The sequence below is a fragment of the Streptomyces sp. NPDC012794 genome (genome assembly GCF_042901085.1).
GTDB lineage: Bacteria > Actinomycetota > Actinomycetes > Streptomycetales > Streptomycetaceae > Streptomyces.
The window spans coordinates 148291-262258 of sequence record NZ_JBIBCI010000010.1 but is presented as its reverse complement, the minus strand read 5'-3'; the positions used below and the strand labels follow the sequence as shown (position 1 = coordinate 262258).

General features: G+C 72.6%; 99 protein-coding genes and 2 riboswitches (1 of these 101 cut by a window edge). Of the genes, 40 read left to right on the top strand and 59 right to left on the bottom strand.

Going from position 1 to position 113968, the window contains the following annotated elements; translation table 11 throughout:
* Both ACFY7H_RS20820 and ACFY7H_RS20815 read right to left on the bottom strand, forming a co-directional pair.
* Window positions 1-572, bottom strand: the 5' end (the start) of a protein-coding gene (locus ACFY7H_RS20820; RefSeq protein WP_388939946.1) for a putative bifunctional diguanylate cyclase/phosphodiesterase. Its footprint begins 2302 nt before the window's first position; 572 of the gene's 2874 nt are visible here — the first part of the coding sequence; its start codon is at window positions 570-572; its stop codon lies off the left edge, out of view.
* A gap of 318 nt (window positions 573-890) precedes the next feature.
* Window positions 891-1838 carry a 2-hydroxyacid dehydrogenase gene (locus tag ACFY7H_RS20815; protein WP_388939945.1) on the bottom strand — a complete coding sequence of 316 codons (948 nt, stop codon included), beginning with the start codon at window positions 1836-1838 and terminating at the stop codon, window positions 891-893.
* 84 nt (window positions 1839-1922) lie between these two features.
* Here ACFY7H_RS20815 and ACFY7H_RS20810 point away from each other — a divergent pair, with 84 nt between their 5' ends.
* From ACFY7H_RS20810 to ACFY7H_RS20800, 3 genes are all read left to right on the top strand, one after another.
* The gene (locus ACFY7H_RS20810; protein WP_388939943.1) at window positions 1923-2930 is read left to right on the top strand and encodes an aldo/keto reductase; all 1008 of its coding nucleotides are present in this window, start codon (window positions 1923-1925) and stop codon (window positions 2928-2930) included.
* Between the two features lie 316 nt (window positions 2931-3246).
* Window positions 3247-4494: a PQQ-dependent sugar dehydrogenase gene (locus ACFY7H_RS20805; protein ID WP_388939942.1), complete on the top strand. Its 1248-nt coding sequence runs from the start codon at window positions 3247-3249 to the stop codon at window positions 4492-4494.
* Window positions 4495-4543: 49 nt separating this feature from the next.
* Window positions 4544-4756 (top strand): DUF6191 domain-containing protein, encoded by a 213-nt coding sequence (locus ACFY7H_RS20800; RefSeq protein WP_388940020.1) that lies wholly within the window; start codon window positions 4544-4546, stop codon window positions 4754-4756.
* Here the strand turns inward: ACFY7H_RS20800 and ACFY7H_RS20795 are convergent.
* The 6 genes from ACFY7H_RS20795 to ACFY7H_RS20770 all read right to left on the bottom strand — a co-directional run bounded on the left by ACFY7H_RS20795 (window position 4753) and on the right by ACFY7H_RS20770 (window position 12329).
* On the bottom strand, window positions 4753-7809 hold the full coding sequence (locus ACFY7H_RS20795; RefSeq protein ID WP_388939940.1) for an AAA family ATPase: 3057 nt from the start codon (window positions 7807-7809) through the stop codon (window positions 4753-4755). The two genes, ACFY7H_RS20800 and ACFY7H_RS20795, sit on opposite strands and share 4 nt — an antisense overlap.
* 81 nt (window positions 7810-7890) lie before the next feature.
* Window positions 7891-8088, bottom strand: a complete 198-nt coding sequence (locus ACFY7H_RS20790) for a hypothetical protein (RefSeq protein ID WP_388939938.1) — start codon at window positions 8086-8088, stop codon at window positions 7891-7893.
* A 157-nt stretch (window positions 8089-8245) separates the two neighbouring features.
* The gene (locus tag ACFY7H_RS20785) at window positions 8246-8836 is read right to left on the bottom strand and encodes a hypothetical protein (RefSeq protein WP_388939937.1); all 591 of its coding nucleotides are present in this window, start codon (window positions 8834-8836) and stop codon (window positions 8246-8248) included.
* A gap of 74 nt (window positions 8837-8910) precedes the next feature.
* Entirely contained in the window at window positions 8911-9465 is a 555-nt protein-coding gene (locus ACFY7H_RS20780; protein ID WP_388939935.1) for a GNAT family N-acetyltransferase, read from the bottom strand.
* 27 nt (window positions 9466-9492) lie between these two features.
* Entirely contained in the window at window positions 9493-11727 is a 2235-nt protein-coding gene (locus tag ACFY7H_RS20775; RefSeq protein ID WP_388939933.1) for an MMPL family transporter, read from the bottom strand.
* Between the two features lie 209 nt (window positions 11728-11936).
* Window positions 11937-12329: a signal peptidase I gene (locus ACFY7H_RS20770; RefSeq protein ID WP_388939932.1), complete on the bottom strand. Its 393-nt coding sequence runs from the start codon at window positions 12327-12329 to the stop codon at window positions 11937-11939.
* 59 nt (window positions 12330-12388) lie between these two features.
* Between ACFY7H_RS20770 and ACFY7H_RS20765 the strand changes: the two genes are divergently transcribed.
* Window positions 12389-13201: a GNAT family N-acetyltransferase gene (locus ACFY7H_RS20765; RefSeq protein WP_388940018.1), complete on the top strand. Its 813-nt coding sequence runs from the start codon at window positions 12389-12391 to the stop codon at window positions 13199-13201.
* Window positions 13202-13303: 102 nt separating this feature from the next.
* A complete protein-coding gene (locus ACFY7H_RS20760; protein ID WP_388939930.1) occupies window positions 13304-13813 on the top strand; it encodes a DinB family protein in 510 nt (169 codons plus the stop codon).
* Between the two features lie 34 nt (window positions 13814-13847).
* Here ACFY7H_RS20760 and ACFY7H_RS20755 read toward each other — a convergent pair whose 3' ends face one another.
* The gene (locus ACFY7H_RS20755; RefSeq protein WP_388939928.1) at window positions 13848-14582 is read right to left on the bottom strand and encodes a siderophore-interacting protein; all 735 of its coding nucleotides are present in this window, start codon (window positions 14580-14582) and stop codon (window positions 13848-13850) included.
* 73 nt (window positions 14583-14655) lie between these two features.
* On the opposite strand from ACFY7H_RS20755, the gene ACFY7H_RS20750 reads away from it, so the two are divergent.
* Both ACFY7H_RS20750 and ACFY7H_RS20745 read left to right on the top strand, forming a co-directional pair.
* Window positions 14656-16725 carry a penicillin acylase family protein gene (locus ACFY7H_RS20750; RefSeq protein WP_388939926.1) on the top strand — a complete coding sequence of 690 codons (2070 nt, stop codon included), beginning with the start codon at window positions 14656-14658 and terminating at the stop codon, window positions 16723-16725.
* Window positions 16722-17330 (top strand): GNAT family N-acetyltransferase, encoded by a 609-nt coding sequence (locus ACFY7H_RS20745; protein ID WP_388939924.1) that lies wholly within the window; start codon window positions 16722-16724, stop codon window positions 17328-17330. The genes ACFY7H_RS20750 and ACFY7H_RS20745 overlap by 4 nt, the downstream gene beginning before the upstream one ends.
* Here the strand turns inward: ACFY7H_RS20745 and ACFY7H_RS20740 are convergent.
* The 13 genes from ACFY7H_RS20740 to ACFY7H_RS20680 form a co-directional block, all read right to left on the bottom strand.
* Entirely contained in the window at window positions 17308-18114 is an 807-nt protein-coding gene (locus tag ACFY7H_RS20740; RefSeq protein WP_388939922.1) for an alpha/beta fold hydrolase, read from the bottom strand. The genes ACFY7H_RS20745 and ACFY7H_RS20740 overlap by 23 nt on opposite strands.
* A 68-nt stretch (window positions 18115-18182) precedes the next feature.
* Complete coding sequence (locus tag ACFY7H_RS20735) at window positions 18183-18803, bottom strand: cysteine hydrolase family protein (RefSeq protein ID WP_388940016.1); 621 nt, start codon at window positions 18801-18803, stop codon at window positions 18183-18185.
* Window positions 18804-18933: 130 nt separating this feature from the next.
* Window positions 18934-19926: a GlxA family transcriptional regulator gene (locus tag ACFY7H_RS20730; RefSeq protein WP_388939920.1), complete on the bottom strand. Its 993-nt coding sequence runs from the start codon at window positions 19924-19926 to the stop codon at window positions 18934-18936.
* A gap of 170 nt (window positions 19927-20096) precedes the next feature.
* Window positions 20097-21608 (bottom strand): Asp-tRNA(Asn)/Glu-tRNA(Gln) amidotransferase subunit GatB, encoded by a 1512-nt coding sequence (gene gatB / locus ACFY7H_RS20725; RefSeq protein WP_388939918.1) that lies wholly within the window; start codon window positions 21606-21608, stop codon window positions 20097-20099.
* 16 nt (window positions 21609-21624) lie between these two features.
* Window positions 21625-21870 (bottom strand): hypothetical protein, encoded by a 246-nt coding sequence (locus ACFY7H_RS20720; RefSeq protein ID WP_030295076.1) that lies wholly within the window; start codon window positions 21868-21870, stop codon window positions 21625-21627.
* Window positions 21867-23366: an Asp-tRNA(Asn)/Glu-tRNA(Gln) amidotransferase subunit GatA gene (gene gatA, locus ACFY7H_RS20715; protein WP_388939915.1), complete on the bottom strand. Its 1500-nt coding sequence runs from the start codon at window positions 23364-23366 to the stop codon at window positions 21867-21869. The genes ACFY7H_RS20720 and gatA overlap by 4 nt, the downstream gene beginning before the upstream one ends.
* A 5-nt stretch (window positions 23367-23371) precedes the next feature.
* Window positions 23372-23668, bottom strand: a complete 297-nt coding sequence (gatC, locus tag ACFY7H_RS20710) for an Asp-tRNA(Asn)/Glu-tRNA(Gln) amidotransferase subunit GatC (protein WP_010984178.1) — start codon at window positions 23666-23668, stop codon at window positions 23372-23374.
* Between the two features lie 163 nt (window positions 23669-23831).
* Window positions 23832-26036: a putative bifunctional diguanylate cyclase/phosphodiesterase gene (locus ACFY7H_RS20705; protein ID WP_388939913.1), complete on the bottom strand. Its 2205-nt coding sequence runs from the start codon at window positions 26034-26036 to the stop codon at window positions 23832-23834.
* 380 nt (window positions 26037-26416) lie between these two features.
* The gene (gene ligA, locus ACFY7H_RS20700; protein WP_388939911.1) at window positions 26417-28627 is read right to left on the bottom strand and encodes an NAD-dependent DNA ligase LigA; all 2211 of its coding nucleotides are present in this window, start codon (window positions 28625-28627) and stop codon (window positions 26417-26419) included.
* Between the two features lie 31 nt (window positions 28628-28658).
* Window positions 28659-29642: a methionine synthase gene (locus ACFY7H_RS20695; protein WP_388939909.1), complete on the bottom strand. Its 984-nt coding sequence runs from the start codon at window positions 29640-29642 to the stop codon at window positions 28659-28661.
* Entirely contained in the window at window positions 29639-30328 is a 690-nt protein-coding gene (locus ACFY7H_RS20690; RefSeq protein WP_388939907.1) for an SDR family oxidoreductase, read from the bottom strand. Before ACFY7H_RS20690 ends, ACFY7H_RS20695 begins: the two co-directional genes overlap by 4 nt.
* Window positions 30329-30392: 64 nt before the next feature.
* Window positions 30393-30737: a DUF1330 domain-containing protein gene (locus tag ACFY7H_RS20685; protein ID WP_388939905.1), complete on the bottom strand. Its 345-nt coding sequence runs from the start codon at window positions 30735-30737 to the stop codon at window positions 30393-30395.
* Between the two features lie 54 nt (window positions 30738-30791).
* Window positions 30792-31838 (bottom strand): GlxA family transcriptional regulator, encoded by a 1047-nt coding sequence (locus ACFY7H_RS20680; protein WP_388939904.1) that lies wholly within the window; start codon window positions 31836-31838, stop codon window positions 30792-30794.
* Window positions 31839-31964: 126 nt separating this feature from the next.
* On the opposite strand from ACFY7H_RS20680, the gene ACFY7H_RS20675 reads away from it, so the two are divergent.
* A complete protein-coding gene (locus tag ACFY7H_RS20675) occupies window positions 31965-32888 on the top strand; it encodes an NADP-dependent oxidoreductase (RefSeq protein WP_388940014.1) in 924 nt (307 codons plus the stop codon).
* Between the two features lie 10 nt (window positions 32889-32898).
* Here the strand turns inward: ACFY7H_RS20675 and mnmA are convergent, their stop codons facing one another.
* Entirely contained in the window at window positions 32899-34029 is a 1131-nt protein-coding gene (gene mnmA / locus ACFY7H_RS20670; protein WP_388939903.1) for a tRNA 2-thiouridine(34) synthase MnmA, read from the bottom strand.
* Between the two features lie 68 nt (window positions 34030-34097).
* On the opposite strand from mnmA, the gene ACFY7H_RS20665 reads away from it, so the two are divergent.
* Both ACFY7H_RS20665 and ACFY7H_RS20660 read left to right on the top strand, forming a co-directional pair.
* Window positions 34098-34748, top strand: a complete 651-nt coding sequence (locus tag ACFY7H_RS20665; RefSeq protein ID WP_388939901.1) for an N-acetylmuramoyl-L-alanine amidase — start codon at window positions 34098-34100, stop codon at window positions 34746-34748.
* Window positions 34745-35227, top strand: a complete 483-nt coding sequence (locus tag ACFY7H_RS20660; RefSeq protein WP_388939899.1) for a hypothetical protein — start codon at window positions 34745-34747, stop codon at window positions 35225-35227. The genes ACFY7H_RS20665 and ACFY7H_RS20660 overlap by 4 nt, the downstream gene beginning before the upstream one ends.
* 22 nt (window positions 35228-35249) lie before the next feature.
* On the opposite strand, the gene ACFY7H_RS20655 is transcribed toward ACFY7H_RS20660, so the two are convergent.
* The gene (locus tag ACFY7H_RS20655) at window positions 35250-35819 is read right to left on the bottom strand and encodes a maleylpyruvate isomerase N-terminal domain-containing protein (protein ID WP_388939898.1); all 570 of its coding nucleotides are present in this window, start codon (window positions 35817-35819) and stop codon (window positions 35250-35252) included.
* 183 nt (window positions 35820-36002) lie between these two features.
* On the opposite strand from ACFY7H_RS20655, the gene ACFY7H_RS20650 reads away from it, so the two are divergent.
* On the top strand, window positions 36003-36638 hold the full coding sequence (locus tag ACFY7H_RS20650) for a ClpP family protease (protein WP_388939896.1): 636 nt from the start codon (window positions 36003-36005) through the stop codon (window positions 36636-36638).
* A 1-nt stretch (window position 36639) separates the two neighbouring features.
* The gene (locus tag ACFY7H_RS20645) at window positions 36640-37242 is read left to right on the top strand and encodes a ClpP family protease (protein ID WP_388939894.1); all 603 of its coding nucleotides are present in this window, start codon (window positions 36640-36642) and stop codon (window positions 37240-37242) included.
* Between the two features lie 64 nt (window positions 37243-37306).
* Here the strand turns inward: ACFY7H_RS20645 and ACFY7H_RS20640 are convergent, their stop codons facing one another.
* The 12 genes from ACFY7H_RS20640 to ACFY7H_RS20585 all read right to left on the bottom strand — a co-directional run bounded on the left by ACFY7H_RS20640 (window position 37307) and on the right by ACFY7H_RS20585 (window position 50138).
* Window positions 37307-37738, bottom strand: coding sequence for a helix-turn-helix domain-containing protein (locus tag ACFY7H_RS20640; RefSeq protein WP_388939893.1), 432 nt, complete (start codon window positions 37736-37738; stop codon window positions 37307-37309).
* Window positions 37739-37982: 244 nt separating this feature from the next.
* Window positions 37983-39146 carry a cysteine desulfurase family protein gene (locus ACFY7H_RS20635; protein WP_388939892.1) on the bottom strand — a complete coding sequence of 388 codons (1164 nt, stop codon included), beginning with the start codon at window positions 39144-39146 and terminating at the stop codon, window positions 37983-37985.
* Between the two features lie 117 nt (window positions 39147-39263).
* Window positions 39264-40115, bottom strand: coding sequence for a thioesterase family protein (locus ACFY7H_RS20630; RefSeq protein ID WP_388939891.1), 852 nt, complete (start codon window positions 40113-40115; stop codon window positions 39264-39266).
* Window positions 40116-40172: 57 nt separating this feature from the next.
* Complete coding sequence (locus ACFY7H_RS20625; RefSeq protein WP_388939889.1) at window positions 40173-40829, bottom strand: trimeric intracellular cation channel family protein; 657 nt, start codon at window positions 40827-40829, stop codon at window positions 40173-40175.
* A 253-nt stretch (window positions 40830-41082) separates the two neighbouring features.
* On the bottom strand, window positions 41083-42147 hold the full coding sequence (locus tag ACFY7H_RS20620; protein WP_388939887.1) for an ABC transporter ATP-binding protein: 1065 nt from the start codon (window positions 42145-42147) through the stop codon (window positions 41083-41085).
* 5 nt (window positions 42148-42152) lie between these two features.
* Window positions 42153-43214, bottom strand: coding sequence for an ABC transporter ATP-binding protein (locus ACFY7H_RS20615; protein ID WP_388940012.1), 1062 nt, complete (start codon window positions 43212-43214; stop codon window positions 42153-42155).
* 29 nt (window positions 43215-43243) lie between these two features.
* Complete coding sequence (locus ACFY7H_RS20610; RefSeq protein ID WP_388939885.1) at window positions 43244-44245, bottom strand: ABC transporter permease; 1002 nt, start codon at window positions 44243-44245, stop codon at window positions 43244-43246.
* A 205-nt stretch (window positions 44246-44450) separates the two neighbouring features.
* Entirely contained in the window at window positions 44451-46166 is a 1716-nt protein-coding gene (locus tag ACFY7H_RS20605) for an ABC transporter substrate-binding protein (protein WP_388940010.1), read from the bottom strand.
* 94 nt (window positions 46167-46260) lie between these two features.
* Entirely contained in the window at window positions 46261-47253 is a 993-nt protein-coding gene (locus ACFY7H_RS20600) for an ABC transporter permease (protein ID WP_388939884.1), read from the bottom strand.
* A gap of 612 nt (window positions 47254-47865) precedes the next feature.
* Window positions 47866-48606 (bottom strand): enhanced serine sensitivity protein SseB C-terminal domain-containing protein, encoded by a 741-nt coding sequence (locus tag ACFY7H_RS20595; RefSeq protein ID WP_388939883.1) that lies wholly within the window; start codon window positions 48604-48606, stop codon window positions 47866-47868.
* Window positions 48607-48668: 62 nt separating this feature from the next.
* Window positions 48669-49403, bottom strand: a complete 735-nt coding sequence (locus ACFY7H_RS20590) for an enhanced serine sensitivity protein SseB (protein ID WP_388939881.1) — start codon at window positions 49401-49403, stop codon at window positions 48669-48671.
* Between the two features lie 99 nt (window positions 49404-49502).
* Complete coding sequence (locus ACFY7H_RS20585) at window positions 49503-50138, bottom strand: AAA family ATPase (RefSeq protein WP_388939879.1); 636 nt, start codon at window positions 50136-50138, stop codon at window positions 49503-49505.
* Window positions 50139-50396: 258 nt separating this feature from the next.
* Window positions 50397-50500, top strand: a riboswitch (glycine riboswitch).
* A gap of 177 nt (window positions 50501-50677) precedes the next feature.
* Here ACFY7H_RS20585 and gcvT point away from each other — a divergent pair.
* From gcvT to ACFY7H_RS20530, 11 genes are all read left to right on the top strand, one after another.
* Window positions 50678-51793, top strand: coding sequence for a glycine cleavage system aminomethyltransferase GcvT (gene gcvT, locus ACFY7H_RS20580; protein WP_388939878.1), 1116 nt, complete (start codon window positions 50678-50680; stop codon window positions 51791-51793).
* Between the two features lie 78 nt (window positions 51794-51871).
* Window positions 51872-52252, top strand: a complete 381-nt coding sequence (gene gcvH, locus ACFY7H_RS20575; RefSeq protein ID WP_388939876.1) for a glycine cleavage system protein GcvH — start codon at window positions 51872-51874, stop codon at window positions 52250-52252.
* Between the two features lie 15 nt (window positions 52253-52267).
* On the top strand, window positions 52268-53524 hold the full coding sequence (gene glyA, locus ACFY7H_RS20570; RefSeq protein WP_388939874.1) for a serine hydroxymethyltransferase: 1257 nt from the start codon (window positions 52268-52270) through the stop codon (window positions 53522-53524).
* 333 nt (window positions 53525-53857) lie between these two features.
* Complete coding sequence (locus ACFY7H_RS20565) at window positions 53858-55240, top strand: L-serine ammonia-lyase (protein WP_388939873.1); 1383 nt, start codon at window positions 53858-53860, stop codon at window positions 55238-55240.
* Between the two features lie 174 nt (window positions 55241-55414).
* The gene (locus tag ACFY7H_RS20560; RefSeq protein WP_388939872.1) at window positions 55415-55825 is read left to right on the top strand and encodes an SsgA family sporulation/cell division regulator; all 411 of its coding nucleotides are present in this window, start codon (window positions 55415-55417) and stop codon (window positions 55823-55825) included.
* A gap of 85 nt (window positions 55826-55910) precedes the next feature.
* Window positions 55911-56423, top strand: a complete 513-nt coding sequence (locus ACFY7H_RS20555; protein ID WP_388939870.1) for a hypothetical protein — start codon at window positions 55911-55913, stop codon at window positions 56421-56423.
* A gap of 115 nt (window positions 56424-56538) precedes the next feature.
* Window positions 56539-56763: riboswitch (cobalamin riboswitch) on the top strand.
* A gap of 28 nt (window positions 56764-56791) precedes the next feature.
* Window positions 56792-57490: an energy-coupling factor ABC transporter permease gene (locus ACFY7H_RS20550; protein ID WP_388939868.1), complete on the top strand. Its 699-nt coding sequence runs from the start codon at window positions 56792-56794 to the stop codon at window positions 57488-57490.
* Window positions 57490-57843, top strand: a complete 354-nt coding sequence (locus tag ACFY7H_RS20545) for an energy-coupling factor ABC transporter substrate-binding protein (protein ID WP_388939866.1) — start codon at window positions 57490-57492, stop codon at window positions 57841-57843. Before ACFY7H_RS20550 ends, ACFY7H_RS20545 begins: the two co-directional genes overlap by 1 nt.
* A 3-nt stretch (window positions 57844-57846) precedes the next feature.
* Window positions 57847-58596, top strand: a complete 750-nt coding sequence (cbiQ, locus tag ACFY7H_RS20540) for a cobalt ECF transporter T component CbiQ (protein ID WP_388939865.1) — start codon at window positions 57847-57849, stop codon at window positions 58594-58596.
* A complete protein-coding gene (locus ACFY7H_RS20535; RefSeq protein WP_388939864.1) occupies window positions 58587-59444 on the top strand; it encodes an ATP-binding cassette domain-containing protein in 858 nt (285 codons plus the stop codon). The genes cbiQ and ACFY7H_RS20535 overlap by 10 nt, the downstream gene beginning before the upstream one ends.
* Before the next feature lie 9 nt (window positions 59445-59453).
* Window positions 59454-60020, top strand: coding sequence for a PadR family transcriptional regulator (locus ACFY7H_RS20530; protein ID WP_388939862.1), 567 nt, complete (start codon window positions 59454-59456; stop codon window positions 60018-60020).
* A 45-nt stretch (window positions 60021-60065) separates the two neighbouring features.
* Here the strand turns inward: ACFY7H_RS20530 and ACFY7H_RS20525 are convergent, their stop codons facing one another.
* The 8 genes from ACFY7H_RS20525 to ACFY7H_RS20490 form a co-directional block, all read right to left on the bottom strand.
* Complete coding sequence (locus tag ACFY7H_RS20525; protein ID WP_388939860.1) at window positions 60066-60278, bottom strand: EF-hand domain-containing protein; 213 nt, start codon at window positions 60276-60278, stop codon at window positions 60066-60068.
* 308 nt (window positions 60279-60586) lie between these two features.
* Window positions 60587-61777 carry a YncE family protein gene (locus ACFY7H_RS20520; RefSeq protein ID WP_388939858.1) on the bottom strand — a complete coding sequence of 397 codons (1191 nt, stop codon included), beginning with the start codon at window positions 61775-61777 and terminating at the stop codon, window positions 60587-60589.
* The gene (locus ACFY7H_RS20515) at window positions 61774-62559 is read right to left on the bottom strand and encodes a polysaccharide deacetylase family protein (protein WP_388939857.1); all 786 of its coding nucleotides are present in this window, start codon (window positions 62557-62559) and stop codon (window positions 61774-61776) included. The genes ACFY7H_RS20520 and ACFY7H_RS20515 overlap by 4 nt, the downstream gene beginning before the upstream one ends.
* Before the next feature lie 380 nt (window positions 62560-62939).
* Complete coding sequence (locus ACFY7H_RS20510; protein ID WP_388939855.1) at window positions 62940-63548, bottom strand: ATP-binding protein; 609 nt, start codon at window positions 63546-63548, stop codon at window positions 62940-62942.
* A gap of 214 nt (window positions 63549-63762) precedes the next feature.
* Complete coding sequence (locus ACFY7H_RS20505; RefSeq protein WP_388939853.1) at window positions 63763-64530, bottom strand: enoyl-CoA hydratase/isomerase family protein; 768 nt, start codon at window positions 64528-64530, stop codon at window positions 63763-63765.
* A gap of 117 nt (window positions 64531-64647) precedes the next feature.
* A complete protein-coding gene (locus ACFY7H_RS20500; RefSeq protein WP_388939851.1) occupies window positions 64648-65892 on the bottom strand; it encodes an Ig-like domain-containing protein in 1245 nt (414 codons plus the stop codon).
* A 189-nt stretch (window positions 65893-66081) separates the two neighbouring features.
* Window positions 66082-68301 (bottom strand): choice-of-anchor A family protein, encoded by a 2220-nt coding sequence (locus tag ACFY7H_RS20495; RefSeq protein WP_388939849.1) that lies wholly within the window; start codon window positions 68299-68301, stop codon window positions 66082-66084.
* Window positions 68302-68510: 209 nt separating this feature from the next.
* Window positions 68511-69746: an Ig-like domain-containing protein gene (locus ACFY7H_RS20490; protein WP_388940008.1), complete on the bottom strand. Its 1236-nt coding sequence runs from the start codon at window positions 69744-69746 to the stop codon at window positions 68511-68513.
* Window positions 69747-69919: 173 nt separating this feature from the next.
* On the opposite strand from ACFY7H_RS20490, the gene glgX reads away from it, so the two are divergent.
* Both glgX and ACFY7H_RS20480 read left to right on the top strand, forming a co-directional pair.
* A complete protein-coding gene (gene glgX / locus ACFY7H_RS20485; protein WP_388939847.1) occupies window positions 69920-72193 on the top strand; it encodes a glycogen debranching protein GlgX in 2274 nt (757 codons plus the stop codon).
* A gap of 174 nt (window positions 72194-72367) precedes the next feature.
* Window positions 72368-73090, top strand: coding sequence for a CDP-alcohol phosphatidyltransferase family protein (locus ACFY7H_RS20480; protein ID WP_388939845.1), 723 nt, complete (start codon window positions 72368-72370; stop codon window positions 73088-73090).
* Here ACFY7H_RS20480 and ACFY7H_RS20475 read toward each other — a convergent pair.
* The gene (locus ACFY7H_RS20475) at window positions 73071-73562 is read right to left on the bottom strand and encodes an adenylyltransferase/cytidyltransferase family protein (protein ID WP_388939843.1); all 492 of its coding nucleotides are present in this window, start codon (window positions 73560-73562) and stop codon (window positions 73071-73073) included. The two genes, ACFY7H_RS20480 and ACFY7H_RS20475, sit on opposite strands and share 20 nt — an antisense overlap.
* Window positions 73563-73734: 172 nt before the next feature.
* Here ACFY7H_RS20475 and ACFY7H_RS20470 point away from each other — a divergent pair, with 172 nt between their 5' ends.
* The 3 genes from ACFY7H_RS20470 to ACFY7H_RS20460 are packed head-to-tail and all read left to right on the top strand — an operon-like array spanning window position 73735 to window position 77869.
* On the top strand, window positions 73735-74940 hold the full coding sequence (locus tag ACFY7H_RS20470) for a glycosyltransferase (protein WP_388940007.1): 1206 nt from the start codon (window positions 73735-73737) through the stop codon (window positions 74938-74940).
* On the top strand, window positions 74937-76661 hold the full coding sequence (locus tag ACFY7H_RS20465; RefSeq protein WP_388939841.1) for a lipopolysaccharide biosynthesis protein: 1725 nt from the start codon (window positions 74937-74939) through the stop codon (window positions 76659-76661). Before ACFY7H_RS20470 ends, ACFY7H_RS20465 begins: the two co-directional genes overlap by 4 nt.
* Window positions 76658-77869, top strand: a complete 1212-nt coding sequence (locus ACFY7H_RS20460) for a hypothetical protein (protein WP_388939839.1) — start codon at window positions 76658-76660, stop codon at window positions 77867-77869. Before ACFY7H_RS20465 ends, ACFY7H_RS20460 begins: the two co-directional genes overlap by 4 nt.
* A 34-nt stretch (window positions 77870-77903) precedes the next feature.
* Here ACFY7H_RS20460 and ACFY7H_RS20455 read toward each other — a convergent pair whose 3' ends face one another.
* Complete coding sequence (locus ACFY7H_RS20455) at window positions 77904-79403, bottom strand: hypothetical protein (RefSeq protein WP_388939838.1); 1500 nt, start codon at window positions 79401-79403, stop codon at window positions 77904-77906.
* Window positions 79404-79511: 108 nt separating this feature from the next.
* Between ACFY7H_RS20455 and ACFY7H_RS20450 the strand changes: the two genes are divergently transcribed.
* Together ACFY7H_RS20450 and ACFY7H_RS20445 are read left to right on the top strand one after the other, a co-directional pair.
* Window positions 79512-80051, top strand: coding sequence for a WcaF family extracellular polysaccharide biosynthesis acetyltransferase (locus ACFY7H_RS20450; protein ID WP_388939836.1), 540 nt, complete (start codon window positions 79512-79514; stop codon window positions 80049-80051).
* Window positions 80048-81163, top strand: a complete 1116-nt coding sequence (locus tag ACFY7H_RS20445) for a glycosyltransferase (protein WP_388939834.1) — start codon at window positions 80048-80050, stop codon at window positions 81161-81163. The genes ACFY7H_RS20450 and ACFY7H_RS20445 overlap by 4 nt, the downstream gene beginning before the upstream one ends.
* A gap of 61 nt (window positions 81164-81224) precedes the next feature.
* Here ACFY7H_RS20445 and ACFY7H_RS20440 read toward each other — a convergent pair whose 3' ends face one another.
* The 4 genes from ACFY7H_RS20440 to gmd all read right to left on the bottom strand — a co-directional run bounded on the left by ACFY7H_RS20440 (window position 81225) and on the right by gmd (window position 86355).
* Window positions 81225-81446, bottom strand: coding sequence for a hypothetical protein (locus tag ACFY7H_RS20440; protein ID WP_388939833.1), 222 nt, complete (start codon window positions 81444-81446; stop codon window positions 81225-81227).
* Window positions 81447-81541: 95 nt separating this feature from the next.
* Window positions 81542-82231, bottom strand: a complete 690-nt coding sequence (locus tag ACFY7H_RS20435) for a hypothetical protein (protein ID WP_388939832.1) — start codon at window positions 82229-82231, stop codon at window positions 81542-81544.
* Between the two features lie 80 nt (window positions 82232-82311).
* The gene (locus tag ACFY7H_RS20430) at window positions 82312-85086 is read right to left on the bottom strand and encodes a LamG-like jellyroll fold domain-containing protein (protein ID WP_388939830.1); all 2775 of its coding nucleotides are present in this window, start codon (window positions 85084-85086) and stop codon (window positions 82312-82314) included.
* A 255-nt stretch (window positions 85087-85341) separates the two neighbouring features.
* Entirely contained in the window at window positions 85342-86355 is a 1014-nt protein-coding gene (gene gmd, locus ACFY7H_RS20425; RefSeq protein ID WP_388939829.1) for a GDP-mannose 4,6-dehydratase, read from the bottom strand.
* Window positions 86356-86696: 341 nt separating this feature from the next.
* Here gmd and ACFY7H_RS20420 point away from each other — a divergent pair, with 341 nt between their 5' ends.
* On the top strand, window positions 86697-87641 hold the full coding sequence (locus ACFY7H_RS20420; protein ID WP_388939828.1) for a GDP-L-fucose synthase family protein: 945 nt from the start codon (window positions 86697-86699) through the stop codon (window positions 87639-87641).
* A 33-nt stretch (window positions 87642-87674) separates the two neighbouring features.
* Here ACFY7H_RS20420 and ACFY7H_RS20415 read toward each other — a convergent pair whose 3' ends face one another.
* A complete protein-coding gene (locus tag ACFY7H_RS20415; protein ID WP_388939826.1) occupies window positions 87675-89120 on the bottom strand; it encodes a sugar transferase in 1446 nt (481 codons plus the stop codon).
* 414 nt (window positions 89121-89534) lie between these two features.
* Between ACFY7H_RS20415 and ACFY7H_RS20410 the strand changes: the two genes are divergently transcribed.
* The gene (locus ACFY7H_RS20410; RefSeq protein ID WP_388939824.1) at window positions 89535-91805 is read left to right on the top strand and encodes a M4 family metallopeptidase; all 2271 of its coding nucleotides are present in this window, start codon (window positions 89535-89537) and stop codon (window positions 91803-91805) included.
* 98 nt (window positions 91806-91903) lie between these two features.
* Here ACFY7H_RS20410 and ACFY7H_RS20405 read toward each other — a convergent pair whose 3' ends face one another.
* The 3 genes from ACFY7H_RS20405 to ACFY7H_RS20395 form a co-directional block, all read right to left on the bottom strand.
* Window positions 91904-92344, bottom strand: coding sequence for a hypothetical protein (locus ACFY7H_RS20405; protein WP_388939823.1), 441 nt, complete (start codon window positions 92342-92344; stop codon window positions 91904-91906).
* Between the two features lie 204 nt (window positions 92345-92548).
* Window positions 92549-95188, bottom strand: coding sequence for an alpha-glucan family phosphorylase (gene glgP / locus ACFY7H_RS20400; RefSeq protein ID WP_388939822.1), 2640 nt, complete (start codon window positions 95186-95188; stop codon window positions 92549-92551).
* A 77-nt stretch (window positions 95189-95265) separates the two neighbouring features.
* A complete protein-coding gene (locus ACFY7H_RS20395) occupies window positions 95266-95913 on the bottom strand; it encodes a GNAT family N-acetyltransferase (protein ID WP_388939821.1) in 648 nt (215 codons plus the stop codon).
* A gap of 332 nt (window positions 95914-96245) precedes the next feature.
* On the opposite strand from ACFY7H_RS20395, the gene ACFY7H_RS20390 reads away from it, so the two are divergent.
* The 4 genes from ACFY7H_RS20390 (at window position 96246) to glgB (ending at window position 103894) form a co-directional block, all read left to right on the top strand.
* Complete coding sequence (locus ACFY7H_RS20390; protein ID WP_388939820.1) at window positions 96246-98240, top strand: maltotransferase domain-containing protein; 1995 nt, start codon at window positions 96246-96248, stop codon at window positions 98238-98240.
* On the top strand, window positions 98237-99943 hold the full coding sequence (treS, locus tag ACFY7H_RS20385; RefSeq protein ID WP_388939819.1) for a maltose alpha-D-glucosyltransferase: 1707 nt from the start codon (window positions 98237-98239) through the stop codon (window positions 99941-99943). The genes ACFY7H_RS20390 and treS overlap by 4 nt, the downstream gene beginning before the upstream one ends.
* Window positions 99944-100097: 154 nt before the next feature.
* Window positions 100098-101597 carry a phosphotransferase gene (locus ACFY7H_RS20380; protein ID WP_388939818.1) on the top strand — a complete coding sequence of 500 codons (1500 nt, stop codon included), beginning with the start codon at window positions 100098-100100 and terminating at the stop codon, window positions 101595-101597.
* Entirely contained in the window at window positions 101594-103894 is a 2301-nt protein-coding gene (gene glgB / locus ACFY7H_RS20375; RefSeq protein WP_388939817.1) for a 1,4-alpha-glucan branching enzyme, read from the top strand. The genes ACFY7H_RS20380 and glgB overlap by 4 nt, the downstream gene beginning before the upstream one ends.
* On the opposite strand, the gene ACFY7H_RS20370 is transcribed toward glgB, so the two are convergent.
* Both ACFY7H_RS20370 and ACFY7H_RS20365 read right to left on the bottom strand, forming a co-directional pair.
* Window positions 103884-104228 (bottom strand): thioredoxin family protein, encoded by a 345-nt coding sequence (locus ACFY7H_RS20370; protein ID WP_388939816.1) that lies wholly within the window; start codon window positions 104226-104228, stop codon window positions 103884-103886. The two genes, glgB and ACFY7H_RS20370, sit on opposite strands and share 11 nt — an antisense overlap.
* 68 nt (window positions 104229-104296) lie before the next feature.
* On the bottom strand, window positions 104297-104692 hold the full coding sequence (locus tag ACFY7H_RS20365) for a MerR family transcriptional regulator (protein WP_388939815.1): 396 nt from the start codon (window positions 104690-104692) through the stop codon (window positions 104297-104299).
* A 348-nt stretch (window positions 104693-105040) separates the two neighbouring features.
* Between ACFY7H_RS20365 and ACFY7H_RS20360 the strand changes: the two genes are divergently transcribed.
* Window positions 105041-105721: a helix-turn-helix domain-containing protein gene (locus ACFY7H_RS20360; protein WP_388939814.1), complete on the top strand. Its 681-nt coding sequence runs from the start codon at window positions 105041-105043 to the stop codon at window positions 105719-105721.
* A 9-nt stretch (window positions 105722-105730) separates the two neighbouring features.
* On the opposite strand, the gene ACFY7H_RS20355 is transcribed toward ACFY7H_RS20360, so the two are convergent.
* Entirely contained in the window at window positions 105731-106756 is a 1026-nt protein-coding gene (locus tag ACFY7H_RS20355; protein WP_388939813.1) for an ATP-dependent 6-phosphofructokinase, read from the bottom strand.
* Between the two features lie 282 nt (window positions 106757-107038).
* Here ACFY7H_RS20355 and pta point away from each other — a divergent pair, with 282 nt between their 5' ends.
* The 3 genes from pta (at window position 107039) to pyk (ending at window position 111878) form a co-directional block, all read left to right on the top strand.
* Window positions 107039-109126 carry a phosphate acetyltransferase gene (gene pta / locus ACFY7H_RS20350; protein ID WP_388939812.1) on the top strand — a complete coding sequence of 696 codons (2088 nt, stop codon included), beginning with the start codon at window positions 107039-107041 and terminating at the stop codon, window positions 109124-109126.
* A gap of 41 nt (window positions 109127-109167) precedes the next feature.
* Complete coding sequence (locus ACFY7H_RS20345; protein WP_388939810.1) at window positions 109168-110382, top strand: acetate kinase; 1215 nt, start codon at window positions 109168-109170, stop codon at window positions 110380-110382.
* A 62-nt stretch (window positions 110383-110444) separates the two neighbouring features.
* The gene (pyk, locus tag ACFY7H_RS20340) at window positions 110445-111878 is read left to right on the top strand and encodes a pyruvate kinase (RefSeq protein ID WP_388939809.1); all 1434 of its coding nucleotides are present in this window, start codon (window positions 110445-110447) and stop codon (window positions 111876-111878) included.
* Window positions 111879-111984: 106 nt separating this feature from the next.
* Here the strand turns inward: pyk and ACFY7H_RS20335 are convergent, their stop codons facing one another.
* Together ACFY7H_RS20335 and ACFY7H_RS20330 are read right to left on the bottom strand one after the other, a co-directional pair.
* On the bottom strand, window positions 111985-113277 hold the full coding sequence (locus tag ACFY7H_RS20335; RefSeq protein ID WP_388939807.1) for a hypothetical protein: 1293 nt from the start codon (window positions 113275-113277) through the stop codon (window positions 111985-111987).
* Window positions 113267-113812: a DUF6114 domain-containing protein gene (locus ACFY7H_RS20330; protein ID WP_388939806.1), complete on the bottom strand. Its 546-nt coding sequence runs from the start codon at window positions 113810-113812 to the stop codon at window positions 113267-113269. The genes ACFY7H_RS20335 and ACFY7H_RS20330 overlap by 11 nt, the downstream gene beginning before the upstream one ends.
* Between the last annotated feature and the right edge of the window lie 156 nt (window positions 113813-113968).

Here is a 113968-nt window from a genome sequence, read left to right as displayed (position 1 = left end):
TACGCGAGCGAGAGCGCGGCGCGCAGCACGTTGCCGGGGGCGCCCGACTGGGCGGTGCGGGCGGCGTTGGCGAGGGCCAGGCTCCAGGAGAGGGTCAGCAGGGAGCCGCCGATGAGCCAGGAGTCGAGGCCGAGGCAGACCCAACCGGCGCGGGTGACCGGGCGTTTGGCCAGGACGAGCAGGCCCACGATGGCGGGCGGTGCGAAGCAGAGGAAGGCGAAGTCGGCGATCGAGGGCTCGGGGAGCTTCTGGTCGAGGACCACCTCGTACCAGCCCCAGACCGCGTTCCCCAGGCCGCCCATGAGCGAGGAGAAGGCGAACATCAGCCAGGCGGGGCGCTCACGCCGGTCGATCGCGCGGGCGTAGTGGTAGCAGGAGAACGCGGCCAGTAATCCGGCGGCGCTGAGCCCGAAGTCGCCCATGATCTTGGCGAGTTCGTCCGACCCCCAGCCGAGGGCGGCCCCGACGGCGTAGCCGCCGCTCACGAGTGCGAGGAGGAGTTGCGCCGCGATGCTCCGGCCGCCGCCCGTGACCGGCGACCGGGTCAGGAGCGCCGCCCCCTGGGCGCTCACCGGTGCCCCTCGCCGGACGGTTCTGGCGCAACCCAGTGCCGGCGGCGCCGCCTCCGGCGGCTCTGCCGCATCGGATCCTTCGTCCATTGGCCGTGCATCGCCCGTCGCCCCCCAAAGTGTCCGATCACTCCCCAGCGCCAGACGTACGTGGCGCAGCCCCTTGTTCCGGACGATACACCACTTTCGTCACTCAGCGACATAGCTTCTCTACGCTCAGTTACCATGAGGGGGGTCGTGGCCACCGGTCGCGTCGGGATGGCCGCCGCCCTGCCGCCGGACCTGCGCGCGCGCTGCTTCCGGGGCGGGGGCGCACCCGCCTCAGTCCTTGATCAGCACGGTGTTGCCGACTTCCTCCCCGGCGGCGAACCGGGTGAGCTGGCGGGCCACGAGCCGCTTCGCCCTGGGCTCGAACGCCGAGCTGCTGCCGCCCACATGGGGGGTGATCAGTACGTTGGGGGCGTGCCAGAGGGGGTGGCCCGCGGGCAGCGGCTCGGGGTCCGTGACGTCGAGGGCGGCGCGCAGCCGGCCGGACTCCAGCTCCGCCAGCAGGGCGGCGGTGTCGACGACCGGCCCCCGCGAGACGTTCACCAGGAGGGCGCCGTCCTTCATCCGCCCGAGGAAGGCGGTGCCGGCGAGGCCCCGGGTGTCCTCGGTCAGCGGGGTGGTCAGCACCACTACGTCCGCCTCGGGCAGGAGGGCGGGGAGGTCGGCGAGGGCGTGGACCGGGCCGTGCGGGGCGGTGCGGGCCGAGCGGGCGACGCGCGTGATCCGGCCGCACTCGAAGGGGACGAGCCGGTCCTCGACGGCCTCGCCGATCGCCCCGTAGCCGACGATCAGGACGGACCGGTCCGCGAGGGCGGCGTAGAAGCCGCCGCGCCACTCCTCCCGGTCCTGCCCGCGCACCATGCCGGGGATGCCTCGCAGGGAGGCGAGGGTGAGGGTGAGGGCGAGCTCGGCGGTGCTGGCCTCGTGGACGCCGCGGGCGTTGCACAGCCGGACGCCCGGGCGGAGGTCGCCGAGGCCGGGCAGGACGTGGTCGATGCCGGCGGTGAGGGTCTGCACCACGCGCAGGCCGGGCATCGCCGCGAGCGGACGCAGGGTCACCTCCTGGGACTTCATGTACGGGGTGACGTAGAAGACGCAGTCGGCCGGATCGGCCGGAAAGGTGTCCTCTCCGTCCCACTGGCGGTAGCGGAAGTAGTCGGGGAGGCCGTCGATCTGTCCGGGCGGGAAGGGGAGCCAGACGTCCCCGGTCGTCACAGTCATGATCGCGAGGCTATGCGAAGGGAACTGGATCAAGCCGTTAGTTTGAGGGCCGGACCGGGACCGGGCCGGAAGGGGGACGCAGGGGTGGAGCGCAGGTCGATCGGGTCGGGACCGCTGACGGTGGGAGCCATAGGGCTCGGCTGCATGCCGATGAGCTGGGCCTACGCGCCTTCGCGCCGGCGGGGCGAGGAATCGCTGCGCACCCTGCACACGGCGCTGGACCTGGGGGCGAACCTGCTGGACACGGCCGATCTGTACGGGCCGTTCACCAACGAGCTGGTGCTGGGCCGGGTGCTGCGGGAGCGGCGGGCCGAGGCCTTCGTCTCCGCCAAGGTGGGGCTGCGGGCGGGTGAGGGGCACGTGGTGGCCGACGGGCGGCCGGGGTACGTGCGGCGGGCGTGCGACGCCTCGCTGCGGCGGCTGCGGACCGACGTCATAGACCTCTACCAGCTGCACCGGGTGGATCCGGAGGTGCCCGTGGAGGAGACCTGGGGAGCCATGGCGGAGCTGGTGGGCGCCGGCAAGGTACGGGCGCTGGGGTTCTGCGCGCTGGGTGCGGGGGCCGGGCCGGGTGCGGGGCGCCGGGGGGACCGGGGGTACCGCACGACCGTGCGGCAGCTGGAGCGGGCGCAGCAGGTGTTCCCGGTGACGGCGGTGCAGGCGGAGCTGTCCGTGTGGTCGCCGGAGGCGGCGTGGCAGCTGCTGCCGTGGTGTGCGGCGCGGGGGGTGGGGCTGCTGGCGGCGATGCCGCTGGGCAGCGGATTCCTGACCGGGACGCTGACGCCGGGGCAGGGTTTCGAGGACGCGGACGTGCGTGCGCGGCACCCTCGGTTCACGGCGCACGCGATGGCCTCCAACCAGGTGCTGGTGGCGGGGCTGCGGCGGGTGGCCCGGCGGCGGGGGCCCGGGGTCACGGCGGCGCAGGTGGCGCTGGCCTGGGTGCTGGCGCAGGGACCGCACGTGGTGCCGGTGCCGGGGGCGGAGCGGGCGCGGTGGGCGGCGGAGAACGCCGCGGCGGCCGAGGTACGCCTCACGGCGGGGGAGCTGGCCGAGATAGCGGGGCTGCCGGCGGCGGTGGGAGCCTGGGACTAGGTCGTCTCTTTCGGGTCTTGCCGGTCAAGCCCGCGGCGTCTGGTGCGGTGCCTCGCAAGGCGGAGGCACAGCGCGCGTACTGGACGTACTCGGCTGTGCCGACAACGCGGCGAGGTGCCGTGCCAGGCGTCGCGGGTCTGGGGGTACCTCCCAGCGGGCGACTCCGGATCTCTCCGGCTTCCCCACATCCACTCGATCGGGTGTACGAGGGATGGAACTTCGGGAGCGGCCCGGTCTGTTGAGTCATGTGAAGGGCAGGACTGGAGGACACGAGGCTGGGACGGACGGCTGAGGACGGCCGGAGGGGAGCGGGACCATGCGGTACGGGCGGTTTCACGAGGACGGGACGCGGGGCCCGGGGGCGGCGCCGGGGCACGGGGGTGGGCCCGCGCGGCGCCGGGGCGTGCTGGCGGCGCTCGCACTGGCGGGGTGCGGTGCCCTGCTGGCGGCGGGCTGCTCCCCGCCGGACGGCGAACGGGCCGGGCCGGGCGGTTCGCCACCGGGCTCGCCGCCGACGGGAGCGGCGTCCTCGGGGGCCTCGGGCCGGCCGGAGGCGTCGGGGCCGCCGGCGAAGGGGTCGGTGACGGTGTCGGGAGAGGCGGCCAAGGGCCTGGACACCCCCTGGGGCGTGGCCCCGCTGCCCGGCGGGGACCTGCTGGTCGCCTCCCGGGACAAGGGCACCATCAGCCGGGTGCGGACGGACACGGGTGCGGTGACGCGGATCGGGGAGGTCCCCGGGGTCGCCCCGGGCGGGGAGGGCGGACTGCTGGGTCTGGCCGTGTCCCCGTCCTTCGCCTCGGACCGGATGGTCTACGCGTACTTCACGACCGAGTCCGACAACCGCATCGCCCGGATGCGGTACGACGAGCAGAGACCGGCCGGGCAACAGCTGGGCGCGCCGGACACGGTGTTCCGGGGCATCCCCAAGGGGCTGATCCACAACGGCGGGCGGATCGCCTTCGGCCCGGACCGGATGCTCTACGCGGGCACGGGGGAGACCGGGGACACGTCGCTGGCGCAGGACCGGAAATCGCCGGGCGGGAAGATCCTGCGGATGACCCCGGACGGGCAGCCGGCGCAGGGCAATCCGGAAGCCGGCTCCGTCGTCTACTCGTACGGGCACCGCAATGTGCAGGGCCTCGCCTGGGACAAGGACAAGCGGTTGTGGGCGGCCGAGTTCGGCCAGCGGACCTGGGACGAGCTGAACCTCATCGAGCCGGGTGGCAACTACGGCTGGCCGGAGGCGGAGGGGAAGGCGGGCAAGCCCGGGTTCCGTGATCCGGTGGCGGTGTGGAAGCCGGACGAGGCCTCGCCGAGCGGGATCGCCTGGGCGGAGGGCTCGATCTGGATGGCCGGACTGAAGGGCGAGCGGCTGTGGCGGATCCCGCTGAAGGGGGCTGCCCCGGCTGCGGAGCCTGAGGCCTTCCTCCAGGGGAAGTACGGCCGGCTGCGCACGGTGGTACCCCTCGGCGGGGACGGCTTGCTGCTGGTGACGAGCGAGACGGACGGGCGCGGCTCGCCGGAAGCGGGCGACGACAGGATCCTGACACTGACGGTGCGGTGACCTGAACGGCTCCGGAAGGGGCGGAAGGCAGGGTGGACGCGTGTTCAACATGATCGAGGAGCTGTTCAACCCGGGACGCAAGCACACGGACGAGGAGAAGAAGCGGCTGGAGCTGTCCCGGACCGACGTCGGTGACGGCGATCCGGGACGGGGGCCCATAGACCTCGACTCCGGCAAGGTGCTCATACGCCCCGCCGCCGAGGCGGTCCGGGACCCTGGCGCCGACGGGACCGACGGAGCCGACGAGGCCAACCGGGTCTAGAGGGGCCCCGGCGGGGCCACCGGGGCGAGGGGGGCCGCGAAGAGGCGCAGCCGGTGGGCGAGTGCCGCGGCCTCGCCCCGGCTCGCGACGCCGAGCTTGGCCAGGATGTTCGAGACGTGCACGCTGGCCGTCTTCGGGGAGATGAAGAGCTCCTCCGCGATCCGGCGGTTGGTGCCGCCCGCCGCGACGAGGCGCAGGACGTCCCGCTCGCGGCTGGTCAGGCCCAGGGCCTCGATGGGATCGGCGTCCGGGGCCGGTGCGGCCGGCCGGGACTCCTCGGCGGTCAGCGGGAGCCGGGCGCGCTGTGCGAGCAGGGCCAGGTCCTCGCGGAGCCGTCGGGCACCGAGCCCGTCGGCGGCGGCGTGGGCGTCGCGCAGCAGGTCGGCGGCCGTCTCGCGGTCCCCGCCGGAGACCAGCAGGGCCTCGGCGAGCCGGTGGCGGGCCCGGGCGAGCAGGTACGGGCGCTGGAGCGGGCGTACGGCCGCCTCGACGGCGGTCCAGTCGGCGACGGTGTCGCGGGCCTCGGCGCGGAGCAGCTCGGCCCGCAGGTACTCGGCGTGCGCGGTCCACAGGGGCACCGGGGTGGCCAGGGTCCGGGCGGCGGTGCGCAGCACCTCCAGGGCGGCGCCCCTGCCGGCGTCGGCCGCCGGCAGGCCCCGGGCGTCGGCCTCGGCGGAGGCGGAGGCCAGCAGCAGGGGCCAGGCGTAGCGGTGGTGGCCCAGCGGGAAGCCGTGGGCGACGGCGTCCGCGGTCTCGGCGCGGACGCCGTCTATCCGGCCCTCTCCGTCGGCCAGACCGATGGCGAGCCGGTAGAGCGGGAGCCGGTGCTGGGGTTGGCTGTCGTGGGTGCCGAAGTGGGTCTGCGCGGCGGCGAGTTGCTGTGCGGCCTCGGCGAGTTCTCCGCGGGCCAGGGCCAGGTAGGCCAGGCGCGCGGAGGCGGAGCCGCGGGGGGCGGCGCTCTGTCCGACGCGCAGGGTGCGGCGGGCGGCCTCGGCGGCCTCGTCCCAGCGGCCGAGGCTGTACAGGCTTTCCGCCATGTTCCCGCAGACCCAGGCCTCGGTGTCCAGGAGCCGGGACCTGCTGACGAGTTCGACCCCTTGTTCGGCCAGTTCCACCGCTTCGCGGGACCGGCCCATGGCTTCGAGTTGAGAGGTGATGTTGACGTGCGCGCGACCCGCGACCACGGTGAACCCGAGTTCGGTGGCGCGGTCCTTGACCGCGTGGAGTTCGGCGAGGCCGGTGGCACCGTCGCCGGAGTCGGTGAGCAGGCAGCCGTAGGTGATCCGGGCGTTGAGCTCGGTCTCCTCGGCGCCGATCATGCGGGCGTATTCCACGGCCCGTTCGGCCGCGGCGAGATTGCCGGGGCCGGGGTTGTGGAGCATGCCCCAGCCCGCGGCCCGGACGAGGACGTCGGCGTGCACCTGGGACGGGGGCAGCCCCTTGACCAGTTCCTGGGCCCTGGCTATCTCCTGCCAGCCGTCGCCCCGGCCGAGGTTGGCGACGAGGCGGGAGCGCTCGGTCCAGAACCAGGCGGCGCGCAGCGGGTCGTCGCGGTCCTCCTCGAGGGTGCGCAGGGCCAGCTTGGTGAGCTTCAGGGCCCGTTCGCGGTCACCGCCGAAGCGGGCGGCGACGGTGGCCTCGGCGAGCAGGTCGAGCCGCTGGAGCGGGGTCGTGGCCGGGTCGCAGCCGCAGGGCGGGTACACCTCGGTGTAGTCCGCGGGGCGCAGGTCGGCGCGTACTTCGTCGGGGACGCTGTCCCACAGGTCCATGGCCCGCTCCAGCAGGCTGAGCTGCTCGGAGTAGGCGTGCCGGCGGCGGGCGGTGACGGAGGCGGCGAGGACGGCGGGCAGCGCCTTGGCGGGGTCGTTGGCGGCGTACCAGTAGTTGGCCAGGCGGATGACCCGTTCCTCGGCGCGGACCAGCGATCCGTCGGCCTCCATGGCCTCGGCGTAGCGGCGGTTGACGCGGGCGCGCTCGCCGGGCAGCAGGTCGTCGCTGACGGCCTCGCGGACCAGCGAGTGGCGGAAGCGGTAGCCGTCGCCGTCGGTGGTGGCGAGGAGGATGTTGGCGCCGACGGCGGCCCGCAGGGCCTCGATCAGTTCGTCCTCGCCGAGCCGGACCACGGCGCGCAGCAGGGCGTACTCGACGGTGGAGCCGCCCTCGGCGACGATGCGCACCACACGCTGGGCGGCGTCGGGCAGTACCTCGACGCGGACGAGCAGGAGGTCGCGCAGGGATTCGGTGAGCCCGGTGCGGCAGCCGCTCTCCCGGGAGGCGACGAGTTCCTCGACGAAGAAGGCGTTGCCGTCGGAGCGGTCGAAGACGGAGTCGACGAAGGCCTCCTCCGGCTGCGAGGCGAGGATCCCGGCGAGCTGGCGGCGCACCTCGGCCCGGTTGAAGCGGGGCAGTTCGATGCGGTGGACGGTGCGGAGCCGGTCGAGTTCGGCGAGGAGCGGGCGCAGCGGGTGGCGGCGGTGGATGTCGTCGGCGCGGTAGGTCGCGACGAGGACGAGCCGGCCCCGGCCGAGGGTGCGGAAGAGGTAGGCGAGGAGGTGCCGGGTGGAGGTGTCCGCCCAGTGCAGGTCTTCCAGGACGAGGACGACGGTGCGGTCGGCCGCGAGCCGTTCCAGCATCCTGGCGGTCAGTTCGAAGAGCCGGGCGGTGCTCTCCTCGTCGTGGGGGCCCCGGGGGGTCTCGCCGAGTTCGGGGAGGATGCGGGCGAGTTCGTCCTCCTGGCCGGCGGCCGCTTCGGCCAGTTCGTCGGGGAGCAGGCGCAGGAGGGTGCGCAGAGCGGTGGAGAAAGGGGCGAAGGGAAGTCCCTCCGCCCCGATCTCCACACAGCCGCCGACGGCCACCACGGCCCCGCGGCGGGCGGCCTCCGTGAGGAACTCCTCGGTCAGGCGGGTCTTGCCGACCCCGGCCTCTCCCCCGATGAGCAGGGCCTGCGGCTCCTGGCCGGCGGCACGCGCCAGGGCGTCGACGAGTACGGCCAGTTCGTCGGCTCGGCCGACGAACACCGGGCTGACAGATCTGGTCTCCACGCCGCCGAGCATCGCACACGGGTCCGGTCCGGTGGCAGTCGTTATCGGTGCGCTCGTCATCTCGGGTCAGTCCGGGCGGGCCCGCGGCGCGGGTCAGGCGGCGCGGGTGAAGAGACTGCGGTGCCGACTCACCGGCCTTTCGGATTCCTGGCTCCGAGAGGAGGCACGGGAGGCCTTCTTGGCCTCCTGGGCGATCCGGTAACGGTCGGCCTCGCGGATGAGGTCGGCTCGGCGGGCGGTGGCGATCTCGTACTCGAACATCTCGTCTCCCTGGTTGCTCTTCTCGGGCACCTCGTGCGGTGTGATCCGAGAATCGCGTCCCAGAGGGGTGCGGCACATGGGGCGCATGCCGCATCTCCTGGGGGCCGGGGTCCTTAGACCGGGGCCCGGTGTCCCTGAGGAGGCCTGGGGCGGCCTAAGACCGGGGGGAGATCCCGTAAGGCGGTGCCTACTGGGCGGCCGTGGGGAGCGGGAAGAGCAGGTCGAAGTACATGAGGCCGAAGAGCAGGACCCCGATGAGCCCCAGGGCGACGGCGGCCCAGGAGACGGAGCGGACCCACGCGGGGTGGACCCGGCCGGGGGCGCCGAAGGCCGGGCCGGCGAGGACCATGACGGCGAGGAGGAGGGCGAGGGTGGAAAGGACACCGTTGACGACGGCGGTCATGTGCCAGGCGTCGCCGTACAGGGCGGCGATCTTCTCCTTGGCGGTGGTCGCGCTGACCGATTCGATCTGGCCGATGAGCGTCTGGCGCTCGGCCGCGACGCGGGACACCCAGCTGCCGCTGAGGGCGACGAGGCCCAGACCGGCGGCGACGACGGCGGATGCGGCGGCCCCTACGCCGGTGCTCCGCTCGGGGGCGTCCTCCCCGGTGTCGTCGGCGTCCGCGTCCTCGGCGTCCTCGGCGGTGCCGGCCGGGGCGCCGTCGAGGCCGGCGGCCGCCGTCCCGGCGGTGGCGGCCTCGTCCGGGGTACCGGGGGCCTTGTCCTCGGCGGCGTCCGCGTCGGGGGCGGCGGGGGCGGGGGTCTTGGTGGTGTCCATGCCGGGCACCGTAGGCGGCGTTTCTGAGAGGTTCCTGAGAGGGCGGCGGACGCTGCGCCGGTGGTGGGCCGCGGCTAGGTCGGGCGGGCGGCGGCCCACTCGTGGGCGAGGACGGCCCAGACCTCGGTGTCCTGGCGGACGCCGCGGTGGAGGTGGTTCTGCCGCATGACGCCGTCGCGGGTCAGTCCGAGGCGTTCGGCGAGGGCGATGCTCTTCTCGTTGCCGGAGGCCACGTGCCATTCCACGCGGTGCATGCCGCGCACGTCGAAGGCCCAGTCGATCAGGACCCGGCAGGCCTTGCCGACCAGGCCCCGGCCGGCCGCCGCGGGCTCCAGCCAGCAGCCGACCTCGCAGTTGCCGGCGGCGGCGTCGAATTCCCGGAAGAGGACGCCGCCGACGAGGGTGCCGCCGACGCGGATGCCGTAGAGCCGGGCGCCGTCCCTGGCGGCCTCCTCCGCCTTGGAGCCGAGCAGGTGCCGCGCCGAGGCGAGGTCGGTGACGCGGTCCGGCAGCCCGATGTACCGGCCGATGAACTCGCGGCCCCGGTCCATGTGCGCCAGGAACTCCTCGGCGTGCCACACCTCCAGCGGGAACAGCTGGGCGTCGTCGGCCAGTTCTCTCGCGAACATCTGTGCTTCCTTACGGCTCGTGACCGGTCAGCGGGGCGTGCGGGCCGGTTCGGCGTGGTCCGCTTCCGGCCGCTGCGACGGAAGTGTCGCACGGGGAGTGGCGCGTTCCGGCGGCTCGATGCTGATGCGGGGCAGCCGGCGGTCCAGCCATGCGGGGATCCACCAGTTGGCGCCGCCGAGCATGTGCATGAGCGCCGGGACGAGCAGAGTGCGCAGGACGAAGGCGTCGAGCGCTACGGCGGCGGCGAGCGCGATGCCGAACATCGCGATGAGCCGGTCGCCGCTGAGCACGAAGGCCAGGAAGACGGAGATCATGATGACGGCCGCCGAGTTGATCACCCGGCTGGTCTCGGCGAGGCCGACACGGACGGCCCGCCGGTTGTCGCCGGTCTCCAGCCACTCCTCGTACATCCGGCTGACCAGGAAGACCTGGTAGTCCATGGACAGGCCGAAGAGCACCGACACCATGATCACCGGCAGGAAGGGCTCGATCGGCCCGGCGCTGCCCAGGCCCAGCGGTTCGCTCCCCCAGCCCCACTGGAAGACCACCACGACGACGCCGAAGGAGGAGGCGACGGCGGCGACGTTCATGGCGGCGGCCTTGAGCGGGATGCCGACGGACCGGAAGGCGAGCAGCAGCAGGACGCACCCGAGGGCGATGACCACCCCGACGAAGAGCGGCAGCTTGCCGACGATCACCTCGGCGAAGTCGTCGTAGCCGGCGGTGACCCCGCCGACGTGGGCCTCCATGGTGCTGCCGTGCCCCGCGCGCGGGATGACGTCCCGGCGCAGGGTGTCGACCAGCTCGCTCGTGGCGCGGGCTTGCGGGGCGGAGTCCGGTATGACGGTGAGGACGGCGGTGTCCCCGCTGCGGTTGAAGACGGCCGGGCCGGCGGAGGCGACTCCTTCGGTGGTGCGCAGGGTTTCCGTCAGCCGCTCGACGGCTATGCGGTCCCCGGCGCCGTCGAGCCGGGCGACGACGCTGAGCGGGCCGTTCGTACCGGGCCCGAACCCGTCCGCGAGCAGGTCGTAGGCCTTGCGGGTGGTGGAGGCGGCCGGGTTGTTGCCCTGGTCGGAGGTGCCGAGGTGGAGCGAGAGGGTCGGCAGCGCCAGCACCGCCATCACCAGGGTCGCGACCGCTCCGAGCAGTTTGGGGTGGCGCTCCACGAAGGCGGACCAGCGGGCGGCGAACCCGGTGGGCGGCTGTGGCCGGGGTCCGTCGGCGGCGAGCCGGCGCCGTTCGCGGCGCGAGAGGGCCCGCATGCCGATGTACGAGAGGAGGGCGGGCAGCAGGGTGACGGAGGCGGCCACCGTCAGGGTGACGGTGAGGGACGCGGCGATGGCGACCCCGTCGAGGAAGTTCAGCCGCAGCACCAGCATGCCGAGCAGCGCGATGCAGACGGTGGCCCCGGCGAAGACGACGGCACGGCCCGTGGTGGCGACGGCGCCGGCGGCGGCTTCCTCGACGGTGAGCCCGCGCGCCAGGCCCTTGCGGTGCCGGGTGACGATGAACAGGGCGTAGTCGATGCCGACGCCGAGGCCGACGAGGGTGCCCAGCATGGGGGCGAAGTCGGCGACGGGCATGGCGTGCCCGAGCAGGGTGATGCCGAAGTAGGCGCTGCCGACGCTGACGAGTGCGGTCGCGAGGGGCAGCAGGCTCGCGGCGAGGGAGCCGAAGGCGAGGAAGAGGACGACGGCGGCGATGCCCACGCCGATGACCTCGGCGAGGTGGGCGCTGGGCGCCTCGGTCAGGCCGATGGCGCGGCCGCCGAGTTCGACCTGGAGCCCGTCCGCCTGGGTGGTCGCGTTCTTCGCGGTGTCGACGACGGCCTTGGCCTGGGCCCGGGGTACGGAGTCGGCCTGCCGGTCGAAGGTGACCACCGCGTAGGCGGTGCGTCCGTCGCGGCTGATCTGCGCGGCGCCGGGGGGGCCCGGTGCGTAGGGGCTCGCGACCGAGGCCACTCCGGGCAGGGCGGCGACGGCGTCCAGGGCCCGGGTCATGCGCTGCTCCACGTCCGGGGTGCGTGCCGTCCGGTGGTCAGGGGCCCGCCACACGATGGTGTCGGTGTCGCCGCCCTGGTCGCGGAAGCCCTCGCGCAGCAGGGCGTGGGCCTTGGCGGACTCCGTGCCCGGGACCTCGTAGTCGTTGGAGAACGCGGTTCCGGCGGCCCCGGCCGCCGCGGCGGTCCCACCGAGGGCGAGCAGCCAGATCAGGACGGTGACCAGTCGGTGCCGCAGGCACCACCGTGCGATTGCTGCCAACGGACGTGCTCCCTGGTGGTTCGGATCTTCAGCGGGAGGCAGCCCGGCGCAAAGAACTCATGAACTCGTGAACTTGTGAAGGTTCGGCCGCGAAGTCCCGTCGCGGCCAGGGTGGTATACACCTCGATCGACACGATTCCAGCCTTTCGTGATCGTCGGCTGGTTTCGTGTGCATCGTCACAGGCTTGGGGGGAGATGCGGGACCTCGGTCACCGGCGCTCCGGGGCGGACGGCTCATCTGCCCGGTAGCCGGGGAGCGAGGGCCAGCGCACGGTGAGGACCACCGTGTCCTCCTCGGCGTACCAGGAGTGGTCGACCCCGCGGCCCCAGACCACGTAGTCCCCCTGCTCGGCGAGGACCACGGTGCGGCCGGGGAACTCCAGCCGGAACCGGCCGCTGATCAGCACCTGGAGGGCGGTGCGCCGCTCGCCGGTCACCCACCGCTCGCGTTCCTCCCCTTTGGGATGGACCCCCCACTTGATCTCGACGTCCTCGCTGTGGCGGGGATCGCCGGCGCTCTTGAAGTGGCCGAGGAGCCAGCCCCGGTCGGCTGCGGCGTCGGGGGTGGCCTTGCCGGTGTAGATGGCGGAGTCGTCGTTCACGGGCCGAGGTTAATGCAGTTGTACGCCCGCCCCGACACTGGTCAGCTCATCCCATGAAGATGAACCCCGATGAACTTTCGGCGGTGCGCGACCGCTACGACGCGCAGATGCGGCGCGACGCGCGGCCCGACGCCGCCCACGCGCGGGTGGAGCGGGTGGGCGCGGTCGTACGCCAGACCGTGCCCGGGCTCGGCTGGAACGGCGTGCTCTGGTCGGACCTCGACGAGGACACGGCGGACGCCGAGATCGCGGCGCAGGTGGCGCACTTCGGGGCGCGCGGCGAGGACGGCGGCGGACCGGAGTTCGAGTGGAAGCTGTACTCCCACGACCGCCCGGCGGACCTCGGGGACCGGCTGCTCGCGGCGGGGTTCGTACCGGAGGCGCCGGAGACCCTGCTGGTGGGGCGGACGGCCGATCTCGCCGCCATGCCGGTGGAGCCGCCCGACGGGATCACCCTGCGGGTGGTGACGGACGAGGCCGGGGTGGACCTGATGATGGAGGTCCACCACCGGGCCTTCGGCACCGAGCGGCCCCGGATCCGTGAGCAGGTGCTCAGCCGGCTGCGGGACGAGCCGGACACCATCGAGGCCGTGGTGGCGATGGCCGGGGACGTCCCGGTCAGCGCGGCCCGGATGGAAATGCGGCCGGACGGCGCCTTCGCCGGCCTGTGGGGCGGCGGCACGGACCCGCGATGGCGCGGCCGCGGCATCTACCGCCTCCTGGTGGCCCACCGCGCCCGTGTGGCGGCGGCCCGGAACATCCCCTACCTCCAGGTGGACGCCTCGGACGACAGCCGTCCGATCTTGGAACGCCTGGGCTTCGGCGTCGTCGGCGTGACGACCCCGTACGTGTGGCGGGGCGACGGAGCCTGATCCGGCCGCGCGCCGCCTCCGCCCCGAACCCGGGGCGCCTCCGGGGGCTTCCGCCGCCGGGCGGCCCTTCCGTGCGGGCCCGGCGGCGGGGAAGATCAGTGCATGCCGAACACGGAACGCGTCGGGCCGCCCCTGACCGGCGGGGAGCGCGAGACCCTGCGCGCCTACCTCGACTACCACCGGGCCACCCTCGCCCTGAAGTGCGAGGGCCTCGGCGACGAGGAGCTGCGCCGCCGGGCGTCGCCGCCCTCCACCCTGTCGCTGCTGGGCCTGGTCCGGCACATGGCCGAGGTGGAACGCCACTGGTTCCGGCGCACGATCGGGGGCGCGGACGTCCCCCACCTGTGGTCCGACGACCACGACTTCCAGGCGGCGTACGACGCCGAAGGGGCCACCCGCGCCGAGGCGTTCGCCGCCTGGGAGGCGGAGGTGGAACACTCCCGTGCCGTCGAGGCGGCCGCCGAGTCCCTGGAGGAAAGGGCGTACGTCATCAAGTGGGAGCAGGAGGCCTCCCTGCGCCTGGTGATGCTGCACATGATCCACGAGTACGCCCGCCACAACGGCCACGCCGATTTCCTCCGCGAGGCCGTCGACGGCACGGTCGGGGCGTAGTCGGCGGCACGGTCGGGGCGTAGCCCCGCGGGCTTCAGTCCGCGCGCCAGTACCCCAGGCCGTTCACGCGCTGCTTCGGCAGGCCCAGGTCCTTCCTGAGGTACGCCGTCAGGCTCCGGGTGGTCGCCGCGTCGCAGGCCAGCCAGACGTACGCGGAGGCCGGGTCCGGGCCCAGCAGCTGCGGGAGTTCGGCCCGCACCCGCTCGGCCAGCGCCGAACCGCCCCGCGCCACCCGCCGGACGTCGTGCCGGCCCGCGTCGGCGCGTACGGGCAGCTGCGCGTCGGAGGCGTGCTGGGTCTCGAACCAGATGGTGGCCGGGGTGTGCGGGTAGGCGTCCAGCAGGGAGTTGACGGCCGGGAGGGAGGCCGGGTCACCGATCACCAGCAGCCGCTCCGGCTCGGGGTCCGGCGCCGTGAAGCCGGTGCCCTGGACGGTCGCCTCCAGGGTGTCCCCCGGTGCGGCCGAGCGCGCCCACCGGCTGGCCAGCCCGTCGTGCAGGGCGAATTCGAAGGCGAAGGTGCCGGTGGCCGGGTCGGGGTCGACCAGCGTGTAGGCCCGCTGGTGCGGACGGCTGCCGCCCTGGAACCAGACCCGGACCCACATGGTCGGGTGCAGGGAGTCGCCGACGGCCGCCAGAAGCCCGCCGTCGCCGAAGCGGACCCGGCGGAAGTGCTCGGTGACGTCTTCCACCCCCGTCACCGTGAAGGTGAAGTCCTTGCCGCGCAGCAGTTTGAGGACCACGCCCTCCCAGCCCTTGCCGACCGCCATGCCCGTCCCCTTCCCCGCACCCTTATAGTTAGGACAGCCTAACCTAAGGAACTCGGGGAAGAGTGTGAGCAGTGTGACTACAGAGGCCCACGAGGTCTACCGCGACAGCTGGGGCATCCCGCACCTGCGGGCCTCCGACCCGATCCGCCTCTCCTACGCACAGGGCCGCGTCACCGCCCTCGACCGTGCCTGGCAGCTGGAGGTCGAGCGCCACCGCGCACAGGGCTCCAGCGCCGCGTTCCTCGGCGCCGACTGCGTCGCCTGGGACCGCTTCGCCCGCCAGGCCCGCCTCGACGACACCGCACGGCGCTGCCACGAGGCACTCGACCCCGGGACCGCCGCCTGGCTCGGCGCCTACGTCGACGGCGTCAACTCCGGTCTCGCCGAGGGCGCCGCCCGCGACGACCGCTTCGCCCGCACCGGCCACACCCCGGCCCCCTGGGAGCCCTGGGTCCCGCTGTCCGTCTGGATCGCCACCCACGTCCTCTTCGCGGGATTCGCCACCAAGCTCTGGCGCGAACGCGTCGCCCGCGTCCTCGGCGACGACGCCGCCACCCTCTTCGCGACCGACGGACCCGGCACCGCCGGCAGCAACGGCTGGCTGGTACCAGGCGACCGGACCGCCACGGGTGCGGCGATCATCGCGGGCGACCCGCACCGGTTCATCGAGGACCCGGGCGTCTACCAGCAGATACGTATCTCCTGCCCCGAGTACGACGTGCTCGGCCTGGCCGTCCCCGGCGTGCCCGGCCTCGCCCACTTCGGCCACACCGGCAGCGTCGCCTGGGCCATCACCAACGCCATGGCCGACTACCAGGACCTCTACGCCGAACGACTGCGGCCCGCCGGCGACGGCCTGGAGGCGCTGGGCCCCGACGGCACCTGGGAGCCGGTCGCCCGCCACACCGAGACCATCTCCGTGGCCGGCGCCGCCGACGTCGAGGTGGAGGTCCTGGAGACCGCGCGCGGGCCGGTCGTCGTCCGCGAGGACGCCACCGGCCTCGTCCCCGGGGGCGCCGACGCCCTCTCCCTGCGCTACCCGCCCCGCGTCCGACGTGACCTGGGCTTCGCCGCACTGCCCGCCCTGCTGCGCGCCCGCACCGTCGCCGACGTCGACCGCGCCCTCGACGGCTGGGCCGAGCCGGTCAACGTCGTCCACGCCGCCGACTCCGAGGGCGGCCTGCTGCACCGCGTCGCGGGAGCCGTGCCCTTGCGCGACGGCGCCAACCGGCTCCGGCCCGTGCCCGCCTGGGACGCCCGCCACGCCTGGCGGGGCTGGGCGCCCACCCCCGCCGAACCGGTACAGGGCTTCGCCGTGATGGCGAACGCGCGCGGGATCGCGTCCCCCCTCGGCGTGGAGTTCGCGCCGCCGCACCGCGCCGACCGCATCCGGGAGCTGCTCAGCGGCTCGGCGGACTGGTCCCCGAAGGCCATGGCCGACGTGCACGGTGACACGTACCTCGCCTCCGCCGCACCGCTGCTCGCGCTGCTGCCCGACCTGGACGGGCTCTCCCCCGCGGCCCGCCGGCTCCGCGAACGGCTCCTCGCCTGGGACCGGCACATGGAGGCCGACAGCACCGACGCCGCCGTCTTCGCGGCCTTCCGCAGCGCGACCGTACGCCGTTTCACCGCCGACCCCGTCTTCGCCGGCCTGGCACCCGCCCCCGCCGGACCGGAGGTCTTCCACCCCTGGCTGTACCTCCTGCCCCGCGTCGGCTACGCCCTGGAGGGGCTGCTGACCACCCCCCTCCTCCCCGGGCTCGATCGCGCCGCGCACGTGCGCGCGGCCCTGGAGGAGACGGCCGCCGCCGTCCCCGGGTCCCCCTGGGGCCGACTCCACGTCCTCGCCCCCTGGTCGGCGCTGCCGGATCCGGACGCCGAGTGGCCGGGCCTGGGCGGCGACCACGACTGCGTCAACGCCACGTCCTCCGTGCCCGGTCACACCGACCGCGCCGCCCGCGCCTCGGCCGCCCGCTACGTCTGGGACCTGGCACGCCGCGAAGACAGCCTCTGGGCGGTCCCGCTGGGCGCGGACGGCGTCCCCGGCTCCCCCCACCACCGCGACCAGCTGCCCCTCTGGGCGAGCTGCGAACTCGTACCCGTCGTCACCGACTGGGCCCGCCTCACCAAGGAATCCGCATGAACACCGGCTCCGCCCCCGCCTCCACCCGTCAGCCCGTCCACACCCGGCACGTCGAGGGCTTCGGGACGGTCACCATCACCCCCGTCGACCCCGCCGCCGACTCCGCGCTGATCCACGGCTGGGTCACCGAGGAGCGGGCGCGCTTCTGGGGCATGGGCGGCGCCAGCCGCGAACTGGTGCAGGAGATCTACGAGGACGTCGACCGCCGCACCACCCACCACGCGTTCATGGTCGCCCGCGACGGCGAGCCGGTCGCCCTCTTCCAGACGTACGAGTGCGCCGAGGACCGGGTCGGCGAGTGCTACGAGGTCCGGCCGGGGGACGTCGGCGTGCACCTGCTGATCGCCCCAAGCCAGGGCCCGGTCCGGCACGGTTTCACCGGGGCCCTGATGACGGCCTTCATCGCGTACGTGTTCTCCGACCCCGCCACCCGCCGCGTCGTCGCCGAACCGGACGCCCGCAACGCCAAGGCCATCGGCCTGCTGGAGCGGACCGGCTTCGTGCTCGGGCCCGAGGTCGTACTGCCGGAGATCGACCTGCCCGAGGTCCACCTCCCGGCGAAGCCGGCCCGCCTGGCCTTCCTCAGCGCGCCGGACGCTCGCTGAGGAACTCCGTCACCAGGGACGCCCATTGCCCCGGGCGCTCGGCGAACGGCAGGTGCCCGGTGGGCAGTTCCGCGCGCCGCGCGCCCGGCAGGGCGTCCGCCAGCTCCCGCTGGAAGGCGGGCGGTACGAGCCTGTCCCCGGTCGTCTCGACGACCAGGACCGGTACGCCGATCCCCGCGAGTTCCGCGCGCAGGTCCGCGCCCTTGATGAGCGCGGCCTGATCCCCGCCCCCGGGCGTCACCGTGGCCGCGGTCCCCCGCACGAGGTCCTCCAGCTGCTCGGGGCTCAGCGCCTCCAGCTGCTCCTCACTGAGCACGAGCGGTACGAGGAGCCGCGCGAGCAGCTCGTTCTCCCCGCGCCGGCCCAGCTCGGCCCACATCTCCCCGACCAGCCCGAAGCCGTGGCCGGCCCGCGCGAAGCTCGCGGTGAGCACGAGCGCGGTGACCCGCTCGGGGTACCGGGTGGCGACCCTGACGGCCACGTTCCCGCCAAGGGAGTAGCCGAGTACCGCGAACCGCTCCAGCCCTTCGGCGTCGGCGGCGGCCACCAGCTGGTCGGCCAGCTCGTCGAGCCGCAGCGGCCCCTCGGCCTTCGGGGTGTCCCCGGCGCCGGGATAGTCGACGCCGACGACGCTGTGCCGGGCGGCGAGCGCGTCCAGCAGCGGCCCGAAGTTGCCCTCGACCGATCCGCCCGCCCCGTGGGCCAGCAGCAGGCCCGGGCCCCCGCTCTCGGTGCGGACGGTGCGGGCGTAGCGGGCCCGGGTGGTGGCTGTGGCTCCGGACATGAGGGTCCCCCGTTTCATTCGGTAGCGGTCGCTACAGAAAGAAACCAATCCGATTTAACTAGCGATCGCTACAGAAGATCGTCCTCCCCGGGGATCACCAGGCCGAAGAGGTCGGTGACCGTGGCCAGCGCGGCCGCCTGGAGGGCCTCGGCGGGCACGACGGTGCCGTCCGGCGCGGCCAGGGCGCGGGTGGCGGTGGCCCCGGCGACCACCGTGGGCCGGTAGCCCAGGTTGAAGGCCCCCTCGGCGGTGAAGGTGACGCACATGTGCGTCATGAACCCGGCCAGCACCAGGTCCTTGCCGCTGCCCGCACCGAAGCCGAGACCGCTCAGGGTCTCCTCCAGTCCGGTGGCGTGGAAGGCGTTCGGGAAGCGCTTGACCACCACCGGCTCACCCTCGGCCGGGGCGACCTCGTCGCTGATGGCGCCGATGTGCGCCCGGATGTCGTACGGGGTGCCCTCGCCGCCGTCGTTGACGATGTGGACGACCGGGGCGCCGGCGGCGCGGGCGCGCTCCAGCAGCCGGGCTCCCGCCGCGAGCGCCTCCTCGGCGCCGTCCAGGGCCATCACGCCCGTGCGGTAGGTGTTCTGGAAGTCGATCATCACCAGGACGGAATCGGCCAGCCGGGGCGGCCGCCCGTCCAGCCCGATCAGGGTGCGCAGGGCCGTGGAAGCGGTGGCCGTGTTCATGCTCGTGCTCGTGCTCATGCTCGGAAAACCCTTCACAAGGGATGAATGGGACGGAAAAGGGCAGCGCAAAGCCGGGCCCGTTCCTCGAAGTCCTCGAAGCCTTCTCGGGGTCCGGACCGATGGGTGCCGGTCAGCCGGCCTGCGTGCGGAACCGGCGGCGGTAGGCCGCCGGGGTCGTGGCGAGCTGCCGGCGGAAGGCCCGGTGCAGGGTCTCCGCCGAGCCGAGACCGGCGGCCGCCGCGACCTGGTCGAGCGGGCTGTCGGTGGTCTCCAGGACGCGCCGGGCCGCCTCGACGCGGGCGGCTTCCACGTAGGCCGCGGGACTGGTGCCGGTCTCCTGGGTGAAGACGCGGGCGAAGTGCCGCTCGCTCAGGCACATCCGGGCCGCGAGGGCCGGTGCGGACAGGTCCGCGTCGAGGTGGTCGGCGATCCACACGCGCAGGTCGTCGATGTCCCGCCGTCCGGCGGCCGGCCGGCTGAGCGGCACCGAGAACTGGCTCTGGCCGCCCTGCCGCTTCAGGTACATCACCAACTGCCGCGCCACCGCCAGGGCGGTCTGCTCGCCCAGGTCCTCGGCGACGAGAGCCAGCGCCAGGTCCAGGCAGGCACTGATCCCCGCCCCGGTCCACAGCCGGCCGTGGTCGGTGCGTACGAAGATCGGATCGGGATCGACCACGACCTGCGGGTGTTCGGCCGCCAGCTGGGCGGCGGTCGACCAGTGGGTGGTCGCCGTCCGCCCGTCCAGCAGCCCGGCCGCCGCCAGCAGGTGCGCGCCCACGCACACCGACGCCACCCGCCGGGCGTGCGGGGCGGTCTCCCGTACCCACTCCACGACGGCTTCGTCGATCCGGGCGACGGGTCCGGCGTCGGTCACGTCGACCGCGCCCGGGACCAGCAGGGTGTCCACCCGCTCGCCGACCTCGCCGAAGGCGCGGTCCGCGAGCAGCCGCACCCCCGCCGAGGTCCGTACCGGTCCGGCCTCGGGCCCCGCGAGGACGACCTCGTAACCGGCGCGCCCGCCGGTCTCCCGGTTGGCCAGGGCGAAGACCTCGGCCGGACCGGTGACGTCGAGGAGGTCGACATCGGGGAAGACCGCGATGACGACCCGGTGCGAAGTGGGCATGCCCCCATCCTCACGTGGCCCCCGCATGGCGGCAATGACGATTCCCCGTCACATCCGGACACGCGCCCGCGCCCGGACGCGCGTACGAAGACCCGTACGACAACGCGTACGGGAACGGCGGAGGCCCCGCACCGGGATCCGGTGCGGGGCCTCCGTCAGGAGCCGGGGTCTCAGCCCTCGACGCCGAGGCGCTCCAGGATGAGCTCCTTGACGCGGGCCGCGTCGGCCTGACCGCGGGTGGTCTTCATGACCGCGCCGACCAGGGCGCCGACGGCGGCGACCTTGCCGCCGCGGATCTTGTCGGCGATGGCCGCGTTGCCCGCGATGGCCTCGTCCACGGCCGCGCCGAGCGCGCCCTCGTCCGAGACGACCTTCAGGCCGCGCTTGTCGACGACCTCGTCCGGGGTGCCCTCGCCCGCGAGGACGCCCTCGATGACCTGCCGGGCCAGCTTGTCGTTCAGGTCGCCGGCCGCGACCAGGGCCGCGATGCGCGCCACCTGGGCCGGGGTGATCGGCAGCTCGTCGACCGAGACGCCCTGCTCGTTGGCGTTGCGGGCCAGTTCGCCCATCCACCACTTGCGGGCGGCGGCGGAGTCGGCGCCCTCCTCGATGGTGGCGACGATGGAGTCCACGGCGCCCGCGTTGAGGATGGACTGCATGTCGTGCTCGCTGACGCCCCACTCCTCGCGGAGCCGGTTGCGGCGCACGCGCGGCATCTCCGGCAGCCCGGCGCGCAGTTCCTCGACCCAGGCGCGGGCCGGGGCGACGGGGACCAGGTCCGGCTCGGGGAAGTAGCGGTAGTCCTCGGCGTTGTCCTTGATGCGGCCGGCCGTGGTGGAGCCGTCCTCCTCGTGGAAGTGCCGGGTCTCCTGCACGATCGAGCCGCCCGACGAGAGCACCGCCGCGTGGCGCTGGATCTCGAAGCGGGCCGCGCGCTCGACGGAGCGCAGCGAGTTGACGTTCTTCGTCTCCGAGCGGGTGCCGAAGGGGGCCTCCGGGCTCGGACGCAGCGACAGGTTGACGTCGCAGCGCATCTGGCCCTTGTCCATGCGGGCCTCGGAGACGCCGAGCGCCTTGATGACCTCGCGCAGCTCGGCCACGTACGCCTTGGCGACCTCGGGGGCGCGCGCTCCCGCGCCCTCGATGGGCTTGGTGACGATCTCGATGAGCGGGATGCCGGCGCGGTTGTAGTCCAGCAGGGAGTGGGACGCGCCGTGGATACGGCCGGTGGCGCCGCCGACGTGCAGCGACTTGCCGGTGTCCTCCTCCATGTGGGCGCGCTCGATCTCCACGCGGAAGACCTCGCCGTCCTCCAGCTGGACGTCCAGGTAGCCGTTGAAGGCGATGGGCTCGTCGTACTGGGAGGTCTGGAAGTTCTTCGGCATGTCCGGATAGAAGTAGTTCTTCCGGGCGAAGCGGCACCACTCGGCGATCTCGCAGTTCAGCGCGAGACCGATCTTGACGGCGGACTCGACGCCGATCGCGTTGACGACCGGGAGCGAGCCCGGCAGACCCAGACAGGTCGGGCAGGTCTGCGAGTTGGGCTCGGCGCCCAGCTCGGTGGAGCAGCCGCAGAACATCTTGGTCCTGGTGCCGAGCTCGACATGGACTTCGAGGCCCATGACGGGGTCGTACGACGCGAGGGCGTCCTCGTACGACAGCAGTTCGGTGAAGGTGGTCACGGTGAAACTTTCCCTCTCAGCCCAGCAGGACGTCGTCGTCGCCGAGGCGCTTCAGCTCGCGGTACAGGATCGCGAGGCCGGTGACGATGGCGGCGGCGGACACAACGGCGTCGACCAGCTTCAGCGTGTCGTTCTCGGTGCGGGCCTTGCGGGCCTGCTTGATCACGCTGATGGCACCGAAAGCGGTGGTGCCGATCGACAGGTAGGTGCCGGACTTGGACTTCTTGAAGCCCTTGGCCTTGGACAGTGCACTGGAACTCACAGCGACGGAGCCTCCTCAAGCAGCGGGTGACCCCAGCGCTCGACGAAGGCTGCCTCGACGGCGGCACCGACCTTGTACAGGCGGTCGTCCTTCATCGCCGGGGCGATGATCTGCAGTCCGACCGGGAGACCGTCCTCCGGTGCCAGGCCGCAGGGCAGCGACATGGCGGAGTTGCCGGCCAGGTTGGTCGGGATGGTGCACAGGTCGGCGAGGTACATCGCCAGCGGGTCGTCGGTGCGCTCGCCGATCGCGAAGGCGGTGGTCGGGGTCGTCGGGGAGACGATCACGTCGACCTGCTCGAAGGACTTCTCGAAGTCCTTGGTGATGAGCGTGCGGACCTTCTGGGCGGAGCCGTAGTACGCGTCGTAGTAGCCGGAGCTGAGCGCGTACGTGCCGAGGATGATGCGGCGCTTGACCTCGTCGCCGAAGCCGGCCTCACGGGTCAGGGCGGTGACGTCCTCGGCGGACCTGGTGCCGTCGTCGCCGACGCGCAGGCCGTAGCGCATGGCGTCGAAGCGGGCCAGGTTGGAGGAGGCCTCGGACGGCGCGATCAGGTAGTACGCGGCCATGGCGAGGTCGAAGGACGGGCAGTCCAGCTCGACGATCTCGGCGCCGAGCTCCTTGAGGAGCTCCACCGACTCGTTGAAGCGCTGGACGACGCCGGCCTGGTAGCCCTCGCCGGCGAACTGCTTGACCACACCGACGCGCATGCCGGCGACGGAGCCGTTGCGGGCGGCCTCGACGACCGGCGGGACCGGGGCGTCGATGGAGGTGGAGTCGAGCGGGTCGTGGCCGGCGATGACCTCGTGGAGGAGGGCCGCGTCCAGGACCGTACGGGCGCACGGGCCGCCCTGGTCCAGGGAGGACGAGAAGGCCACCATGCCGTAGCGGGAGACGCCGCCGTACGTGGGCTTCACGCCGACGGTGCCGGTGACGGCGGCGGGCTGGCGGATGGAGCCGCCGGTGTCGGTGCCGATGGCCAGGGGGGCCTGGAAGGCGGCGAGCGCGGCCGCGGAGCCGCCGCCGGAGCCGCCGGGGATCCGGGTGAGGTCCCAGGGGTTGCCGGTGGGGCCGTACGCGCTGTTCTCGGTGGAGGACCCCATGGCGAACTCGTCCATGTTGGTCTTGCCGATGATGACGACGCCGGCTTCCTTCAGCTTGCGCGTCAGGGTGGCGTCGTAGGGCGGGATCCAGCCTTCGAGGATCTTCGAACCGACGGTGGTCGGGACCCCGACGGTGGTGAAGATGTCCTTGAGGGCGAGCGGAACGCCGGCCAGTGGGCCGAGCTTCTCGCCGGCCGCCCGCTTGGCGTCCACGGCGCGGGCCTGCTCCAGGGCGCCCTCACGGTCGACGTGCAGGAAGGCGTGGACCTTCTCGTCCGTCGCCTCGATGCGCGCGAGGTGGGCCTCGGTGACCTCGACGGCCGTGAGCTCGCCGGTGGCGATCTTCTCGGCGGTCTGGGCGGCCGTGAGCTTGATGATGTGGGTGTCAGCCATGGTGATTAGTCCTCCCCCAGGATCTGCGGCACCTTGAAACGCTGCTGCTCCTGGGCGGGAGCACCGGAAAGCGCCTGCTCGGGGGTGAGCGAGGGACGGACCTCGTCCGCGCGCATGACGTTCGTCAGCGGCAGCGGGTGGGAGGTCGGCGGGACGTCTTGGTCGGCGACCTCGGATACGCGGGCGACCGCGCCGATGATGTCGTCGAGCTGTCCGGCGAAGTGGTCGAGCTCTTCGGCCTTGAGTTCCAGACGTGCCAGCCGAGCGAGGTGGGCGACCTCCTCGCGCGTGATGCCAGGCATGCAGCGATCCTCTGGGGGTGGTGAGTGTGTAGGTTTCGGTGCCAATCCTATGGGGCCGGGCCCCCGACCCGTTAAACGGTTTGCCGCGGCCCCGCCGGGGCCGGGCGGCACCACCCCGCGGGCCGCCCCGCACCGGGACCGGGCGGGACTCCGGTGGCGCGGCCTACGGGGCCGGGGTCTCCGAGGTGGCCGCGGCCGCGGCGGCCAGCTCCGCCGTGATGTCGGCCGGCCGGCGCCAGCCGCGCTCGCCGCGGGCCAGGAGCCAGGCGGTGGCCTCCTGCGGGGGCATGGCGGCGGCGACCAGCCAGCCCTGCACCGCGTCACAGCCGAGGTCCCGCAGGCGCTCCCAGGTCTCGTCGTCCTCCACGCCTTCGGCGACGACCAGCAGGCCCAGGGAGTGCGCGAGGTCGACCGTGCAGCGGACGATCTCCGCGTCCTGGGCGTCCACGGCGAGCCGGGCCACGAACGAGCGGTCGATCTTCAGCTCGCTCACCGGCAGCCGGCGCAGGTGCACCAGCGAGGAGTAGCCGGTACCGAAGTCGTCGAGGGACATCTTGACTCCGTGGCCGGTGAGCCCGGCCATGGTGTCGGCCGCCCGCTGCGGGTCCTCCAGCAGGACGTGTTCCGTTATCTCCAGCTGGAGCCCGCTCGCCGGGACCCCGTGCCGGGCCAGCCGGGCGGCGACGGCTCCCGCGAAGCCGGGGGTGTGGACGTCGCGCGGCGAGACGTTGACGGCGACCGGGACCTTCAGGCCCTGCGCCCGCCACCGCGCGACCTGGGCGAGGGCCGTCTCCAGCACGTACTCGGTGAGGTGCGGCATCAGCCCGGAGGTCTCGGCGATGGCGATGAACTCGTCCGGGGAGACCCGCCCGCGTTCGGGGTGCACCCAGCGGACCAGCGCCTCCAGCCCCGCCACCTGTCCGTCGAAGCGGACCTTCGGCTGGTAGTGCAGTTCCACCTCGCCGGCGTCGAGGGCCCGGCGGAGGTCTCCGAGGAGGCCGAGCCGGTCGGGGGTGTTGCTGTCGCGCTTGGACTCGTAGACCTCGACGCCGGTGCGGTCGCGCTTGGCCTGGTACATGGCCACGTCGGCCCGCCGCAGCAGTCCTTCCGCGTCCAGCGCGTGGTCGGGGAAGACGGCGAGGCCGGCGCTGGCCTCCAGGACCAGGGTGAGGCCGTCGAGGTCCAGCGGGGAGCTGAGTTCGGCGACGAGGCCGCGGGCGACCCGCTGGGCGCTGGTGGTGGAGTCGGTGGCGGGCAGCAGTACGGCGAACTCGTCGCCGCCGAGCCGGGCCGCCTCCGCTTCGGCCGGGAGCGCCTGGCGCAGCCGCTCGGCGATCTGGAGCAGCAGCCGGTCCCCCGCGAGGTGGCCCAGGGTGTCGTTGACGGCGCGGAAGCGGTCCAGGTCGATCAGCACGAGGGCGGACCGGGTGCCCGAACGTTCGGCCTCGTCCAGTGCGGACCACGCCCGCTCCAGGAGCCACTGCCGGTTCGGCAGGCCGGTCAGCGGGTCGCGCAGCTGCTCCTCGGCGCGGGCCCGGGCGATCCACAGGGTGGAGTCGAGGGCGATGAGCGGTACGGCGAAGAGGGGCAGCAGTACCGGCTGGGTGCTGGCGACCACGCAGATCAGCGGGGTGATGCCCAGCAGGGCGGCGGCGACCAGGGCTTGGCGCAGGACGGCCGTGCGGGCCACGGTGGGCAGCCCGCCGCCGCGCGGGGTGAGCGCGAACCACAGCAGGATCCGGGTCACCAGCAGGTAGGAGAGGGCGACGAGGGCGACCTCGGGAGCGGCCGCGAGGTCCCAGTCCAGGGGCGTCCAGGGCCGCTCGACGCTCGGCGCGTCGCCGAAGGCGGCCAGTACGAGGGCCCCCGCGCCGATGCCGAGGATGTCGACGGAGCCGTGCAGCAGGCCCTGCCGCCAGCGCTGCCGGCGGGCGGCCCCGACGAGGGAGACCACCGCCAGGGAGACGAGTCCGGCGGGGATCCAGCCGTACAGGATGAGCACCCCGAGGGTGAGCGCCGCACCGGATCCGGTGCCGCCCCACCAGCGGTCGCGGCCCAGGGCGACGAGGTGGCCGACGATGATGCCGGTGAGCAGGGCGAGCCCCCAGCCCACCGCTCCGCCGGGGAACAGCGCCTGACGGGCGGTCAGCGCGGAGGCGATGCCGGCGGCGAGCACCACGGCGGCGAGGCCCACGAGGGCGAGGGCCAGCGTGGTGCGCCGCCCCTCCTGTCCCGGTCCGCCCGCTCCGGTGCCGGGGGCCCGGGTCTCCGGTGTCCTGGCACCCAGGACACCGAACCGGCCCGCCCGTACGGGCGGGGTGTCCCCGCCGAATTCAGGTGACGGGTCGGCGCTTTCGGTGGGTTTCATGCCCGTCCCTCTCACAGCCGGCGATGCCGATGTCACGTGATGGCCCCGGTGTCGTGCCATCACGGCTGAAAGCGCATCAGGCAGCCGCGCACGACGGGCGCACCCCACAACAGTAGGACGCGAGAGGCCTCCAGGGGCAGCGGTCGGCGGTGGTTGCCCGAATACGGCCCAGCCATCCTCATCAGTACGGTATCCGCCGAACGGGCGAGTTTGGACGGGGCCCCCGTCACGCGTCCGATGATCCGACGGCTCACCGCGGCCCGGCCGGCCTCCCGCCGGCCGTTCACCACCGGGGGCCGCGCCGGGCGTGCGCCCGCCCGTACGGCCGCACACCACGCATCCGTTGGCCTCCGCCGCCCCCGGGACGACTCCCCCGCGGGCTACCGCTCGGCTTCGCCTTCGCCGCCGCCCTCCAGCGGGAGCGCCGCCTCGCGCGCGGCGTCGGGCCCCTGTGCGAGCAGCACTTCGAAGCCGGCGTCGTCGAGGATCGGGAGCTTCAGCTGTACGGCCTTGTCGTACTTCGAGCCGGGGTTGTCGCCGACGACGACGAAGGAGGTCTTCTTCGACACCGAGCCGGTGACCTTGGCCCCCCGGCTCTGCAGGGCCTCCTTGGCGCCGTCGCGGGTGTGGTTCAGCAGGGTGCCGGTGACGACCACGGTCAGGCCCTCCAGCGGACGCGGCCCCTCCTCCTCGGCGGATCCTTCCTCCTCCATGCGGACGCCCGCCGCCCGCCACTTGCGCAGGATCTCCTGGTGCCAGTCGACGGCGAACCACTCCTTGAGGGAGGCGGCGATGATCGCGCCGACGCCCTCGGTGGCGGTCAGTTCCTCGAGGGAGGCCTGCTCGATGCGCTCGATCGAACGGAACTCGCGGGCGAGCGCCTCGGCGGCGACGGGGCCGACGTGCCGGATCGAGAGGCCGTTGATGATGCGGGCCAGCGGACGCTGCTTGGCGGCGGCGATGTTCTCCAGCATGGCCAGGGCGTTCTTCTTCGGTTCGCCCTTCTGGTTGGCGAAGACCCTGACGATCTTCTCCTCGCCGGTCTTCGGGTCCCGCTTGGGCAGGCCGCTGTCCTGGTCGAGCACGTACGCCTTGATGGGCAGCAGCTGCTCGATGGTGAGGTCGAAGAGGTCGCCCTCGTCCCGCAGCGGCGGCTCGGCGGGTTCCAGGGGGCCGGTGAGCGCGGCCGCCGCGACCATGCCGAAGTTCTCGATGTCCAGGCTCTGGCGGCCGGCCAGGTAGAAGAGCCGCTCGCGCAGCTGCGCGGGGCAGGTCTGCGCGTTGGGGCACCGGACGTCGATGTCGCCCTCCTTCATCGGGCGCAGCCCCGTCCCGCAGACGGGGCACTCGGCCGGCATGACGAACTCGCGCTCGGTGCCGTCCCGCAGGTCCACCACCGGGCCCAGGATCTCGGGGATGACGTCGCCCGCCTTGCGCAGGACGACGGTGTCCCCGATGAGCACGCCCTTGGCCTTGACGACCTCCTGGTTGTGCAGGGTCGCGAACTCCACCTCGGAGCCGGCCACGGTCACCGGCTCCACCTGGGCGTACGGGGTGACGCGGCCGGTGCGCCCTACGCCGACCTTGATGTCGATGAGCTTGGTGTTGACTTCTTCGGGGGCGTACTTCCAGGCGATGGCCCAGCGCGGGGCGCGGGCCGTGGAGCCCAGCCGGCCCTGGAGGGCGATCTCGTCGAGCTTGACCACGACGCCGTCGATCTCGTGCTCCACCGAGTGCCGGTTCTCGCCGAAGTGGTCGATGAACGCGCGGACCTCGGCCAGGGAGGAGACGACCTTGTTGTGGCGGGCGGTGGGCAGGCCCCATTCGCGCAGCAGCTCGTACGCCTGCGACTGGCGCTCGATCTCGAAGCCCTGACGGGCTCCGATGCCGTGCACCACCATGTGCAGCGGGCGGGTCGCGGTGACCTTCGGGTCCTTCTGGCGCAGCGAACCGGCCGCCGCGTTGCGCGGGTTGGCGAAGGGCTTGCCGTCGGCCTCGACGAGCCGGGCGTTGAGCTCCTCGAACTTCTCCATCGGGAAGTAGACCTCGCCGCGGATCTCGACCAGGGCCGGGATCCGGTCGCCGCGCAGGCGGTCCGGGATCTCGGCGATGGTGCGGACGTTGGGCGTGATGTCCTCACCGGTGCGGCCGTCGCCGCGGGTGGCGGCGCGGGTGAGGCGGCCGTTCTCGTAGGTGAGGTTGACGGCGAGGCCGTCCACCTTGAGCTCGCACAGGTAGTGGTAGTCCGGGGTGTTCACGTCCCGGGCGACCCGGTCGGCCCAGGCGGACAGCTCCTCGTCGTCGAAGGCGTTGTCGAGGGAGAGCATCCGCTCGCGGTGCACGACGGAGGCGAAGTCGGTCTCGTACGCCCCGGCCACCTTCTGGGTGGGCGAGTCGGGCGTGCGCAGCTCGGGGTACTGCTCCTCCAGGGCCTCCAGCGAGCGCAGCAGCTGGTCGAACTCGGCGTCGCTGACGACCGGCGCGTCGTTCACGTAGTACCGGAAGCGGTGCTCCTCGATCTGCTCGGCGAGCAGCTGGTGCTGCTCGCGCGCCGCCGTCGGTACTGCCGTGTCCTGCTGTTCGGCTGCCATGCCGTGTCCTCCCGTGGCCCGTCCTCGACCGTCACTCAGGGTTGTCGGCGAGCGACCTCGCCGCCCTGACGCAATGGGCCTGTACCGCGCGGGCGTACGCGGGCGAGGCGCCCGCCAGACCGCACGACGGGGTGACCACGACCGACTCGGCGAGAGCCCCCGGGGACAGTCCCAGCCTGCGCCAGAGCTTCCTGACACCCATGACGCTACCGCCCGGGTCCGACAACGGGGCATCGGTGCCCGGCACCACTCCGGCGAAGAGTTTCAGGCCGCCTTCGACGGCCTCGCCGATGGCGTCGTCCTCGCGCTCGGTGAGCAGTGAGAAATCGAACGACACTCCCGCGGCGCCGGCCCGGCGCAGCAGTGCGAAGGGGACGTCGGGCGCGCAGGAGTGCACGACGACCTCACCGTCGTGCACGGCGAAGAGGTCGCGCAGGGTGCTCTCGACCACCTGCCGGTCGACGGCCCGGTAGGTGCGGTACCCGCTGGCGGAGCGCACCCGGCCGAGCAGGACGGCGGTGAGCGACGGCTCGTCGTACTGGAGCACGATCTCGGCGCCCGGGACGCGCCTGCGCACGTCGGCCAGGTGGTCGCGCAGACCCTCGGCGAGGGAGCCGGCGAGGTCGCGGCAGGCCCCGGCGTCCTGGAGCACGGCTTCGCCGCCGTGCAGTTCGAGCGCGGTGGCCAGCGTCCACGGGCCGACGGCCTGGACCTTCAGTCGGCCGGTGTAGCCCTGGGTGAACTCCTCGAGGGCGTCGAGGTCCTCGCCCAGCCAGGAGCGGGCGCGCCGGGTGTCGCGGCCGGGGCGGTCGCTGATCCGCCAGCCGCTGGGCTCGACGTGGGCGTACATGTCGACGAGCAGCCCCAGGGTGCGGCCGATCATGTCCGCGCCGGGCCCGCGGGCGGGCAGTTCGGGGAGGTACGGGAAGTCCTCGAAGGAGCCGGTGACGGTCTTGGCGGCCTCGCGGGCGTCGCCGCCCGGGAGGGAGCCGACGCCGGTGGCGCCCGCGGTCATCGGCCGGGCCTGACGGAGAGGTCGTTGACCTCGGCGTCGCGAGGCAGGTCGACGGCCATCAGGATGGTCGTCGCCACGGACTCGGGGTCGATCCAGCGCGCGGGGTCGTACTCCTTGCCCTCCTGGGAGTGGACCTTGGCCTGCATGGGGCTGGCGGTGCGGCCGGGGTAGACGGAGGTGACGCGTACGCCGTTGGCCTTCTCCTCCTCGCGCAGCGCGTCGGCGAGGGCCTTGAGGCCGTGCTTGGAGGCGGCGTAGGCCCCCCATTCGGCGTGGGCCTGGAGTCCGGCGCCGGAGTTCACGAAGACGACGGTGGCCTTGGAGGCCCTCAGGGTGGGCAGCAGCAGTCTGGTGACCTCGGCGGGGGCGATCAGGTTGACGTTGAGCTGCTGGTGCCAGGTCTTGGGGCGCAGGTCGCCGACGGGTCCGAGGTCGACGATCCCGGCGATGTGGAGCAGGGAGTCGATCCGTTCGGGCACCGGCTGCTTGGAGAACGCCCACGACAGCCGGTCGGGGTCCGCGAGGTCTCCCACGAGGGTCCGCGCGCCCGGGTAGCGCTCGACGAGCTGCCGGGCGCGGGCGGCGTCGCGGGCGAGCAGGACGAGGTCGTCGCCGCGGGCGTGCAGGCGGGCGGCGACGGCGGCGCCGATGCCGGATCCGGCACCGGTGATCAGGTGAGTAGCCATACGGCCCATGCTCGCATCCGCCCGGGCCCCGCCGCCGCCGCGGTCCGCCGCTCCCGCCGGCGGGTCAGAGTCCGGCGGCCTCGCGGAGGTCGCGGGCCCGTCCGGTGGCGTCGTAGTCGGCGGGGACCCCTTCGACCAGGACGGCGGTGCCGGGGATGTGGTCGGTGCGCAGGGCGAGGATGGCCTGGTAGGCGTCGGAGGCGTACCAGGCGCGGGCCCGCTCGATGTCGGGGAAGCCGATGACGACGACCGTGCCGGGGAAGGGGCCTTCGAGGACCTCGACCTCCTTGCCGTGGACGAGGAAGCGGCCGCCGAAGGGGTCCATGGTCGCCTGGATCTCCTCGATGTAGCGCAGGACGTCCTCGTTGACGGTGGGGCGGCGCAGGTGGGCGATGGCGTACGCGGTCATGTCGGTCTCCCCTGTCCGTTCGGCCGGGCGGTCCCGGCCGTTGCCCCGATGCTGTCAGCGGGCGTCGGCGGTGGCGATTACCTCCGAGGTCATGACGTGCGGGCCGAAGGTGCGCCGGTAGGCCATCGGGGAGACGCCGAAGGCGGTGCGCATGTGCTGGCGCAGGGAGTTGGCGGAGCCGAAGCCGGAGCGGTGCGCGACCAGGTCGACGGGGAGGTCGCTGGACTCCAGCAGCTGGCGGGCGACCTCCAGGCGCTGTCCGGTGAGCCATTGGACGGGGGTCATGCCGACCTCGTCGCGGAACCGGCGGGTGAAGGTGCGCAGGCTCATCCGGGCGTGGGCGGCGAGTTCGGCGAGGCTGATCGGCTCGTCGAGGCGCTCCAGGGCCCAGGCGCGGGTGGCGGTGGTGGTGGCGACCGTGGGGGCGGGGACGGGGCGGTCGATGTACTGGGCCTGTCCGCCGTCGCGCCAGGGCGGTACGACGCACATGCGGGCGGCCCGGTTGGCGACGGCGGTCCCGTGGTCGCGGCGGACCAGGTGCAGGCACAGGTCGACGCCGGCGGCGACGCCGGCGGAGGTCAGGACGTCGCCGTCGTCGACGAAGAGGACCTCCTCGTCGACCTGGACGCGGGGGTAGGCCCGGCGGAACTCGGGTGCCAGGTTCCAGTGGGTGGTGGCGGGGCGGCCGTCGAGGAGCCCGGCGGCGGCGAGCACGTAGGAGCCGGTGCAGATGGAGACGAGCCGGGTGCCGGGGCGGATCCCGGCGATGGCGGCGGTGACCTCGGGGGGCAGGGGTCCGCCGCGGGCCAGCTCGGGCATGGCGTGGGTGGGCGGGAGGATCACGGTGTCGGCGGCGGCCAGGGCCTCGGGCCCGGCGGCGGGCTGGACGGTGAACCCGGCGTCGCTGAGGACGGGCCCGCCGTCGGCGGTGCAGACGGTGACCTCGTACAGGGGCTGCCCGGCGGCGTCCACGGCGCTGCCGAAGACGCGGGAGGGGATGCCCAGCTCGAAGGGGGGTACGCCCGGCAGGGCGAGCACCGCGACCCGGTGGGGGCCTCCGCCGGCCGCGGCCCGCGCTGTCGTTTTCCGTGCGCTGTCCATGGCCGGATCCTGTCACACCCTGGCCATCCGGCCAATACCGCGGAGTGCCGGGATGTCCGAGTGTGGGACGTGTCGCCGGGGAGAGCCCGGTACCGGACGGAATCCCGTGGAATGAGGAAGACAGAGATGCGCGCGATCGTCGTGAACGGATGGGGCGGCCCCGAGACCCTGGTGGAGCGGGAGGTCGACCGCCCGGAGCCCGGCCTGGGCGAGATCCTGGTCCGGGTCCACGCGGCCGGTGTGAACCCGGTCGACTGGAAGACCCGGGCCAGTGGCGCCCTGATCGCCTGGGGCGAGGTGCCGATCGTCGGCTGGGACGTCTCCGGTACCGTCGAGGCGGTGGGCCCGGGCGTGACGCTGTACCGGCCGGGTGACGAGGTGTACGGCATGCCGAGCTTCCCCCGCCAGGCGGGCGGCTACGCCGAGTACGTCGCCGCCCCGGCCCGGCACTTCGCCCGCAAGCCCGCCTCCCTCGGCCACGTACAGGCGGCCGCGCTGCCGCTCGCGGCGCTGACCGCCTGGCAGGCGCTGGTCGACACCGCCGGGGTCACGGCCGGGCAGCGCGTCCTGGTGCACGCGGCGGCGGGCGGGGTCGGCCACCTGGCGGTCCAGATCGCCAAGGCGCGCGGGGCGTACGTGATCGGCACGGCCAGCGGCGCCAAGCACGGCCTGCTGCGCGAGCTGGGCGCCGACGAGCTGGTCGACTACCGGACCGGCGACTTCGCCGAGGCGGTCTCCGAGGTGGACGTGGTCCTGGACGCCCTGGGCGGCGAGGTCGCCGAGCGCTCGCTGAAGGTGCTCAAGCGCGGCGGCCACCTGGTCTCGCTCCCGGGCCCGGACTCCGTACCGGCCGCGGCGGACGGTGTGCGCGCGTCCTGGGTCCTGGTGGAACCCGACCTGAAGGGGCTCGAGGAGATCGCGGCCCTGGCGGACCGGGGCCTGCTCAAGCCGCTGGTCGAGACGGTGCTGCCGCTGGCGGAGGCCGCGAAGGCCCACGAGATCGGCGAGCGCGGCCGGACCACCGGCAAGATCGTCCTGACGGTGGTCTGATCCGCGGGTGTCAGACGGCGGCGGCCGTGCGCGTCGTCGTGGCGATGGTCGCGGAGCCGACCACGCGGGTGTCGTCGTAGAGGACGATCGCCTGGCCGGGGGCCACGCCGCGGACCGGCTCGGTGAAGGAGACGCGCAGCTCGCCGTCCACGACCTCGGCGAAGACCTCGGTCTCGCCGCCGTGGGCGCGCAGCTGCGCGGTGTAGGTGCCGGGGGCGGCGGGGGTGGAGCCGCACCAGCGGGGGCGGATCGCGGTGAGGGCGGTGACGTCGAGGGCCTCGACGGGGCCGACGGTGACGGTGTTGTTCACCGGGGAGATGTCGAGGACGTAGCGAGGCTTGCCGTCGGGGGCCGGGTGGCCGATGCGCAGGCCCTTGCGCTGGCCGATGGTGAACCCGAAGGCCCCCTCGTGGGTGCCGACCTTGGCGCCGGTCTCGTCGACGATGTCGCCCTCGGCCCTGCCGAGGCGCTGGGCGAGGAAGCCCTGGGTGTCGCCGTCGGCGATGAAGCAGATGTCGTGGCTGTCGGGCTTCTTCGCGACGGCCAGGCCGCGCCGCTCGGCCTCGGCGCGGATCTCGTCCTTGGTGGTGATCGTGTCACCGAGCGGGAAGAGGGCGTGGGCCAGCTGCTTCTCGTCGAGGACGCCGAGGACGTACGACTGGTCCTTGGCCATGTCGGAGGCGCGGTGCAGCTCGCGGGAGCCGTCGGCGTTCTCGACGATGGTGGCGTAGTGGCCGGTGCAGACCGCGTCGAAGCCGAGGGCGAGGGCCTTGTCGAGCAGCGCCGCGAACTTGATCTTCTCATTGCAGCGCAGGCACGGGTTCGGGGTGCGGCCGGCCTCGTACTCGGCGATGAAGTCCTCGACGACGTCCTCGCGGAAGCGGTCGGCGAGGTCCCAGCAGTAGAAGGGGATGCCGATGACGTCGGCCGCGCGGCGGGCGTCGCGGGAGTCCTCGATGGTGCAGCAGCCGCGGGCGCCGGTCCGGAAGGACTGGGGGTTCGCGGAGAGCGCCAGGTGGACCCCGGTGACGTCGTGCCCGGCTTCGACCGCGCGGGCGGCGGCGACGGCGGAGTCCACACCGCCGGACATGGCGGCCAGGACGCGGAGGGGGCGGGCGGTGCGCGGCAGGTTCTCAGTCATAGCACCGTCCAGGGTACGGGGAACCGGACGGGGTCACAGCGCGTTATCGGCTGTGGGGGGTGGATCACATGAGCGAACAGGCGGAGAAGCGCCCGCGCCGGACCCGGCGGGCGGTGCTCCTGGGCGGTCTGGGAGTCCTCGCGGCGGCGGGGGTGGTGGCCCGGGAGGAGATCGCGCGGGCCCGGTGGCTGCTGCCGGGGGTTTCCAAGCCGCGCAAGGAGGGCGAGCTCGACCACGCGGGGGCGAGCTGGACGGCGGCCTCGCCGGCGAACTGGCGGCTGGCGGACCGGCCCGACGACTACCGGGTGGACCGGATCGTCGTCCATGTCACACAGGGCGGCTTCGAGTCCTCGGTGGACGCCTTCAGGAACCCGTGGCACAAGGCGTCGGCGCACTACATCGTGCGCCAGGACGGCCATGTGGAGCAGATGGTGCGCGAGCTGGATGTGGCCTTCCACGCGGCCAACCGCCGGATGAACGAGCGCAGCGTCGGGATAGAGCACGTGGGCTTCGTCGACCGGCCCAAGGACTTCACCGACGCCATGTACGCGGCCTCGGCCCGGCTGGCCGCCGACATCTGCCGGAGGTACGGCATACCGGCGGACCGCAAGCACATCCTGGGTCACAACGAGGTCCCGGGCGCCGACCACACCGATCCCGGGCCGCACTGGGACTGGGACCGCTACATCGCGCTCGTGCGCGCGCAGCTGCCGGCGTGAGGCGCTCCGGGGAGAGGCGGTGGGCGTTCTCGCTGCCGCCGGGCGCGACGGGCTTCGTCCGGCCGGGGGGCGGCCCGCTTCCGGAGACCGGCCTGTCCGCCTTCCGTACGGCCCTGTACGCCGCGGCGCGGGCCGCCGGGGGCACGGTGGGCGAGGTGGAGGCCCGGGCGTACCCGCGTACCTTCCACACCGGGTGCGTGACCGGCGGGGCGGCGCCGGCCGTCGTCCTGTGCCACGCGCACCACCCCTGGATCGCCTTCGCGGGGCAGCGCCGGGACTGGTACCGGGACGGCTTCCTCCCTCCGCCGCCCTGGTCCGGGGTCTTCACCGACGCGGGTTTCACCGTCCTGAGCACCGGGACACTGACCGCGCGCCTCGGCGACGTGGACACCTCGGCGCTCGCCCGGGCCGAGTGGCGCCAGGTCCGCGCGTACGAGATCGACACCCTGGGCGGGCTGCTCTTCAACTCCTGGGACTGACGCGGCTCCCACGGGCAGCCGGTCAGGGGGACAGGGCGGCCTGCCAGGCCCACGAGGTACGGCGTGGCCGTCCGGCCAGCTCGCCCCGGCCCGTGCACCACAGGAGCACCTGTGCCGGATCGCCCGGCGGGGCATCGGGGAAGAGCCGGCGGATCACCGGGGAACACATCGGCGCCGGAGGCAGCCACCGGACCCGTAGCCCCCGCGCGATGTCGTGGGTGTGCAGCAGGACCTCGGCCACACCCATCGCCGCGAACCCGGTCCGGTCGGTCGGCCCCCAGTGCCAGGCCCGCACGTCCGGGCCGGCCAGGGCGAGTGCTCCGCTGAGCAGCGCCCCGCCGGCGGCGACCACCTGGAGGACCTCGCGCGGTGACGCGTCCGCCCGGACGGTCAGGTCGAAGGGCAGGTAGGCCTCGGCGGGACGGGCGGCCACCTGCCCGGCGTAGGCCAGCAGGTCATGCGCGACGTGGGCCGCCGTCGTCCAGCAGCTCCACTCCAGCGGGCCCGCCGGCCCCGTCCAGTCCTCCGTGTCGTGCGGGCCGAGGACGCGCAGCATCTCGGCGACGGCCTGGTCGACGTCTCTGTGGTCCATGGGGCGCATCCACAGAGGTTAAGGCCCCGCCGACGGGCGAGCTCCGCCTCACCGCACGGAGGGTGACCGTCCGTCACCTCTGCTGCCGGCGAATCTGCGGCGGGCAGAGGAACCGCGTGCGGGGGGCTTTCGGGGTCAAGAGTGGAGCCGACGGTTTCCGCGTCCGGACAAGGAGAACAGACAATGCCACTCATCACGCTCCCGCCCCGCGCCGAGGAGGGCGGCACGCCGCCCAGCCCCTTCGACGACCACCTGGCGGCCCAGCTGCTCGCCCAGCGGATCGTGCTCCTCGGCACCCGGGTCGACGACGTGTCGGCCAACCGGGTGTGCGCGCAGCTGCTGCTCCTGTCGGCGGAGGACCCGCGCACCGACATCAGCCTGTACGTCAACAGCCCCGGCGGGTCGGTCACCGCGGGCCTCGCCATCTACGACACCATGCGGCTGATCCCGAACGACGTCTCGACGCTGGCGATGGGCTTCGCCGCGAGCATGGGCCAGTTCCTGCTGACCGTGGGGGCGCCCGGCAAGCGGTTCGCGCTGCCGAACGCGCGGATCATGATGCACCAGCCCTCGGCGGGCATCGGCGGCACCGCCGCGGACATCGAGATCCAGGCGGAGAACCTCCGGTACACCAAGGAGGCCGTCGAGCGGATCACCGCCGAGCACACCGGCCAGAGCGAGGAGACGATCGCGCGGGACGGCGACCGGGACCGCTGGTTCACGGCCGAACAGGCCAGGGAGTACGGGATCGTGGACCGGGTGGTGGAGTCGCTCGCCGACATCCGCCCGGCCGCGTCGCGCCGACGGGCGGGGCTGTGACATGGGGTCGTACACGGTTCCCTACGTCATCGAGCGCACGGCGCAGGGCGAGCGGTCCTACGACGTCTTCAGCCGGCTGCTGAACGAACGGATCGTCTTCATCGGCACCGAGATGGACGACGGGGTCGCCAATGTGGTCATCGCGCAACTCCTGCACCTGGAGTCGGCCGATCCGGAGCGGGAGATCTCGATCTACCTCAACTCGCCCGGCGGATCGTTCACTTCGCTGATGGCGATCTACGACACGATGACGTTCGTGCAGGCTCCGATCTCCACGTTCTGCGTCGGTCAGGCGGCGTCCACGGCGGCGGTGCTGCTGGCCGGCGGCGATCCCGGGCGACGGTTCGTGCTCCGGCACGCGCGGGTGCTGCTCGGCCAGCCGGCCAGCAACGGCCGGCAGGGGACGGTCTCCGACCTCAGCCTCGCGGCCAAGGAGATGGTCCGCATCCGCTCACAGGTGGAGGAGGTCCTGTCCCGGCACACGCACCACGACGTGGCGGCGCTGCGCGCGGACATGGACCGGGAGAAGGTGCTGACCGCCGAGGAGGCCGTGGCCTACGGGCTCGCCGACGAGGTGCTGAGCCGGCGGTTCGCGTTCGCCTGACCTCGCGCCCCGCGCGCGCCGTCCGCGGCGAGCGCGCCCGCCTGACCGGCCGGCCGTCGTCCGGTCAGGCGGCGAGGCAGAGGGAGTCGTACCGCGCCGTCGGCGAGGGACGGCGCCCGCCGGCCCGGCTCCGGTCGTGCCTGGTCAGTTCGTCCGCGGCGAGGGAGAGCAGGTCGGCCAGGCCCAGCCCGAGGGCGCGGGCGGCGGCCGCGAGCACCTCGGAGGAGGCCTCCTTGCGTCCGCGCTCCAGCTCCGACAGGTACGGCATCGAGATCCGGGCCGCCTCCGCGACGTCCTTCAGCGTCCGCTCCTGGGCGAGCCGCTCGCGCCGCAGCACGTCACCGACGAGGTGGCGCCACAGCGGTTCGCCCGGGGCGGGTGCCGGGGAGGCCGGCGCCGGCCGCTGCGGGGCGCGGACCGCCCCGCCGGAACCGGGCGGTGAGGTGTGCGGGCGCAGGGGGATGACGCGGGACCCGTCGGGCGCATGAGTGCTCACCCCTTCAGCCTAGGGACCCCGGGCGCCGGGGGAAGGGAGCGGCGTTCTGCCCTGGGTGAAGCCGGCGGGCGGAGGGGGCCCTGGGTCCTGTCGTCAAAGTAGCGCCGGTCAGGCCTGCGGCGTCCGGTGCCGTGCATCGCAAGGCGGAGGGGCGCCCGAGTACTGGACGTACCTGGGTGCCCCGACAACGCGGCGAGGTGCGGTGCCGGACGCCGCAGGCCAGGCGGGACTTTGACGACAGGGCCTAGCTGAGGCCGGCCGTGCGGGCGCGTTCCACGGCGGGGCCGATGGCGGCGGCCACCGCGGCGACGTCCTCCCTCGTGGAGGTGTGGCCGAGGGAGAACCGCAGGGTGCCGCGGGCCAGCCGCGGGTCGGTGCCCGCCGCCAGCAGGACGTGGCTGGGCTGGGCGACGCCCGCGGTGCAGGCGGAGCCGGTGGAGCACTCGATGCCCTGCGCGTCCAGGAGCAGCAGCAGGGAGTCCCCCTCGCAGCCGGGGAAGCTGAAGTGGGCGTTGGCCGGGAGCCGGTCCTCGGGGTCGCCGCCGAGGACGGCGTCGGGGACGGCTGCCAGCACGGCCGCGATGAGCTCGTCGCGCAGGGCTCCGACCTCGGCGGCGAACCGCTCGCGCCGCTCGGCGGCGAGTACGGCCGCCACCGCGAAGGCGGCGATGGCCGGTACGTCGAGGGTGCCGGAGCGGACGTGCCGCTCCTGGCCGCCGCCGTGCAGGACGGGGACGGGGCTCTGGTCGCGGCCCAGGAGCAGGGCGCCGATCCCGTAGGGGCCGCCCACCTTGTGGCCGCTGACGGTCATGGCGGCGAGGCCGCTGTCGCCGAAGCGGACGTCGAGCTGCCCGAAGGCCTGGACGGCGTCGGAGTGCAGGGGTACGCCGTGCTCCCCCGCGATGGCGGCGAGTTCACGGACCGGCATGACGGTGCCGATCTCGTTGTTGGCCCACATCACCGTGGCGAGGGCGACGCCGTCGGGGTCGCGCTCGACCGCCGCCCGGAAGTCCTCGGGGTGCACGCGGCCGTAGCGGTCGACGGGGAGGTACTCGACCTCGGCCCCTTCGTGCTCGGCGAGCCAGTGCACGGCGTCCAGGACGGCGTGGTGCTCGACGGGGCTGGCGAGGACGCGGGTGCGGGCCGGGTCGGCGTCGCGGCGGGCCCAGTAGAGGCCCTTGACGGCGAGGTTGTCGGCCTCGGTGCCGCCCGCGGTGAAGACCACCTCGCTCGGGCGCGCGCCGAGGGCCTCGGCGAGGGCCTCGCGGGCCTCCTCGACGGTACGGCGGGCCCGGCGGCCGGCGGCGTGCAGGGAGGACGCGTTTCCGGTGGCGGCGAACTGCGCGGTCATCGCCGCAGCGGCTTCCGGGAGCATCGGCGTGGTCGCGGCGTGGTCGAGGTAGGCCATGATTTTTTGATTCTACGAGCCCCCTGCCCCGGTGGCTCCCGCCCGGGGTGCGCGCGGGCGCCGTGACCCCGAGGCGCCGGCCCCGGTTCCGGGAACCGGGGCCGGCGCCCCCTCGCGTCAGCGCGGGGCGCGCGCCAGCTGGCGGGACTGGGCGACCAGGCGGTCGGCCGAGTCCCAGACCTCGGCGTCCTCCTCCAGGAAGCCGCCGGCCAGGTTGCGGGTGACGATGCCCACCCGCAGCGGACCCGGGGCCGGGCGGTGGCGGATGTGCGTGGTGAGCTCCACGGTGGGGGCCCACCCGAGCAGGCCGAGGTCGAAAGCGGTCGGCGGCAGTGCGTCCACCGCGAGCAGCAGCGACAGCGGGTCGGCGTCGCGTCCGTCGGCCAGTTCGAACCAGGCCCGCATCTCGCCCTTGCCGGACGGCGCTCCGACCGCCCAGCCCGCCGTCGCCGGGTCCAGCCGCAGCCGCAGCCGGTCCACGATGGCGCTGCTCCCGGGGATGGGGGCCGGACCGGCCTCGGGGCCGAGGCAGTCCTCGTACGCGGGCATCACCGGCGGCCGCGCCACCGTGTGCACGGTGTCGGGGAGGGCGGCGAGGTCGCCGTACGAGGCGAGGACGCGGATGCGCTCGATCTCGGCGCCGTTCGCGTCGTACTGGAACAGCGAGGCCTGGCCGGTGGAGAGGGTGCGGCCGACGCGGACCACCTCGGTGCGGATCACGGCGGGGCCGGGCACGGAGGAGGTGAGGTAGTGGGCGGAGACGGTGAAGGGGTCCGGGTGCGGCAGGGCCGCCGCGAGGGCCCGGCCGACCAGGGCCAGCAGATAGCCGCCGTTGACGGCGGTGATGATCGTCCAGCCGGCGGACAGCTCCGCGTCGTACACCCCGGGCTCGCCCGGGCGGGCGGTGATGGTGGTGTCGCGGTCGAATTCGCTGTCGCCGATGGAGGCCTGGGCCGCTGCGTAAGACATGCCGACGACGGTACACCGGTAAGCTACTAAGCGGTAGCTTTTGTTTCGGGGACGGAACTACGGCTCTTCGGCCACCGAGGAGCGCCGGTTCCAGGCCAGCGGGGCCCGCCAGTGGTACTGCATCGCGAGCAGGCGCAGCACGAAGGTGGTGACGGTCGCGAGCGCGGTCGTGAAGGGGTTCAGCACCTCGAAGCTGATGAAGACGGCCACCATGGCGGCACCCACGACGGCGGGCACGGCGTACATCTCGCGGTCGCGCAGCAGCGACGGCACCTCGTTGGCCAGTACGTCGCGCAGCACACCGCCGCCGACGGCGGTGGCGACGCCGAGCGCGGCGGAGGACGTCAGGCCGAGGCCGTACTCGTAGGCCTTGGTGGTGCCCGACACGCAGAACAGGCCGAGGCCGGCGGCGTCGAAGACGTTGATGGCCCGGTTGATGCGCTGGACCTCGGGGTGGAGGAAGAAGACGAGCGCGGCGGCGATCAGGGGGGTGACGAAGAAGCTGAGCTCGCTGAAGGCGGCGGGCGGGACGGCGCCGATGCAGAGGTCGCGCAGGAGGCCGCCGCCGAGGGCGGTCACGAGGGCGAGGACGGCGATGCCGAAGACGTCGAAGTTCTTGCGGACCGCGAGGAGGGCGCCGGCGGTGGCGAAGACGAAGATGCCCGCGAGGTCCAGGACGTGCTGGATGCCGGGCGGGAAGAGATCGTGGAGCACCCCGCCATTGTCGCCCGCCACGGAGCCGCCGCCCGCCGGGGCCGAAGCGCGAAGCCGAAGCGCGGGCGGAAGCGCGGGGCGGGGGGCCTGTACGGCCCCGACGCCCCGGGGGCCCCGACGCCGCCCGCGCCCGCCGGACCGGCTCCGGCGCCGCGGCGGCGCGACGCCGGAGGGGCACCCCTACGCCGAACCACCCGAGCGGCGCGGCGGGCGCGAGGCCACGGAGCCGGTGCCGCGCCGCGCGGGCGGGGTGTCAGGAAGACGCGGCCGGGGCGTTCTCCGGGTGGTGGCAGGCCGCCTGGTGGCCCGGCTTGAGGGCGACCAGCGGCGGGTCCTGCTTCGCGCACAGCTCCGTCGCCTTCCAGCACCGCGTGTGGAAGCGGCACCCGGCCGGCGGGGAGATCGGCGAGGGCACGTCGCCCTTGAGCAGGATGCGGCCGCTCTTCGCGCCGCGCCGCCTCGGGTCCGGGACCGGGACGGCGGAGAGCAGCGCGTTCGTGTACGGATGCATCGGCGACTCGTACAGCGACTTGCGGTCGGCCAGCTCCACGATCTTGCCGAGGTACATCACCGCGATGCGGTCCGAGACGTGCCGGATGACCGACAGGTCGTGCGCGATGATCACGTACGTCAGGCCGAGCTCCTCCTGGAGGTCGTCCAGCAGGTTCACCACCTGCGCCTGGATCGACACGTCGAGCGCGGAGACCGGCTCGTCGGCGACGACCAGCTTCGGCTTGAGGGCCAGGGCGCGCGCGATGCCGATGCGCTGGCGCTGGCCGCCCGAGAACTCGTGCGGGTAGCGGTTGTAGTGCTCCGGGTTCAGGCCGACGAGGGCGAGCAGCCGCTGGACCTCCGCCTTGATGCCGCCCTCGGGGGTGACGCCCTGGAGCTTGAAGGGGGCCGAGACGATCGCGCCGACCGTGTGCCGGGGGTTCAGCGAGCCGTACGGGTCCTGGAAGATCATCTGCACGTCGCGGCGCAGCGGGCGCATGCCCGCCACGCTCAGGTGCGTGATGTCCTTGCCCTCGAACTCGATGCGGCCGCTGCTCGGTTCCAGCAGGCGGGTGATGAGGCGGCCCATCGTCGACTTGCCGCAGCCGGACTCGCCGACCACGCCGAGGGTCTCACCGCGCCGGACGTCGAAGTCGATGCCGTCCACGGCCTTGACGGCGGTGGTCTCGCGGCGCAGCAGCCCCTTGTTGATGGGGAAGTGCTTGACCAGGCCCGTCACCTTCAGCAGCGGTTCCGCCTCGGTGACGGTCCCGGAGCCCGGGGCGGAGCCCTCGGCGGGGTCCTGGGCGGCGGTGTCCTTCTTCATGTCCGTCACAGCTTCGGCGCAATCTCTTCGGTCCAGATCCGGGTCCGCTCCTCCTGCGACATGTGGCAGGCGGACCAGTGCCGGCTGTCGTCCTGGGTCAGCTCGGGCCGCTGGGTGCGGGTGATGCCCCCCTTGGGCACGTCGGCGTAGGGGCACCGGGGGTTGAACGCGCAGCCGCTCGGGATGTTGATGAGGCTGGGCGGCGAGCCCTTGACCGGGATCAGCCGCTCGGTCTGGTCGCGGTCGATGCGCGGCATGGAGCCGAGCAGTCCCCAGGTGTAGGGGTGGCGGGGTTCGTAGAACACCTTCTCCGCGGTGCCGCGCTCGACGCACCGGCCGCCGTACATCACGAGGATCTCGTCGGCCATCTCGGCGACCACACCGAGGTCGTGCGTGATCATGATGACCGCGGAGCCGAACTCCTTCTGGAGGTCGCGGATCAGGTCGAGGATCTGCGCCTGGACGGTGACGTCCAGGGCGGTGGTCGGCTCGTCCGCGATGAGCAGTTCGGGGTTGTTGACGAGCGCCATCGCGATCATCGCGCGCTGGCGCATGCCGCCGGAGAACTCGTGGGGGTACGCGTCCACGCGCTGGTGGGGCTCCGGGATGCCGACGCGGTCGAGCATCTCGACGGCGCGGGCGCGGGCCTTCTTCTTGTCCACGTCGTGGTGGGTCCGGTACGCCTCGACGATCTGCTTGCCGACCGAGTAGTACGGGTGCATCGCGGACAGCGGGTCCTGGAAGACCATCGCCATCTTGCGGCCGCGCAGCCGGCGTACGTGGTCGGCGTCGGCGCTGACCAGGTCCTCGCCGTCGAGCACCACCTCGCCCGAGATGTGCGGGCGGCTGCGCGCGTTGCCGGTGCGGTGCAGGCCCATGATGGCCAGCGAGGTCACCGACTTGCCGGAGCCGGATTCGCCGACGATGCCGAGGGTCTTCCCGCGCTCCAGGTCGAAGGTGAGGCCGTCGACGGACTTCACCAGGCCGTCGTCGGTCGGGAAGTGGACCTTGAGGTCGCGCACGGAGAGGAAGGGGGCCGCGTCGCGCGCGCCGCCCTGCTCGGGCACGAAGGCCGGCTGGTCGGAATCGTTCTTGGTCACGTCAGCCTCACGCGCGGGTCGATGACGGCGTACAGCAGGTCCACGATCAGGTTGGCCATCACCACGAACAGCGCGGCGAGCAGGGTGACCCCCATGATCACGGGGAGGTCGCCGGCACCGATGGCGGCGACGGCCGCCGTCCCGAGGCCCTGGAAGTTGAAGGTGGTCTCGGTGAGCACGGCGCCGCCGAGGAGCCCGCCGAGGTCGAGGCCGAACATCGTGACGACCGGGGTGAGCGTGGAGCGCAGGGCGTGCTTGCGGATGACCACGGACTCCTTGAGTCCCTTGGCCCGGGCGGTGCGGATGTAGTCCTCGCCGAGCACCTCCAGCATGGTCGCGCGGGTGATGCGCGCGTAGGTGGCGGCGAAGAGGAAGGCGAGGGTGACCCAGGGCAGGATCAGGCTGTTGAGCCAGGCCAGCGGATCCTCGGTGAGGGGTTTGTAGTTGGAGACGTCCAGCCAGCCGAGGCTGTAGACGAAGATCGCGGGGGCCACCATGCCGGTGAAGAAGATCGGCAGGGAGACGCCGGCGAGCGCTCCGACCATGACGGTGCGGTCGATGGCGGTGCGGCGCTTGAGGGCGGAGATCACGCCCGTGGCCACACCGGCGATCACCCAGATCACGGCCGCCCCGAGGGCGAGCGAGAGGGTGACCGGGATGCGGTCCATCATGGTCTCCCAGACGGGCGCCTCGGTCTTGAAGGAGTAGCCGAAGCAGGGAGCCGCACAGTGGGTGATCTCGGTGCCGCCGTCGTAGTCGCGGCCGGCGAAGATGCCCTTGACGAAGAGCAGGTACTGCTCGGAGATGGGCTTGTCGAAGCCCATCTTGACGCGGATGCCCGCCAGGGCGGTCTCGTTGGTCTCCCGGCCGGCGTACATGAGCGCGGGATCGCTGCCGGTCAGCTTCGGGACCGCGAAGAAGATGCCGAAGGTGACCAAGGAGACCACCAGCAGCGTGGCGGCGACGTTGAACAGCCGCCGTATGAGGTAGACGAGCACTGCAGTCGGCCGCCCGGGGCTGTTGGCCGCCGCCCCTCGTGGGGGCGGCGGCCAGCGCCTGCGGCCTTCACCTGCCCTTCGGACTAGCGCATGTGCGGTGAAGGCACTTACTTACGTGCTGAGTTGCGGTTGCCTGCCCGGCGGTCGGCCGGGCTGCCCGGCTGCCCGGCTCATCGCCGGGCAGCCTGCTACTTCTGTGCTCCTGCTACTTCTGCGCGATGCCCACGGTGGCGAGGTCGATCTTGCCGAAGGACTCGTTGAAGAAGACGTTCGTCAGGCGCGGGTTGTGGTAGACGAGCGCCTTGTCGAAGTTGATCGGCAGGTAGAGCGCCTTGTCCATGACCTTCTTGTTGATCTCCCCGTAGAACGGGGCGGCGGCCTCCGGGGAGGGGGCGGCAGCGGCCTTGTCGAACAGGCCGTTGATCTCGGGGTCGTTGACCTCGGTGTAGTTGTTGTTGCCGTTCGGCAGGATGAACGATCCGTCGACCAGCGGCTGCAGGAAGCCCGCGCCGGAGTTGTAGTCGGCGCCCCAGCCCATGACGATGATGCCGTAGCCCTTCTTCTTCACGTTCTCGGGCGAACCGATCGTGGAGGAGGAGAGCTTGCCGTCGAACTGGTCGATCGTCGCCTTGATGCCGACCTTGGCGAGGGAGGCCTGGAGGGACTCGGCCGTCTTCACCTCGGGGGCGCGGTTGTTGCGCACCGCGATGGTGGTCTCGAAGCCGTCGGGCTTGCCACAGGCCTTGAGGGCCTCCTTGGCCTTGGCCTCCTGCGGCTTGCCCTTCGTCAGACCGAAGGGGTCGTAGCTCTTGTCCGAGCCGGGGACGCCGGCCGGCAGCATGTTCGCGCCGAGGTCACCGCTGGTCGGGCCGCCGCGCGCGGTCTGGAGGGACTTCGGGTCGGCCGCGTAGATGACGGCCTTGCGGCACTCGATGTTGTCGAACGGCGCGACCGTCTGCGGGAAGGCGAAGTAGCGGATGTAGCCCGTGAAGGGGTTGTCCGCGTTCTTCTTGAGGTTCGCGTCCTTCAGGATCTTGTTCTTCGCGGCCTGCTGGACACCGGTGCCGTCGACGGCCATGTCGATGTCGCCCGAGAGCAGGCGCTGGTCCATGTCGTCCGGGTTGGTGGTGACCGTGAAGGAGACCTTGTCCGGCAGACCCTTGCGGATCGGGTCCGTCTTCGGGTCCCAGTTCTCGTTGCGGACGAAGGTCGCGCCCTTGCCGGCGGTGAAGCTCTCGACCTTGTAAGGACCGGTCGACATCGGCTTGTTGGTGTAGGTCGCGCCCGTGTCCTTGCCCATCGGGACCGGCGAGGAGGACGGCATGGCCAGCAGGTAGCTGAAGTCCGAGTTGGCGCTCGCCAAGTTGAAGACGATCGTCCGGTCATCCGGCGTCTCGACCGTCTTCAGACCCATCTTGTTGGGGTCCGTGTCCTTGTACGGGCCGGGGTACTTCTGGCCCTGGTCCAGGAGGTCGATCAGGTAGGTCGGGCCGCCGGACAGGACGTCCTGGGCGAAGACGCGCTCGATGCCGTACTTGATGTCCTTCGAGGTGATCGGCGTACCGTCCTCGAACTTCACCCCCTCCTTGAGCTTGAGGGTGTACGTCTTGCCGTCGTTGCTGATGACCGGCAGGGCCTCGGCGAGGTCCGGGACCACCTTGGTGCCGTCCTTGCCCGGCTTGGCGTCGTAGGCGAGCAGGCTGCGGACGTAGAGCCGCTGCATGTTCCACACGAAGCCGTAGTAGGCGCGCGCCGGGTCGAGGTAGTCGACGTCCTGGGGGGACCAGAGCTTGAGCTCGCCGCCCTTGTCCTCCGAGGGGTTGATCACGGCGGTGGCGGCACCGCTGTAACCCTTGCCGCTGTCGCCGTCGGCCTTGTTCTCGGCCTTCTTGTCCCCGTTGCCACCGCACGCGGCGGTCATCGAGAGGGCGGCGATCACGGCGGTGATCGCGAGAGCCTGCTTTCTGCGGATCACGGTTGTCCAACCTCCATAGGTGGTGAATCGAAGAAGCGGTTCAGCTGCCCTTGGGGTCGAGTGCGTCGCGCAGCCCGTCCCCGAAGAGGTTGAACGCCAGGACGGTGATGAAGATCGTCATGCCGGGGACCACCATGTACATGGGGTCGTCCTGGTAGATGGGGACGGCGTCGGAGAGCATCTTTCCCCACGAAGCGGTGGGCGGCTTCACGCCGGCGCCCAGGAAGCTGAGGGCCGCCTCGGTCAGGATGTTGGTCGGGATGATCAGCGTGGCGTAGACGAGGATCGGCGCGACCAGGTTCGGCAGCAGCTCCTTGATCAGGATGTAGCCGCGGCCGGCTCCGAGGCTGCGCGCGGCCTCGACGTACTCGCGTTCACGCAGGGAGATCGTCTGGCCCCGGACGATGCGGCCGATGTAGGGCCAGCCGAAGAAGCCGATGACGAGGATGAGCACGCCCATGCGGACGCCCGAACCCTCGAACCCCCACAAGGAGTTGGGGACGACGGAGACCAGGGCGATGGTGAACAGCAGCTGCGGGAATGCCAGCAGCAGGTCCATCAGGCGGCTGATGATCCCGTCCACCCAGCCGCCGAGGAAGCCGGCGAGGGCGCCCAGGAGGCTGCCGAGGACGACCGAGACGAAGGCCGCCAGGAAGGCGACGACCAGCGAGATGCGGGCGCCGTAGACGATCCGGCTGAACACGTCGCGCCCGTTGGTCGGTTCGACGCCCAGCAGGAAGTCGGAGCTGATGCCGCCGAAGGAGCCGAGCGGCGTGCCCAGGTCCGGGTCGATCATGTCCTCGTGGAACTCGTTGGGGTCGTGGCCCAGCAGGTTCACGATCAGCGGCGCGAAGACCGCCACCAGGATCAGGAGGATCACGATCACGCCGCCGGTCAGCGCGACCTTGTCGCGCTTGAGCCGCATCCAGGCGATGCGGCCGGGCGAGCGGCCTTCGATGGCCTTGGCAGGGACGTCGGCTACGGACACGGGTGCGGGTGTTTCCGCGCTCGTGTCGTGCAGTGGTGCCGTCATCGTGGTGGGGACCCCTCTCGGCCGACGGGTGGGTCGGCCCATGCCCGCCGCTGTGGCGGCGTTGGTGCGGAGTGGCGCTCGAGTGCTCGGGGCACGTGAACGCGTACGAGGTGCGAGGTGCTGGCGGTGCGGCCGTGCTGTGGGTGGAGCAGGGTGCGGTGCGGGCGGTGCGGTGCTGCTGAGGTGCGGGAAGTACGGGTGCGCCGTGTCGGGACGAACGGCGGAACCACGTGCCGAACCGCGTCCGAGAGGACTGACCGGCTCTTGGGTGGGGAGTCTTCATCGGGCGCTCGACCAGCCGCCAGACCCGCAGATGAATGGATGCGCAACCGTGATCTGAGGCCGTGGTTCCCGTTATCCGGACTCCGCTGACGGCTCAGCGGAGCAAGACCGTCCGTTCGGTACACAAACGGACATCAGGGCCAACTCAGTGGAGTACCGCGTCAATTGGACGCCCGTCTGCGGTGATATCCGGACAAGGCGAAGGCCGCCGGGAACCATGGTTCCCGGCGGCCCGGTGTCCGTCGGACGGGTCCGTCTCAGGGTCCGGGCGCACCCGGGAAATCCCTGTAAGCAGCTCGGGGAACGCGCCCCCGGAGCCCCTGGAGCGGCTCAGTAGGCGGCCGCCTGCCCCTCGCGGTCGTAGAAGGGCCGGGTCTGCGCACGCAGCCACATCGCCACCGGATCGTGCTCGTCCGCCAGCGCGACCGTGCACACCGGAACTCCCTCGGGCACGGCGCCGACCGACTGGCGCATCATCTCCCGTACGGATTCCAGCGCGGGCGCCGAGGCGTCGTACAGGTCCAGTCCCACCGCGAGGTACGCCGACCCGAGCGAGGGCTGCACCCAGGCGCGGCGCAGCGACCTCACGGCCGGCGTCCGGTGCGCGTGCTGGGTCAGCAGCCCGTAGAACTGCGGGAGTTCCAGAGCCGGCTCGGACAGCCGCAGCGGTCCCGCGGGCATCCGGTCCAGGCCGGTGGCGACCCGGCGCAGGTCGGCCCACGGCACGCCGAGGCCGCCGCCCTGGGCGTGCGGGTTGACCCACAGCCCCCAGCGGTCCGGGTACAGGGCGCGGGCGATGTCCCGGCCGGTGACGACCTCGTAGCCGCGGTTCCAGCCGCTCGCGGCCAGCTCCTGCGGGGAGGTCACGCAGGGGGCGTAGCCCAGGCCCTCGACCTCCATGCCGCCGTACTGGGCGTCCGGCGAGCCCGGCTGCCCCTGCCACAGCAGCATCCACAGCCTGCCCTCGGCGAGGGCGCGCAGGAATGACTCGTAGCTCTCATAGCGCCCGGGAGTCACCTGGCGCAGCATGTGCTCGACCTGCCCGGCCGCGGCCGTGCCTGACGCACTCACCCGGTACCCCTCTTCGTCTTCTTCCGCCCGTCGTCCACACGTCCCAACCAGCTTAAGCGGCGCTACGGCAGGTAGAAGGGGCGTACGCGCTCACGAATCCAGTCCGTGACCGGGTCCTCGGCGGCGTCCAGCAGGATCAGCTGCACCGGCCAGGGCGCCGGTACGCGGGCCAGGGCGCGGCCGAGCGCCTCCAGCGGGGCGTTCCGCGCCTCGGGATCCCATCCCGTCAGCCGGACACCGATGAAGAGCTGGGGGTCGCCGCCCTCGACACTGGCGAGGCAGCGGTGGGCGGCCGCGACCGCTCCGGTGGTCCGGAACTCCTCGGCGGCGGCGGCGAGGAAGTCCACCGGGTCGTCCTGCCAGTCGGGTTCGAACAGCCGGACGCGGCCGCCGGTGGCCGGGCCGTCGAGCTCGGTACGGCCGGTGCGGCACAGCTCCGCGACGGCGGCCGGGGGCAGCGGGACCCCGACGGCGCCCTCGGGGTTCAGGGCGATGCCGAGCTGCGGGGGCAGGCCGCGGGCGAACTCGACCGCGGGGGCGACCGCGAAGTCCATGGCGGGGCCGGCGGCGAAGCGGAACTGGGCCTCCGAGCTGTAGACGGGGACGTACGCCTCGCCGCCGATCAGCATCGTGGGGAGGTCGAGGGAGGTGCTGTCGGGACCGCCGCCCTGGGGCAGCGGCACCCAGACCCGGCTGCGGCCGAGCGCCTCCAGGATCTGCGGGCCGGCGTCCGCCCGGCCGAGCACCGCTCCGAGCACCTGCTCCAACTCGTTCGCCGGCCAGCCGTTGCCCGTCATGTGCGCCCGCTCTCCCTGTTCCGCGCCGATGTCGCCCCGAGGCTACCTCGGCCTACGGCGGGGGGCCGGGGCGGGCGGCTCGCCGCGGACGCCGCCGCCTCAGGCGTCGAAGGCGATCCGGTTCAGGGCGGAGGCCGCCCGGCGGTCCAGCAGGGTGACCGTGGCGCAGCCGCGCGGGGGGCGGCCCGATTCGGCCGCGGCCAGGAGGCGTGCGACCGCGCTCCGGTGACGGGCGAAGGCGTACGCCGACACCCGGCGGCCCCGCGCGGCCTGCCCGGCCAGGGCCTCCTCGGGGGTGGTGTCGAGCAGCAGCAGGTGCAGGGACCGGCCCCGCTGCCGGGCGGCGGCGGCCAGCAGGGCCCGCACCCACGACTGGGTGCCGCAGTCGTGGACCACCACAGAGGCGCCGGAGCGCAGCTCGCGCCACAGCCCCCGGTAGTGGGCGGCGCGCACCAGCGGCCGGTACACCGCGTACGGCAGGGCGGACGGCATGCGGCGCTCCCAGCGCTCGCGGGTGTCCTGGGAGTCGATGCCGGTCTCGGCGGCCCGATTGATCAGGGTGCTCTTGCCGCCGCCCGGCAGCCCGGACACCACGACGATGTCCCCGGCGGCGTAGCCGAGCCGGTGCGGCCCCGCGGACCGTCCCCGCAGGTCACGCACCGGACCGCCGGCCGCCGCGGGGCGGGCCGCGCTCCGCGGCGCCGGGACCGCCCCGACCGTGCCCGTGGTCGTCACCACTCCGAACCTCCGCACAGTGAATCGTCTCCCCCCGAATCGGGCCGCGAGGGCCCCATGCCCACTGAATGTAAAGAGACGGTAATCCGCCGGCCGCGGTTGCGGGCGGACGTTCCACAGCGCGGACGGCCGGGCGGCGCGCGCGGCGGCCTCCGCGGAGCGCGCGGACCGCACGTTCTTGCGGGCCCCACTGCCCCCTCCCGCCCGTCCCGTGCAATGATGTGCGCCATCTGGACACCAAACTGCATACCGGCCGCTTGAATCCGCGCGGGAGAGTCCCGGCAGGCCGCGAGGCCGTGCCCGGGCGCCGAAGGAGCAAGTACCTCCCTTGAATCTCTCAGGCCCCGTACCGCGTGGATGAGGCAGATCTGAAAAGCGAGCCCCGCCGCGTCCGTCCCCGACGGCCCGGCGCGTGCTCCACCCAAGGTGCAAGTCGGCGTTCCCCCTCCGGGAACTCTCGGCGAACCTCTCAGGTTCCGATGACAGATGGGGAGGAACCTCCTCGTCATGTCATGCCCTGGGACCCGGGAGCCACACCCATGAGCACTGCCCCCCGCCTGACCGCGCTCGACGCGCTGCACCGCTCGCTCGGTGCGACCATGACCGACTTCGCGGGCTGGGACATGCCGCTGCGCTACGCCAGTGAGCGCGACGAGCACAACGCCGTGCGCACCAAGGCCGGCCTGTTCGACCTGTCCCACATGGGCGAGATCACCCTGACCGGCCCGGAGGCCGTGAAGGCCCTGGACTACGCGCTCGTCGGGAACATCTCCACCGTCGGCGTCGGCCGTGCCCGCTACACGCACATCTGCCAGGAGGACGGCGGGATCCTGGACGACCTGATCGTCTACCGTCTCGGCGAGACCGAGTACATGGTCGTCGCCAACGCCTCCAACGCCCAGGTCGTGCTGGACGCGCTCACCGAGCGCGCCGCCGGCTTCGACACCGAGGTCCGCGACGACCGTGACGCGTACGCGCTGATCGCCGTCCAGGGCCCGGAGTCCCCCGGCATCCTGAAGTCGCTCACGGACGCCGACCTGGACGGCCTGAAGTACTACGCCGGCCTGCCGGGCACCGTCGCGGGCGTGCCCGCGCTGATCGCCCGCACCGGCTACACGGGCGAGGACGGCTTCGAGCTGTTCGTCTCCCCCGGGCACGCCGTGGAGCTGTGGCAGGCGCTGACCGAGGCGGGCAAGGACGCCGGTCTGGTGCCGGCCGGCCTGTCCTGCCGCGACACGCTGCGCCTGGAGGCGGGCATGCCGCTGTACGGGCACGAGCTGACCACCGCCCTCACCCCCTTCGACGCCGGGCTGGGCCGGGTCGTGAAGTTCGAGAAGGAGGGCGACTTCGTCGGCCGTGCCGCCCTGGAGGCCGCCGCCGAGGTCGCCGCCACCAAGCCGCCGCGCAAGCTGGTCGGTCTGGTCGCCGAGGGCCGCCGCGTCCCGCGCGCCGGCTTCCCCGTGGTCGCCGGCGGCGAGGTCGTCGGCGAGGTGACCTCCGGCGCCCCGTCCCCCACGCTGGGCAAGCCGATCGCGATGGCGTACGTCGACGCGGCGCACGCCGCGCCCGGCACCTCCGGCGTCGGCGTCGACATTCGCGGTACGCATGAGCCCTACGAGGTCGTGGCCCTGCCCTTCTACAAGCGGCAGAAGTAACCCTCGTACCGGCTCCACCGTCTCAGCCCGCAAGACCACCGTTCGTATCCACCTCCCCGCATCCAGGAGAATCAGGTCATGAGCAACCCCCAGCAGCTGCGTTACACCAAGGAGCACGAGTGGCTGTCGGCCGCCGAGGACGGCGTCGCGACGGTCGGCATCACGGAGTTCGCCGCCAACGCGCTCGGTGACGTCGTCTACGCCCAGCTCCCCGCGGTCGGCGACACCGTCACCGAGGGCGAGACCTGTGGCGAGCTGGAGTCGACCAAGTCGGTCAGCGACCTGTACTCCCCCGTCTCCGGTGAGATCGTCGAGTTCAACCAGGACGTCGTGGACGACCCGGCCCTGGTGAACTCCGCTCCCTTCGAGGGTGGCTGGCTGTTCAAGGTGCGCCTGTCGGAGGAGCCGAAGGACGCGCTCTCCTTCGACGAGTACACCGCCCTCACCGCCGGTAACTGACCCCAGGGGATCCTGATGTCCGTTCTGAACACCCCTCTCCACGAGCTCGACCCCGACGTCGCCGCCGCCGTCGACGCCGAGCTCGTGCGCCAGCAGTCGACCCTGGAAATGATCGCGTCGGAGAACTTCGCTCCGGTCGCCGTCATGGAGGCCCAGGGCTCGGTCCTGACCAACAAGTACGCCGAGGGCTACCCCGGCCGCCGCTACTACGGCGGCTGCGAGCACGTCGACGTGGTCGAGCAGATCGCGATCGACCGCGTCAAGGCGCTGTTCGGCGCCGAGGCCGCGAACGTCCAGCCGCACTCGGGTGCGCAGGCCAACGCCGCCGCGATGTTCGCGCTGCTGAAGCCGGGCGACACGATCATGGGCCTGAACCTGGCCCACGGCGGTCACCTGACCCACGGCATGAAGATCAACTTCTCCGGCAAGCTCTACAACGTGGTCCCGTACCACGTCGACGAGACCGGACAGGTGGACATGGCCGAGGTCGAGCGCCTCGCCAAGGAGTCCAAGCCGCAGCTGATCGTCGCCGGCTGGTCCGCCTACCCGCGCCAGCTGGACTTCGCCGCGTTCCGCCGGATCGCGGACGAGGTCGGCGCGTACCTGATGGTCGACATGGCCCACTTCGCGGGTCTGGTCGCCGCGGGCCTGCACCCGAACCCGGTCCCGCACGCCCACGTCGTCACCACCACCACGCACAAGACCCTCGGCGGTCCGCGCGGCGGTGTCATCCTGTCGACGCAGGAGCTGGCCAAGAAGATCAACTCCGCGGTCTTCCCGGGCCAGCAGGGCGGCCCGCTGGAGCACGTGATCGCGGCCAAGGCCGTCTCCTTCAAGGTCGCGGCCTCGCCGGAGTTCAAGGAGCGCCAGGAGCGCACCCTGGAGGGCGCGAGGATCCTCGCCGCCCGCCTGGTGCAGGACGACGTCAAGGCCGTGGGCGTGGACGTCCTCACGGGCGGCACCGACGTGCACCTGGTCCTGGTCGACCTGCGCAACTCCGAGCTGGACGGCCAGCAGGCCGAGGACCGCCTCCACGAGGTCGGCATCACGGTCAACCGGAACGCCATCCCGAACGACCCGCGGCCCCCGATGGTCACCTCGGGTCTGCGGATCGGTACGCCGGCCCTGGCGACCCGCGGCTTCGACGCCGAGGCCTTCACCGAGGTCGCCGAGATCATCGCGCAGGCGCTGAAGCCGGACTACGACGCCGCCGACCTCAAGGCGCGCGTCTCGGCCCTGGCCGCGAAGTTCCCGCTGTACCCGTCGCTCTAAGGACGGCCCTGGGGGCCCGGCCGTGTTCTCGCACAGGGCCGGGCCCCTTTTCACGGCCCGAACCTCCGCCGGGCCCCGGCCCGGCGGCCCGCCCGGCCGGGCGTCCGTCCGGGGCGGCCGAGGCCGAAATCACTCCGGGCAACGCCCCGGCGCGGGGACCGACCCCCGCATGAACGACGTACGCTGCTATAGCAGGGCAAGGGCGCCCACCGGCGCTCTTTGCCCAAACCTCCGCAAAGTCCGCCCATCCGTCGGCTGCCCCCGCTACCCCCGCAGGCAGCTGGACGGGTCGTTGTTTCCCCGTCACAGCGGGGAGGTTCCGGGAGTCCGCCAGTGGCCATCTCCGTTTTCGATCTCTTCTCGATCGGCATCGGTCCTTCCAGCTCGCACACGGTCGGTCCCATGCGCGCGGCGCGCATGTTCGTGACGCGGCTGAAGAAGGACGGCGCCCTCGCCCAGACCGCCTCCGTCCGGGCGGAGCTCTTCGGCTCCCTCGGCGCGACCGGCCACGGGCACGGCACGCCCAAGGCGGTCCTGCTCGGGCTGGAGGGCCACTCCCCCCGCACCGTGGACGTCGAGAGCGCCGACGACGAGGTGGAGCGCATCCGCAAGAGCGGCAAGCTGCGTCTGCTGGGTGCGGAAATAGGCGGTGCCCACGAGATCGACTTCGACGAGCCGAACCAGCTGATCCTGCACCGCCGCCGCTCCCTGCCCTACCACGCGAACGGCATGACCCTCTTCGCGTACGACGCCTCCGGCGCCCCGCTGCTGGAGAAGACCTACTACTCGGTCGGCGGCGGCTTCGTCGTGGACGAGGACGCGGTCGGCGAGGACCGGATCAAGCTCGACGACACGGTGCTGAGGTACCCCTTCCGCTCGGGCGACGAGATGCTGCGCCTGGCCAACGAGACCGGTCTGTCGATTTCCTCCCTGATGCTGGAGAACGAGAAGGCCTGGCGCACGGAGGAGGAGATCCGCGAGGGCCTCCTGGAGATCTGGCGCGTCATGCAGTCCTGCGTCTCGCGCGGCATGTCCCGCGAGGGCATCCTGCCGGGTGGGCTGCGCGTCAAGCGCCGGGCCGCCTCCACGGCGCGCCAGCTGCGCACCGAGGGCGACCCGATGATGCACCGCAGCGAGTGGACGACGATCTACGCGATGGCCGTCAACGAGGAGAACGCGGCGGGCGGGCGCGTGGTGACCGCTCCCACGAACGGCGCGGCGGGCGTGCTGCCGGCGGTCCTGCACTACTACGTGAACTTCGTGCCCGGCGCGGACGAGGACGGCGTGGTCCGCTTCCTGCTCGCCGCGGGCGCGATCGGCATGCTCTTCAAGGAGAACGCCTCGATCTCCGGCGCCGAGGTCGGCTGCCAGGGCGAGGTCGGCTCCGCCTGCTCGATGGCGGCGGGCGCCCTCGCCGAGGTCCTGGGCGGCACCCCCGAGCAGGTCGAGAACGCCGCCGAGATCGGCATGGAGCACAACCTCGGCCTGACCTGCGACCCGGTCGGCGGCCTCGTCCAGATCCCCTGCATCGAGCGCAACGGCATGGCCGCCGTCAAGGCCGTCACCGCGGCGAAGATGGCGATGCGCGGGGACGGCAGCCACAAGGTCTCCCTCGACAAGGTCATCAAGACCATGAAGGAGACGGGCGCCGACATGAAGGTCAAGTACAAGGAGACGGCGCGCGGCGGGCTCGCGGTCAACGTGATCGAGTGCTGAACCGATAAGGATCTCCGGGCGGGGTCCGGACCGGTGTGCGGACCGGGTCGTGGCCGAAAAGAGGCCGTGCGGCCCGGCCCCTCGGGACCTTCGGCCCCGGAGCGCGCCCACGGGCGGCGATAGCGTGCGGGGAGGGGCGCCGGACCACCCCCGCACGACGAGAGGCAGCCGCCGATGGCCATCATCACCGACCACCGACTCCTGCCGCTGCGGCTGGAAGCCGCCCCCCTGAGCGTGCCCCTGACCGGCCGCTTCGTCTACCGCACGGACCGCCCGTACGAGGTGGCCGTCGACCTCCGGGGCGCTGGGGCCCACCTCGCCCGCTGGGTGTTCGCGCGCGAGCTGCTGCTCGACGGGCAGCACGCGCCCACCGGCGAGGGCGACGTACAGGTGTGGCCCCGCTGGAGCGGCTCGGAGCCGCGCGTCCTGCTCGGCTTCAGCAACGGCGAGCTCGGCTGCGTGGTCTCCGCCCGCGCCAGGGACGTGCGCGCGCTGTGCCGGCGGATGACGGAGCTGGTGCCGCGCGGGCAGGAACGGCGCCACTACGACCTGGACGCGCAGCTGAGCGCGCTGCTGGCGTACTGAGGCGCGGCGCGCGGAACCGCGGGCGCCCCGGCGGTGTCCTAGGAGATGACAGGCAGTCCCCGTCTCACGGAACCGGGGAGACATCATGCGTCACCCGCACCGCCGCCGGATCGTGGCCCTGGCCACGGGCGCCCTGCTCACCGCCGGGCTCGCGCTCTCCACGTCGCCGGCCTCCGCCGCCACCACGTCCACCCGCACCCAGACCCCGCTCGTCGTCAACGCGCGCTGGGGCGGGCACTGCACGTTCGACCGGATCGTGATCGACCTCCAGGGGTACGTCCCCCCGGTCACCGTCACCCCCGTGTCCCAGCTGGTCTACGACGGGTCCGGCAAGCCCGTGCCGCTGGCCGGGAAGTACTTCCTGGAGATCCGGCTGCACCCCGCCGCCGCCCACGACGACGCGGGGCAGAACGTCTACCAGGGGCCCAAGCTCCAGAAGATCTACCTCAGCAAGCTCAAGGGCATCGCTCTGACCGGCGACTTCGAGGGGTACGTGACCTTCGGCGCCGCCTTCGACACCCAGCCGTCCTACAGCACCTCCGTCCTGCACTCGCCCGAGCGGTTCGTGCTGGACATCGCGCACCCGAACACCTGCTGACCCGAGCGGGTACGGACGGGGGGCCCGGGACGCGTGACGTCCCGGGCCCGCCGTCGTATCAGGGGGGCGGCCGCCGGTGTCCGGGGGTCCGGGTTGTGACGGTCCGTGCGGACGACTAGGGTCATCGGGCCTTGGTGTTCGGGAAACCGGTGGAAAACCGGTGCGGCCCTCGCCACTGTAATCGGGAAGTCCGGCTCCAATCCTCCCTGACGCCGTCCGGGAGGCGCCCCCAGCGGGCAGGCCACTGGGCCCACGCGGGAGACCGCACGGGCCCGGGAAGGCGGAGCCCGGGCATCATGACCCGTGAGCCAGGAGACCGGCCGAGGCGCGTCGTCCATCCACGAGGTGCTGGAGAGGTCTCCCAACTCATGCATATCGCCGAGGGGTTCCTGCCCCCTTTGCACGCGGCCGCCTGGGGCGCCGCGTCCGCCCCCTTCGTCGTCCACGGGGTCCGGGCCCTGACCCGCGAGGTGAAGGCGAACCCGGAGAGCACGCTGCTGCTCGGGGCGTCCGGTGCGTTCACGTTCGTCCTGTCCGCCCTGAAGATCCCTTCTGTGACGGGAAGTTGCTCGCACCCGACCGGAACGGGGCTCGGAGCCATCCTCTTCCGTCCGCCGGTCATGGCGGTGCTCGGCACGATCACCCTGCTCTTCCAGGCGCTGCTGCTGGCCCACGGCGGGCTCACCACGCTGGGCGCCAACGTGTTCTCGATGGCCGTCGCGGGGCCCTGGGCGGGCTACGGCGTCTACCGGCTGCTGCGCAGGTCCGGCCTGCCGCTGATGGTGGGCGTCTTCTTCGGCGCCTTCTTCGCCGACCTGATCACCTACTGCGTGACCTCCGTCCAGCTGGCGCTGGCCTTCCCCGACCCGGCGAGCGGCTTCCTGGGCTCCCTGGAGAAGTTCGCGGGCATCTTCGCCCTCACCCAGATCCCCCTCGCCGTGAGCGAGGGCCTGCTGACCGTGCTCGTGATGCGGCTGCTGATGCAGTCCAGCGCGGCGGACCTGGTCCGGCTCGGCGTCACGAAGCTGACCGGCGGCAAGCGGACCGAGCAGGGGGCGGCACTCTGATGACCAGGAACACGAAGATCAACACCCTGCTGCTGCTCCTGGTGGCGGCACTGGCCGTGATCCCGCTCGCGCTGGGGCTCGGCGAGGGCAAGGAGGAGCCGTTCGCCGGCGCCGACGCCCAGGCGGAGGCGGCCATCACGGAGCTGAAGCCGGATTACGAGCCCTGGTTCTCCCCGTTGTACGAACCCCCCTCGGGCGAGATCGAGTCGGCGCTGTTCGCGCTCCAGGCGGCGCTCGGCGCGGGCGTCCTCGCCTACTACTTCGGCGTCCGCAAGGGCCGGCGCCAGGGCGCCGCACAGGCCCTCGCCGAGGCCGGGGCGGCCGAGAAGACCCGCACCACCCCGGAGCCGTAGGCGGTGCTGCCGATCGACGTGGCGGCCCACTCCAGCCGCTGGCGGGGCCGCCACCCCCTGGAGAAGGCCCTGCTGGGGTTCGGGCTCACGGTCACCGCCGTGTGCCTGCCGCCCTGGCCCGGCGGGCCGCTGGTCGCCGCCGCGACCCTGGCCGTGCTGCTCGGGCCCGCCGGGGTGCCCGGGCGGCAGCTGTGGCGGGCCTTCCGGGTCCCGCTCGGGTTCTGCGTGACCGGGGCCCTGCCGCTGATGGTCTCGGTGGGCAGCCCCGACGGCTTCCTCGCCCTGGCCCCGGACGGGCCCCGGCACGCGGCCGAGCTGCTGCTGCGCACCTCCGCGGCCTCGCTCGGGGTGCTGCTGTTCGCCTTCACCACACCGGTCTCGGACGTGCTGCCCCGGCTGGTGCGGGCCGGGGTGCCCGCACCCGTGGTGGACGTGGCCCTGGTCATGTACCGGATCGGCTTCCTGCTGCTGGACTCGATGGCCCAGGTGCGCCGCGCCCAGGCGGCCCGGCTCGGGCAGACGAGCCGGGCCGCGGTGTGGCGTTCGCTGGCCGGGCTCGCGGCGACCTCGTTCGTCCGGGCCTTCGACCGTGCCGCCCGGCTCCAGCAGGGGCTGGCGGGGCGCGGCTACGACGGCGCGCTGCGGGTGCTCGTACCCGACGCGGCGCTGTCCCGGCGGTTCCTGGCGGGGTCCGCCGCCCTGCTGGCCGCCCTGGTCGCGGGGACCCTCGTACTGAAGGAGCTGTGGCTGTGACCCCGTTGGTGGAGCTGGTCGGCGCGGGTTACGCGTACGAGGACGGCCCGGCCGTGCTGTCCGGGGTGGACTTCGCCATCGCCGAGGGCCGGGCGCTGGTGCTGCTGGGCCGCAACGGCAGCGGCAAGACCACGCTGATGCGGCTGCTGAGCGGCGGGCTGCGGCCCGGCACGGGGGCGCTGCGCCTCGGCGGCGCGGAGGTGGCGTACGACCGCAAGGGCCTGGTCCGGCTGCGCACCTCGGTGCAGCTGGTGGTGCAGGACCCGGACGACCAGCTCTTCGCCGCCTCCGTCGGGCAGGACGTGTCCTTCGGCCCGATGAACCTGGGACTGCCGGCCGCGGAGGTCCGCGAGCGGGTGGACGCCGCCCTGGCCGCGCTGGACATCACCGCGCTGCGGGACCGCCCGACGCACCTGCTGTCGTACGGGCAGCGCAAGCGCGCGGCGATCGCGGGCGCGGTGGCGATGGCCCCGCGGGTGCTGATCCTGGACGAGCCGACTGCCGGGCTCGACCCGGACGGGCAGGAACGCCTCCTGGACGTCCTCGCGGGGCTGCGCGCGACCGGCACCACGGTGGTCATGGCCACCCACGACGTGGACCTCGCGGTCCGCTGGGCCGACGACGCGGCCGTGCTGACCCCGGCCGGGATCCGTACGGGCCCCGCCGGGGAGCTGCTGTCGGACCCGGAACTGCTGGCGTCGGCGGGCCTGCGCCAGGCCTGGGCGCCGGCGGTGACGGCCCTGCTGCGCGCGCACGGCCTGCTGGCGGCGGGCGTGCCCGGTCCGCGGGTGCCGGAGGCGCTGGCCGAGTGGCGGCCGGCGGCGCCGCCGGCCCGGCCGCAAACCTAGGATGGCGGCATGTCGCTGCCGCACGCCATCCTGACCGCCCTGCTCGAGAAGCCCTCCTCGGGGCTGGAGCTGACCCGGCGGTTCGACAAGTCGATCGGCTACTTCTGGTCCTCCACGCACCAGCAGATCTACCGGGAGCTGGGGCGGCTGGAGGAGGCCGGGCTGATCCGGGCGCTGCCGAGCGAGGTGCCCGTGCGCGGGCAGAAGAAGGAGTACGAGGTCCTGCCCGACGGCCGCGCGGAGCTGGCGCGGTGGGTGGACGAGAGTCAGGACCCGAAGCCGGTGCGGGACGCACTGCTGCTGCGGATCCGTGCGGCGGCGGTGGTCGGCCCGCAGCGGCTGGGGCCGGAGCTGCGGCGCCATCTGGAGCTGCACCGGGCGCAGTTGGCCACGTACGAGGCCATCGAGGCGAAGGACTTCCCGCCGGGGCGGGACGCGGCCGCGGACCGGTTGCGCCGGCTCGTGCTGCACGGCGGCATCGCCCTGGAGGGGTTCTGGCTGAGCTGGCTGGAGGAAGCGCTGTCCGAGGTGGAGAAACTGGCTTCGGGGGAGGCTCCGCCGGAGGACGGGGCCTGACGCGCCCCCGCCCCGGCCTGCGGGGCGGAGGCGGACGCGCCGCGCTTACTTGTTCAGGGAGGCCCAGAACTCGTCGAAGCTCATCAGCTTGTCGCCGTCGCTGTCCTTGGCGGCGATCACGGAGTCCGCGATCGCGGCGGTGACGTAGTGGTCACCCATCGCCCTCATGGCCGCGCTGTACTCGTCGGCCGTGACGAAGCCGTCACCGTTCACGTCGAACTTGTCGAACGTCGCCCGTGCGCTCTCGATGTCAGCCACTGGGTCCACCCCTTCTCGGTGCTTGTTGACCGGCTCAGGGTAACGGCACCGGACGCGCGGGCACTCCGGGGGTCCCGTCCGGGCCGCGGAGGGGAATCCGACGGCCCGCGCGCGCTCCTCCGGAAGCGGTCACCGGGCGGGTGGGCGGAAGCTTTAATTCCAGCTGATGGATCCGGCCACGGCTTGTCACGCTCCGGGATCACGGCATAACGTACCGGCACGGCCGACGCGTTCGCCGCCCGTCGGCGGCCCCATGACACGGTGTCCCGGGAGCTGTGCGAGCTCCCGGGGCACCGTTGTTCGACGACCTAGCGGAAGATGCCCGTGTGGCCCAGGGAGTAGCGGCCGGGCTGCGGGTAGACGGCGAGGCCGTGGGGGCCGCCGCCGACGGGGATCCGGGCGAGCTGCTTGCCTGTAACGGTGTCGATCGCGTAGACCTCGGAGTTGTAGCGGCCCGACAGCCACAGCACCTTGCCGTCGGCGGAGACCCCGCCCATGTCGGGGCTGCCGCCGTTGGGCAGCTGCCACTTCTTGGTGAGCCGCTTCTCCTTGAAGTCGAAGACCGAGACGCTGCCCTCGCCCCGGTTGGAGACGTACATCTCCCGGGAGTCGCGGCTGACGTACAGCCCGTGGCAGCCCTTGCCGGTGGGCAGCAGCTTGGGGACGTCGAACGCGTCGCCGCTGAGCACCCACATGCCGTGCGCCATCATGTCCGCGACGTAGAAGGTCTTCCCGTCCGGGGAGATCTTCACGTCCTGCGGCATCGCGCCCTCGAAGGGCAGCTTCTGCTGGCCGATCACCTCCATCTTCTCGGTGTCGACCTTGAGGAGCTCGCCGGAGAACTCGCAGCTGACGATGAAGTAGCGGCCGTCGGCCGAGAAGTCGGCGTGGTTGACCCCGAAGCAGGTGACGGGGACCGTCTTGACCCGGTCCATGGTGTGGGGATCGCGGAAGACCAGTTCGCGGTCCATGGAGGCCATCACGACGGCGTACTTGCCGTTGGGCGTGAAGTAGAGGTTGTACGGGTCGTGCACCTCGACGGGCTTGCCCGCCTCGCCGGTGGCCGGGTTGATCGGGGTGAGCGTGTGGCCCCGGTTGTTGTTGACCCACAGGGTCTTCATGTCCCAGGAGGGCACCACGTGCTGCGGCTGGACACCGACGGGGATGGTGTCGATGACCTTGTACGTGGCCGGGTCGATGACGGACACCGTGTTGGAGTTGGTGTTGGGCACGTAGACGCGGGACGGGAAGTCCTTGACCACCGGGGAGAGCCGGTTCGGCCGGTCGGCGGCGTACACGTCGTGGGGGTCGAGCAGCGGGGGCATGCCGGCCAGCCCGGGCGGCGCGGCCGGGGGGATGGCCTTGACGGGCTTGGCCGGCCCCTTGGAGCCGAGCGCCTCGGCGGGGGACTCGTCTGCCGATCCGCAGCCGGCCAGGGCGGCGAGGACCAGACCGGCCAGCAGCACGGTGGCCTTCCGGGGAAGGCGGTTGGTCTTCATGAGGTCAGCAGCTCCGTGGTGGTCACCGCGCGCAGTTCGCGGCGCGCGAGTTCGTCGAGGAGGGGCGGCATCGCGTCGACCGTGTCCGCGTAGCCGAAGTGCAGGCTCACCACCGATCCGCGCTGGATCGTCCCGGTGACGTTGCGGATCACGGCCGCCGCGCCGGGCGAGGTGAAGTCGAGGGAGTCCACGTCGTACGAGAGGACGTGCGGGTAGCCCGCCCGCTGGGCGAGCCGCCGGACGAGCGGGGTGGCGTACTGGGTCTGGGACGGGCGGAACCAGGTGCCGATCGAGCCGGTGAGGCGCTTGAGCCGCTGGGCGCAGCCGGTGATCTCGGCGTAGGCGTTCGCCTCGGACATGCCGTTGATCGCGAGGTGGCGCTGGGTGTGGTTGCCCAGTTCGTGCCCGCCGTCGAGGATCCGCCGGGCCATGGCGGGGTGTTCGTCGAGCCAGCTGCCGATGGCCAGTACGGTGACCCGCGCGCCGGACTTCTCCGCGGTGGCGAGTACGGCCCGGGCGATGGCGGGGTCCCCGTTGCCGTGGAAGGTGAGGGCGACCCGGGGCCGGTCGCGGGGGCCGTGCGCGATCTCCACGGGCTGCCCGGGGAAGCGCCGCGGGGCGGCCGGCGCCGGCCCGGCCGGCCGGGCGGGGCGGGCGGGAGCGGCCCGGGCGGGTCCCGGCGCCGCCGGACCGCCGTCCGTGCCGCAGGCCGCGGTGAGGACGCCGGCGGCGGCCGCCACCGTGGCGCGCAGGGCCGTACGACGGTCTGGGTAACAGAGCACCCGCCCATTTAAGGGCCGGATGGCGCCGAAGGTAATGATTGACCCAATTTGCGACTTCCGCCGAATGGCCTCTCAGGGGTGATCGTCCGTTATGTGATCAACGATTTACACAGAGCGGTCGATATTTATTCGCTGATTGCGAGGTGAGTGGCCCATCTCACCTAGGATTTAGATGGAAACTCTTCGGATATGCACACTTATGTCCGAGTCGGGAGTTTTGGCGTTCCGTGACTCGTCTGCCATAGTCGGAACCACGGCTTCCCTTTGACCCGAGCGAAGTCCCCGCCGAGGATCACACACCCCACCGGTCCTCGGCGCACCCATGAAACCCCCGCCGCGCCCCACCTGGGCAAGAGGGGGTTTCTGGCGTTCCGGGGGCCTCAGCGGTCGGCGACCCGCATCTCGAACCAGGTGATCTTGCCGCGCGGCAGCAGGTCCGCGCCCCAGCGGTCGGAGAGCTTGTCGACGAGGAACAACCCCCGGCCAGTGGTGTCCAGTTCGTGGACCGGCATCAGGCAGGGCAGTCCCCGCGAGGGATCGCGCACCTCCACCCGGATCCACCCCCGCCGGCGCAGCATGCGTAAGCCGAACGACCGTGCCCCGGTATGGCGGACGGCGTTGCCGACGAGCTCGGAGACCAGCAGGACGGCGTGCTCGGAGATCTGCGGCGACAGGCCCCAGAAGCGGACGACCACGCTCTGGGTGAGCCGGCGGGCCGTACCGGCGGACTCCGGCATGGACGGCAGCGTCACCTCCGCCTCGGCCGGGTTCCCGTACAATTCCAGCGCCCTGAGGCCCTGTTCGTCCTCGACCGCCGCCGTCAGCCGCACGGCCGAAGCGCTGCTGCGCTGCCGCGGCTGTTCCACACCCTCCAGGCCCGCCATGCACCCATCATGGACGGCCCGCGCGTCCGCCCGGGCCGTTCCGCGCGAATACACCCCCCGGAACCGAGGATCCCGAGGGGGCGTACCGGCATATGCGACGGGCAACCGAGGGCCGCATGAACGACTCTCACCTGGGGTGACGTTGCGCGGCCCGACGATCACGGTGAGTGGATCACCGGCTGCCCTTAAGACTGCCTTAAGGCCTGGCTAATCCACCCGCACGTGTTTCGTGCAGCCGAGCTCATGCGCCCCTCGAGGCGTCGCCCGTCACACCGGGCGTACGGCTGCGCTCAAAAGGGATGCGCTCATACGGCTGCGCTCAAACAAACTTGGCCTTGCCCGGGCCCTCTTCGACAAAGCTCCGCATGCCGCGCTCGCGGTCCTCGGTGGCGAACAGGCCCGCGAACCAGTTGCGTTCGACGGTCAGGCCGGTGTCGATGTCCGCCTCCAGGCCCGCGTCCACGCACTCCTTCGCGGCGCGCAGCGCGATCGCCGGGCCCTGGGCGAGCTTGGCGGCCCAGGCGTGCGCCTGTTCGTACACCTCGGCGGCGGGCACGACCCGGTCCACCAGGCCGAGGGCGAGGGCCTCTTCGGCCTTGACCATGCGGCCGGTGAAGATCAGGTCCTTGGCCTTGGAGGGGCCGATCAGCCGGGAGAGCCGCTGGGTGCCGCCCGCGCCCGGGATCAGGCCGAGCAGGATCTCGGGCTGGCCGAGCTTGGCGTTGTCGGCGGCGATGCGGTAGTCGGCGCACAGGGCGAGCTCGCAGCCGCCGCCGAGGGCGTAACCGGTGACGGCGGCGACGACGGGCTTGGGGATGCGGGCGACGGCGGTGAAGGCGTCCTGGAGCGCGCGGGACCGGGCGACCATGGCCGCGTGGTCCATGTTCTGCATCTCCTTGATGTCCGCGCCGGCCGCGAACACCTTCTCCCCGCCGTAGAGGATGACGGCGCGCACGTCGGCGCGGTCGGTGGCCTCCGCGGCGAGCACGCGCAGCCGGTCCTGGGTGTCGATGTCCAGGGCGTTCATGGGCGGGCGGTCCAGCAGGATGGTGCCGACGCCTTCGGAGACTTCGAGAGAGATGGTCATACGGGGGAGGTTAGCGGCCGGGGGTCCGGGGGTCTCCCCCGGAAAAGCGCGGTACGCGAAGTGGCCCGGTGCTGTGGGTCACAGCACCGGGCCACCCGGACTAAGCGTGCGGTGGGACTACTTGATCCACTCCGCCCAGTCCATGTTCCAGCCGTTGAGGCCGTTGTCCGGGGCGATCTGCTTGTCCTTGGAGTTCTTCACGATCATCACGTCGCCGATCAGCGACTCGTTGTAGAACCACGCCGCGGGGGTGTTGGGGTCACCGGCGCCGCGCTCGTCCTCCAGGCCGACGCAGCCGTGGCTGACGTTCTCCGAGCCGAACGTGCTGGAGGAGGCCCAGTAGTTGCCGTGGACGAAGGTGCCGGAGGTCGACAGCCGCATCGCGTGCGGGACGTCGGAGATGTCGTACTCGCCGCCGAAGCCGACGGTGGCGCCGTTCATCCGGGTCACCTTGTACTTCTCGCTGATGACCATCTGCCCGTTGTAGGTGGTCGTCGACGGGGCGCCCGCGGTGATCGGGATGGTCTTGAGCACCTGGCCGTCGCGGACGACCTCCATCTTCTTGGAGCTCGCGTCGACCGTGGTGACCTGGGAGCGGCCGATGGTGAAGTTGACCGTGCGGGTCTGCTTGCCGTAGACGCCGGGGCGGCCCTCGACGCCGTCGAGCGCGAGCTTCACGGTGACCTTGGTGCCCGCGGCCCAGTACTTCTCGGGACGGAAGTCGAGGCGGTCGTTGCCGAACCAGTGGCCCTCGATCGGCACGGACGGCTCGGACGTCACGGTGATCGCCTTCTCGACGGCCTCCGTGTTGGTGATGCCGCGGGTGAAGTTGATGGACACCGGCATGCCCACGCCGACGGTCGAGCCGTCCTCGGGCGTGTAGTGGCCGACGAAGGTGTTCTGCGGGGTCAGGGTGGTGAAGGTGGTGTCCTTGGCGGACTCGCGTCCGGCCTCGTCCTTGGCGACCGCGTGCACCTTGTATTCGGTGGCGGCGGCCAGGTGGCGGGCGGGCTCCCAGGCCGAGCCGTCGGCGGCCAGCTTGCCCTCCACCGCGTTGCCCTTGGTGTCGGCCACCGTCACGGTGGTCAGCTTGCCCCCGCTGCTGGTGATCTTCAGGACGCCGCTGGTCGCGACCTCCTTCGACCCGTCGTCCGGCTTGACGCTGACCACGGCCTTGGACGCCTCGGTGCCGGTCTTCGCCGTGCCGCCCCCGGGCTTGCCGTTGTCCCCGCCACTGCCCGCGCTGTTGCCCCCGCCGCCGCAGGCGCTGGTCAGCAGCAGGACCGCCCCCAGCAGAACGGCCGGCAGGCCGGTGCGGACGCGGCCGCGTATCGGCTGCAGGTTCACTCGTCTTCTCCCCATGTCCCCCGCGCACGGACAGTCGCGCGCTGTCGTCAGGAAATCACATGGGGAGATTACGAATAGGCACAGTCATGTCACCGTTCCGTCCCAAGTGCCGGGGCGGCCGGGGCGCCGGCCCCTGCGGCCGGCCCCCGGGGCCCGTCACCCGGGGACCGGCCGGAACGGTCGGTGCGTCAGTGCGTCGGTGCGTCAGTGCTCGGGACGGGCGTGCTCCGGCCCGCCGTGCTCGGGACGTCCGTGGTCGGGACGTCCGTGGTCGGGACGCCCGTGCTCGGGGCGGCCGTGGTCCGGCTTGTCCTTGCAGGGGCAGGGCTGACCATCGTGCGCCCGCTGGTTGAGGAGGGTGACGGTGATCCGGTGGCCCGGGGTCCGGCCGTCCAGCGTCAGCGGGCCGGTCACCGGGTCGCGCGGCAGGGCGTAGCCCTCGGGGACGTCCACCTCGACCACGTAGTACGCGCCGTCGGGGAGCCCGTCGAAGGAGCAGACGCCGTTCCGGCCGGTGGTGCACTCGGCCCCGATCCGCTCGTCGGCGTTGATGCCGCGCTGCTGGAGGCCCGCGGTGTGGTTGGTCTCCCTCCAGAGCTCGAACTCCGCCCCGCGCAGCGGGCGCTTCGTCTTCGCGTCCTTCTTCAGGACCCTGATGGTGCCGGCCCGGTCCTCCTCCTTCCGGTTCGGGACGGTGACGACGACGACCTCCTCGGCGTCACCCCGCTCCAGCTCGAAGGCGGTGACCGGGTCTCCGGGGCGCTCGTAGCCCGCCGGGAGGCCCACCTCCCGCCAGTAGTAGCGCTCCCCCACCGGCAGCTCGACCGTGCACGAGCCCCGTTCGTCGGTGACGCAGACGCCGTCAAGCCGGGTGTCGGGGTTCTCGCGGGTCTGCAGGCCGGCGGTCCCGTTGGTCTCGCGCCACAGCTCGAAGCGGGCGCCGGCGAGCGGCTCGCCGGTGTCCTTGTCGACCTTGCGCAGCACGACCCTGGCGCTGCCGTCCGGCGGCTCGGGGGTCCTGCGGTTCACCGCGACCCGGCGGACGCCCTCCGAGATGTTCTCCGCCGTCAGGACCAGCACGTGCACGGGGTTGGCGGGGAGCTCGTAGCCGGGGGGCGGGGCCGTCTCGCGCCAGTAGTAGGTACCGGGTTCCTCATCGCGCCGGCAGGTTCCGTCCGCGAGGGTGGTGCACTCGTCCACCTTGGTATCGGGGTCCTGGCCCTCGTACTGGAGGCCGTCGCGGCCGTTGGTCTCCTTCCACAGCTCGAACCGCGCCCCGGGCAGCGGCCGGCCGTCCTCGTCGTGCTTGACGACCGTCACCGCGCCCCTGGCCGGCGGGACCGGCGCGCAGTCGGGCAGGTCTCCGTCGAAGGGGTAGGCGTGGAATTCCGCGCCCAGGCCGGTGGTCTCCGTCGGGCTGGTGTGGGTCACGCTGCCCGCGGTGAAGAAGCGCCCGTTCAGGCCGATGACGGAGACGGTGGCGACCGACGCCTGCGGGCCGATCAGCACGCTGCCGCCGAGCTGCGCCGAGCCGGCCAGGGTGACCGACTGGGCGTCGGGGAAGTTCCACAGCAGCCGCTCGCGCAGCCCGGCGGGCAGCAGGGCGTTGTTGACGCGCACGGCCGGGGACTCCCCCGTGACGTTGACCAGGACGGTGGCGTGGTCCGGGATCCCGGCGAAGCGCAGGGTCTGCTGAGCGCCGGAGGGGCCGGAGAGGTCGAAGTCGACGTTGAAGACCTGGAGGGGCGAGGCCCCGTCGCCGGTGAAGACGGTCTCCTGGGCGCTCCAGACGGCCCGGCCGGTCGGCGTGCGCGGGGTTCCCCCGGGCAGGGCGTAGCAGGTGCTGGCCGCGGTGAGCGCGCCGCGCAGGCGGCTGTAGGGGACCGCGGCGTTCGGGTCGGGGGCGAGGACGCCGGTGACGGTTCCGCTGAGGCTGCCCGCGTAGCGGACGGTTCCGCCGTCGGCGAGGAGGGACTGGCGCGGGGCGACGGTGACGTCCCCGCCGGTGGTGAGGAAGTCGGAGTCCTTCGGCGGGGGGACCCGGGAGCCGACTCCGGCGATGCCCACGTTGTAGACGAGTCCGCCGGCGGACTTGTTCATGTCGAAGTCGCCGAGGACGACGACCTTGCCCTCCGCCTCGGCGGCGCCCCGGCGGACGAGCATGTCCCCGCCGACGAACACGTTGATGTTGCTGTCGCGGCCGGTGAACGGCAGGTTGTTGGGTTCCGGGTAGGGGGACGGGCAGCCCTCGCCGGGGCCGGTACCGCCCGGGATGCAGGGCCCGAGGCCGCCGGGCAGCGGGGCCCTGAGGGCGCGTGCCGCCGTGGGGGGCTCGGTGCCCGGGCCCGCGGCGAGGGCCGTGGGGGTCCCGGCCGCGAGTACGGCGCCCACGGCCAGCCCGAGGGTCCAGTTCCTTGCTGACATGACACTCCGTCCGCTGTCTGCGCCATCCGCCCGCGCCGATGGCCCTGACAGGCTGCGGGCGGGCGTCGGCGCGGCGACGGAGGACACTCTCCGCGTACGGCATTCCGGTCCGACAATCACTCGATCGCGCCGCTCCTCCGGGGTGCGGGGACGTCCGGAGCGTGTCCGCGGAGCCGCGCGCGGGTGTGGCGGGCGGGTGGGCCGGCGCGTCAGCCGATGGCGGAGCCCGCCACCCAGTCGGCCCAGGACATGTTCCAGCCGCCCAGTCCGTTGTTGGGGGCGACGGTCTTGTCCTTCGAGTTCACGACCTCCACCACGTCGCCGACCAGCGTCCGGTCGAAGAACCAGCCCGCCGGGGTGTCCGAGCCGCCTCCCTTGTCGTCGCGCAGGCCCACGCAGCCGTGGCTGGTGTTGGTGGTGCCGAAGGTGTCGGGGCTGGCCCAGTAGTTGCCGTGCAGGAAGGTGCCGGAGGCGGTGAGCCGCATGGCGTGCGGGACGTCCGGGATGTCGTACTCGCCCTTGCCGTCCTCGCCGGTGAAGCCGACGGTGGCGCCGTTCATCCGGGTCACGTCGAACATCTCCATCACCACCATCTTGCCGTTGTAGGTGGGGTTGCCGGGTGCTCCGGCGCTGATGGGAATGGTGGACAGCAGCCGCCCCTCCCGGCGGACCTCCATGGTGTGCGCCTCCGCGTCGACGGTGGAGACCTGGGAGCGGCCGACGGTGAAGCGGATGGTCTTGTCCTGGATGCCGTACGAGCCGGGCGCGCCCTCGATGTCGCGCAGCTTCATCCTGACGGTGACCTCGGTGCCGGGCTTCCAGTACTCCTTGGGCCGGAAGTCGAGGCGCTCGCCGCCGAACCAGTGGCCGACGACCTCCACGGGCGGCCGGGAGGTGACGGTGATGGCCCGTTCCACGTCGGCGCGCTGCTTGACCGGCCGGTTGAAGTTGAAGGAGACGATCATGCCGGTGCCGACGGTGGAGCGGTTCTCGGGCTTGAAGTAGCCGATGAACCGCTCCTCGGGGACGTAGGTGGTGAAGGTCGTGTGCCGGGCCTGGCGGCGGTTGTGCCCGTCGAGGGCGACCGCGTCGACGGTGTACTTGGCGGCGAGCGCGAGCCGGCCGGCGTCGGGGTCGGGGCTCCAGCTGAGGCCGTCGGCGGCGATCTCCCCGGGGACCTCTTCCTCCTGGGCGTCCTCGACCTTGGTGACCCTGACCCGTTCGAGGCGGCCCTCGGGGACGTGCACCCGGAGCGGGCCGTCGGCCGGTACGCCCTTGGCGTTGTCCTCGGGGGTGATCCGGATGGCCTCGTCCGGGGAGCGGGGTTTGCCGGGCAGCTGGATCTCCACGGGGGACCCGCCGTCCCCCGTGCAGCCGGTGAGCCCGCCCAGCAGGGCCGCCCACGCCGCCACGGCGGCCAAGCCCGCCCCTGCCCGCCTCGTCAGAAGAGTCACGCCCCGTCCAACGACCGGGGCCCTCCGGGGGAAACGTGAGGGCCGGGCACGTTCCGGGCAGAACAGTCCGGGCAGAACAGTGGGAAGGACCAGACGGGGGCGGGCCCGGCCGGGACGCCGGGCCGCACTCCCCCGCCGGTACCCAGGAGCCGTGGAGGCGGGCATTGTCGAGCGCAGCCGAGCAAGAGGCGGTGGATACCGCCGCCAGCGATGCCAGCAGGGCCGTCGCGGGCATGGACGCCGTACGGGAGCGGGTCCAGGCCAAGGTGTTACGGGCGGCCGCGCCCCCGCCGCCACCGGTGTGGCCCGGTTCCTCGCACCCGCTGGGGGCCCGTTACCACGCGGGGCCGGCCGGGGTGGAGGGCACCAACTTCGCGCTCTGGGCGCAGGGCGCGGAGGCGGTGGAGCTGTGCCTGTTCGACGCGCTGGGGGCGGAGACCCGCTGCACCCTGACCGAGCTGACGCACGAGATCTGGCACGGATTCGTCCCGGGCGTGCGGCCGGGGCAGCGGTACGGGTTCCGGGTGCACGGGCGCTGGGACCCCTGGACGGGTGCCCGGTACAACCCGGCGAAGCTGCTCCTGGACCCGTACGCGCGGGCGGTGGACGGGGACTTCTCGCTGCCGCCGGAGGTGTACGGGCACGTGCGGGACTGGCCGCAGCAGTACATCGCGGACACGGTCCGGGACGACAGGGACTCGGCCCCGTACGTCCCGAAGGGGGTGGTCGTCCACGATGACGACGACTGGTCGGACGACGTCCGGCCGAAGACCCCCTGGGCCGATTCGGTGATCTACGAGCTGCACGTGCGCGGGTTCACGATGCGCCATCCGGGTGTTCCCGAGGAACTGCGCGGTACGTACGCGGGGCTCGCCCATCCGGCGGCGGTGGAGCACCTGAGGACGCTGGGCGTGACGGCGGTGGAACTGCTCCCGGTGCACCAGTTCGCGCACGAGGACCACCTGCTGCGGCGGGGGCTGCGCAACTACTGGGGCTACAACTCGGTGGGGTACTTCGCCCCGCACGCCGGGTACTCCGCCAGCGGGACGGCGGGGCAGCAGGTCGGCGAGTTCAAACGGATGGTGAAGGCCCTCCACGCGGCGGGCATCGAGGTCATCCTCGACGTGGTCTACAACCACACGGCGGAGGCCGGGGAACTGGGTCCGACACTGTCGCTGCGCGGGATCGACAACCGGGGCTACTACCGGCTCCAGTCCGACCAGCGCCGCTACGCCGACTACACGGGCTGCGGGAACACCCTGCACGCCGGGCGCCCGCACGTGCTGCGGCTGATCACCGACTCCCTGCGGTACTGGGTGACCGAGATGGGGGTGGACGGCTTCCGCTTCGACCTGGCGGCGGCGCTGGCCCGCTCGATGCACGACGTGGACATGCTGTCGCCGTTCCTCGCGGTGATCGCCCAGGACCCGGTGCTGCGGCGGGTCAAGCTGATCGCGGAGCCGTGGGACGTGGGCTCGGGCGGTTACCAGGTGGGCGCGTTCCCGCCCCTGTGGACGGAGTGGAACGACCGCTACCGGGACGCCGTACGGGACTTCTGGCGGGGCGCTCTGCCCGACGTACGGGACCTGGGGTACCGGCTGTCGGGGTCGAGCGACCTGTACGCGTGGGGCGGCCGGCGGCCGTACGCCTCGGTGAACTTCGTGACCGCGCACGACGGGTTCACCCTGCGCGACCTGGTCTCGTACGAGCGCAAGCACAACGAGGCGAACGGGGAGGCGAACCGGGACGGCACCAACGACAACCGGTCCTGGAACTGCGGGGCCGAGGGCGAGAGCGGAGATCCGCGGGTCGGGGCGCTGCGGCGGCGGCAGCTGCGCAACCTGCTGACGACGCTGCTGCTGTCGACGGGCGTGCCGATGCTGGTGGCGGGCGACGAGTTCGGGCGCACGCAGGGCGGCAACAACAACGCGTACTGCCAGGACAACGAGACGGGGTGGGTGGACTGGTCGCTGCTGTCCGACCCGCAGTGGAGCGGGCTGTTCGCGCTGACCCGGCGGCTGATCGCGCTGCGCCAGGCCCATCCGGTGCTGCGCCGGCGGGCGTTCTTCTCCGGCCGGGCGCAGGGTGCGGACGGGCTGCGGGACCTCGCCTGGTTCACCCCGGCGGGGGCGGAGATGACGGAGCGGGACTGGTACGCGCCGGCCGCGGCACTGGGCCTGTACCTGTCGGGGCGGGACATCCCGGGGCGGGACGAGCGGGGCCGGCAGGTGACGGACGACAGCTTCCTGGCGCTGCTGCACGCCGGGGACCGGCCGGTGGAGTGGGTGCTGCCGGGCGCGCCGTGGGCGACGGCGTACGAGCTGGTGCTGGACACCTCGCGGGAGGCGCAGGCGGCTCCGCCGGGGACCCGGCACCAGGGCGGGGAGCCGCTGACGGTTCCGGCGCGGTCGGTGCTGCTGCTGCGGGTGGTGAGCTGACCCGGGGGGGGCGGGAGCCGGCCGTGCGGTGGTGCGCGGGCCCCGCGGGCGGGAGCCGGTGCGCGCGCTCCTGGGGCGAGTTGGCCGATCCGGAGCGGAACCTTTCGCTCCCCCTGCGATGATGTGCCCTTCCCGTGAACACACGAACACATGACCACACGAACAGGGGCACGCATGGGGAGAGTCGGGACCGCGCTCCGGGAACTGCGGGGGGCGCAGAAGTCGGCCAAGGGGGTGTCGCTCTACTCGCGGTTCGTCAACCGGCCCGCCGGCCGCTACCTGGCCGCCGGGGCCTACGCGCTGGGCCTGACCCCCAACCAGGTGACCCTCGTCAGCGCGGCGTTCAGCTTCGCGGCCGTGGCGGCGGTCGCCCTGGCCGCGCCCTCGTGGGGGCTGGGCGTGGCCGTCTGGGCGGCGCTCGCGGTCGGCTTCGCCTTCGACTCGGCCGACGGCCAGCTGGCCCGGCTGCGCGGCGGCGGGAGCGCGGCGGGCGAGTGGCTCGACCACGTCGTGGACGCCGCCAAGCTGACCGCGCTGCACGCCTGCGTGCTCATCGCCTTCCACCGGTTCCCCGAGGCCTACGGGACGGGCTCGGACGGCTGGCTGCTGGTGCCGCTGGGCTTCCAGTTCGCCGCGGTCGTCACCTTCTTCGGCGGGCTGCTGACCGAGAAGCTCAAGCCGAAGCCCGCCCCGGGCAGCCCGGCCGCCGCGCCGTCGACCCTGCGCGCGGTGGCGCTGCTGCCCGTGGACTACGGGGTGTTCTGCCTGGTGTTCCTGCTGCTGGGCGGCGGGACCCTGTTCCGCTGGGCGTACGCGGGCCTGGGCGCGGTCGCCGCCCTGTTCCTGCTGGCGTTCCTGGCGAAGTGGTTCCGCGAGCTCAGCGCCGTTCGGCGGTGAGCTGCTCCAGCGGCGGGCCCGCCGGCTGGGCGAGGGCGTCCAGGGCCCGGCGCAGCTGGGTGCTGGAGGTGTGCACGGTGTAGGGGAAGTAGACGACGTCGACCCCGTGGGCGGCGAAGTCCCGTTCCAGCTTCGCCCCCTTGGGGGTGCCCCGCCAGTCGTCGCCCTTGAAGATGACGTCGAAGCGGACCTGCCTCCAGGTCTCCACCTTGTCGGGGACCGTCTCCACGAAGGCCGCGTCGACGTACTTGACGCTGCGGACGATCTCCAGCCGCTCGACGAGCGGGATCATCGGGCGGCGCCCCTTGGCCAGTTCGGCCATCTCGTCCGAGACCACGCCGGCCACCAGGTAGTCGCACCGGCTGCGGGCGTGTCTGAGGATGTTGAGGTGGCCTATGTGGAAGAGGTCGTAGGCACCGGGCGCGTATCCCACCCGGTACGGCCTGCGCGTGGACGGCACAGGATCGGTCAATTCGCGCTCCGTCATCGGTTACCCCCCAGCGGCCGCACCCCCCGGTGCGGCGATTCAGCAGACAATAGCGTGCACGTTCCATAGCCCGTCGGTGAACGAATAGGGTGACGTGCGCATCATCCAGGGGAGAAGGGGACGTTCAGTGTCCACATCCGGTCACCGGCGGCTGCTGCTGGTTTCCACCAACTACGCCCCCGAGCATGCGGGCATAGGGCCGTACGCCACCCAGATCGCGGAGCACTGGGCGAGTACCGGCCACGACACGCACGTCCTGGCGGGCATGCCGCACTATCCGGCCTGGTCGGTCGAGCCGGAGTACAAGGGGGCGCTACGGCGCACGGAACGGCGCGCGGGGGTCACCGTACACCGGCGCGCGCACACGGTGCCGCCCCGTCAGACCGCCCTCCGGCGGGCCCTCTTCGAAGGATCGATTCTGCTGCACGGTGCGGTGGCCCCGCCCCGGATGCCGAAGCCGGACGCGGTCATGGCGCAGATGCCGAGCCTCGCCGGCGGGGTGACGGCCGCACGGCTCGCGGCCCGCTGGAAGGTGCCGTTCGTCCCCGTCGTCCAGGACCTGATGGGCGCCGCGGCCGCGCAGAGCGGCATCAGCGGCGGCGACAAGGCGGCCGCGATCGCCGGACGCGCGGAGGCGTACGCCCTCACGCGGGCCACCCTGGTCGGCGTCATCCACGAGACCTTCGTGGACCGGGTCGTGGCGATGGGCGTGGACCCGGGGCGGATCCGGCTCGCCCCCAACTGGTCCCACGTGCCGAGGCCCACCAGGCCGCGCGGGGAGACGCGCCACCACCTGGGCTGGGCGCCCGGCCAGACCGTCGTCCTGCACTCCGGGAACATGGGCCTCAAGCAGGGCCTCGAAGTCCTCGTCGGCGCCGCCCGGCTGGATCCGGACGTCCGCTTCGTCCTCATGGGCGACGGCAGCCAGCGCGCGGCCCTCGCGAGCCTCGCCGCCGGCGTGCCGAACCTGGAGATCATCCCCCCTGCCGCGGACGGCGAGTTCCCGGACGTCCTCGCCGCGGCGGACGTCCTCGCGGTCACGCAGCACGCCGGCGTGCTGGACATGAGCGTCCCGTCCAAGCTCACCTCCTACTTCCAGGCCGGCCGGCCCGTCGTCGCCTCCGTCGCGGCGCAGGGCGGAACCGCGCAGGAGGTGGAGCGGTCGGGCGCCGGGGTGCTCGTACCGCCGGAGGACCCGGAGGCCCTGCTGAAGGCCGTCCGGTCCCTGGCCGAGGACCCCGAGGCCGCGGAGGCCCTGGGCGCGGCCGGTCCGGCGCACGTGGCGGCCCACCTGAGCCGTGAGGCGGGCCTGGCCCGCATCGACGCACTCATCGACGAAGCACTTGGGGGACCGCGTCCGTGACCGAGACGAACCGCCCGGCGACGGCCCCGGCCGAGGACGAACCCGATCTCCTGCGCGACCAGTTCAAGCAGCTGCTGCGCTACCGCCGGCTCATCGGCGCGGGCGTGGCGGCCGGCCTGCTGGGCGGCGTCTACCTCGGCGTGTCCACGTCGGACACCTACGTGTCCGTCGCGGACGTGGTGCTGCGCGCGCCCACCGACGACCCGTTCAACCCGAGCATGGCCCCCGACAAGGCCATCAACATCGGCTCCGAGCGCCAGGTGGCGCTCTCCAGCTCCACGGCCGAACAGGCCGCGAAGACGCTCGGCGTGCCCGACAAGGGCTTCCGGGCCCTGCGCGGCGGCCTCCAGGTGACCAACCCGCCGCAGACGATGGTGCTCCGGTTCACCTACACCGCGGCCTCCCCCAAGGAAGCCGCCAAGCGCGCCAACGGCATGGCCGCCGCTTACCTGCTCAAGCGGCAGGAGGCCCTCGACGTCACCCGCGACAAGATGGTCAAGGGGTACGAGGCCCAGCGCGACCCCATCGCCAAGCAGCTCGACGAGGTGGCCCGGCAGATCAACAACATGCCGGCGGGGAACGCCCGCGACGCGGCCCTCTCCTCGCGGACGGACCTCCAGAACAAGGTCAACACCCTCAACGGCAACATCGCCAAGCTGCAGGCCCTGGACATGACCCCGGGCCGGGTCACCAGCGCCGCGACCCCGCCCGCCGCTCCGGACGGGCCGGGCCTCCCCATGTCGCTCACGCTGGGCGCGGCCGTGGGCCTGGCGCTCGGCCTGCTCGCCGCATGGGTCCGGCTGGTCTTCGACCCGGCGCCGCGCTCGGAGGGCGACGTGGCCCGGTCCCTGCGCGCGCCCGTACTGGGCTACCTGCCCCGGGACCGGACCGGCGGCGGCCCGCTCCTCGCGGCCGGGGAAGCCGATCCGCGGCTCGCCGAGGAGTACCGCTCGGTGGCCTTCCGGCTGGCCTACGACTCGCGTTTCGCGGACCGGCGCCGGCTGCTGGTGGTCGCCCCGCGCGGCAGCAGCGAGACGGCCGCCGCCGTGGCCGTGAACCTGGCCGCCTCCTTCGCCGAGACCGGCAAGGACGTCCTGCTCATCGAGGCCGACCTGCGCACCCCGGTACTGGCCAGCCAGCTCCCGACGGACGCGGCCGGGCGGCCGCGCTGGAGCCAGCCGCCTGGCGGCGCGGGCACGGGCGCCCCCGAGTGGCCCGACGGACGCCAGCTCGTCGTGGACGCCGGGGAATCGGGCGACTTCGACCTGATCCCGGGCGACCGGGTGCGCAACGTGGCCCGTGCGCTGACCTCCCCGCGCACCACCCGGCTGATCGCCGAGGCCGACTCCCCCAACTCCACCGTCGTGGTGCTCGCGCCGCCCGTCCTCTCGTACGCCGACGCGCTCGCCCTGGTCGACCGGGTCGACGGCGTCCTGGTGGTCTGCGACCCGCGTGCCGTGCACCGCACCGACCTGGCCCGGATCCGCGAGCTGATCAGCGGCGCCGGCGGGACGGTGCTGGGCGCCGTGCTGCACGCGCCGCCGCACTCCGGCAAGCGCGGCGCGGGCCGCGCCGTCGGGGCCGAGGCCGCCGGCGGCGCGGCCGGCGGCGGGGCGCGGCCGGAGCCGTCGGCCGGGGAGGGCGCCGGAGCCGGGGAGGCCGTCCCGGGCGACGGCAGCGACACGGTGGCGCTGCGCACCGTCCGCACAGGCCGCAGGTGAGCCGGCGGGGTCTCGCCGCGGTCTCCTCGGTCCTGGACCAGGCCGCCGCCAGCGCCACGAACATCCTGGTCCTGGTCCTGGCGGCCCGGCTGTCGTCCGCTTCGGGCTTCGCCGCCTTCTCCATGGTGTACGTGGCCTTCAGCGTGCTCCTCGGGCTGAACATGGCGTACGTCGGCCAGACCGTGGTGCTGGAGAAGGGCGAGCGGCTGGCGACGGTGTGCCGCTCCTCCGTGCTGTTCACGGCCGCCGCGTCGGCCGCCGCCGGGCTGGTGCCGGCCGCGGTGGGCCTCGCGGTGCCCGGGGACGCCGGGTGGGCGTTCCTCGCGCTGGGACTCGTCCTGCCGGCGGTGCTCGTCCAGGACGGGCTGCGCTACTGCTTCTCCGCCCTGCGGGTGCCCGAGCGGGCGCTGGCCGCGGACGCGCTGCGGCTGGCGTGCGTGGCCGGGGCCCTGGCCCTGCAGCCGTACGGGGCCTCGGCGGGCCGGCTGGTGCTGGTGTGGGGGCTGTCCGCGCTGCCCGCGCTGGGGCTGGGCCTGTGGCTGCTGCGGCCGTTCGTGCGCGGGGTGCGCGCGGACCTGCGGCCCTATCTGCGGCGCGGGCACCTCGGGCGGCGCTTCGTCGTCGAGTTCGCGGTGGGCAACGGCTCCAGCCAGCTGGCGGTGCTCGGGCTCGGCGTGTTCGCGGCACCGCTCGCCGTCGGTGCGCTGCGCGGCGCCAGTACCCTCTTCGGCCCGCTGAACGTCCTGTTCAACTCGGCGAACGCCTTCGGGCCGCCGGTGGTCGGGCGGGCGTCCGGCAAGCGGGGCGTGGTCCGGCTGACCGCGCTGACGGGAGGGGTCCTCGCGGTCCTGGGCGCGGGCTGGGCGGCGGTGCTGTACGCCCTGCCGAACCGGCTGGGGCGGGAGCTGCTGGGCGACACCTGGGCCTCGGCCTCGGCCCTGCTGCCCGCCACGGGCGCGCAGTACGCGGTCATGGGCCTCGGCACCTGCGCGCTGCTGACCCTGCGCGTGCTCCGTCCGAAGGCCACCCTCTCGCTCCAGGTGGTGTACTCGCTGCTGTCGGTGGGCCTGCTGCTGGGCGGGTACGCCGTGTGGGGCGTCGCGGGCGCCGCCTGGGGCCTGGCCCTGGGCTCCGCCGCGAAGGCCGCCGCCGGGTGGCTGCGGGTGGGCCGCCTGAAGGTGCCGGCGGAGGCCGCGGCCGCCGCCTGAGCGCACGGCGCCATGCGGCCGGGGCCGTGCCGCGTCAGCGCAGGGTGGTGGCCTTGTCCTGGCGGTACGTGGCCACGAGCGCGAGGCACATCGCGGCGATCGCGACCCGGCCGGAGGCCTGGAGCAGCGGACCGCGCAGCAGGATGAAGGAGTACCCGGCGACCAGCGGGACCACCACGGAGATCAGGCTGCCCGGTGCGGAGCGGCGCGTGGCCCGCTTCGCGTAGCGGCGGTCCACGCGCGCGGAGGCGTACCCGATGCCCAGCAGCCCGGCGCCCATGCCCAGCGGGCCGAAGTCGAGCCACAGCTCGGCCCAGATCGGCGAGGAGAGGTTGGTGTTGACCGTGCCCATCCACTGGCCGACCATCACGCCGGTGTCGCGCGGCTTGCCCGGCCACACCGAGCGGGGCACCGCGAAGAGGACGGATCCGGCGAGCTGGCGCCCGTAGAAGTGGCCGGGGCCGGACTCGGAGAAGGTGATGGTGTTCGCGAACATGCCGATCTGGTCGTAGTCCTTGAGCGCCATCGGCTCCAGGAACGAGGTCGTCTCGACGGGCTTGTAGTTCTTCTCGTCGTAGCGGAAGCGGTCCGCGAAGGGGAAGACGAGCAGGGCGACCACGACGGCCATCGACAGCGCCACCCGGTACATGGCGGCGCTCACCGGGAAGACGGTGAACAGCAGCGCGAACAGGACGGTCAGGAACCAGTAGCGCGGGTTGGAGACCGGGTTGTTGACGATCAGGTTGAGGACCGCCAGCGCCGACCAGGTGACGATGACCGACACCTTGCGCCGGGCGAACTTGGAGGTGATCAGCCAGCGCGTGTACAGGAGCAGCGCGAGCAGCGCGGGCACGGTGCCGAAGCCGCGCAGCAGGGCCTGGCCGGCCTGGCCGTCGCCGTTGGAGACGCCCGCCTCCTCGATCCCGGCGATGATCTCCTGGCGGCTGGAGAAGAAGACGGCGGGGCCGCCGAGTTTGAGGATGAAGGCCACGCTGCCCAGGAAGGCGAGGACGGTCAGCAGCTGGAGCCGCCGCCGGTGCGCCATGAGCGGCCGGGGTTCGCCCGGGACGCCGCCCGCGCGCCCCGCGGGCCGGTGGCGTGCGAGCAGCACGCCGACGTCGAAGGCCGTACAGCCGAGCAGGACCAGCCCGATGGCGAGGGTGAGGTCGGAGCGGGGCCCCACGACGGGGGTGGGGACCCGGCCGAGGACGGCCTGCGCGAGCGGGGCCACGCCCATGGCCATGTAGACGAAGAGCCAGAAGGAGCCCTGGAGCAGTTTCCGACGGCTGGTCAGGACCATGGCGGACAGCCGGGCGCCCGCGTACATGGTGAGCAGGAGCTGGAGCCAGAAGGCGGCGTCGTGCTGGCCGTCGCCGGGCTGGACGGCGACGAAGAGCGGGAGGAAGACGGTGAATCCGAGGGCCAGGGGCACGGACAGCGCCCGCGAGAGCAGGGTCCGCGGGGTGGTGACCTTCCCCCACTGGGACTCGTCCTCGAAGAACGGCGGGACCGGCTTCACGGCGGGTTCGCGCATGTCCGTGGCCACTGTTGCCCCCACCCCTGTAAGTGATCAGCGCGCAGTTTAGTCTGAGCGTTCGGCGCCCGGGGAGGCGCGCCCGGGGCGGACGACGAGGGGCGACTGTTGCGCGATCTTCCTGCTTTCACGCTGGCCGGATACGACAAGGGGCGGGGACTGCTGACGCAGGCCCTGTGGTTCGCCGTGATGAACACCCTCTTCATGGCCTGGTTCTGTCCCGCCCGGCTGCGCGTGGCGCTGCTGCGGGCTTTCGGGGCGAAGATCGGCGAGGGGGTGCTGATCCGGCACCGGGTGCGCGTGCTGTGGCCGTGGAAGCTGGAGGTCGGTGACCACACGTGGATCGGCGAGGGCGTCTGGCTGCTCAACCTGGAGCCGCTGACCATCGGTTCGCACGTGTGCCTCTCGCAGGAGTCGATGCTGTGCACCGGCTCGCACGACCACCGGGCCGCCGACTTCCGCTACCGCAACGCCCCGATCACCGTCGAGGACGGCGCGTGGGTGGCCGTACGGGCCACCGTGCTGGCGGGCGTGACCGTGGGCCGCTGCGCGGTGGCGGGCGCGGGCGCGGTCGTGCACCGGGACCTGCCCGCCCTGACCCTGCAGACCCAGGACGGGCGCCGCCGCCCGGTGGAGGAGCCGAAGTGAGAGTCCTGCACGCCGTCACCCTGCACTCCCCCTCGCACGCCTTCGGCGGCCCCGTACGGGTCGCGCTGAACCTGGCCGCGGGGCTCCGGGCGCGCGGGCACGAGGCACGGCTCCTCGCGCTCGGGGAGGGCTTCGACCCCTGGCCGACCGTGGTGGAGGGGGTCCCGGCGAAGCTGTTCCCGGCCCGCCGGCTGCTGCCCCTCGGCTTCAGCGGGATGACCTCGCCGGCCCTGCTGGCCTCGGCGGGCCGCCTGGTGCGCGACGCCGACGCCGTCCACGTCCACCTGGCCCGGGACCTGGTCACCCTGCCCGTGGCCCTGGCCGCGCTGCGGGCCCGCACACCGCTGGTGCTCCAGACCCACGGCATGGTGGACCCGAGCGGCAGGGTCCTGGCCAAGGTCCTCGACGCGGTGGCGGTGCGCCGCCTGCTGCGCGGCGCGGACGCGGTGCTGTACCTGACCCCGCACGAGCGGGAGGGGCTCGACGCGGTGGCCGGCTCGCCGCTGGCGCGGGCCGTCCGGCTGGTCAACGGCACCCCGGCACAGGAGGAGCGGCCGCCGCCGGCCGGTCCGCCGCGCATCCTGTACTCGGCGCGGCTCCAGTCCCGCAAGCGCCCGGTGGACTTCGTGGACGCGGCCCCGGCGGTGCTCGCCGTGCACCCCGACGCGGAGTTCGTCGTGGCCGGCCCGGACGAGGGCGAGCTGGCGGCGGTCCGGGCCCGGATCGCGGCCCTGGGCCTGGGTGACCGGTTCACGGTCCCCGGGGCCCTGTCCACCGCCGAGGTACTGACGGAGCTGCGCCGCGCCCACGTCTACGTACTGCCCTCGGTGGACGAACCGTTCCCCATGTCGGTCCTGGAGGCCCTCGCGGTGGGCGTCCCGTCGGTGGTCACGCACTCCAACGGCCTGGCCCGCGACATCGCCGGGGCGGGCGCGGGCCGTGCGGTGGAGCCCGGCCCGGAGGGTGTGGCGAAGGCGGTCCTCGACCTCCTGGCCCCCGCCGCCAACGCGAGCGCCTCCACGGCCGCCCGTGAACTGGCCGCGGCCTCCTTCTCCATGGACGCCGTACTGGACACCCTGCTCGGGGTGTACGAGGGGGCCGTCCGCCGCTGAGGACAGAGGCCCGCCCCGGCCGATACGGTGGGAGCCGTGCCCCCGTCCGGCGCGTGGAAAATCAGAGCTCGCCCCGGTGGTGGTGTTCCTCCACCACCGGGAAGGCGGCCGTGGCACGGCGGCGCTTGAGGACGCTCGCGTAGACGCCGAGGCCGACGCAGCCGGCCGCCATCATGATCAGGCCGACGAGGTCGAGGTTGACGCTCTCCAGCTCCCAGTCACTCGCGAAGGTGAGGACCGCCCCCACCACGATCAGGGCGATGCAACCGCCGATGCCCCGCATAGGATTCGCCTCCGTGTGTCGTGTGACGGCGCGGTTACCCGCAAGACGGGCGGCGAAACGCCCACCGGCGCGGGGCAGTTGGGTCGCGGCTGTGGTTACGCCGGGAGCCAGGCGTAGCAGCCCGTCGAGGTGAAGCGGTCCGCGCCGGCGGGGACGGTGGCCGTGATCCTGTCGCCCGGCTTGGGCGGGGCCTCCGGGCCCGAGGCGAGGACGGAGCCGTCCTTGCCCTTGACCTCCCAGGTGCACGTGGTGCTCTGGGTCAGGGCCCGGTAGGTGCCGGGGGCGGGGGCGGTGCGGGGGCCGTCGCCGAAGCCCTTCTCCGCGGTCTCCAGGACCGGCTTCTGCTCCGGGCAGAGCAGGGTGATCGCGTCCCTGGCGCCGGTGACCTCGCCGGAGATGACGGCCGCGGCCGCGGCTTCCTTGTCCCGCTTGGCGGTGCGCTCCACCCGCTGGCAGGTCTCCTGGCCGATCTGGAGGACGGCCGCCGGGTCCGTCTTCTCCGGGACGCGTCCGCTCAGGTACTTCTTCTCGTTCTCCTTGAAGCTGCCCGTCTTGGGGGTGAGCTTCGCGTCCGGCAGGACCGGGCCCGTCGGCTTCGCGTCGGGCGGGGCCGCCGCGGTGGGCCCGGTGGTGGCGTCCGCCGGGTCGGGGACGGAGGACGGGGCCGGCGGCTTCGGATCGGCGGTCCGGGCGGCGCCGGCCCGGCCGTCGTCCGCGGAACTGCAGCCGGTCAGCGTGAGGGCGGCGGCGAGCAGGACGGCGGCCGCCGCGGAGCGTCGGTACATCAGGTGGCTCCCGTGCGTACTGGGTGGGTGGGCGTACGGGGCCCGGCGCCTGGCGTGCCGGGCCCGTAGCCGTCAGGCGGTTACTTCTGGCCGAAGGTGAGGACCAGCTGCGGGGCGGCGTCCGCGGCGGTGGACTCCGAGGACCAGATCCACAGCGGGTCGGTGCCCGTGCCGGTCAGGCCGAGGCTGTAGCTGCCGCCCAGTACCGCGGAGACCGCGGCGGTGTCCAGTTCGACGTTCTGTACGGCCGAGCCGTCCGGCACGCCCGCGATGCTGCCGAGCGGGGTGGTGCCGAGGGTGGGCTTGGTGTTGAACGTCGTGCCGTCGCCGCTCCAGGTGCCGGTGACGGGGACCACGGAGACGGTGTCGGCGGTGCCGGCGCCGGTCTGCGTGGAGGTCTTGAACTGGAGGGAGGCGGCCTTCAGGACCTGTCCGGCCGGGGCGGCCGGGAGGGTGAAGCGCAGGTACGTCTCGTACGCCGAGGTGCCGCGCACCGCGAGGGAGGACGAGGTGCCGTAGGCGGTGCCGGGGGCGCCCTGGTTGATGTAGGTGTCCTCGGAGACGGCGACCTTGGCGACCGTGTCCGTCGGGGCCTTGGCCAGGTCGAAGTGGGACTTGACCTGGGCCTGGGTGAGCGCCGACGGGTAGACGGCGGTCTCGTCGATCTGCCCGGCGAAGAAGTTGCTCGTCGGGCGGCTGGGCCAGCCGCTGAGGTTGTCGCCGCCCACGTGCCAGTAGCCGGCGTACGCGGTGGAGGTGGTGGCGCTGTGGGTGCCCTTGTTCTGGCCGTCCACGTACAGGGTCATGCCGCCGGGGCCCTGGGTGCCGACGACGTGGTGCCACTTGTTGTCGTTGTACGTCTCGAACAGGCCGGTGGAGATGGTGCGGGCCGAGCCGTTGTAGACGCCGAAGACGAGGCGGCCGGTGTTGGTCATGTACAGCTGCTTGTCGAAGGAGCCGCTGGTGTTGACCGTGTTGTTGCCGAAGCCGATCAGCTTGCCGCCGCGCGTGGTGTTCGTCTTGAACCAGGTCTCGATGGTGAAGGAGCTGCCGACGAACTGCCGGTGGTCGCTGTGGACCTGCTGGCTGGTGCCGTTGAAGCCCATGGCGGTGCTGGTGCCGCTGACCGCGCCGGGGCTCTGGCGCAGCGCCGGGGCGTTGACCTGGATGCCGCTGGTGTTGCCGCCGTCGGAGGAGTCGGCGACGTACGGGCTGACCGTGTCGTCGTAGCGCCAGTACAGCTGGGCGCCGTCCGCGCGGACCTTCTCCGGGTAGGCCTGGACCGAGACCGGGACGGTCACGGAGGCGTTCGCCGACAGGGCGCTGGTGTTGCCGGCGGCGTCGGTGGCGGTCACCCGGTAGGTGTAGGACTGGCCGGCCTTGACGGTGGTGTCGGTCCAGGAGGCCTGCGGGCGCTCGAACTCCAGGGAGTCGGCGGTCATGGTGTGGACCGGGGTGGCCGAGCCGTTGCGGTAGATCCGGTACGTGAGCTTGCTGTCGTCCTGGTCGTAGCTGGTGCGCCAGCGGACCTGCGCCTCGCCGGGCTTGACGCTGGCGGCGCTGGCGACGGGGGTGGTCGGCGCGCCGATGTCGCCGGTGCTGGCGAAGCGGGTCAGGGCCTGCTGGGGGCGGCCGTTGACGAGGGTGAACTCGCCTCCCGCCCACAGGTACTTGACGCCGCCCTTCTCGGCGACGGACATGACGCGCGGGCCGATGCCCTCACCGACGCCGTCGTTGGCGGTCGGGTGCCAGCCGAGCTTGCGCGGGCCGCGTACGAAGCCGTCCACGGGCGCGGGGGCGGCGCCGGTGTGGTCGGTGGGCTGGGCGAGGAAGAAGTGGCGCTTGCCGTCGGGGAATTCGAGCTCGGTGGAGCAGTCGTGCGCGTGCGAGGAGCTGTAGAGGACTCCGTCATGCGGCAGCACGTACTGGGTCGCGCCGAGGCAGCGGTCGCGCCACTTCTCGCCGAAGTCGAGGTTCAGGCCGAGGCGGCCGTCGAAGACGCCGCCACCGGAGCCCTCGTTGCCCGTGTAGTAGCCCGTCGCGTCGGCGGATATGTGCTTGACGACCGAGTTGGACGGGATGTTGGCGTACGTCTTGGTCACCGCGCCCGTGGTGGCGTCGACGACCGCGAGCGCGTGGCTGTTGGCGCCGTTGACGGCGAAGAAGTCGCCGCCGAGCAGTACGTGCTTGCCGTCGTTGCTGACCTTGACGGCCCGGCCGGGCTCGTCCGCGTTGGCGGTGAAGGGCTTGAGGGCACCGGAGGCCGCGTCGACCGCGGCGAACCGCTCGCGGGTCTGGCCGTCGACGGTGCCGAAGTCGCCGGCCACGTAGAGGGTGTCGTCGGTGACGTCGAGCGCGCGCACGGTGGCGGGCACGCCCGGGTGGAACGAGGCCTTGGGGGTGCAGCTCTCGATGTCGATCGCGGCGAGGCTGGAGACGGGGGTGCCGTTGACGGCGCCGAAGTAACCGCCGGCGTAAAGGGTCTTCTTGTCCTTGGAGACGGCCAGCGCCCGGACGGTCGCGCTGCCGTCGCTCACGGTGAAGGCCAGTTTGCAGGAGGTGGGGCTGCCCGTCCCGGCGTCCAGGGCGGCGAAGTTGACCGCCTCCTGCTCGGCGCCGCCGGCGCCGTCGGGCGGGCGGACGGCCGAGAAGGTGCCCCCGGCGAAGACGGTGCCGTTCGCCTGCTCCATGGCGAAGACGACGCCGTTCGGCTGCCAGGTGGGCAGTTCGTCGGCGGTGAACGCCACCGGCGGCGTGATGGCCGACGCCTCGGGCATCAGCACCAGGCCGAGTCCCGTGCCGGCGCCGGCCAGTGACAGTGCGAGGGCAGCAGTCAGCCCTCTGGATCTACGCATGGGCCCCCCAGGGCTTTCGCCCGGTTTGATGGCTGGAACTATCCGAACAGCCATATGTACTGGCGCAGACTAGGGCTCACGCGAGGTCCCGGTCACCTCACTTGACCCATTGCATACCAACTTGGAATCAACGGGGTTCAGGCGGGAGGGTGCACTGTGGACATACGGCGGATACGCGCCCGGCCATACCCGTACGAAGCCCTGAGCTCGCGGGAATGACCGGGACACGGCAAATCGTAGGCGAAGCGGGAGGCCTCAGCGGTCGATCCGCACGGTGGCGCCCGCCAGTTGGTCCTCGACCTGCCGGACATCGGCGTCGACCATGATCCGCGCCAGCTCGGGCACCAGCACCGTCGGCTTCCAGCCAAGGATCTCGCGCGCCTTGGAGGCGTCGCCGATGAGGGCGTCGACCTCGCTGGGGCGCTCGTACTTGGCGTCGTAGCGCACGTGCTCGGTCCAGTCGAGGCCGGCGTGGGCAAAGGAGGACTCCACGAACTCCCGCACGGTGGCGGCGACTCCGGTGGCGACCACGTAGTCGGTCGGCTCGTCCTGCTGGAGCATGCGCCACATCGCGTCCACGTACTCGGGAGCGTAGCCCCAGTCGCGGACTGCGTCGAGGTTGCCGAGGTAGAGGTGGTCCTGGAGACCGGCCTTGATGCGGGCGACGGCGCGGGTGATCTTGCGGGTCACGAAGGTCTCGCCACGGCGGGGCGACTCGTGGTTGAAGAGGATCCCGTTCACGGCGAACATGTCGTACGCCTCACGGTAGTTCACCGTGGTCCAGTACGCGAAGACCTTGGCCGCGCCGTACGGGCTGCGCGGGTGGAAGGGGGTGCCCTCGTTCTGCGGGGGCGGGGTGGAGCCGTACATCTCGGAGGACGACGCCTGGTAGATCCGGGTGTCGACCCCGCTGGCCCGGATGGCCTCCAGCAGGCGCAGCGCGCCGAGTCCGGTCACGTCGCCCGTGTAGAGGGGGGCGTCGAAGGAGACGCGGACGTGCGACTGGGCGCCGAGGTTGTAGACCTCGTCGGGGCGTATGTCGCGCAGCAGGTTCACCAGGGCGACGCCGTCGGAGAGGTCGGCGTGGTGCAGCACGAAGGAACGGTTCTCCGTCTGCGGGTCCTGGTAGACGTGGTCGATCCGCTCCGTGTTGAAGCTGGAGGACCGCCGCACGAGGCCGTGCACCGTGTAGCCCTTGGAGAGCAGGAGCTCGGCGAGGTACGAGCCGTCCTGCCCGGTGACGCCGGTGATCAGTGCGGTCTTGCCCATCTGGGGTCCCCCTGGGGTCGGTTGCTGCTGTTCTGTCCGGGGCCGCGCCCCGGTGCCTGCGTGCGGCCCGGCCGGCCGCTGGTCGTGTACGGCCGCGCGGGACCGGCGGCCGCACCGCGGCCGCCCCCCGTTCCCGGCGACCGGATGGGTACCGTACACGCCGGGCCGGCCGCGTCCTGGCCCGGCGGTGTCCGGGCCGCGGATCCCCGCGGCCCCGGCCCCTGTTGACGGTGGCTCGGACCCACGTGGTCCCGGGGCCGGAGGGCACGCCGCCGGCCGCCGGCCGGCGGGATCCCGGCTCCCCGGCAACCCGCCGCGGGCGGACTGGCATCATCGGCGGTATGACACGTTCGCAGCCCCTCCTGCCCCCGCACGCCCGCGTCTTCGTCGCCGGACACCGCGGCCTCGTGGGGTCCGCGGTCGCGCGCCGCCTCACCGCCGACGGCCACGAGGTGCTCACCCGCGGCCGCGCCGACCTCGACCTGCGCGACGCCGCCGCGACGGAGGCGTACCTGCGGGACGTCCGCCCCGACGCCGTCGTGCTGGCCGCCGCCAAGGTCGGCGGGATCATGGCGAACAGCACGTACCCGGTGCAGTTCCTGGAGGACAACCTCAGGATCCAGCTCAGCGTCATCGCCGGCGCGCACGCCGCCGGCGTGGGCCGTCTGCTGTTCCTCGGCTCCTCCTGCATCTACCCGAAGCTGGCCCGGCAGCCGATCACCGAGGACGCCCTGCTGACGGGTCCCCTCGAGCCCACGAACGAGGCCTACGCCCTCGCGAAGATCGCCGGCATCGTGCAGGTCCAGTCGTACCGCAAGCAGTACGGGGCCTCGTACATCTCCGCGATGCCCACGAACCTCTACGGCCCGGGCGACAACTTCGACCTCCAGTCCTCGCACGTGCTGCCCGCCCTCATCCGCCGCTTCCACGAGGCGGCGGCCGAGGGCCGCGAGGAGGTCGCCCTGTGGGGCAGCGGCACCCCGCGCCGGGAGTTCCTCCACGTGGACGACCTGGCGGCCGCCTGCGCGGTGCTGCTGGAGCGCTACGACGGCGACGAGCCCGTCAACATCGGCTGCGGGGAGGACCTCACCATCAGGGAACTGGCCGAGACGGTCGCCGAGGTGACCGGCTTCCGCGGCAGGCTGGCCTGGGACACGTCGAAGCCCGACGGGACCCCGCGCAAGCTGCTGGACGTCTCGCGCCTGACCTCGCTGGGCTGGAAGCCGGGCATCGCGCTGCGGGACGGCATCGACGCCACCTACCGCTGGTGGCTGGCCCAGGGCTGACGGGCTCGGCGGGGGCATCAACGGGGCCGCTCCTCAGTACGCTCCGCGACCGTCGACGACGGCGCGGAGCGTACGGCCCATCACGTCGACATCGCTGGTGAAGGACCAGTTGTCCACGTACTGCAGGTCGAGCTGAATCGTTTCGTCCCAGGACAGGTCCGACCGCCCGCTGATCTGCCACAGCCCGGTCATCCCGGGCCGTACGGTGAGCCGGCGCAGCTCGACCTCGCCGTACTCGGCCACCTCCTCGGGCAGCGGCGGCCGGGGGCCGACCAGCGACATGCTGCCCGTCAGGACGTTGACCAGCTGCGGCAGTTCGTCCAGCGAGGTGCGGCGCAGCAGTCGGCCCACCGGGGTGACCCGGGGATCGCGGCGCATCTTGAACATCAGGCCGTCGTTGTCATTGGCCCCGGCCAGGTCGGCCTTGAGGCGCTCGGCGTCCACCACCATCGTGCGGAACTTCCACATGACGAAGGGGACCCCGTCGCGCCCGACGCGGCGCTGGCTGTAGAAGGCCGGCCCCGTCGAGCCGAGACGGATGGCCAGGACGAGCCCGAGGAACAGCGGCGACAGCAGGAGCAGCCCGAGGGCCGCCCCCACCCGGTCGAACACCGCCTTGAGCAGGGGCTGCACCCCCCGCCGCACGGGCGGCGCGACCCGCAGCAGGGCGAGTCCGCCGGCCGACAGGGTCTCCAGCCGCTTGACGGAGACCTCCACCAGTCCGGGGAAGACGGCCAGTTCGAGGCCCTCGTCGTGCAGGGCCCACGCCACCCGGCGCAGCCGCTCCCCCGCGATCCGGGCCCCGGGCGCCACGAGCACCAGGTCGGCGTGGTGGCTGCGGACGGCTCCCAGCACGGCGGCGGCGTCCCCGTCCGGGGCCTGTGGCATCGAGTCCTCCAGCCGGGCCGCGACGGGCATGCCCCCGGCAAGGGGGCCCTCGCCGACGGGGACGACGCCGACGACGACGTAGGGGTGGTCGGTGCGGGCGGCGAGGTGGGCGATGACGTGCTCGGCGGCGGCGGGCTCGCCCACGACCAGGACCCGGCTGACGGCCTGCGCCTCGCGGCGGGCGGCGGAGAGGTGGTGGTACGTCAGTTTGTGGCGGGCGACGGTGACGAGGAGTGCGGGCAGCAGGGCGCCGAGGGCGGCGAGCCGGGGGGTGTCCTCCGCCGTCACCACGCGGGCGACGGCGAGGACACCGATCAGAATCAGCCAGTCGTGCAGCACGGGCAGCACCCCGCGGGACTCGCCGAGCACGCGTGCGGAGTACCGTCGGCGCAGGGCCTGCACCCCGGCCCAGGCGAGGGCCGCACCGAGGGCGCAGTACCCGGGCCTGGCCTGCCCGGCCGCCTCGAAGACCAGACCCACGGGCACGGCGGCCCCGATGAGGTCGGCGCCCACGGCGGCGGGCAGGTACCACCGCGCCTTGTCACCGAGCCGCCTGGCCGGGCCGTCGGGCGCGGTGGTCTCCCCGGCCATTCTTTGCGCAGGAAAATGGACATGCCTCATGGGCCCCCCTGGCACGTGGTCAATGTCGGTGGTGCCTGTCCACTGCTTCCCCTGGCAGCGAACATCTGTCGCACCGGGAAACAGTACGACAAACGCCCGTACGGGAGATGCCGTTCGGGTGAACATGGCTTCGCGTCTCCCACCTTTCAACAGGAGGCGACAGCCGTTCCGTCAGGTGGAGCGATCCCTTCCCATACGAAGGTGAATGGTTCGCATACCGGATACGTATCTTCGGACAACGGACTGTTTCCGGCCAACCTTTTGATGTGGCCCTGACATCGCAGCCCGCAGGTGGCACTCTTCGATCCGTTCATCGCACCAGCCCTGATCTGCCCGGAGGCCCACCCAGCCATCCGGAACCCCCCCTTGCAGAAGGAGTCTGCGTTGAGTCCCACCCCCCAGCGGCGTGCCACCGCGGCCGGCGCACTCGTTGCCGCGGCCGCACTGCTCGCCGTAGGCATACAGGCCGGTTCCGCCACCGCCGACGCCACCGCGTCGCAGGCTGCCCGCGCGGCCGCCCAGCCCAACCCGGGCGCGGCCCCCGCCGTACTCAGCGCTTCGGAGCGTGCGACGCTCATCACCGAGGCCAACTCGACCTCCGCCCAGGCCGCCAAGGCGCTCGGCCTCGGCGGCGGCGAGAAGCTGATCGTCCGCGATGTGGTCAAGGACGCGGACGGCACCACGCACACCACCTACGAGCGGACGTACGAGGGTCTGCCCGTCCTCGGCGGCGACCTCACGGTCCACGCCAAGGGCGGCGTCACCAAGAGCGTCACCAAGGCGACCCAGCACGAGATCAAGGTCGCCGACACCAACGCCACGGTCACCCCGGCCGCCGCCGAGGGCCAGGCCGTCTCGGCCGCGAACGCCGAGGGCTCCAAGCAGACCAAGGCCGACAAGGGCGCCCGCAAGGTGATCTGGGCCGCGGACGGTGTCCCGGTCCTGGCCTTCGAGACCGTCGTCGGCGGTCTCCAGGACGACGACACCCCCAGCCAGCTCCACGTGATCACGAACGCCAAGACCGGCGCGAAGATCGCCCAGTGGCAGGGTGTCCAGACCGGCACCGGCAACACCCAGTACAGCGGCCAGGTCACCCTCGGCAGCTCGCAGTCGGGCAGCAACTGGACGCTGACCGACGCCGGCCGCGGCAGCCACAAGACCTACAACCTGAACCGGGGCACCTCCGGCACCGGCACCCTGTTCTCCGGCCCGGACGACATCTGGGGCAACGGCCTCCCCTCCAACACGGAGACCGCCGGCGCGGACGCCCACTACGGCGCCCAGGTGACGTGGGACTACTTCAAGAACGTCCACGGCCGCAACGGCCTGCGCAACGACGGCGTGGCCCCGTACAGCCGGGTCCACTACGGCAACGCGTACGTCAACGCCTTCTGGGACGACTCCTGCTTCTGCATGACCTACGGCGACGGTGACGCCAACAGCAAGCCGCTCACCTCGATCGACGTGGCCGCGCACGAGATGACCCACGGCCTGACCTCGGTCACCGGCAACATGACCTACAGCGGCGAGCCCGGCGGTCTGAACGAGGCCACCTCCGACATCATGGCGGCGGCGGTCGAGTTCTACGCCAACAACCCGCAGGACGCCGGCGACTACCTCGTCGGCGAGAAGATCGACATCCGCGGCAACGGCACCCCGCTGCGCTACATGGACAAGCCGAGCAAGGACGGCTCCTCCAAGGACGCCTGGTACTCCGGCCTCGGCGGCATCGACGTCCACTACTCCTCGGGTCCGGCCAACCACTGGTACTACCTGGCCTCCGAGGGCTCCGGCGCCAAGGTCATCAACGGCGTGAGCTACGACTCGCCGACCTCCGACGGCCTCCCCGTCACCGCGATCGGCCGCGACGCCGCCTCCAAGATCTGGTTCCGCGCGCTGACGGTCGGCTACTTCAAGTCGACCACCAACTACGCCGACGCCCGCACCCAGACGCTGAGGGCCGCCGCCGACCTGTACGGCCAGGGCTCGGCCACGTACAACAACGTCGCCAACGCCTGGGCCGCCGTCAACGTCGGCCCGCGCATCAACAACGGCGTGACGGTCACCCCGATCGCCAACCAGACCACCCAGATCAACACGGCGGTCAGCCTCCAGGTCCAGGCGACCAGCACCAACCCGGGCGCGCTGACCTACTCGGCGACCGGCCTCCCGGCCGGCCTGTCGATCAACTCCTCGACCGGTCTGATCTCCGGTACGGCCACCACCGCGGCCACGTCCAACGTGACCGTCACGGTGACCGACTCGGCGTCCAAGACGGGCACGGCGTCCTTCACCTGGACCGTCGGCACGGCGCAGCAGAACGTGTTCGAGAACACCACCGACTACGCGATCGCCGACAACGCGACCGTCGATTCCCCGATCACGGTGACCCGGACCGGCAACGCCCCGAGCACCCTCAAGGTGGACGTCAACATCGTCCACACCTACATCGGTGACCTGAAGGTCGACCTGGTCGCCCCCGACGGCACCCTGTACAACCTGCACAACCGCGCCGGCGGCAGTGCGGACAACATCGTCAAGAGCTTCACGGTGAACGCCTCCTCCGAGGTCGCCCAGGGCGTCTGGAAGCTCCGGGTCAACGACAACGCGAACCTGGACACCGGAAAGATCGACAGCTGGAAGCTCACCTTCTGACCCCGCCGGGGCCGGTCGTGAACCACAGCTGAACCGCGCAGACCACGGGGCCGCCCGGGAGAAGACCTCCCCGGGCGGCCCTGTCCCATGCCGCGGTCCTAGTCGTCCTGCCAGTCGTCGTGCCAGTCGTCACGTCCGCCGTGGTGACCGTCGTGGTGGCCGTGGTGGTGGCCGGTCGGCTTGAAGTACACCGACCGGACCGACAGGTCGTGCGCCCGCTCGCCCGGCCGGAGCGCCTCCACCGCCTCGCCCCCGCAGCTGCCGTCCTGGTACAGGAGGGCGAGGGACTCCGTCTCGTTGGCCACCCAGAAGGCGGACCGGTTGCGCGAGGTGTTCGTCAGCCGGTAGCAGGTGTCGTTGTCGGCGGGCTCGATCGTCCTGCGGCGCACGTCGCCGTCGCCGTCGGTGAACCGGTAGTGCAGCTCGCCGAGGGTGCCGCGGTCACGGTCGTGGTCGTAGGCCAGGGACGGGCCGGCGGTCGGCAGGACGAGCGCGCAGGAGGCGACCAGCGCGGCCGATGCGGTGGAACGAAGACGCATGTGAGGGTCCGTTTCTCGGGTGCGGGACACCGGCTCCGGTGGACGTCCCGGGGCAGTCTCGGAGCGCACCGGCCGCCGGTGGGCTGCCATGCACAGCACGCTCGAAGCTTCGCCCTCCCGGCACCCCCGCGCACCGCCACGGCGTCCGTACGGGTGTACGGACGCCGTGGCGGCCGGGGCGGCCGGAGCCCCCGCGTCAGGGCCTCAGCGCATCAGGACCCCGCCCAGCGACGCCTCGCTGCCCACCGGCGCCGCGACCAGGCCCAGCTCGGCCGGGCTCGCCAGCAGCGGGTGCGCCGGCAGGACGCGCACGGTGTAGCCGAAGGGCCCGGTCCGGTCGAGGGCGAGCGGGCCCTCGTAGACCCAGCGCCCCTCCAGGTCGGGGCCGGCCGCGGGCTTGAGCGGGAAGGCCCGGCCGTCCCGGATCACGTCCTGGGCGTCGACCCGCCCCGCGACGGCCTGCACCTCCACGTCGTCCGGCGTGAGCGCGTGCAGCGCCACCCGCACCCGCAGCGTGAGGGTGGCGCCCAGCTCTGCGGTGCCTCCCACGGGCGCGGCGGCGACGGCCTCCACGTGCTCGACCGCGACCTCCGGCCAGGAGGCCCGGATCCGGCCCTTCCACCAGGCGAGGTCGCGCGCCGTGTCGGGGGTCAGGGTTCGGTGGGCGAGCGCGGCGGGGGTGTAGAGGCGCTCCACGTACTCCCGTACCATCCGCCCCGCGAGCACCTTGGGCCCCAGGGAGACCAGGGTGCGCCGGACCATCTCGATCCAGCGCACGGGCAGCCCGGCCCGGCCGTCCCGGTCGTAGAAGCGGGGTGCGACCCGCTCCTCGATCAGCTCGTAGAGGGCGCCCGCCTCCAGGTCGTCGCGGCGGTCCTCGTCCGTGCCGAGCCCGTCGGCCGTGGGGATGGCCCAGCCGAAGTCGGGTTCGAACCACTCGTCCCACCAGCCGTCCAGGACGGACAGGTTGAGGCAGCCGTTGAGCGCGGCCTTCATCCCGCTGGTCCCGCAGGCCTCCAGCGGGCGCAGCGGGTTGTTCAGCCAGACGTCGCAGCCCGGGTAGAGCTTCTGCGCCATGGCCATGCCGTAGTCCGGCAGGAAGACGATGCGGTGGCGCACGCGCGGGTCGTCGGAGAAGCGCACCAGCTCCTGCACGAGCCGCTTGCCGCCGTCGTCGGCCGGGTGCGCCTTGCCGGCGACGACGATCTGCACCGGGCGGTCCGGGTGCAGCAGCAGCCTCCGCAGCCGCTCGGGGTCGCGCAGCATCAGCGTGAGCCGCTTGTACGAGGGCACGCGGCGGGCGAAGCCGATGGTCAGCACGTCCGGGTCGAGGACGCCGTCGACCCAGCCGAGCTCGGCGTCGGCGGCCCCACGCTGCTTCCAGGAGGCGCGCAGCCGGTCGCGCACCTCCTGGACGAGCTGTTCGCGCAGGGTCCGGCGTACGTCCCACACGTCCTGGTCGGCGATCTGCGCGACGGCGTCCCAGCGGGCGGAGGCGCCCGCCGCGAGGGCGTCCTCGGTCCGTCCGGCCCCGATCTGGCGGGCGCCGAGCCGCATGACCTCGGGGGCGACCCAGGTCGGGGCGTGCACACCGTTCGTCACGGAGACGATGGGCACGTCGGCGGCGTCGAAGCCCGGCCAGAGCCCGGCGAACATGCCCCGGCTGACCGCCCCGTGGAGGGTGGAGACGCCGTTGGCCCGCTGGGCGAGGCGCAGGCCCATCACGGCCATGTTGAACACCCCGGGGTCGCCGCCGGGGTAGGACTCGGCGCCCAGTTCGAGGATCCGCTCGGCGGGTACGCCGGCCAGCTCGCCGCCCTCGCCGAAGTGCCGGGCGACCAGGGAGCGGTCGAAGCGGTCGATGCCGGCGGGCACGGGGGTGTGGGTGGTGAACACGGTTCCGGCGCGCACGGCCTCGACGGCGGCGTCGAAGCCGAGGCCGTGCTCGCCGTCCAGTTCCCTTATGCGTTCGAGTCCGAGGAAGCCGGCGTGTCCCTCGTTGGTGTGAAAGACCTCGGGGTCGGCGTGGCCGGTGATCCGGCAGTACGCTCGCACGGCGCGGACGCCGCCGATGCCGAGCAGCATCTCCTGGAGGAGCCGGTGGTCGCTGCCGCCGCCGTAGAGGCGGTCGGTCACCTCGCGGGCGCCGGCGTCGTTGTCCTCGACGTCGGAGTCGAGCAGGAGCAGCGGCACCCGCCCGACGCGGGCCTGCCAGATGTGCGCGTGCAACGACCTTCCGCCGGGGAGGGTGAGCGTCACCCGGGCGGGGGTGCCGTCCTCCTGCCTCAGCAGGGACAGGGGCAGCTCGTGGGGGTCGAGCACCGGGTAGTGCTCCTGTTGCCATCCGTCGCGGGAGAGCGACTGGCGGAAGTAGCCGTGCCGGTAGAGCAGGCCGACGCCGATGACCGGGACGCCCAGGTCGCTGGCGGCCTTCAGGTGGTCCCCGGCGAGGATCCCGAGCCCGCCGGAGTACTGGGGCAGGGCTGCGGTGATGCCGAATTCGGGGGAGAAGTAGGCGATGGCGGCCGGGAACCCGGCACTGTTCTCATGGGTCTGGTACCACCTCGCGCCGTGGAGGTAGTCGTCGAGGTCGGCGGCGACGACGGCCAGCCGCCGCAGGAAGCGCCGGTCGGCGGCGAGTTCCCCGAGCCGGGCGGCGGGCACGGAGCCGAGCAGCCGGACGGGGTCGCCGCCGGCGGCCTGCCAGCCCTCGGGGTCGACGGATTGGAAGAGTTCGCGGGTTTCCGTATGCCACGACCAGCGCAGGTTGCGCGCGAGGTCGGCGAGCGGCATCAGGGGTTCGGGGAGGACGGGGCGCACGGTGAATCGACGGATAGCCTTCACACGTTCCACCTTCGCAGGGGATGACGGATCGGAGCGACCGCACCACGCTGTGCACCCGCGCGTCGGCCCCCGGAAGGCTAGCGCCGCGGACCGGCTCCGGCCATCCCGCCTCCCGGAGCGCCCGGCCGGGCGTCCGTCGCGAGACGGGCGTGGAGGTGCTCGTCGTGCCAGCCGTCGGCGTGCCGGAGCGCGCCGCGCATGGTGCCCTCCAGGGGGAAGCCCGCCTTGAGGGCGACGGCGCAGGAGGCCGGGTTGGCCACCGAGTGGCAGATCCGCAGCCGGTGCAGGCCCGCGTCGCGGAACGCCCATTCGGCCACGGCGGCCACGCCCTGGGTCACCACCCCCCGGCCCCGGCCGTCCGGCAGCAGCCAGTACAGGAATTCCGCGGCGGCGCCCGCCGGGTCGAAGTCGCCGAGGCCGATCAGGCCGACGGCCGGGGAGTCCGGCCCGGGGGAAACAGCCCACAGCGCCGCCTCCTGCCGCGTCCACCGCCGGTTCCAGCGGGCGATGCGGGCCGCCGCCGTCCCGGGGGTCTCCGGCTCGGGCCGGTTCCAGTGCCGGATGCCGGGGTCCTCGTACGCGGCGACGAGCACCGGGGCGTCCGCCTCCCGCCAGGGCCGCAGCAGCATCCCGCGGGGCAGGTCCAGCACCGGCTGCGGGGCGGCGCCCCATGGGGCGGGAGGGGCCGGCGGGGTGAGGGGGGCGGGTGGTATTTCGCTGTCCATCGGCCCATCCTCGCCGACTTGACGGAGCCTCGGCGGACGCCGAGCCGTTCGCCCGCCGGCCACGTCCCCCTACGTACGAGTAGTTAACCGGCAGCACGGATTGGGCGGGGCGAGAGTGGGAAGGGCTGAGCGGGTACACGCGATACCACGCACGGCGCACCCGCCCAAAACCTTTCCCCGCCACCCGAGTGAACGCGGACAGGAGCGGCCATGCCCGCAGCCCAGCCGTCTTCCGAGCGGCTAGAAACAGAGCGAACAGAGCGTGCACTACCAGCCGTGAGTCCGGCTGGCCCGTCACCGAGCCCTGCGAACTGCCTTCAGGTGATCCCATCATGATCGGTCGCATTCCCGTGCTGGACGTCCGCCCCGCCGTCGACTGCGGCGCCAGACCCGCCAAGGCGGTCGTGGACGAGGTCTTCGAGATCTCCGCCACCGTGTTCCGCGAGGGCCACGACGCCGTATCCGCCCATGTCGTACTGCGCGACCCGAGCGGGCGGCTGCGCCCGCCGGTGCCGCTCCGGGAACTCGCCCCCGGCACCGACCGGTGGGGGGCGCGGGTCTCCGCCGATGCCGAGGGGAGGTGGACCTACACGGTCGAGGCATGGAGCGATCCGGTCGCCACCTGGCGGGCCCACGCCGCCATCAAGATCCCGGCGGGCCTGGACACCGGCCTGACCCTCCTGGAGGGCGCCGAGCTCTACGTGCGGGCCGCGGCCAGGATCCCGAAGCGGGACGGCCGCGAGGCGGTGCTGGCCGCCGCCGACGCGATGCGCGACGAGGACCGGCCGGCCGCCGAGCGGTACGCGGCCGCGCTGGCGCCCGCGGTGGACGCGGCGCTCGCCCGGCGCCCGTACCGGGAGCTGGTCACGGCGGCCAAGCCGCTCCCCCTGATCGTCGAACGCAAGCGGGCCCTCTTCGGTTCCTGGTACGAGATGTTCCCCCGCTCGGAGGGAGCGGTGGTGAAGCCGGGCGAGGCACCGGTCAGCGGGACCTTCCGCACCGCCGCCGAACGGCTCCCGGCCATCGCCGCCATGGGCTTCGACGTCGTCTACCTGCCGCCGGTCCACCCCATCGGGTCGACCTACCGCAAGGGTCCGAACAACACCTTGTCGGCGGGCAGTTGGGATCCGGGAGTGCCCTGGGCGATCGGTTCGACGGAGGGCGGCCACGACGCCGTCCACCCCGAGCTCGGCACCCTGGAGGACTTCGACGCCTTCGTGGACCGGGCCCGGGGCCTGCGGCTGGAGGTCGCCCTGGACTTCGCCCTCCAGTGCTCCCCGGACCACCCGTGGGTGGAGAAGCACCCGGAGTGGTTCCGCCACCGGGCGGACGGGACGATCGCCTACGCCGAGAACCCGCCGAAGAAGTACCAGGACATCTTCCCGGTCCACTTCGACACGGACATGGCGGGCATCGTCGAGGAGACGGTCCGCGTCCTGCGCCACTGGATGGACCACGGAGTCCGGATCTTCCGGGTCGACAACCCGCACACCAAACCGGTCGTGTTCTGGCAGAAGGTGATCGCCGAGATCAACAAGTCGGACCCCGACGTGATCTTCCTGGCGGAGGCCTTCACCCGGCCCGCCATGATGCGCGCGCTCGCCTCGGTCGGCTTCCAGCAGTCGTACACCTACTTCACGTGGCGCAACACGAAGGCCGAGCTGACCGAGTACATGACCGAGCTGGCCGGCACCCATTCGGCCTCGGTGATGCGGCCGAACTTCTTCGTCAACACGCCGGACATCCTCCACGAGTACCTCCAGAAGGGCGGCCGGCCCGCCTTCGAGGTCCGGGCGGTCCTCGCCGCCACCCTCTCCCCCACCTGGGGCGTCTACGCGGGCTACGAGCTCTGCGAGAACGAGCCGGTCCGGGAGGGCAGCGAGGAGTACCTGAACTCCGAGAAGTACGAGCTGCGGCCGCGCGACTGGGCCGCCGCCGAACGCGAGGGCCGCTCGATCGCCCCGCTGATCACCGCCCTGAACCGGCTGCGCCGGCGCAACCCCGCCCTCCAGCAGCTGCGCGACATCCACTTCCACCAGACCGACAGCGAACAGGTGATCGCCTATTCGAAGCACTCGGGCGGCAATTCCGTACTGGTGGTCGTCAACCTCGACCCGCACCACACCCAGGAGGCGACGGTCTCGTTGGACATGCCGGTACTCGGCCTCGACTGGCACGGGTCCCTCGCGGTGCGCGACGAGCTCACCGGCGAGACCTACCACTGGGGCAGGGCGAACTACGTGCGCCTGGAACCGGGCCGTACACCCGCGCACGTCCTGGTCGTCCTGCGACCGTCCCCGCCCACCGGAGGGTCACCCACCACATGATCATCAACGATCCCGTCCACGACACCTTCGAGGACACCCCCGCCAAGGACCGCGACCCCGACTGGTTCAAGCGGGCCGTCTTCTACGAGGTCCTGGTCCGCTCCTTCCACGACAGCAACGGCGACGGCGTCGGGGACCTCAAGGGGCTCACAGCCAAGCTGGACTACCTCCAGTGGCTCGGCGTCGACTGCCTGTGGCTGCCGCCGTTCTTCGCCTCCCCGCTGCGCGACGGCGGCTACGACGTCTCCGACTACACCTCCGTGCTGCCCGAGTTCGGCGACCTCGCCGACTTCGTGGAGTTCGTGGACGCCGCGCACACGCGCGGCATGCGGGTGATCATCGACTTCGTCATGAACCACACCAGCGACCAGCACGAGTGGTTCCAGCAGTCGCGCAAGGACCCCGACGGACCCTACGGGGACTACTACATGTGGGCCGACAACGACAAGCAGTACCAGGACGCCCGCATCATCTTCGTCGACACCGAGACCTCGAACTGGACGTACGACCCCCTGCGCAAGCAGTACTACTGGCACCGCTTCTTCTCGCACCAGCCGGACCTCAACTTCGAGAACCCGGCCGTGCAGGAGGAGATCATCTCGGCGCTGCGCTTCTGGCTCGACCTCGGCATCGACGGCTTCCGCCTCGACGCCGTGCCCTACCTCTACGCCGAGGAGGGCACCAACTGCGAGAACCTGCCGCGCACCCACCAGCTCCTCAAGCGGGTCCGCGCGGAGATCGACGCGCACTACCCCGACACCGTGCTGCTCGCCGAGGCCAACCAGTGGCCCGAGGACGTCGTCGACTACTTCGGCGACTTCGCGAAGGGCGGGGACGAATGCCACATGGCCTTCCACTTCCCCGTCATGCCGCGCATCTTCATGGCCGTACGAAGAGAGTCGCGCTACCCCGTCTCCGAAATCCTGGCCAAGACCCCGGCGATCCCGGAGCGCTGCCAGTGGGGCATCTTCCTGCGCAACCACGACGAGCTCACCCTCGAGATGGTCACCGACGAAGAGCGCGACTACATGTACGCCGAGTACGCCAAGGACCCGCGGATGCGGGCCAACATCGGCATCCGGCGCCGGCTCGCCCCGCTCCTGGACAACGACCGCAACCAGATGGAGCTGTTCACCGCCCTCCTGCTGTCGCTGCCCGGCTCGCCGGTGCTCTACTACGGCGACGAGATCGGCATGGGCGACAACATCTGGCTCGGCGACCGCGACGGCGTGCGCACCCCCATGCAGTGGACCCCGGACCGCAACGCCGGTTTCTCCTCCTGCGATCCGGGCAGGCTCAACCTGCCGGTCATCATGGACCCGGTCTACGGCTACCAGGTCACCAATGTCGAGGCGGCCATGGCGTCGCCCTCCTCACTGCTGCACTGGACCCGCAGGCTGATCGAGATCCGCAAGGCGAACCCGGCCTTCGGCCTCGGCTCGTACACCGAACTGCCCTCGTCCAACCCGGCGGTGCTCGCGTTCCTGCGGGAGTTCGGGGACGACCTGGTGCTGTGCGTGCACAACTTCTCCCGCTTCGCGCAGCCCACCGAGCTGGACCTGAGGTCGTTCAACGGGCGGGTCCCGGTGGAGCTCACGGGTGACGTGCGCTTCCCGCCGATCGGCCAGTGGCCGTACCTGCTGACCCTGGCGGGCCACGGCTTCTACTGGTTCCGGCTCCGCAGCGACCAGCGCGCCGACTGACGGACGGGCCACGGGGCGGGCACTCCTTTGGGTCAACGGCCCGCCCCTGTACGGATCATCCTGACCCGACACTCGCACATACCGGAGAAGCAACTGCCGCACATCCGGGACACTCTGCGCATTCTGTGACGGCCCGGGGAAAGGACGCGACGCCATGTCGGAGGCTGCATCCGCCCGGAGCCGGCTGACGGCCGCCCGGGCCACCGGGACCGCCGGAGCCCCCGGGTCCGCCGGGACCAAGGGAACCACCGGACCCGCGGGGATCGCCGGGCTGGAGCCGATGCTGCGGGACTGGCTCCCCGCACAGCGCTGGTTCGCCGGAAAGGGGCGCCGGATCGGCCGCATCGAGGCCGTCTCGGCGGCCGAACTGCTGCCGCCGGGCTCCGCGCCCGGACTGCTGCACCTGCTGCTCGACGTGGACGGGGACTGCTACCAGCTCCTGCTGGGCATCCGCCCGTCCCCGCTCCCGCCGGCCCTGGCGCCCGCGCTGATCGGGCACGCCCCCGACGGCCCGTACGCCGGCCGGGCCGTCTACGAGGCGCTGGGCGACCCCCGGCTGGCCTCGCTGCTGCTGGAGCGGCTGCGCTCCCCCGGGACGCTGGGCCCGCTCCGCTTCGACCGGGACCCGGACACGCCGGTGCGGGCCGGGCTGCTGCCCCGGCCGCTGTCCGGCGAGCAGACCAACTCTTCCCTGATCTACGGGGATTCGTACATCCTCAAGGTGTTCCGCCGGGTCGGCCCCGGGATCAACCCGGACCTGGAGCTCCCCCGGGCGCTGGCCGCCGCCGGCTGTACCCGCGTACCCGCCCCGGTGGCCTGGTACGAGGCCGAGCCGGCCGGTGGAGAACCGTTGACCCTGGGCGTGCTCCAGCCCTACCTGCGCGGCTCCGACGACGGCTGGCAGCTGGCCCTGCGCAGACTCGGCTCCGGGGCCGACTTCACCGCCGAGGCGCACGCGCTGGGCCGGGCCACCGCCGAGGTCCACAGCGCGCTCGCGACCGCGCTCCCCACCCTGGCCCTGGGCCCCGAGCAGACCGCCCGGCTCGCCGCCGGGATGACCGCCCGGCTGTCCGCCACCTGCCGCGAGGTGCCCGCGCTGCGGCCGTACGAGGCCGGGCTGCGCGGCGCCTTCGACGCGCTGGCCGCCTCCCGGGGCGCCGGGGTCCCCGCCCAGCGCATCCACGGGGACCTGCACCTGGGCCAGACCCTGCGCACCGCCGACGGCAGCTGGGCGCTGATCGACTTCGAGGGGGAGCCGGCCCGGCCGCTGGCGGACCGCCGCCGCCCCGAGCCGGCGGTCCGCGACATCGCCGGGATGCTGCGTTCCTTCGACTACGCCGCCCGCTCGCACCGGCCCTTCGCCCCGGCCTGGGCGGACGCCTGCCGGGCCGCGTTCTGCGAGGGCTACGCCCGGACCACCGGACGCGACCCGCGCGAGGACCCGGTCCTGCTGCGCGCCTACGAGACCGACAAGGCGGTGTACGAGGCCCGGTACGAGTCCCGGCACCGCCCCGACTGGTTGCACGTCCCGATGGCGGCGATCCGCCGGCTGTCGGAACCGCAGCGGCCCGCACACCGCATGCCCCCGCCGGTCCCCGGCACCTCCCCCGCCCCTTCCCCCCATCCGAAGCCCCCGAGGAGGCCGCTCGCGTGAGCGCCGCACGACAGCCGTCACCGACCGTCAGTGAGGAATCCGCAGCCGGACCGGAACCGGCGAAGCGGCCCCGGCCGCCCGTACCGAGGGGGGCGCGGGCCGGCAGCGCCGCGCCGCCCCACGGGGTGCACCCGGCGCCCGCGCTGGACCCGGGGGAACGGGCCCGGCTGCTGGAGGGCCGCCACCACGACCCGCACGCGGTGCTGGGTGCCCGGACGCAGCGGGGCGGGGTGGCCTTCCGGGTGCTGCGCCCGTACGCGAAGGCCGTCACGGTCGTCGCCGAGGAGCTGCGGGCCGAGCTGTTCGACGACGGGGAGGGGCTGTTCTCCGGCCTGCTGCCGCTCACCGGGGTGCCGGAGTACCGGCTGCTGGTGACGTACGACGGCGCCGAGATCGAGGTCCACGACCCGTACCGGTTCCTGCCCGCCGTCGGGGAGCTGGACCTGCACCTGATCGGGGAGGGCCGGCACGAGGAGCTGTGGACGGCGCTGGGCGCCCGGCCGATGGAGCACCAGGGCGTGGCCGGCACCCGTTTCACGGTGTGGGCGCCGAACGCCCAGGGGGTGCGGGTCACCGGGGACTTCTCGTACTGGGACCCGACGGCCCACCCGATGCGCTCGCTCGGCTCGACCGGGGTGTGGGAACTGTTCCTGCCCGGGGTCGGCGAGGGCGCCCTGTACAAGTACGACATCACCCGCCCGGACGGCAGTCACACCCTGCGCGCCGACCCGATGGCGCAGTACGCGGAGGTCCCGCCGGCAACCGCCTCGGTGGTCACCGCCTCGCGGTTCGTGTGGCAGGACGCCGAGTGGATGGCGACGCGCGGCGCCCGCCCGGTGCACCAGGCGCCGTTCTCGGTGTACGAGCTGCACCTGGCGTCCTGGCGGCCGGGGCTCAGCTACCGGCAGCTGGCCGAGCAGCTCCCCGCGTACGTGAAGGAGCTCGGTTTCACGCACGTGGAGTTCATGCCGGTCGCCGAGCACCCCTTCGGCGGCTCCTGGGGCTACCAGGTCACCGGTTTCTACGCGCCGACCTCGCGGATGGGCACCCCGGACGACTTCCGGTTCCTCGTGGACTCGCTGCACCGGGCCGGGATCGGGGTGATCGTCGACTGGGTGCCCGCGCACTTCCCGCGCGACGAATGGGCCCTGGCCGAATTCGACGGCCGGCCGCTGTACGAGCACCAGGACCCACGCCGGGCCTCGCACCCGGACTGGGGGACGCTGGAGTTCGACTACGGGCGCAAGGAGGTCCGCAACTTCCTGGTCGCCAACGCCGTCTACTGGTGCCAGGAGTTCCACGTGGACGGGCTGCGCGTGGACGCCGTCGCCTCGATGCTGTACCTGGACTACTCGCGTGAGGAGGGCCAGTGGTCGCCGAACCGGCACGGCGGCCGGGAGGACCTGGACGCGGTGGCGCTGCTCCAGGAGATGAACGCGGTGGTCTACCGGCGCTGCCCGGGGGTGGTGACGATCGCGGAGGAGTCCACGGCCTGGGACGGGGTCACGCGGCCGACGGACTCGGGCGGGCTGGGCTTCGGCCTGAAGTGGAACATGGGCTGGATGCACGACACCCTGCGGTACGTGTCGAAGGAACCGGTGCACCGCAAGTACCACCACGACGACATGACCTTCGGGATGGTGTACGCCTTCAGCGAGAACTACGTGCTGCCGATCTCGCACGACGAGGTGGTGCACGGCAAGCGCTCGCTGGTGTCGAAGGCGCCGGGCGACTGGTGGCAGCAGCGGGCCACGCACCGCGCGTACCTGGGCTTCATGTGGGCCCACCCGGGCAAGCAACTGCTGTTCATGGGGCAGGAGTTCGCGCAGGGGTCGGAGTGGTCGGAGGCCCATGGCCCGGACTGGTGGCTGCTGGACTCCTCCTATTCGGCCGCCGGCGACCACCGGGGGGTGCGCGACCTCGTGCGCGACCTGAACCGCGCGTACGCGGCGGCTCCCGCGCTGTGGGAGCGGGATTCGGTGCCGGAGGGGTTCGCCTGGGTGGAGGGCGGCGCCGCCGAGGACAACGTGTTCGCGTTCCTGCGGTACGCGCAGGACGGCTCGCAGCTGCTGTGCGTGTCGAACTTCTCCCCGGTGGTGCGGCACGACTACCGGCTCGGGGTGCCGGAGGAGGTGCCGCTGTGGCGGGAGGTCCTCAACACCGACAGCGAGGAGTACGGCGGGAGCGGCGTCCGCCAGGGCCGGCCGCTGCGCCCGGAGCCGGTACCGGCCCAGGGGCGTGCGGCGAGCCTGCGGATGACGCTCCCGCCGATGGCGACGGTCTGGCTCAGGCCGTGACCAGCGCGTCGTCGAGCTCCTGAAGCAGCCGACGCTTGGCACGGGCGCCGACCAGCTGCCTGACGGGCTCGCCGTCGCGGAAGACGAGCATGGTCGGCATGGACAGCACCCCGTAGCGCGTGACGGCGCCGGGGTTGCCGTCCGCGTCGATCTGGACGACCTTGAGGCGGTCCGCCCGCTCGGCGGCCACGGCGGAGAGCACCGGGGCGAGCTGGCGGCAGGGGCCGCACCAGTCCGCGGTGAACTCCACCAGCACGGGCCGGTCCCGCTCGGCCAGCACCTCGGCCTCGAAGTCCGCGTCGGTCACTTCCGCCACACCCTGTGCGTGGATCATTTCCGTTCCCCTCTCAGGTCTCTCACTGACGTCACGTCTCGTGCACTCGTCCGCGCCGGCGCCGGGCGTCAGCCGGTCATCTCGCAGCGCGGCACGGCTTCCCCGGCGGCCTCCTCGGCCGCGGCCAGCTGGGCGGCAACCTGCTCGCGGACGTCGGCCAGCTGGCCGATCAGGCCGTCCAGCTCGGCGAGCTTGCGGCGGTACACCGCGAGCGAGGCCGGGCAGGAGTCCCCGGCCGGGTGGCCGGCGCGCAGGCACTCGACGAACGGCCGGGTCTCCTCCAGTTCGAAGCCGAAGTCCTGGAGGGTGCGGATCTGCCGCAGCAGGCGCAGGTCGTCCTCGTCGTAGTCGCGGTAGCCGTTGCCGTTGCCGGTCCTCCGGGCTTCGAGCAGTCCGCGTGATTCGTAGTACCTGAGCGTCCGGGTGCTCGTCCCGGCCCGCTTCGCCAGTTCGCCGATGCGCATGGGGCGACCGTATTCCTTGACGCCGACGTCAAGGGAAGGGGAACGGCACACGGACGTCCGGGGAGGCCCTCGCCACCCCCGTATGCGAGGGCCCCCGTCATGGATCACGGACGCCGGCCGCGGCCGGTTCAGGTGGTGTGACCGGGATCACGCCGCGGTCTTCCCGGGTCACCTGCGGGGAAGTGGCCGAATCCGTACGCTGTAAATGGATCTTCTGTGATCCGATTACCGGACAGTCGCCGGGAAAACCGCCCAAAGTCATGAACTGCATAGGACTTTCCTACGAGTTATGGGCTTGTTTGAATAGTCTGTAGTCGTCACACCTCGGCCACTCCTACCGTGTGCCCTGTGCACTCCAGCCCACCTTTCAATGCCCCCGCCGCGCGTCGCCTGCGCGCGGCCCTGGGCATGGCCCCCGGTCACGTCGCCTACGGCCTGCGGGCCCAGTACGGACTGCTCGTCGCACCGGAGACGGTGACCGCCTGGGAGCGGGGCGAGCAGTCGCCCACCTCCACCGAGCTCACGGCCCTCGCCGGCGTGCTCTGGTGCTCCCCCGGGGAGCTGCTCGCCGAACCCGTCACCCTGCGGGAGCACCGCATCGCCCGGGGCCTGGACCCGGAGGACCTGGCCCGCCGGATCGGGGTGGAGGCGAACGCGTACCGGAAGATGGAGGAGACCGGCCGCTGGAAGGGCAACGAACGGCAGTCCGCCGCCCTGGCCTCGGTCCTCGGGCTGAGCCTGGCGCAGTTCGTGACGGCGACCGGCAAGCACGAGGAGCTCGCCGGGCTGCTGCGCAGTGCGGTGACCACCCGCTGGCAGGCCTACGTCAAACCGCTGGGCAAGCTGCTGCCCGTGCCCCGCGCCCACCTGGAACGGGTCCTGGAGTACCTCTACAACGACTACCAGCAGCGGATGGTGGCCACCCTCGGCTGGGGCGGTGCCGAGGGCACGGCCGGCACCGGTGACGCGGGCCGGGAGTTCCTCGCGGAGATCACGGACCGGTTCTGGGCCCTGGCCGGCGGTGCGTGACGCGGCCGGTCAGAAGACCGACTCGGCCTCGTACATCCGGTGCTCCGGGACCGTCTTGAGCTCGGTGACGGCCTCGGCCAGCGGGGCCATCACGATGTCGGTGCCGCGCAGGGCGGTCATGTTGCCGAATTCGCCCCGGTGCACGGCCTCGACGGCGTGCCAGCCGAAGCGGGTCGCCAGGACGCGGTCGTACGCGGTCGGCACACCGCCGCGCTGGACGTGGCCGAGGATGACCGGGCGGGCCTCCTTGCCCAGGCGGTGCTCCAGCTCGATGGCCAGGCGGTTGCCGATGCCCGCGAAGCGCTCGTGCCCGTACTGGTCGATGGCGCCCTTCTCGTACGGCATGGAGCCCGCCGCGGGGTGCGCGCCCTCGGCGACGCAGACGACGGCGAACTTCTTGCCCCGGGCGAAGCGTTCCTCGACCATCTTCACCAGCGCGTCGACCTCGAAGGGGCGCTCGGGCAGGCAGATGCCGTGGGCGCCGCCGGCCATGCCGGACTCCAGGGCGATCCAGCCCGCGTGACGGCCCATGACCTCGACGACCATCACGCGCTGGTGGGACTCGGCGGTGGTCTTGAGGCGGTCTATGGCCTCGGTGGCCACCATGACGGCGGTGTCGAAGCCGAAGGTCCGGTCGGTGGAGGAGATGTCGTTGTCGATGGTCTTCGGCACGCCGACGACCGGCATCCCGGCGTCGGACAGCATCCGGGCGGCCGTGAGGGTGCCCTCGCCGCCGATCGGGATCAGCGCGTCGAGGCCGTACCGGCTCGCCAGTTCGTTGGCGTTCTCGGCGGCTTCGTGCAGCCGGGCGCGCTCCATGCGCGCCGAGCCGAGGATCGTGCCGCCGCGGGCCAGGATGCCGCTGACGGCATTGATGTCGAGGGGGCGGTAGTGGCCGTCGAGGAGGCCCTTGAAGCCGTCCTCGAAGCCGATGACCTCGTCCCCGTGTCCGACCAGCGCTCGGTGGACGACCGACCGGATGACAGCGTTCAGGCCCGGGCAGTCGCCGCCTGCGGTGAGAACTCCGATACGCATCGTGCTGTGTCTCCTGCTCCTGGTCGTGCCCTGCCGTTGCGCCGGGGGTACGCCCCTCCCTGTGCCCGGCCCGGCCGTACATATGAAGGACGTATTGATGACGCCTGTCCGATTGTTCCACGTTTCGAGAGGGGAGCGCGCCCCGCGCCACTCCGCCCACCAGGCCTTTCGCCCCTCCCGACCAGGCCTTTTCCCCAGGAGCGCCCTATCCACTGACGGAGGTATTGTCAAGAGGTCAAGCCAGGTGAATCAGACATCCACTGCATGGGACGGAGAGCACGCGTGACGCGCAGCGTGTACGTGACCGGTATCGAGCGGGGAGACGGCCGGCAGGTCGTCGAACTGGGGATCATGGAGCTCCTGACCCGGCAGACGGGCCGGGTCGGCGTGTACCGCCCCCTGCTGCACGACGGGCCGGACCGGCTCTTCGACCTCCTGCGGGCCCGCTACCGGCTCGACCAGGACGCCGCGACCGCCTACGGCATGGACTACCACGAGGCCTCCGCCCTCCTCGCCGAGAAGGGCCCCGACGAGCTGGTCTCCCGGTTGGTGGACCGCTACCACCGGGTGGCCCGCGACTACGAGGTCATGCTGGCCCTCGGCACCGACTACGCCGACACCAACCTGCCCGACGAGCTCGCGCTGAACGCCCGCCTCGCCAACGAGCTGGGGGCGGTCGTCGTCCCCGTCGTCGGCGGCACCAAGCACCCCGCCGAGGCCGTGCGCGCCGAGGCCCAGAGCGCCCACCGGGCCTACGAGAGCCTGGGCTGCCACGTCGTGGCGATGGTCGTCAACCGGGTGGCCCCGGACGACCGTGACGTCATAGCCGAGTGGCTCGCCGCCCGCCTCCCCGTGCCCTGCTACGTCCTCCCGGACGACAAGTCCCTCTCCGCCCCGACCGTCGCCCAGATCACCCGGGCGCTCGGCGGCGAGGTGCTGCTCGGCGACGACGCCGGGCTCGCCCGTGACGCCCTGGACTTCGTGTTCGGCGGCGCGATGCTGCCGAACTTCCTGAACGCCCTGACCCCCGGCTGCCTGGTCGTCACCCCCGGGGACCGCGCCGACCTGGTCGTGGGAGCGCTCGCAGCGCACGCCTCGGGCACCCCGCCGATCGCCGGTGTGCTGCTGACCCTGAACGAGCGCCCCTCCCAGGAGGTCCTCACGCTGGCCTGCAAGCTCGCCCCGGGCACCCCGGTGGTCTCGGTGGCCGGCAACAGCTTCCCGACCGCCGCGGAACTCTTCTCGCTGCAGAGCCGCCTGAACTCCGCGACCCCGCGCAAGCTGGAGACCGCGCTCGGCCTCTTCGAGCGGCACGTGGACACCGCCGAACTGCGCGGGCTGCTGTCGGTGGCCCGCTCGGAGCGCGTCACCCCGATGATGTTCGAGCACGAGCTGCTGGAGCGGGCCCGCTCGGAGCGGCGCCGGGTGGTGCTGCCGGAGGGCACCGAGGAGCGCGTACTGCGCGCCGCGGACGTGGTGCTGCGCCGCGGGGTGTGCGACCTGACCCTGCTGGGCGAGGAGCAGGCGATCCTGAAGAAGGCGGGCGACCTGGGCGTCGACATCTCGCGCGCCCAGCTGATCGACCCGGCGGCCTCCCCCCTCCGGGAACGTTTCGCCGAGTACTACGCCAAGGTCCGCGCGCACAAGGGCATGACCGTCGAGCTGGCCCACGACGTGGTCACCGACGTCAACTACTTCGGCACCCTGATGGTCCAGGAGGGCCTGGCCGACGGCATGGTCTCCGGCTCGGTGCACTCCACCGCCGCCACCATCCGCCCGGCCTTCGAGATCATCAAGACCAAGCCCGAGGCCTCGATCGTCTCCTCGGTCTTCTTCATGTGCCTGGCCGACCGGGTCCTCGTCTACGGCGACTGCGCGGTCAATCCGGACCCGGACGCCGAGCAGCTCGCGGACATCGCCGTGCAGTCGGCGGCCACGGCCGCCGCCTTCGGTGTCGAGCCGCGGATCGCGATGCTCTCGTACTCGACGGGCACCTCGGGCTCCGGGGCGGACGTGGAGAAGGTCCGCAAGGCCACCGAGGCGGTCCGCGCGCAGCGCCCCGACCTGGCGGTCGAGGGGCCGATCCAGTACGACGCCGCGGTGGAGCCCTCGGTCGCGGCGACCAAGCTGCCGGGCTCCGAGGTGGCCGGCCGGGCGAGCGTGCTGATCTTCCCCGACCTGAACACGGGCAACAACACGTACAAGGCGGTGCAGCGTTCGGCCGGCGCCGTCGCGGTCGGGCCGGTGCTCCAGGGCCTGCGCAAGCCGGTCAACGACCTCTCGCGCGGCGCGCTGGTCCAGGACATCGTCACCACCGTGGCGATCACCGCGATCCAGGCGCAGTCGCAGTCCCTGCCGCAGGCCCAGTGATCCGTGATCCCCGACCGCATCCGAAGGAAAGACCCCTCATCGTGACCGCAACGCGCGTACTCGTCCTCAACTCCGGCTCGTCGTCGGTGAAGTACCAGCTGCTCGACATGGAGGACCGCTCCCGCCTCGCCGCCGGCCTGGTGGAGCGCATCGGCGAGGAGACCTCCCGCCTCGTGCACGAGCCGCTCACCGGGGACGGTGCCGCCGGCGGCAAGCGCGAGCGCCTCGGGCCGATCGCGGACCACGGCGCCGCCCTGCGGGCGGTCGCGGCGGAGCTGGCGGCCGACGGGCTGGGCCTGGACTCCCCTGAGCTCGCGGCCGTCGGCCACCGGGTGGTGCACGGCGGTACCCGGTTCACCCGGCCTACGGTCATCGACGACGAGGTGCTGGCGGAGATCCGCAGCCTGATCCCGCTGGCCCCGCTCCACAACCCGGCCAACGTGACGGGCATCGAGGTGGCGCGCGAGCTGCGCGGCGACCTGCCCCAGGTGGCCGTCTTCGACACCGCCTTCCACTCGACGATGCCGGAGCACGTGGCGCGGTACGCGATCGACGCGGCGACCGCCGACGAGTACGCCATCCGGCGGTACGGCTTCCACGGCACCTCCCACGCCTACGTCTCGCGGGCAGCGGCCGCGCTGCTGGGCCGTCCGGTGCAGGACGTGAACGTGATCGTGCTCCACCTGGGCAACGGCGCCTCCGCCTCCGCGGTGCGGGGCGGGGTCTGCGTGGAGACCTCCATGGGGCTGACCCCGCTGGAGGGCCTGGTCATGGGGACCCGTTCGGGCGACCTGGACCCGGCGGTCATCTTCCACCTGGCCCGGGTGGCCGGGCTGGGCGTCGACGAGATCGACTCGCTGCTCAACAAGAAGAGCGGTCTGCTGGGTCTGTGCGGCGACAACGACATGCGCGAGGTGACGCGGCGCGCGGGCGAGGGCGACGAGTCGGCCCGGCTCGCGCTGGCGTCGTACGTGCACCGCCTGAAGAAGTACATCGGCGCGTACACGGCCGTCCTGGGGCGGGTGGACGCGGTGGTGTTCACGGCGGGCGTCGGCGAGAACGCCTCCGTCGTGCGGGAGGCGGCGATCGCCGGGCTGGAGGAGCTGGGCCTCGCGCTGGACCCGGAGGCGAACGCCGTGCGCTCCGGGGAGCCGCGGCTGATCTCCCCGGAGCACGCGCGGGTGGCGGTGGCCGTGGTGCCCACCGATGAGGAACTGGAGATCGCCTCCCAGGCGTACGCGCTGGTTACCCAGTAGTCACTTGGACTTTCCGCCAGACGGAATATTCCGCTACGAAACAAACGGATAGGATCCGCTTCATGCGCCGTTCCAAAATCGTCTGCACGCTGGGCCCCGCCGTCGACTCGTATGAGCAGCTGAAAGCGCTCATCGAGGCAGGTATGAACGTGGCCCGATTCAACTTCAGCCACGGATCCCAGGCAGAACACCAGGAGCGGTACGACCGCGTCCGGAAGGTCTCCGAGGACACCGGGCGCGCGGTCGGCGTCCTCGCCGACCTCCAGGGCCCCAAGATCCGCCTGGAAACCTTCGCCGAGGGTCCCGTCGAGCTGGTGCGCGGTGACGAGTTCACCATCACCACCGAGGACGTCCCGGGCGACAAGTCCGTCTGCGGCACCACCTACAAGGGCCTGCCGGGTGACGTCACCAAGGGCGACCAGATCCTGATCAACGACGGCAACGTCGAGCTGCGGGTGACCGAGGTCGAGGGCCCGCGGGTCAAGACCATCGTCATCGAGGGCGGTGTCATCTCGGACCACAAGGGCATCAACCTGCCGGGTGCCGCCGTGAACGTCCCCGCCCTGTCGGAGAAGGACGTCGACGACCTGCGCTTCGCCCTGCGGATGGGCTGCGACATGGTCGCCCTCTCCTTCGTCCGCGACGCCAACGACGTCAAGGACGTCCACCGCGTCATGGACGAGGAGGGCCGCCGGGTCCCCGTCATCGCCAAGGTGGAGAAGCCCCAGGCCGTCGAGAACATGGAGGCCGTGGTCGCGGCCTTCGACGCGGTCATGGTGGCCCGCGGCGACCTTGCCGTCGAGTACCCGCTCGAGAAGGTCCCGATGGTCCAGAAGCGGCTCATCGAGATGTGCCGCCGCAACGCCAAGCCGGTGATCGTCGCGACCCAGATGATGGAGTCGATGATCACCAACTCCCGCCCGACCCGCGCGGAGGCCTCCGACGTCGCCAACGCCATCCTCGACGGCGCCGACGCGGTCATGCTGTCCGCCGAGTCCTCGGTGGGCGCCTACCCGATCGAGACCGTCAAGACGATGTCGAAGATCGTGACGGCGGCCGAGGAGGAGCTCCTCTCCAAGGGCCTCCAGCCGCTGGTGCCGGGCAAGAAGCCGCGTACCCAGGGCGGCTCCGTCGCCCGCGCGGCCTGCGAGATCGCGGACTTCCTCGACGGCAAGGCCCTGGTCGCCTTCACCCAGTCCGGCGACACCGCCCGCCGCCTGTCGCGCTACCGCGCCAGCCAGCCGATCCTGGCCTTCACGACCGACGTGAACACCCGCAACCAGCTCACCCTGAGCTGGGGCGTCGAGTCGGCGATCGTCCCCCACGTGGACACCACCGACGCGATGGTGGACCTGGTGGACGGCGAGGTGCTGAAGCTCCAGCGCTTCAACGCCGGCGACACCATGATCATCACGGCCGGCTCGCCCCCCGGCGTCCCCGGCACGACCAACATGGTCCGCGTCCACCACCTGGGCGACACGGCCGCGGGCGCCTGAGCCCTGACGCCGGCCGCCTGACTCTGCCGCACAGAGACCGAGGGCGGCACCCCGGAATCCGGGGTGCCGCCCTCGGTGCTGCTGCGACCGCGCGGGGTCCGGCCGGTTACTCCGGCGGGCCGATGTAGTTGCTCAGGCCCGGGACCGTGAGGTTGCCGCCGAACTGGCCGGCCTGGACGACCTTGACGTTCGTGAAGAACGCGAAGGGGACGTTCAGGGGCGGCGGGGTGTTCGGGGTGAACTCGACCGGGATGAGCCCGAAGAGGTTGCCCTTGAGGCTCTCCGTGTACATCGTCACCTTGCCGCCGCGGATCTGGGATGTGGAGCCCGGGCGCGACTTGAGGTGGGCGACGTTGGGGCCCTTGCCGACGGTCTGGTAGAGGTCCTTGATGTCCAGTGAGTCCGCCGTGAACTTCAGGACCTTCTTGATCTTGCCTCCCGCCGTCTTCACCTCCACGATGCCTTCGTAGTCGAGGCCGTAGAGGGTCAGCAGCGAGCTGTCCAGGTACCAGGGCTCGTCCGGCAGGAGCGGGATCCCCGGCTCAAGCTTGGCGTTGGCGAAGGCCTCGGCGTCGAAGGTCGGGCAGGGGAAGGGCTGCTTCCCGTCCGGGTCCGTCGTCGCCGACGTCGTCGGGGAGGGGCTCGGCGAGGCCTTGTCCCCGTCCTTCTCGGCGCCCTTGGGCGTCTTGCCCGTCTCGTCCTTCGGCTTGGCGGCCGTGTCCTTGACGTCCTGGGGCAGTTCCTCGACCGTGGCGCCGGCCTTCTTCGCCGCGTCGCGGATGGCGTCGGCGGCGGGGTCCTTGGACGGGGTGGCCGGGGTGGGCGCGGGCGCCGGGGTGGCCGGCTTCGTCGCGTCCTGGAGGGGCTTGCCGAGGCCGTCCACGAGGCCCTTGAGGGCGTCACCGACACCCAGCGGGTCCAGCGGGTTGGCCGGCTTCGTGGCCGTGGCCGACGGGGACGGGGAGGCGCTCGTCGACGGCTGCTTCGGCGTCTTCGGGACCTCGGGCCGGGCCGACGGGGACGCCGAGGGGCTGACCGCCGGTTTCGGGGGCTTGCTCGCGCCCGGCGAGGGGCTCGCGCCGGCCGAAGGCGACGCCGGGGCCGAAGGAGACGGCGAGCCCGGCGTGGACGTCGACGGACTGGGCGTCGGCTCGTCGGAGCGGGTCACGCACGGGCCGGGGGCGAAGGGGATGTCCTTCTCGTCGGCGAGTGCCAGCTTCGGGGCCATGCCCATCCCGACGAGCACGGCCGTCGGCATCGCCGCGAGCGCCATCGTCTTGCCGACGGGTATCTGGAGCTTGTTCAGCAGCGATTTCCTGGGCGCCGCGTGGCGCGGCCCCCTTTTCTCACGGGACTCCGCTCCGGGGGTCACGCCCCGCTGCGTCTCATCACCCCGCACTGTTCCTCCCGCCATCGGCGTGGGCAGTCGTCTCGGTCGCGTACGCCGTTTCCGTGTCTCGGGGCCCCGGGAAGCCGTGGAACGGGTCCCCCTTCTGCGCCTCGGGCCGCTCGGGCTCTTCCTCCTCCGCCGGAGCACCCGGCGCCCAGGCCAGCGCGAGGCATCCGCCGATCATGGAGGTGAGGAAACCGATGAAGAAGCCGCCGAGGTTGGACTTCGGGATCGACACCAGGGCCAGCAGGATCGCGGCGACGCCCGCGAAGACGCGGATGCCCTGCTGGAACCAGAGGCCGAGGCCCAGCGTGATCAGCAGGACGCCGAGGATCAGCGACACGGATCCCGAGGTCGTCGCCATCGCGAGGCTGACGTTGGCCAGCCGGATGTCCGCGAACGGGAAGTAGATGATCGGCACTCCGCCGAGGAGCGTGAACAGTCCGGCCCAGAAAGGACGGGCACCTCGCCAGGCACGGAAGCGGTGGCGCATGACAGTGAGCCAGTGATCGTCTGCGGCGTGAACCGGGGCCTGGGGGTTCATGGACAACAGCTCCCTGGAAACGGTGGTACGGAGAACTCTGTGGAGCCCGGCCGGGGGGGGGGGGGGGGGCGCGCCCCCCCGCCCCCCCCCCCCCCCCCCCCCCCCCCCCCCACCCCCCCCCCCCCCCCGCCCCCCCCCCGCCCCGCCCCCCCCCCC

What these genes read in the sequence shown, in the direction of transcription:
- ACFY7H_RS20815 (WP_388939945.1), bottom strand. Translation starts at nt 1,838, where the DNA reads ATGACTGTGACGACCGGGGACGTCTGGCTCCCCTTCCCGCCCGGACAG.
- ACFY7H_RS20805 (WP_388939942.1), top strand. Translation starts at nt 3,247, where the DNA reads ATGCGGTACGGGCGGTTTCACGAGGACGGGACGCGGGGCCCGGGGGCG.
- ACFY7H_RS20800 (WP_388940020.1), top strand. Translation starts at nt 4,544, where the DNA reads ATGATCGAGGAGCTGTTCAACCCGGGACGCAAGCACACGGACGAGGAG.
- ACFY7H_RS20795 (WP_388939940.1), bottom strand. Translation starts at nt 7,809, where the DNA reads ATGCTCGGCGGCGTGGAGACCAGATCTGTCAGCCCGGTGTTCGTCGGC.
- ACFY7H_RS20785 (WP_388939937.1), bottom strand. Translation starts at nt 8,836, where the DNA reads ATGGACACCACCAAGACCCCCGCCCCCGCCGCCCCCGACGCGGACGCC.
- ACFY7H_RS20780 (WP_388939935.1), bottom strand. Translation starts at nt 9,465, where the DNA reads ATGTTCGCGAGAGAACTGGCCGACGACGCCCAGCTGTTCCCGCTGGAG.
- ACFY7H_RS20765 (WP_388940018.1), top strand. Translation starts at nt 12,389, where the DNA reads ATGAACCCCGATGAACTTTCGGCGGTGCGCGACCGCTACGACGCGCAG.
- ACFY7H_RS20760 (WP_388939930.1), top strand. Translation starts at nt 13,304, where the DNA reads ATGCCGAACACGGAACGCGTCGGGCCGCCCCTGACCGGCGGGGAGCGC.
- ACFY7H_RS20755 (WP_388939928.1), bottom strand. Translation starts at nt 14,582, where the DNA reads ATGGCGGTCGGCAAGGGCTGGGAGGGCGTGGTCCTCAAACTGCTGCGC.
- ACFY7H_RS20745 (WP_388939924.1), top strand. Translation starts at nt 16,722, where the DNA reads ATGAACACCGGCTCCGCCCCCGCCTCCACCCGTCAGCCCGTCCACACC.
- ACFY7H_RS20740 (WP_388939922.1), bottom strand. Translation starts at nt 18,114, where the DNA reads ATGTCCGGAGCCACAGCCACCACCCGGGCCCGCTACGCCCGCACCGTC.
- ACFY7H_RS20735 (WP_388940016.1), bottom strand. Translation starts at nt 18,803, where the DNA reads ATGAACACGGCCACCGCTTCCACGGCCCTGCGCACCCTGATCGGGCTG.
- ACFY7H_RS20730 (WP_388939920.1), bottom strand. Translation starts at nt 19,926, where the DNA reads ATGCCCACTTCGCACCGGGTCGTCATCGCGGTCTTCCCCGATGTCGAC.
- gatA (WP_388939915.1), bottom strand. Translation starts at nt 23,366, where the DNA reads ATGGCTGACACCCACATCATCAAGCTCACGGCCGCCCAGACCGCCGAG.
- gatC (WP_010984178.1), bottom strand. Translation starts at nt 23,668, where the DNA reads ATGCCTGGCATCACGCGCGAGGAGGTCGCCCACCTCGCTCGGCTGGCA.
- ACFY7H_RS20705 (WP_388939913.1), bottom strand. Translation starts at nt 26,036, where the DNA reads ATGAAACCCACCGAAAGCGCCGACCCGTCACCTGAATTCGGCGGGGAC.
- ligA (WP_388939911.1), bottom strand. Translation starts at nt 28,627, where the DNA reads ATGGCAGCCGAACAGCAGGACACGGCAGTACCGACGGCGGCGCGCGAG.
- ACFY7H_RS20695 (WP_388939909.1), bottom strand. Translation starts at nt 29,642, where the DNA reads ATGACCGCGGGCGCCACCGGCGTCGGCTCCCTCCCGGGCGGCGACGCC.
- ACFY7H_RS20690 (WP_388939907.1), bottom strand. Translation starts at nt 30,328, where the DNA reads ATGGCTACTCACCTGATCACCGGTGCCGGATCCGGCATCGGCGCCGCC.
- ACFY7H_RS20685 (WP_388939905.1), bottom strand. Translation starts at nt 30,737, where the DNA reads ATGACCGCGTACGCCATCGCCCACCTGCGCCGCCCCACCGTCAACGAG.
- ACFY7H_RS20680 (WP_388939904.1), bottom strand. Translation starts at nt 31,838, where the DNA reads ATGGACAGCGCACGGAAAACGACAGCGCGGGCCGCGGCCGGCGGAGGC.
- ACFY7H_RS20675 (WP_388940014.1), top strand. Translation starts at nt 31,965, where the DNA reads ATGCGCGCGATCGTCGTGAACGGATGGGGCGGCCCCGAGACCCTGGTG.
- mnmA (WP_388939903.1), bottom strand. Translation starts at nt 34,029, where the DNA reads ATGACTGAGAACCTGCCGCGCACCGCCCGCCCCCTCCGCGTCCTGGCC.
- ACFY7H_RS20665 (WP_388939901.1), top strand. Translation starts at nt 34,098, where the DNA reads ATGAGCGAACAGGCGGAGAAGCGCCCGCGCCGGACCCGGCGGGCGGTG.
- ACFY7H_RS20655 (WP_388939898.1), bottom strand. Translation starts at nt 35,819, where the DNA reads ATGGACCACAGAGACGTCGACCAGGCCGTCGCCGAGATGCTGCGCGTC.
- ACFY7H_RS20650 (WP_388939896.1), top strand. Translation starts at nt 36,003, where the DNA reads ATGCCACTCATCACGCTCCCGCCCCGCGCCGAGGAGGGCGGCACGCCG.
- ACFY7H_RS20645 (WP_388939894.1), top strand. Translation starts at nt 36,640, where the DNA reads ATGGGGTCGTACACGGTTCCCTACGTCATCGAGCGCACGGCGCAGGGC.
- ACFY7H_RS20635 (WP_388939892.1), bottom strand. Translation starts at nt 39,146, where the DNA reads ATGGCCTACCTCGACCACGCCGCGACCACGCCGATGCTCCCGGAAGCC.
- ACFY7H_RS20630 (WP_388939891.1), bottom strand. Translation starts at nt 40,115, where the DNA reads ATGTCTTACGCAGCGGCCCAGGCCTCCATCGGCGACAGCGAATTCGAC.
- ACFY7H_RS20620 (WP_388939887.1), bottom strand. Translation starts at nt 42,147, where the DNA reads ATGAAGAAGGACACCGCCGCCCAGGACCCCGCCGAGGGCTCCGCCCCG.
- ACFY7H_RS20605 (WP_388940010.1), bottom strand. Translation starts at nt 46,166, where the DNA reads ATGACCGCCGCGTGCGGTGGCAACGGGGACAAGAAGGCCGAGAACAAG.
- ACFY7H_RS20600 (WP_388939884.1), bottom strand. Translation starts at nt 47,253, where the DNA reads ATGACGGCACCACTGCACGACACGAGCGCGGAAACACCCGCACCCGTG.
- ACFY7H_RS20590 (WP_388939881.1), bottom strand. Translation starts at nt 49,403, where the DNA reads ATGACGGGCAACGGCTGGCCGGCGAACGAGTTGGAGCAGGTGCTCGGA.
- gcvT (WP_388939878.1), top strand. Translation starts at nt 50,678, where the DNA reads ATGAGCACTGCCCCCCGCCTGACCGCGCTCGACGCGCTGCACCGCTCG.
- gcvH (WP_388939876.1), top strand. Translation starts at nt 51,872, where the DNA reads ATGAGCAACCCCCAGCAGCTGCGTTACACCAAGGAGCACGAGTGGCTG.
- glyA (WP_388939874.1), top strand. Translation starts at nt 52,268, where the DNA reads ATGTCCGTTCTGAACACCCCTCTCCACGAGCTCGACCCCGACGTCGCC.
- ACFY7H_RS20560 (WP_388939872.1), top strand. Translation starts at nt 55,415, where the DNA reads ATGGCCATCATCACCGACCACCGACTCCTGCCGCTGCGGCTGGAAGCC.
- ACFY7H_RS20555 (WP_388939870.1), top strand. Translation starts at nt 55,911, where the DNA reads ATGCGTCACCCGCACCGCCGCCGGATCGTGGCCCTGGCCACGGGCGCC.
- ACFY7H_RS20550 (WP_388939868.1), top strand. Translation starts at nt 56,792, where the DNA reads ATGCATATCGCCGAGGGGTTCCTGCCCCCTTTGCACGCGGCCGCCTGG.
- ACFY7H_RS20545 (WP_388939866.1), top strand. Translation starts at nt 57,490, where the DNA reads ATGACCAGGAACACGAAGATCAACACCCTGCTGCTGCTCCTGGTGGCG.
- ACFY7H_RS20530 (WP_388939862.1), top strand. Translation starts at nt 59,454, where the DNA reads ATGTCGCTGCCGCACGCCATCCTGACCGCCCTGCTCGAGAAGCCCTCC.
- ACFY7H_RS20520 (WP_388939858.1), bottom strand. Translation starts at nt 61,777, where the DNA reads ATGAAGACCAACCGCCTTCCCCGGAAGGCCACCGTGCTGCTGGCCGGT.
- ACFY7H_RS20505 (WP_388939853.1), bottom strand. Translation starts at nt 64,530, where the DNA reads ATGACCATCTCTCTCGAAGTCTCCGAAGGCGTCGGCACCATCCTGCTG.
- ACFY7H_RS20500 (WP_388939851.1), bottom strand. Translation starts at nt 65,892, where the DNA reads ATGGGGAGAAGACGAGTGAACCTGCAGCCGATACGCGGCCGCGTCCGC.
- ACFY7H_RS20495 (WP_388939849.1), bottom strand. Translation starts at nt 68,301, where the DNA reads ATGTCAGCAAGGAACTGGACCCTCGGGCTGGCCGTGGGCGCCGTACTC.
- ACFY7H_RS20480 (WP_388939845.1), top strand. Translation starts at nt 72,368, where the DNA reads ATGGGGAGAGTCGGGACCGCGCTCCGGGAACTGCGGGGGGCGCAGAAG.
- ACFY7H_RS20455 (WP_388939838.1), bottom strand. Translation starts at nt 79,403, where the DNA reads ATGCGCGAACCCGCCGTGAAGCCGGTCCCGCCGTTCTTCGAGGACGAG.
- ACFY7H_RS20440 (WP_388939833.1), bottom strand. Translation starts at nt 81,446, where the DNA reads ATGCGGGGCATCGGCGGTTGCATCGCCCTGATCGTGGTGGGGGCGGTC.
- ACFY7H_RS20435 (WP_388939832.1), bottom strand. Translation starts at nt 82,231, where the DNA reads ATGTACCGACGCTCCGCGGCGGCCGCCGTCCTGCTCGCCGCCGCCCTC.
- ACFY7H_RS20430 (WP_388939830.1), bottom strand. Translation starts at nt 85,086, where the DNA reads ATGCGTAGATCCAGAGGGCTGACTGCTGCCCTCGCACTGTCACTGGCC.
- gmd (WP_388939829.1), bottom strand. Translation starts at nt 86,355, where the DNA reads ATGGGCAAGACCGCACTGATCACCGGCGTCACCGGGCAGGACGGCTCG.
- ACFY7H_RS20420 (WP_388939828.1), top strand. Translation starts at nt 86,697, where the DNA reads ATGACACGTTCGCAGCCCCTCCTGCCCCCGCACGCCCGCGTCTTCGTC.
- ACFY7H_RS20415 (WP_388939826.1), bottom strand. Translation starts at nt 89,120, where the DNA reads ATGGCCGGGGAGACCACCGCGCCCGACGGCCCGGCCAGGCGGCTCGGT.
- ACFY7H_RS20405 (WP_388939823.1), bottom strand. Translation starts at nt 92,344, where the DNA reads ATGCGTCTTCGTTCCACCGCATCGGCCGCGCTGGTCGCCTCCTGCGCG.
- ACFY7H_RS20395 (WP_388939821.1), bottom strand. Translation starts at nt 95,913, where the DNA reads ATGGACAGCGAAATACCACCCGCCCCCCTCACCCCGCCGGCCCCTCCC.
- ACFY7H_RS20390 (WP_388939820.1), top strand. Translation starts at nt 96,246, where the DNA reads ATGATCGGTCGCATTCCCGTGCTGGACGTCCGCCCCGCCGTCGACTGC.
- treS (WP_388939819.1), top strand. Translation starts at nt 98,237, where the DNA reads ATGATCATCAACGATCCCGTCCACGACACCTTCGAGGACACCCCCGCC.
- ACFY7H_RS20380 (WP_388939818.1), top strand. Translation starts at nt 100,098, where the DNA reads ATGTCGGAGGCTGCATCCGCCCGGAGCCGGCTGACGGCCGCCCGGGCC.
- ACFY7H_RS20370 (WP_388939816.1), bottom strand. Translation starts at nt 104,228, where the DNA reads ATGATCCACGCACAGGGTGTGGCGGAAGTGACCGACGCGGACTTCGAG.
- ACFY7H_RS20365 (WP_388939815.1), bottom strand. Translation starts at nt 104,692, where the DNA reads ATGCGCATCGGCGAACTGGCGAAGCGGGCCGGGACGAGCACCCGGACG.
- ACFY7H_RS20355 (WP_388939813.1), bottom strand. Translation starts at nt 106,756, where the DNA reads ATGCGTATCGGAGTTCTCACCGCAGGCGGCGACTGCCCGGGCCTGAAC.
- pyk (WP_388939809.1), top strand. Translation starts at nt 110,445, where the DNA reads ATGCGCCGTTCCAAAATCGTCTGCACGCTGGGCCCCGCCGTCGACTCG.
- ACFY7H_RS20330 (WP_388939806.1), bottom strand. Translation starts at nt 113,812, where the DNA reads ATGAACCCCCAGGCCCCGGTTCACGCCGCAGACGATCACTGGCTCACT.